Genomic DNA, 115,343 nt, shown 5'->3' with positions numbered 1-115,343 from the left:
CGCATTCTGTTTGGTAAAAATGCCATCGCCGACCTGCGCGATCAGATCCCTGACGGTGCACGTGTACTGATCACCTACGGCGGCGGCAGCGTGAAGAAAACCGGCGTACTGGACCAGGTTTACAGCGCCCTGGAAGGCGTGAACGTGCGTGAGTTCGGCGGCATCGAGCCAAATCCGTCTTACGAAACGCTGATGAACGCGGTCAAAATCGCCCGCGATGAGAAGATTACGTTCCTGCTGGCAGTCGGCGGGGGTTCCGTTCTCGACGGCACCAAATTTATCGCCGCAGCTGCGCATTACGCCGACGGCGTGGATCCGTGGGAAATCCTGCAAACCGGCGGAAGCAACATCACCAGCGCAATCCCGATGGGTTCTGTTTTGACCCTTCCAGCGACCGGTTCTGAGTCCAACAAAGGTGCGGTCATCTCGCGTAAAACCACCGGCGACAAGCAGGCTTTCATGAACGAACACGTTCAGCCCGTGTTTGCCATTCTGGACCCGGTTTACACTTACACCCTGCCACCGCGCCAGGTCGCTAACGGCGTGGTGGATGCCTTCGTTCACACCGTTGAGCAGTACGTGACCTATCCGGTTAACGGCAAAATTCAGGACCGCTTCGCAGAAGGTATTCTGCTGACGCTGGTGGAAGACGGCCCGAAAGCGCTGCAAGAGCCAGAAAACTACGACGTACGTGCCAATGTGATGTGGGCAGCGACGCAGGCGCTGAACGGTCTGATTGGCGCAGGCGTGCCGCAGGACTGGGCCACCCATATGCTGGGCCACGAACTGACGGCGCTGCACGGTCTGGATCACGCTCAAACGTTGGCCGTCGTTCTGCCTGCCCTGTGGAATGAAAAACGCGATACCAAGCGTGAAAAACTGCTGCAATACGGCGAGCGCGTCTGGAATATCACTACCGGTTCTGACGACGAGCGTATCGATGCCGCTATCGCAGCGACGCGTAACTTCTTCGAACAGCTGGGCGTGCCAACTCGCCTCTCCGGTTACGGCCTTGACGGCAGTTCAATCCCTGCTCTGCTGGCAAAACTGGAAGAGCACGGTATGACACAAATTGGTGAGCGCAACGACATTACGCTGGACGTCAGCCGTCGCATTTACGAAGCGGCCCGCTAAGCGTTTTTGTCATCCCGCCTTTCGTTTTTTGACATTTCGTCCAGACTTAATGCACATCACATCACCGGGGACACCCCCGGTGATGAGCAAATGGAGGAGGAACAATGGCAAACCAAACCCTAATCAAGCTTCAGGACGGCAACGTCATGCCCCAGCTGGGGCTCGGCGTCTGGAAAGCCGGCAATGACGAGGTCGTTTCCGCCATTCACAAAGCACTGGAAGTCGGCTATCGGTCTATCGATACCGCCGCCGCATACAAAAATGAAGACGGCGTGGGCAAAGCCTTGTCCAGCGCTGACATCCCACGCGATGAGTTATTCATCACCACCAAACTGTGGAACGACGACCAAAAACGCCCGCGCGAAGCCCTGCTGGAAAGTCTGGAAAAACTCCAGCTCGATTTCGTTGATCTCTATCTGATGCACTGGCCGGTTCCGGCCATCGATCATTACGTCGAGGCGTGGAAAGGGCTAATCGACCTGCAACAAGAGGGGTTGGTGAAGAGCATCGGGGTCTGTAATTTCCAGATCCATCATCTGCAGCGTTTGATTGATGAAACCGGCGTTGCGCCAGTGATCAACCAGATTGAGTTGCACCCACTCATGCAGCAGCGTCAACTGCACGCCTGGAACGCCACGCACAAAATTCAGACCGAATCCTGGAGCCCGCTGGCTCAGGGCGGTGAAGGCGTGTTCGATCAGAAAATCATTCGGGATCTTGCCGAGAAATATGGCAAAACCGTCGCGCAGATCGTCATTCGCTGGCATCTGGACAGCGGCCTGGTAGTAATCCCGAAATCGGTCACTCCGTCGCGCATTGCCGAGAACTTCGACGTCTGGGATTTCCGTCTGGATAAAGAGGAATTGAGCGAAATAGCGAAGCTGGACCAGGGCAAGCGTTTAGGGCCTGACCCGGATCAGTTTGGCGGGTAGTGTCGTAAAAAAAGCCGGGTGGCGGCTTGGCCTTACCCGGCCTACGGTTCGGTGCGGCATTTCTGCCGGATGGCGGCTGCGCCTTATCCGGCCTACGGTTTGTAGGCCCGGTAAGCGCAGCGCCACCGGGCAACACAGGCTTAGCGGCCTGCCACTTTTCCACGTTTTTTGTTCGACGCAGGCGTCTGACGCTGATGTGCTACCGGCGTATGCTTGGTCAGTGCCGGGCGCGTATTGCGGTTCTGACGACGCGCTTCGCGCATCTCATCCAGCGTTGGCGCAGGCACCAGACATTCGCGGCGCGAGCCAATCAAGTGCTTTTTACCCATATCTTCCAGCGCCTGACGGATCAGCGGCCAGTTCGCCGGATCGTGATAGCGCAACAGAGCCTTATGCAAACGACGCTGTTTGTCGCCTTTCGGTACCACCACATCTTCACTCTTATAACCAATCTTACTCAGCGGGTTTTTGCCGGTGTAATACATGGTCGTCGAGTTCGCGAGCGGCGACGGATAGAAGTTCTGCACCTGATCAAGACGGAAGCGGCGCTGCTTCAGCCACAGAGCCAGATTCACCATGTCCTCATCGCGCGTACCAGGGTGTGCGGAGATGAAGTACGGGATCAGATACTGCTCTTTCCCCGCCTGTTTGGAATAGGTATCAAACAGCTCTTTGAAACGGTCGTAGCTACCCATGCCCGGCTTCATCATCTTCGACAGCGGGCCTTCTTCCGTGTGCTCAGGGGCAATCTTCAGATAACCGCCGACGTGGTGGGTCGCCAGCTCTTTGATGTAGCGCGGATCTTCAACGGCGATGTCGTAACGCACGCCGGAGGCGATCAGGATTTTCTTGATACCTTTCAGGTCACGCGCGCGACGGTACAGATTGATCGTCGGCTCGTGGTTGGTGTCCATGTGCTGACAGATATCAGGATAGACGCACGACAGACGACGGCAGGTTTGCTCCGCACGCGGGGATTTGCAGCGCAGCATATACATGTTAGCCGTTGGGCCACCGAGATCGGAGATAACGCCGGTAAAGCCTGGGACTGAGTCGCGAATGGCTTCGATCTCGTTAACGATCGAATCTTCCGAGCGGCTCTGGATAATGCGCCCTTCGTGCTCGGTGATCGAACAGAACGAACACCCACCGAAGCAGCCGCGCATGATGTTGATCGAGAAGCGGATCATCTCGTACGCCGGAATGCGGCTGTTACCATACGCCGGGTGAGGAATACGCTTGTACGGCAGGGCAAAGACGCTGTCCATCTCTTCGGTGGAAAGCGGGATGGCTGGCGGGTTCACCCAGATATAACGTTCGCCGTGCTTTTGCATCAGCGCGCGGGCGCAGCCAGGGTTGGTTTCATGATGCAGAATGCGTGACGCATGCGCGTACAGCACTTTGTCAGCTTTCACTTTCTCGAAGGATGGCAGCAGAACGTAGGTTTTTTCCCACGGTTTTGGACGCGGCGGCTGCACCACTACGGCTTTGGCTTCGGCTTTTTTCGGCTCGACCGGTTTGTTATCAGCACACGGCAGATCTTCGCCGTACGGATGCGGGATCGGGTCGATTTTACCCGGCATATCGATGATGCGGGAATCCACCCCGCTCCAGCCCGGCAGCGCTTCTTTCACCATGATCGCGGTGTTACGCACGTCGCGGATGTTCCCGACCGGTTCGCCCTGCGCCAGACGGTGCGCCACTTCGACCAGCGGGCGTTCGCCGTTACCGAAGATCAGCATGTCGGCTTTGGAATCCACCAGCACCGAACGGCGCACGGTATCAGACCAGTAATCGTAATGCGCGGTACGGCGCAGGCTCGCTTCGATTCCCCCCAGGATGACCGGCACGTCTTTCCATGCTTCTTTACAACGCTGGGTGTAGACCAAAGTGGCGCGATCCGGACGCTTGCCGGCGACGTTATCGGCGGTGTAAGCATCGTCGTGACGCAGTTTGCGATCGGCGGTATAGCGGTTGATCATCGAGTCCATATTCCCGGCGGTGACGCCGAAAAACAGGTTCGGTTTGCCGAGGCTCATGAACGCCTCTTTGCTGTTCCAGTCTGGCTGAGAAATGATCCCAACTCGGAAGCCCTGCGCCTCCAGCATACGGCCACAGATGGCCATGCCGAAGCTCGGGTGATCGACGTACGCATCGCCCGTCACCAGAATAATGTCGCAGCTGTCCCAGCCCAGTTGGTCCATCTCTTCGCGGGACATCGGCAGGAATGGCGCCGGTCCAAAGCAGGCCGCCCAGTACTGGGGCCAGGAGAAGAGGTCTCGATCCGGCTGGATCAGGGATATTGCGCTCATAATGCTTCCGAAGAAAAAATAAACAAAGGGCGGGGATTATACGCTGGATTTATACGTTAAATGAAGGGGTATTATGCGGACGGGTTTTGCTGTTGTCCGGTGGCGCTGCGCTTACCGGGCCTACGTTCGTGGACGCTGGATGAACGTTCGGTGGTTTTGTAGGCCGGGTAAGGCGAAGCCGCCACCCGGCGTATTGATGCAGGTTATACCAGCGGATTCACCAGCAGCTGCCCCACCGAACCGCGATCCGCCATCTCCAGCGTCTGGCTATGGAACAGGAACGGGAAGTGCGGCCACGAAGGCTGTCCGTAATAGACCAGCAGTTCCACCTGCCCATCGACCCAGACCGTGTCTTTCCAGCCCCGGTCTTCCGGGAACGGCATCGCGCCGTTCACGTTGCGAATCAGGAAACTCACCCCTTCGATGTGGAACGCCTGCGGCATTTCCGCGCGAACGGTCCAGCGTTCCCAGGTGCCCTGCTGGGCGGTGATATCAATGCGATTCACGTCCCACAGCACGCCATTGATGCCCGGATCGTCGCCGAGGCTGATATCGCGGCTGCGTACCGGCGTCCCGCTCATGATCTCTTCCGGCAGCAAGCGCATCGGCAGGCTGTCCGTCACCAGCGGCAACAGGCCCGTTGGACGCAGCGTAAGCACCAGCGTAGAAACCAGAATGCTTGATGGCTCGAAGAAGCCACGAATACGGTCAACGATACTTGCCGCCTCGCCGCAGGTCACTGACACTTCATCCCCGTTGGTCATATCCACGAGAATTTCGCGGCGTTCGCCCGGTGCCAGCGCCAGTTGTTTAACGGATACCGGCGCAGGCAAAAAGCCCTGATCGCCAGAAATCACGTGCAACGGGCGGCCATCGCTCATTTGCAGCTGATAGCGCCTGGAGTTGGACGCATTCAACAAACGCAGACGCACCCAGCCGCGAGACACTTCGACGTACGGACTTTGTGCGCCATTGACCATCAGAGAATCGCCAACAAAGCCGCCGCTGCCCGGCTCGTTATACTCAGGCGTCCCGAAGTTATCGAGGCGTTTGTCCTGAATAATGACAGGGAAATCATCAACGCCGTAATGGTTTGGGATCGGCAGCGATTTACTCACCTCATCTTCCACCAGCCACATACCCGCGAGGCCGTTATAGACCTGCTGCGCGGTGCGGTTTGGCGTATTGGCGTGATACCACAGGGTGGCAGCGCTTTGGCGAATCGGCAGAACCGGCGCCCAGTCGGCGCTCGGCGTCATCATGCGCGCCGCCCCGCCCATCAGCGGGCCAGGAACCTGCAATCCACTGACGGTCATAGCGACATTTTCAGTCAGGCGGTTACTGTAAATCAGCTTAACGTCATCCCCGCTCCAGACGCGGATGGTTGGCCCAAGATAGCGGCCATTGACGCCCCAAACCGACGCGCGTGTGCCCTGAGTAAAGGACCAGTGTGAGCGTTGCATGGTCAGGAAAAGCGGTTGCCCGCGGCGGGATTCCAGTAACGGCGGAATGGGCAGCGGCTGCTGCTGCCCGGCGGCGTTGGCTGTCAGCGGAACCGCGCCAGCACAAAGGGCGATTCCCGAAGCCTGAATAAACTGACGCCGACTGAGTGACATATTTGCTCCATGTAAAACGACGATAAAACCTGGGAATTCATTTCCCTGTAACTCCGGCTTAAATTTTACCGGAGGCTTCTCTCTCTGCGACTTCTTTGTCGAGCATTTCGATTTGACGCGCCATCAGCTCACGGCAATGGGCAGCCAGTTCACGAACCTGGTCTTTACCGTATTTGCTGGTATCTACTGGCGGCAGCATTTCGACGATCACCAGCCCGTTTTTCAGACGGTTAAGGTTAATTTTATTCGAAGTATTGGAAACACACACAGGAATAATCGGAACACCTGCTGCAATTGCGGCGTGAAACGCGCCAGTTTTAAACGGCAGCAGGCCACGACCACGGCTGCGCGTCCCTTCCGGGAACATCCAGATAGAGATTTTGCGTTTCTTAAAATGATTTACTACTTCAGCGATGGTGCTATGGGCTTTAGCGCGATTATTACGATCGATAAGCAAGTTACCGGTGAGCCAGTACAGCAGACCGAAGAACGGAACCCACAGCAGGCTTTTTTTACCGACCGTCACCGTTGGCGGCAGCACGATGTTCGCAGCGGTGACCATATCGTAATTATTCTGATGATTGGCGATATAGATGGCGTTGCCAAAGTTTTCTGCACCTTCAGGCAAACGCCTTTCGACCTTCAGGCCATACAGCGGTGCCAGTCGGCCAAACATGCGGCCAAAAGTGGAAACATGCTTCGGATTACGCGGGCTGAACAGGCAGTAAATGCAGCCGAATACGCAGACCAGAATGCAGTAAATAACGGTAAGAATTGAACGAACAATGAATAGCATAGCGACCTCAGAAGCCCTAACAGCTGACAATTATATACTCCAATGTCAGTCAGGTAAGGACTTTATATAAAGACGGAAAATATTTTGCGAGAACCCCCTCCTGAATGGAGGGGGAGAGGCGACATTACTCTTCGCTGTCGCCCGATTTCGCACGCAGTGGAGAGTCAATTTCCACGCGATCAATACGCTGCAGACCGCGCATCAGCGAGCCGCGACGACCGCGTTCGCCAACCACCTTCTGCAACTCTTCCGGACGCAGTTTGATCTTACGTTTGCCGACGTGAATGGTCAGCGTGCTTTGCGGCGGCAGAATGAAGAGATGCGCCAGCCCGTCTTCGCCTTTAGCGGCTTCTGCTGACGGGATATTGATGATCTTGTTGCCTTTGCCTTTAGACAGCTGCGGCAGATCGCTGATCGGGAACATCAGCATCCGACCGGCGTGGGTAATCGCCAGTAGCATATCGCTTTCGTTCTCAATCACCAGCGGCGCCATCACGTGCGCGTTATCCGGCAGGCTGATCATCGCTTTACCCGCGCGGTTGCGGGCAATCAGATCGTTGAAGGTACAGATGAAACCGTACCCTGCATCCGAGGCCATCAGCAGTTTCTGCTCTTCGCCTTCCATCAGCATATGATCAACCGTCGCACCCGGTGGCAGCGTCAGCTTACCGGTGATCGGCTCGCCCTGCCCACGCGCCGATGGCAGCGTAATCGGGTCAATCGCATAGCTGCGTCCGGTGGAGTCAATGAACACCACCGGCTGATTGCTCTTGCCTTTCACCGCTGATTTGAAGCTATCACCGGCTTTGTAACTCAGGCCCGGCGCGTCAATATCGTGGCCTTTGGCACTACGCACCCAGCCGCTTTGCGACAGCACGATGGTCACCGGCTCTGATGGCAGCATGTCGTGCTCGTTCATCGCCTTGGCTTCTTCGCGCTCGTGCAGCGGCGAGCGACGGTCGTCGCCAAACGCTTCGGCATCGGCCTGTAGCTCTTTCTTCAGCAGATTGCTCATCTTGCGCTCAGACGCCAGAATCGCCTGCAGCTGATCGCGCTCTTTCGCCAGCTCGTTCTGCTCGCCGCGAATCTTCACCTCTTCCAGTTTGGCAAGGTGGCGCAATTTCAGTTCAAGGATCGCTTCAGCCTGGGTTTCGCTGATGCCAAAACGCGACATCAGGGCTGGCTTCGGCTCGTCCTCAGCGCGAATAATCTCGATCACTTCATCGATATTGAGGAACGCCACCAGCAAACCTTCGAGGATATGCAGGCGCTTAAGGACTTTTTCCAGACGATAGTTCAGACGGCGACGCACCGTATCACGACGGAACGCCAGCCACTCGGTCAGGATCTCCAGCAGGTTTTTCACCGACGGGCGACCATCCAGACCAATCATGTTCAGGTTAATGCGGTAGCTTTTTTCCAGATCGGTGGTGATGAACAGGTGGCTCATCACCTGGTCCATATCCACGCGGTTAGAACGTGGCACGATCACCAGACGCGTCGGGTTTTCGTGGTCTGATTCGTCGCGCAGGTCGTCAACCATCGGCAGCTTTTTGTTGCGCATCTGGGCGGCGATCTGCTCCAGCACTTTGGCACCGGACACCTGGTGTGGCAGCGCGGTGATCACCACGGCGCCGTCTTCTTTGGTCCACACTGCGCGCATACGCACGGAGCCGCGACCGTTCTGGTAGATTTTGCGGATTTCGGCGCGGGAGGTGATGATCTCCGCTTCGGTCGGATAGTCCGGCCCCTGCACGATATCCAGCAGTTCATCCAGCGTGGTTTTCGGCTGTTCAATCAGGGTGATAGCGGCTTTTGCGACTTCGCGCAGGTTGTGCGGAGGAATATCCGTCGCCATGCCCACGGCAATACCTGTGGTGCCGTTCAGCAAAATATTCGGCAGACGGGCAGGCAGCATTTTCGGTTCCTGCATGGTGCCGTCGAAGTTTGGCACCCAGTCCACCGTGCCCTGGCCGAGTTCGCCGAGCAGCAGTTCTGCATATTTAGATAAGCGGGATTCGGTATAACGCATCGCCGCAAAGGATTTCGGATCGTCCGGCGCACCCCAGTTTCCCTGGCCATCGACCAGCGGATAACGGTAGGAGAACGGCTGTGCCATCAATACCATTGCTTCGTAGCAGGCGCTGTCGCCGTGCGGATGATATTTACCGAGCACGTCACCGACGGTACGGGCGGATTTTTTGAATTTAGCGCTGGCGCTCAGCCCCAGCTCAGACATCGCGTAAACGATGCGACGCTGAACGGGTTTCAGGCCATCACCGATAAACGGCAGTGCCCTGTCCATGATGACGTACATGGAATAGTTCAGATAGGCGTTTTCAGTGAATTCATGTAGCGCGAGGCGCTCTGCCATATCGCTCATTAAATGTCATTCCTCAACTCAGAAACCTGTGGGTTTCAGGCAATATTGCCGCAGATACTACCCTATCTGACGAGTTGAGTCACAAAGAAAAAGGGCCGTAGAATCGGCCCTTTTCGACATTATTTGTCCAGTTTGAAGACCTGTTTCACGTCGATTTCAAACTCGTTCCACTCTTTATCGACCTTACCCTGAATCTCGACCTTATCCTGCGGGGTGATGGTCTGTCCGTTCCAGCGTTTGTGGTCAATTTCCACATTCACCGTACCGGTCGTATCGCGGAACAGGTAGCGGTCGTCAGACAGGCGCTCGATGATGTTCCCGCGCAATTTGACCCAGCTATCGTCCTTCTGATCTTTCACTTTTGCCGCCGTGGTGAGGTTGCCGTCATTATCCACAAAACCGCCCTGCTGCGTTTGGGTTTGCGCCGGGGTGGCGGACGGACCGCTGAATCCCCCCTGTGCTGCAAATACCGGGGCTGTGGTCATCATCATGATTGCCGTAATGGCTGCGAATTTTTTCATCGTTTTCTCTCCCTTTAATGTGGTGTTGAACTCCATTAAACAGGGTAAACCTTAACGACTTCTTAAGGGGAAAATATAAATTTTAATGCTGTACAGCATGATGTCACAGAGGGTTTACTGCATTTATCTCGCAGCATCAAGGAGGGAACATGCGCATTTTACTGGTAGAAGACGACAGGATGATTGGCGACGGCATCAAAGCGGGCCTCAGCAAAATGGGCTTTAGCGTTGACTGGTTTACCGACGGCGGTACCGGGAAAGCCGCGCTCTATACCGCCCCTTTCGATGCGGTAGTGCTCGACCTCACGTTGCCGGGGATGGATGGTCTGGAAATTTTGCGCGAATGGCGCGAAAACGGACGCAGCGAACCGGTGCTGATCCTCACCGCGCGCGATGCTCTCGATCAACGCGTCGAAGGTTTACGTCTCGGTGCGGATGACTATCTGTGCAAACCATTTGCTCTGGTCGAAGTGGCGGCACGGCTTGAAGCGTTGGTCCGTCGCACGCACGGCATGGCCCGCAGTGAGTTACGCCACGGCAATGTGACGCTGGACCCGGTCAGCCTGGTCGCCACATTGAATGGCGAAACGCTGCCTCTCAAGCCAAAAGAGTTCGCCCTGCTGGAGCTGCTGATGCGTAACGCGGGCCGCGTTTTGCCGCGCAAACTGATCGAAGAAAAACTCTACACCTGGGACGACGACGTCTCCAGCAACGCCGTCGAAGTCCACGTCCACCATTTACGCCGCAAGCTCGGCAGCCATTTTATCCGCACCGTGCACGGCATCGGTTATACCCTGGGTGATGCATGAAACTGACTCAACGCCTTAGCCTGAAGCTGCGCCTGACGCTGCTTTTCCTCGTGCTGTCCGTCGGCGCCTGGCTGGCGGCAAGTCTCGTCGCCTGGCAGCAAACGACCCACAAGCTCGATAAGTTGTTCGACACTCAGCAGATGCTGTTTGCCAAACGGCTGATGACGATGGATCTCAACGAGCTCAACGCACCGGTGCGAATGGCCGACGTGCCCAAAAAAGCCAAACACGGGCATCTGGATGACGATGCGCTGGCTTTTGCCATCTACTCCGCCGACGGGAAAATGCTGCTCAACGACGGCGAAAATGGCCGTGATATTCCGTATCACTATCGCCGCGATGGTTTTGATAACGGCCGCATTAAAGACGATAACGACGAGTGGCGCTTTCTGTGGCTGAGCGCGCCAAATGGCAAATACCGGATTGTGGTCGGCCAGGAGTGGGAATACCGCCAGGAGATGGCGCTGGATATTGTGACCTCTCAGCTCACTCCGTGGCTGGTCGCTCTTCCGCTGATGCTGCTGTTGCTGATCGTGTTACTCGCCCGCGAACTGCGCCCGCTGAAAAACCTCGCGCTGGCGTTACGACAGCGTTCGCCTGACGCGACTGACCGGCTTGGAACTGAAGGACTACCGACGGAAGTGCGCCCATTGCTCGACGCCCTGAACCATCTTTTCGAACGCACTCAGGAGATGATGATGCGCGAGCGACGCTTTACCTCGGATGCCGCCCATGAGCTGCGCAGTCCACTGGCGGCCCTGAAAGTGCAGACCGACGTGGCGCAGCTGTCGATGGACGATCCACAGGCTCAGGAAAAAGCGCTCAAACAATTACACGCTGGCATCGATCGCGCCTCGCGGCTGGTGGATCAGCTCCTGACGTTGTCGCGGCTCGATTCGCTGGAAAATCTCGATGATATTGAGCCCATTAACCTCGCCGATTTGCTGCAATCGGCGGTGATGGATATTTACCACCCGGCGCAGCAGGCGGGCATCGAACTGCGCCTGAACATCAACGCGCCGCAGGTTGTGCGTTCCGGTCAGCCGCTTTTACTGAGCCTGCTGGTGCGCAACCTGCTGGATAATGCCGTGCGCTACAGCCCGCACGGCAGCCAGGTGGATGTCACCCTGGATGCGCAGAGTTTTACCGTACGCGACAACGGACCGGGAATTTCTGCCGCTGATTTGGCGCGGATCGGCGAGCGTTTTTATCGTCCGCCGGGCCAGGAACAGACCGGTAGCGGACTGGGGTTGTCGATCGTCCAACGCATCGCAACGCTGCACAGAATGCGGTTAACGCTTACGAATGCGCACGAAGGCGGGTTTGAAGCGAAGGTGAGTTGGTAGTTCGATTATTGCCCTATGAGCAAAAGACTTTGCACATTTTGCTTATTTTTCCGCACCGTTATTACGGGTAACATGACGGCCAAACTCGCCAGTCTGAGGACAAATAATGAGCAACATTCTGATTATCAACGGTGCGAAAAAATTCGCCCACTCCAATGGTCAATTGAATGACACCCTGACCGAGGTCGCGGATGGTTTCCTGCGCGACGCCGGGCATGATGTTAAGGTTGTGCGTGCCGATAGCGATTACGACATTCAGGCTGAAGTGCACAACTTCCTGTGGGCCGACGTGATTGTCTGGCAGATGCCAGGCTGGTGGATGGGCGCACCGTGGACCGTCAAAAAGTACATGGATGATGTCTTCACCGAAGGCCACGGTTCACTGTACGCCAGCGATGGCCGCACCCGTTCCGACGCCTCCAAAAAGTACGGTTCCGGCGGTCTGCTGCACGGCAAAAAATACATGCTGTCACTGACCTGGAACGCCCCGCTGGATGCCTTCACCGATGAAGATCAGTTCTTCCACGGCGTGGGTGTAGACGGTGCTTATCTGCCGTTCCACAAAGCCAACCAGTTCCTGGCGCTGGAGCCATTGCCGACCTTCATCGTCAACGACGTGATTAAAATGCCGGACGTGCCGCGCTATATCGCAGAATATCGCAAGCATCTGGCTGAGATTTTTGCTTAACTGGTAATTCAAAATTAGACCCAAATAATTCGAGTTGCAGTAAGGCGGCAAGCGAGCGAGTCCCGATGAGCTTACATAAGTGAGTGATTCGGGTGAGTGAACGCAGCCAACGCAGCTGCGGCTTGAAGTATGCCGGGTATAGAAGGAGTTAACCATGCTTACTGTCATTGCTGAAATCCGTACGCGTCCAGGCCAACATCACCGTCAGGCGGTGCTGGATGAATTTGCGAAGATTATCCCGACCGTGCTGCAAGAAGAAGGCTGCCACGGCTATGCGCCGATGGTCGACACCGCCGCTGGCGTGAGCTTCCAGACCACCGCACCCGATTCGATCATCATGGTTGAACTGTGGGAAACCGTGGCACACCTGGAAGCGCATCTGCAAACTCCGCACATGAAAGCGTGGAGTGAAGCGGTGAAAGGGAACGTTCTGGAAACGCATATCCGTATTCTGGAGCAAGGGGTTTAAGTTTCGTGGACTTTGCCGGGTGGCACTGCGTTTACCCGGCCTACAAAACCCAACCCTGACCCGTAGGCCCGGTAAGCGAAGCGCCACCGGGCAACACAGACCGCACATGTGTAGGCCCGGTAAGCGAAGCGCCACCGGGCTTTTTTTATTACCAGTACAACTTCCAGCTCTGCGTAAACCGTACCAGCGCCTCAACGTAAAAATAATCCCCCCAGCTGGCACACTCATCCACCCCTTTATTGCTCGCCAGATGGTAAACCGAGTGCTTCAGCAGCCCGTTGCCCTTCTCCTCTTTGCCCATCAGATAGTGGCGGGTCAACGACGACATCATCCCTTTCGCCCACTCCAGATAACGCTCGCGATCCGGATCGGTCACCGGCAGGTGCTTCACCAGTTCCAGCAAACCGCACACTGCAATCGCCGCTGACGACGAATCGCGCAGCGCATCGGTGCCCACCAGCGCCAAATCCCAATGGCAGACATAATCCTCCGGCAGACGGTTGAGGAAGTAGTTCGCCAGCCGTTTCGACAGGGCAATCATCGTCTCGTCACCGGTGTAGATGTAGCTCAGCAGAAAACCGTAAATCCCCCACGCCTGGCCGCGCGACCAGCATGAGTCGTCCGCATAACCCTGCTGCGTATTGCCGTAGCGCGGCGCACCGGTTTTCACGTCCATGTAGTAAGTATGGAACGTCGAGGCATCCTCACGAATCAGATAGGTCGCCGCCTGCATCACATGCGCTTTAGCCGCCTCAGCAAAGCGCGGATCGCCAGTCTGCTCCGTTGCCCAGTAGAGCAGCGGCAGGTTCATGTTGCAGTCGATGATCATCCGCCCGGCCTGTTCCGGGTCAGAAAGATCGCCCCACGCCTGAATGATTTTCGCCTTCTCATGGAAGCGTTCCAGTAAGGCTTCGGCGGCCAGCAGCGAGAAACCGCGCGCTTCACGGTTGCCGGTCAGACGCCAGGCCGCCACGCACGACAGGGTATACAGAAAGCCCAAATCGTGAGTATTGGTGTCGTTGCGCCCGGCGATGCGCAGGCCAAACGAGCGCACATTTTTCTCGGCAAGCTGGCGGAATTTTTCGTCGCCGCTCACCTCCCACGCCAGCCACAGCTGTCCGGTCCAGAAGCTGGTGGTCCACTCGACGTTTTCCGTCAGCGGGTAGAACCCATCCTCACAGGTTTCCGCCGGGAATTTTTCACCGAACTCCGTTAAATGACGGCTAATCAGTTCGAGGACATGATCCCGCGCCGAGCTTAATTCATCCCTGAACGCACGCGCATCAACGGGTACAGGAATATCGGACAGGCGTTCCTCTGCGATACGATTTAACATATTTCGGTTCCTTCTTTGACATCAAAAATTAGCGTGATGGATGTTGTTCTGAGACGTTTATTGCCTGATTACCGCGCCATTTGCTCTGACAGGCAGATAAGGTAAAGGCAGAAATAATCGTAAAGGTCAGCGCCGTGACGCCCATGATGATATAGGTCTGTTCGAAGCCAATGCGGTCATACATATATCCAGCTGGTGAAGAGACCACCACGTTCCCGACATACAGCATCGCCTGATAGCCTAATAAATACATGGTGGCGTTCACGCGTTTATCGAAATGTTCGGCGATATATTTAAAGACCGACACCAGCAGGAGGCAGATTTCCAGACCGTATAGTGGTTTGAGAATCGAAATTAACAGATGCGAATCGCACATCCCGGAAATAATCAAACGTGCGCCGACCACTAATCCGACAATTAATAACCCGCGTTTGGCACCAATAAAGTTAACGAATAGCGGAATAACCATATACATCAGGAATTCCATCCCCGACTGCACGGTGCCCAGATAGCCAAATACCGCGTTGCCTTGATGTACATCGTCGAAGAAGGTCACGAAGTAGCGCGAGAATTGTTGTTCGGCGATAAACATCATCCACGCCACGCCCGCCACATACAGACAGAAGGCCCAGAATTTGCGGTTACGCAGCAGCGCGTAAACGTCTGATGGCGCAATTTTCTCTTTGGTCAGCACCTCACCCGCATGGACGGAGTTAGTGTTCACTTTCAGGTTCAGCAAGACGATCAGCATGATAACCGACGCCACGCTGCCCATAATGAAGTTGTACGCCGGAGAGAGATTAAACAGCAGGCCGGAAAATGACGACGCCACCGCCCAACCGAGCGATCCCCACATGCGGATCTGGCCGAACTCCATACCGTTCAAACGGCTAAAGCGGTCGGAATAGGATTCGCACGCCGCCACGCCCGCATACCAGGCGAAGCTTAAATAGAGCGCACCAATAATAATCCCAAGCATCGTGTTAGACATGAGTAACGGCTGATAGACATAAATAAAGAACGGAGCCATCAATGCCGACATCGCGACGACAAAATAGAGCAGATATTTGCTCATGCCGATTTTATCGAGAATATAACCATAAATCGGTTTCAGGATAACGGAGAACACGCCGTTCACCGCAAATACGGTACCAATCACCGAACCGCTGAGATTCGCTTTTTGGCCGAGCCAGATAGCCAGCAGGCCAATACTGGCCGACCAGGTAAAGAAATAGAGAAAAATAAAGGTACTGATTTTGTAATATTCGGTTTTATTCGTTGAGCTGATTTTCATAGAATCCTCGCCAACTTGTAGGGTCCAGAGTGTTTATATAAAGAACGACAACTGACGTTCGCTTCCCGGTTCGTTAATCACGACCTGGTTATTGTTGATATGCAGCTGCGGGGTGACCGTGTAGTTTTTCTGTTCCCCGGAAGCGGTGACGGCGCAGCAGAGCCAGCTTTCCCCGACCGGGATTTCAGTCATGAGCACAGGAATCGACGCGCACTCTGCAAACATCACGCTGCTGTTTGGCGGGGTGACGATGCTGTCGGGCTGGCGCGCCATCTCTGGCGAGAGGTCGACAATCACGCTGCTGCCGTTCTGGGCATTCAACACAGCCCCGCGCTCCTGCAAGCGATGCTCTGTTTTGATCACCGCAAATCCGCCCTCCACCGTTTGCAATCTGCGGGCGCTATCCACGCGATGCAGGCGCAGATGCCACTCGCCAAACGGTACCAGCCAGGTATCGATATGCACGTCGTGCCACGGCGACCAGCGCGAGAAAATGAAGTTTTCATCGACGCGCACTTCCTCACAATCGCGACGACCGCGAAAGTAATTATCCCCGTCAGAGAGCAGCAGCATCGAGTCGCAGGCCGCGTGTTTGATGCCGTAGCGCCCACGCTCAATGGTGAAACCAAAGCGGCTGGAGTAGGCAAATTTGGTGTATTTCGCCTCGGTGTTGACGTAGTTATTTAGCTCAAGCTGTCCGGCGGTAAGCAGCGTGACTTGCTGCGAATCGTCGGTGTGGATAACTATCTGCTGCGCGTTGGGGATCAGGTGTTTTTCCGCGCGTTTCGGCAACGGCTGTTCCTCTGCCTGCCAGAACGGACTTCCCTCATCCAGCGCCAGGATCAGGTAGGTTTTCAGTGCCCAGTACGGCGACCCCGGTGAGTTGTAGTCCTCGCACATCGCCAGATTCGGATAGGCAAAACCGAGCGTCAGAATACCGTCGCGATCGAGGATCGGCTGATGCTGCCACCAACGCAGATGGCGCAAAATGATGCCTTTGACGATGCCTGGCGTGAACACATCCAGCCCAGAAAATGCCACCGCGCTCCAGAAAGCGACCATCGCAAAGCGGTAGGTCAGGCTGCGGCCAAACGGAATCGAGGCTCCGTCGGCGGCGGACATATAAATGAAATCATCAGCAAACTGGCGTGCGCGGTCGCGCAGCACAGCCGCCCTCTTCTCTTCGCCGCTCAGGGTGGCGTAGATCAGGCCGTAAAAGTGAAACGCCATCGAGATGTAATAGTCTTTTGGGCGGCCCACGCCATCGGAATACCAGCCGTCGCCCAGATAGTAGGCGTCCATCAGCGCAAAGCGGTGATCGATAGCAGATTGATCGAACGGCAATCCGGCGCGTTTAAAACCGAGCTGGACCATAATGGCAAAATAGTTCCAGTTGCTGTCCGGCATCTGGGCATCGGTGATTTGATTCAGCCACGCGTGCAGATTTTGCACCTCGCGCTCGCTGAACAGATCTGTGAGCCTGTTTTGCAGCAGCGCCAGCCCGAGTCCATAGGCAGCCATCTCCACCAGACGCTGATCGTAAGGCGCGGTTTCGCCCCAGTAGCCTGCACTGTGCGGATCGGTGCCCTGCTTAATCGCGGTGATGTATTTCTCGCTATAGGGCGTGCTGTCGCCAGATGCCAGCAGCGGAAACAGGCCCCACAACGCGCGCGACAGCCCCTCCATCTGCGCAATATCCGTCGCGTAGTGCGCACACGTATCACCCAGTGAAATGCGTGAACTGCCCGGCGTAAACTGTTTATCCAGCGCGCCTAACAGGGTATTTAATTCCGCCACCACATCCTGGCGGGTAGACAACGGATTTGATGTTTCTTTATTTGCCGCCCACATACGCTCGTCCTCGTAATCATCTGCGGCAAAGAATAGTGAATCCATAACCCTCAGAAATGTTAGCCGTGTCACAGGGAAGAGAGATGAATAAACCCGAAGTTGAGAAAATTTAAAAAGGTGGTTTATAACGGAGAAGAGACGGGTAAAAGTTGAGTTTTATTGCACTATGCGCGACACGCCAAAATCTGACCATCTGGAGCTGATCACCCTCAACGATACCATTGTGTCGTTCAGCCGCCTGTTCGCCAATACCGTGCGCTATCACCACTGGCATCAGTGTCTGGAAATTCTGTATGTCGAAGAGGGTTTTGGCGTGGCGATCGTCGATAACCGTCACTACACCATGCGCCCCGGACGGATGTTTTTCTTCCCGCCGTTTACACTGCACAAAGTGATGGTTGATGAGCAGGCCGAGGCGATTTATCGGCGCACTATTATTCACCTCGATCACCACGCAGTGCTGAAAGTGCTACGTGATTTCCCGCAGGCGCAGCAGCGATTACAAAAGCTGGCGCGGCGCGGCGGGCCCGCGTGGGTGGCCGATGTGGCGCAAAGTCAGGTTCATATTAATCATCTGCTGAACTGCTATCAGCCGCCGATGAACAGCGAAAGCGTCGCCAGCCTGCTGATCAGTTTATTTGCCATGCTGCCGGACGACAGCGATGGCGCACCCGGCAGTAGCCACGGCATCGCCAGCCAGGTGATGTTCTGGCTAGATGAGAACTATCAGGTCAAATTTAGCCTCGACGCGCTGGCGCTTGAGCTGGGTAAATCTCGCAGCTACGTTTCACGTAAATTCCACTCGGAGACGGGCGAGAAAATTCACGATTATCTGAATACGCTGAGGCTGCGAAAGGCCTGCGAATGCCTGCTGCACAGCGACGAGAGCGTGCGGGATATTGGTGCGCGGGTCGGATTTTCGGATGTGACCTATTTTATCAGCGCGTTCAGGAAGGGGATCGGTGAGACGCCGTTGCAGTACCGGAAGAATCATTCGGGCGGTTGAAGTTGGGTGCGGTCTGGTGCCCTCACCCCGGCCCTCTCCCACGGGAGAGGGAGAACACCGGGTCCCCTCTCCATTGTGGGTGAAGGAGAACACCAGACGGTCCCCTCTCCCTTGAGGGAGAGGGTTAGGGTGAGGGGGAATGTGTTAAGCACTTTTCTTCCCCGGTTTTAATCCGCGATGAAATTCATTGATGCGTTTCATAGACTTAATCGTGCGCTGCGGTGCGGTGGATGCCACCGATAACACAATCATCTCCAGACACAGCATCACCGTGCCGTGCAGCGGGATTTTACCCTTCTCGTTACCGCGCGGAACGTGGATCACCACGCTCGCCTCTTTGCTGAATCGCGAATCGACAGCGTTGGTCAGCAGAATGGTCGGAATACCTAAACGGCGGGCCTCACGCAGGGTAGTTTGTCCTTCCCGGTGCGCGGATTTTTGCGCCATCATCACCAGTACATCCCCGCGCTGGAGCTCAATCAGCTGCTCAGCGAGGTTAATCCCTGTGCGATTCAGCGCCATCGCTGGCAGGCCAATGCGGCTAAACAATCGCGCGGTATATTCCGCCAGAATCCCCGATGCGCCAATACCAAAAATCGCCACCTGGCGAGCCTCTGCGAGCAGCGCCACCGCCTGCGCCAACGCGTAACGGTTCTGTGGTTCCGATAATATCTCGCAGGTGTGCTGATGCCCTTCCAGCACAAAATCGATACTTGAATTGACGTCGCTGGTCAGCGCCTTCACGGTGGTGGTGATCTTCTCGCTGGAACTGAGCGTCGGTCCAAACCAGTGTTCCAGCGTCTGTTTCAAATCGCGCAAACCGGCAAAACCCAACGCCTGAATAGCGCGCACCACCGTCGCATCGGAGGTTTTAAGCAGCGCAGCGATTTCCATCGCCGTTTGCTCCATCACCGCTTCACGATTGTCATTGATGTAACTGGCGACCAGCAGCAGGCGCGGCGTGAGCTGATGCGCGCGAGCGCGAAAACGCTCGCCGTAGACATCTACGCGAGATTTGTCTTTTCTGATCATTTCACCTCCGGCAACGGACGACCGGCGATTTGTGACTGGATCTGCGCGGCCATTAACCCCAGCGAGGCGAAGGAGTTGGAGATCGCCTCCTCGCGTGAAATCAGCACGTAATGTCCGGTGCGACAGGCGTTAACGAACTGGCACCAGCCGGGCATGACGGCCTCCATCGCCGCCAGCTCGTCCTGCGGTTTGCCGCCCGTGTCGCCGCGCCAGGTGGCAAAGACGAAATCCGCATCCAGCTCCGGCAGGCGTTCGGCGCTGACGTCAATGCGGCCACCTTCGGGAATATTGTCGATAAGAGGCGGGAAGGTGAATCCGGCGTCGCGCAGCACGCGGCCCAGGGAGTGATAGCTGTGCATCACCGTGATCTTGCCCTGATTAGCCTGGATCACCGAGACGCTCGTTTTCTTCGTCTCGATCGTCGCTTTTAGCGCGGCGATCTGATCCTGATAGCGACGCTCAAGGATCTTGAGCCGCTCCTGCGTGCCGGTCAGCTGCGCCAGCTTGCGGTAGATTTCCGGCGCACCGCCGTCAAGATGATCGATGCTTACCGTCGGCGCGATTTTCTCTAACTGCGAAACCGGCGTGCTGCGGGTTGGCTCGGTGATGATCAGATCCGGCTTGGCGGCGGCAATGGCTTCAATATCAATATCCGCCGTGCCGATAAACTGGATAGACGAATTATCGAAATCCACCCCCGTCAGCAGCCCACCGGAGCGGATAAAATGGCTGCCGTCAGGGCGCGTACGTCCGTGACTCGCCACCGGCGGGACGCCCAGTTCGATCAGCGGAATGGTAATATCGAGATCGTGCAGCGACACGATGCGTTTCGGGTGCAGAGGCACCGTCACCGTGCGCCCTAAATCATCGGTAAACGTCTGAACCGGTTCCGCTGCGCTCGCGGAAAACCCCGCCAGCAGTAGCATCAAAAACATAACGCGCATTTCATTCCCCTTTTAAAACCGGTCCCGGCGCGCCCAGAGCAGCACCAGGAAAAACGGACCGCCAATCAGCGAGATAACAATACCCGCAGGCAGTTGCAGCGGCAGAATCGCCAGCCGACCAATGTTATCCGCGAGCAAAACCAGCAGCGCACCCAGCGCCGCGCTGCCCACCAGCAGCGTAGTCTGCCCCCCGCGCAGCAGAAAACGCGCCATATGCGGCGCAATCAAACCGACAAAACCAATGCTCCCGACGCACGACACGCAGGCCGCCGTCAGTAATACCGGGGCCAGTACGCGCAGCAGCGCCAGAAGCGAGGTCCGCACGCCCAGCCCGGTCGCGGTGTGATTCCCGAGTAGCGCGACATCCGCCGCGCGGGCCGTAAACAGCAGCAGCGCAAACGCGGGGAGCGCCCAGCCCGCCGCCACGCCAACCAGCGTCCAGTTTGCTGCGTGCAGGCTCCCGGCGAGCCACAGCAGCGCGGTTTGCACGTCTCGCACGTCCGCCGTGGTCATGAAAACCCCCATTCCGGCGGCGAAGGTCCACGACACGCCAATGCCAATCAAAATAAAGCGCGGACGGGAAATGTCGCGGGCAAGCCATATCACCAGCAGCGCTGTCAGCAAACCGCCCGCCATCCCCACCACCGGACGCCAGAGAACGGAAAGCGTCGGAAACTGGAAAATCAGCAGCAACACCGCCACGCTACAGCCCTCTTTCACCCCGATAAGACCGGGATCGGCCAGCCCGTTGCGGGTGATGGACTGCATCGCCGCCCCCGCCATGCCGAGCATCGCCCCGCAGAGCAGCGCCATCAGCAAGCGCGGCAGACGGATGTCCTGCACGATGAAACGGGCGTCGGCGCTCGACGCATCGGGATAAAACAGCGCACGTGCGACATCAGACGTCGGAACGGGAAGTGTGCCGTGCGTCAGGCCCAGTACCAGCAGCGAGAAGATCAACAGGGTTAATACGGCTAACCAGCCCAGCGCTTTGGGGCGGATTAATGTGGAAAATTGTCCGCAACGCAGCGGGCGCAGTTCGGCGCGTAAAACAGCCCGGCTCATCGGAACATCCTCGCGGCCATCAGGATAAACACCGGTGCGCCGACCAGTGCGGTCATTACGCCGGTCGCCAGTTCGTGCGGCGTAAACAGCGTGCGCGCCGCGATATCTGCCAGCAAAAGCACCAGTGCACCGCAGCAGGCACAGAGCGGCACCATGACGCGTAAATCCACCGATACCAGACGGCGGATAATCTGCGGGACCACCAGACCGATAAAACCAATCGGCCCGGCAATCGACACCGCTGCGCCGCACAGTAACGCGATGGCGATCAGGGCGAGTATCCGCGTGCGCACAATCGACACGCCCAGCCCCTGGGCCATGCGATCGCCGAGCGCCAGCATGTTTAAAGAAGGTGCGATCCACAGGGAGAATGCAAATCCTGCAGCAGCCACCCAGGCGGCATGTTGCGTCGTCGCCCAGCTTAATCCCGCCAGATCCCCCGCCAGCCAGGTGCGCATCGCCAGCAGAGTTTGTTCATCGAGGATCAGCACCGCCGCGGTGATGGACGAGGCAAACGCCGACAGCGCCACGCCGCAGAGCGTCACTTTCATCGGCGTCAGGCCGGTGCGTCCGGCAGACGACAGGGTGAGCACCATCAGAAACAGGATCGCCGCACCCGCCGCTGCAATCAGCGGCCGCCCAAACGGCAGCGCCAGCCCGAGCGCGCTGGTGATGACTACCGCCAGCGCGGCGCCAGCGTTTAAGCCGAGAATATGCGGTTCGCCCAGCGGATTGCGGATCACCGCCTGCAACAGCACGCCGGCTACGCCAAGTGCTGCGCCGGTAATGAGCGCCGCCGCCAGTCGCAACAGGCGCAGGTTGATAATTACGTTGTGATCGAAGTTGCGCGGGTCAAACGCCAGAAACGCCTGCACCACGGTAGACGGGGGAATAAAGCGCGCACCGAGGCCCAAATGAATGATTGCGCCCATCAGCAGCAGCGCCAGAAAAACGACGGAAGCCAGACCTGCGCGCATCACGGTTTCCCACTACTGCGGCGAAACGGCATGAAAAACGGTTTGCCGGTCATCGGGTTGACTGACATCTGCACGTCCACGTCGAAGACGGTTTTGATCAGTTCAGCCGTGCAGACGTCGCCCTCGTGCAGTACGCCCTCCACTTTGCCTTCGCGTAAGAAGACCAGCGTATCACCGTAGTTCACCGCAAAATTGAGATCGTGGAGCACAACAATGACAGTGCGCCCGTGATGGCGCGTCAGATCGTGCAGCAGTTCGAGGATCTCCACCTGATAACGTAGATCGAGGAACGTGGTCGGTTCATCCAGCAGAATGGTCGGCGTCTGCTGGGCCAGCGCCATCGCAATCCAGCAGCGCTGACGCTGACCACCGGAAAGACTTTCAACGGGCAGATGCGCAAATTCTTGCGTGCCCGTCAGACGCAGCGCTTCTTCGACCGCCTGCTCGTCGGCATCGGTCCACTGGCGCATAAAGTTCTGCCACGGAAAACGCCCGCGCGACACCAGCTCAAACACCGTCAGCCCTTCGGGCAGCAGCGGCGATTGCGGCAAAATGCCGAGTTCACGCGAGACCGCTTTGGTCGGCTGGTGGTGAATGGCTGTGCCATTGAGCAATACCGCGCCACCCATCGGGTGCAGCAGGCGCGCCATTGTACTGAGCAGCGTCGATTTCCCGCAGCCGTTGGCCCCAACCAGCACGGTCATTTTTTCAGATGGAATAGTGAGGGAAATATCATCGACGATGATTTTTTTCTGGTAGCCAGCAGAGAGGTTTTCAAGAACCAGCTCCGGCTTTGTCGCGTTTTGAGCCACGTGTACGCCAACTTAATCAAATTACGAATAAATAAAAATAAATCTCATTCTCTTTTGTGAGTTTGCCGCTGTGCTATGTAGTAGTCAAGGGGATAAACACCCTAAAAAAACCAGGGGTTAATGGTCTGTACCACCTCAAGAGAAAATGAAAATAATTACCTACTTTCATGACGTTAACGTTTTAAACGCGCACGTGAATCTGGCGTTTTTTTACTGTAGTCGAATTTTGCTTTTTTCCATTTACTACTACATTGCCGCATGATTGAATGATTCTCAATTACATACCCGATACCGCACTGGCAAACGGGTAGCGCTTTACGGGCAATGACACACCATCTTCACCGGCGAGCATTCGCAGGTATTTCGGGAAAACAGATTTAATGGCTAAGTTCACACCTTCATTCTCTGGGATTAAAGGGCGCGTGCTCTTTTCACTGCTGTTCCTCGCTCCGATGGCGCAGGCGGCAGACAGCGCCACCGCGAAAGACGGCGAAACGCTGACCGTCACCGCTGATACTTCCGCAAAAACAGAGGCGACCAATGGCTATCAGCCACTGAACACCTCCACCGCCACGCTCACCAACATGCCGATGCTGGATATTCCGCAGGTGGTGAATACCGTGAGCGATCAGGTGTTGGAAGATCAGCACGCTACGACGCTCGACGAAGCGCTGTATAACGTCAGCAACGTAGTCCAAACCAACACGCTTGGTGGCACGCAGGATGCCTTTGTGCGCCGTGGTTTTGGGGCTAACCGCGACGGGTCGATCATGACCAACGGCCTGCGCACCGTGCTGCCTCGCAGCTTTAACGCCTCGACGGAGCGCGTCGAAGTGCTGAAAGGCCCGGCGTCGACGCTGTATGGCATTCTCGACCCGGGCGGGCTTATTAACGTGGTGACCAAGCGCCCGGAGCAACAGTTCGGCGGGTCGATCTCCGCGACCTCCACCAGCTTCGGTGGCGGGACCGGACAGTTCGACGTGACCGGCCCGATTGAAGGCACGCGTCTGGCCTATCGCCTGACGGGGGAATATCAGAAAGAAGATTACTGGCGTAATTTCGGCAAAGAGCGCAGCACGTTTATCGCGCCGTCCCTGACCTGGTTTGGCGATGACGCCACCGTCACGGTGCTCTATTCCCACCGCGATTATCAGACCCCGTTCGATCGCGGGACGATCTTCGATCTGACGACCAAGCAGCCGGTGAATGTCGATCGCAAAACGCGCTTTGACGAGCCGTTCAACATCACCGACGGTGAATCCGATCTGGCTCAGTTGAACGCCGAATATCGCCTGAACAGCCAGTGGACCGCCAAATTCGACTACAGCTTTAGCCAGGATAAATACACGGATAACCAGGCCCGCGTGATGGCCTATGACTCCGCCACCGGCAACCTGACCCGCCGTGTGGACGCCACTCAAGGTTCGACCCAGCGCATGCATTCGACCCGCGCGGATCTGCAGGGCAACGTCGATATTGCCGGGTTTTACAATGAGATCCTGACCGGGGTGTCGTACGAGAATTACGATCTGCTGCGCACGGATATGATCCGCTGTAAGAACGTTAAAGATTTCAATATCTACAATCCTTCCTACGGCAATCTGGGCAAATGTACGACGGTGTCGGCATCCGACAGCGACCAGACCATCAAGCAGGAAAGTTATTCCGCCTACGTGCAGGATGCGCTGTATCTGACGGATAAATGGATCGCGGTGACCGGCCTGCGCTATCAGTCTTACACACAGTATGCGGGGAAAGGCCGTCCGTTTAACGTCAATACCGACAGCCGCGACGACCAGTGGACGCCGAAAGCGGGCCTGGTCTACAAGCTGACGCCGCAAGTGTCGTTGTTCGCCAACTACTCGCAGACGTTTATGCCGCAGTCGTCTATCGCCAGCTACATTGGCAATCTGCCGCCGGAAACGTCCAATGCCTACGAAGTGGGTGCCAAGTTTGATCTGTTCGACGGGATTACCGCTAATATCGCGCTGTTTGATATTCACAAGCGCAACGTGCTGTACACCGAAAGCGTGGGTGATGAGACGGTCGCGAAAACCGCCGGACGCGTGCGTTCTCAGGGCGTGGAAGTGGATCTGGCGGGCCGTTTGACCGAGAACACCAACGTGATCGCCAGCTATGGCTACACGGACGCGAAAGTGCTGGAAGACCCGGACTACGCGGGCAAACCGCTGCCCAACGTCCCGCGTCATACGGGTTCTCTGTTCCTGACCTATGACATTCAAAACGTGATCGGCGGAAATACCCTGACGCTGGGTGGTGGCGGGCATGGCGTGAGCCGTCGTTCGGCTACTAACGGCGCGGATTATTATTTACCGGGCTATTTTGTCGCCGACGCCTTTGCGGCCTACAAGCTGAAGTTACAGTATCCGGTGACGCTGCAGCTGAACGTGAAAAACCTGTTTGATAAGACCTACTACACGTCGTCGATTGGCACCAATAACCTGGGCAACCAGATTGGCGATCCGCGCGAAGTGCAGTTTACGGTGAAGATGGATTTTTGATGTAAAAAAGCCCGGTGGCGCTACGCTTACCGGGCCTACGATCGATCCCCTCTCCCTGTGGGAGAGGGTTAGGGTGAGGGCATCAGGCTTCGATATCGGCCATGTCGCCTTTATCCTGCAACCAGTTGCGTCGATCTTCAGAACGTTTCTTGGCTAACAGCATATCCATCATGGCGTTGGTCTGCTGTTCGTCTTCGTCGCTTATCACCAGTTGCACCAGACGGCGGGTATTGGGGTCCAGCGTGGTTTCACGCAGCTGCAGTGGGTTCATTTCACCCAGACCTTTAAAGCGCTGCACGTTCGGTTTGCCCTTCTTGCGTTTCAGCTGCTCAAGCACGCCCGCCTTTTCTTCTTCCGTCAGTGCGTAATAGACCTCTTTGCCGAGATCGATACGGTACAACGGCGGCAGAGCCACGTGAACGTGACCGTTCTTGACCAGGGCGCGGAAGTGTTTCACGAACAGCGCACACAGCAGAGTGGCGATGTGCAGACCATCGGAGTCCGCATCCGCGAGGATACAGATCTTGCCGTAACGCAGCTGGCTTAAGTCGTCGCTGTCAGGGTCCATACCGATCGCCACAGAAATGTCATGCACTTCCTGCGAGGCCAGCACTTCATCGGAAGAGACTTCCCAGGTGTTGAGGATCTTGCCTTTCAGCGGCATGATCGCCTGGAATTCGCGGTCACGCGCCTGCTTGGCAGAGCCGCCCGCCGAGTCACCTTCAACGAGGAACAGCTCGGTGCGATTAAGATCCTGTGCGGTGCAGTCGGCCAGTTTACCCGGCAGCGCCGGACCGCTGGTCAGCTTTTTACGTACCACTTTCTTCGCCGCGCGCATACGGCGCTGGGCGCTGGAAATCGCCATTTCAGCCAGCATTTCTGCGGTCTGAATGTTCTGGTTCAGCCACAGGCTGAAGGCGTCTTTCACCACGCCGGAGACGAAGGCCGCGCACTGACGCGAAGAGAGACGCTCTTTGGTCTGCCCGGCAAACTGCGGGTCCTGCATTTTGACCGACAGCACATACGCACAGCGATCCCAGATATCTTCCGCCGACAGCTTCACGCCGCGCGGCAGAATGTTACGGTATTCGCAGAACTCACGCATCGCATCAAGCAGACCCTGACGCAGACCGTTGACGTGCGTACCGCCCTGCATGGTTGGGATCAGGTTGACGTAGCTTTCTGTCAGCAGCTCGCCGCCTTCAGGCAGCCACAGCAGCGCCCAGTCGACCGCTTCCGTATCGCCAGAGAAGTTACCGAGGAACGGTTTTTCCGGCAGGGTCGGCAGGCCGTTGATGGCTTCCGCCAGATAGTCGTTCAGACCATCCTGATAGCACCAGCGCTGCTCGCTGCCGTTCACTTCATCTTTGAAGGTGATTTCAACGCCAGGGCACAGCACCGCTTTCGCTTTCAGAATATGCGTTAAGCGCGAAACGGAAAAACGTGGGCTGTCGAAGAAGCTTTCGTCTGGCCAGAAATGGACGCTGGTCCCGGTATTACGTTTACCGCAGGTACCGATAACCTGAAGTTCTTGTACTTTGTCGCCGTTTTCAAAGGCGATGTTGTAGACCTGGCCGTCGCGGCGCACGGTCACTTCCACGCGCTTAGACAGGGCGTTGACCACCGAGATCCCCACGCCGTGCAGGCCGCCAGAGAATTGGTAGTTTTTGTTGGAGAATTTACCGCCCGCGTGCAGACGACAGAGGATCAGCTCAACGGCTGGAACGCCCTCTTCCGGGTGGATATCAACCGGCATACCGCGCCCGTCGTCGATCACTTCGAGCGACTGGTCGGCGTGCAGAATGACGTCGATGCGTTTGGCATGGCCTGCCAGCGCTTCATCGACGCTGTTATCAATTACTTCCTGGCCCAGATGGTTTGGGCGCGTGGTATCGGTGTACATCCCAGGGCGGCGGCGAACCGGCTCAAGCCCGGTGAGTACCTCAATGGCATCAGCGTTATAGGTTTGCGTCATGATTTAGCTAGCAATTCGCATTGATTGTCAGAGACTGTGCAGCCCAAGAAAATCGACAATCTGGGTGAAATGATTCTCAAAGCCCGTGAAAGCATGGTTTCCGCCCTCTTCTACAGTCTGGCGGCAAGAGGCGTAATACGCCACCGCCTGGCGGTAATCCAGCACTTCATCGCCCGTCTGTTGCAGCAGCCAGAGGAGATCCGGCGCGTCCAGAGGGTCTATCTGCATCACTTTGAGGTCGTAAATATGGCGTGACTCTAGCACATATTGCTGTCCGGTGTAGGGGTTCTCGTTTTGGCCGAGAAACTCCGTCAGCAGCTCAAATGGGCGTACAGCCGGGTTGACCACAACGGCAGGCAGCATAAAGCATTGCGACAGCCAGGTGGCGTAGTAGCCGCCCAGCGATGAGCCCACCACGCCGAAGGATTCGCCACCGTGTTGCATTACGATGGACTCCAGCATTTCTGCGGCATCCGCCGGGTATGGCGGCAATTGCGGGACAATCATCTCAATATGCGGATGATGCTCGCCGAGCCACTGGCGAAACTGGGTGGCTTTTGCAGAACGCGGGGAGCTGTTAAACCCATGCAGGTAGAGGAGCGTAGACATCAGTATCCTTCTGAAGCGGTATCTGGACGGAACTTTGCCCCTTCCAGGCGACACACTTCCGTACTCAGCGAGCCATCGGCGTGGAGTTCCAGCCAGCGCCATCCGGGCGCAATGGTATCTAACGTGAAGTTGTCGCAGTGCGGCTTAAACTGCACGCAGGTTGACGGGGTCGCCAGCAAACGGCGGCCATTCCAGTCGAGATCTTGTTCCTGGTGAATATGCCCGCAGATCAGGTTGTTCACGTTCGGGTATTTCGCAAGAACGCGGTCCAGCGCAGCCGAGTTGCGCAGACTGTGCTGATCGAGCCAGCTGCATCCCGCCGGAAGCGGATGATGGTGCAGTAACAGCAGAGTGTGTCTTTCCGGCACGTCAGAGAGTTTAGTCTCAAGCCACTCCAGCTGGAAATCACTCAGCTCACCGTGCGGCACGCCGAACACCTGCGTATCAAGCAGCAGAATTTGCCAGTGCTCGCCCACGAACACGCGCTTGGCCGGTGAGATACCCGCTTCCTGAAGCGCACTGTACATGGCAGGCTGGAAGTCGTGGTTACCGGGCAACCAGACGGTAGGCACGCTAAAGCTCGCGATCCCGGTAGCAAAATGCTGATAGGCCGCAGCGCTTTGATCTTGTGCCAAATCACCCGTCGCGACAATCAAATCGCAATCGCGATTTTCGACGCGAATGGCATCAAGTACAGCCTGATAACTCTCCCAGGTGTTGACCCCCAGCAAAGTTTCATGCTTTTCGGCGAACAGGTGAGTATCAGTAATTTGTAATATCCTGACTGGCGCCCCACCAGCAACAGTCAGGTTCAACAGGCTTTCCAAATGGTGTCCTTAGGTAGGTTTATGACGCTAACAAACCGGAATCGCCATTGCTCCATGTGCTAAACAATATCTTAGCCAGTCAGCTAAAAACTGGTTAATTTGATGCTTTTCGTCGCGTTGATGCAACTTTTTATTAGGATAATCATATCGCGCTTTGAAGCGAAAGATCTGCTGACTTGAACACACTTCAGCCACCATCGCGTCATGATAGAGCCTGACAGTCATCGACGGCAGGCTCCAGTAGCTGACGGCCGGGGCCGTTTGCTTAATTTCGACCAGCGTAGTGTAGCGAGTGGACTCTGTAATCGTTAAGCGATATTGCGCATTGCTCACCTGATAGCTCACCGTTTCACCGGCCACATCGTTACGCGGCAACAGACGACGTAATTGCGCGAAATTGGTCTCGCACAGGCGCATCATTTCTGGGAAGTCAGGTGTATAACGCTTCATTTTTTCCACTCTTTTCGTAAGTCTTGATAATGCAGCTGGAGCCATTGCAATGCGATGACAGACGCTGCGTTGTCGATTTTCCCCTCATTGACCCATTGATAAGCCTGCTCCCGACTCACCACATGAACACGAATATCTTCGTTTTCATCTGCCAGACCGTGAATACCTTGCGCGGTCGTGGCGTCCACTTCACCCACAAAAATAGAAGAGCGCTCGCTGGCTCCGCCTGGACTTGCCAGGTAGCTCAGCACCGGTTTGGTTCGGCCCACAGTCAGCCCTGCTTCTTCCTGTGCCTCGCGGCGGGCGACATCTTCCGGCGTTTCGCCCTCTTCGATCATCCCGGCGACGATCTCCAGCAGCCACGGGCTTTCGCTGGTATCCAGGGCGGCAATTCGAATCTGTTCAATCAATACCACTTCGTCACGCACTGGGTCAAAGGGTAGCAAGACTGCGGCATGCCCGCGCTCAAAAATTTCGCGTCGGACTTCGCCGCTCATTTCACCGTTAAACAGCCGATGCCTGAAACGGTAAAGTTCCAGTGAAAAAAAACCGCTATAAAGCTTTTCCCGTGCAATAATTTCTACATCGTTTTTGGTGAAAGTCACTGGCAACTTATCTGGTTTCTGCATGGCGGTATCCTGGTCACAATTGTGTTGAAATCATGAATTTCAAGGCTGTTTGGCTGCCGTTTTACAGGCTATATGATAGATTGGTGCAAATTACCGCCAGATGGCACGTAACGCCAACCTTTTGGTGTGGATGATTCTGTTAGAATCGGCAATTATTTTTAATTAGATCAGCGCTAATACTGCTTCACAACAAGGAATGCAAATGAAGAAATTGCTCCCCATCCTTATCGGCCTGAGCCTGACGGGCTTCAGCGCGATGAGCCAGGCAGAAAACCTGTTACAGGTTTATCAGCAAGCACGTCTGGGCAACCCTGAGCTGCGTAAGTCAGCCGCCGACCGTGATGCTGCGTTCGAAAAAATTAATGAAGCACGTAGCCCGCTGCTGCCGCAATTGGGTTTAGGTGCAGATTATACCTACAGCAATGGATTCCGCGATGCTAACGGCGTGAACTCCAACGCCACCAGCGCATCCCTGCAGTTAACGCAGACCTTGTTTGATATGTCCAAATGGCGCGCGCTCTCCCTGCAGGAAAAAAGCGCCGGTATTCAGGACGTGACCTATCAGACCGATCAGCAAACGCTGATCCTTAACACCGCCACCGCGTACTTCAACGTGTTGAGCGCGATTGATTCGCTCTCCTACACCGAAGCGCAGAAACAGGCGATTTACCGTCAGTTGGATCAAACCACCCAGCGCTTTAACGTGGGTCTGGTGGCGATCACTGATGTGCAGAACGCCCGTTCACAGTACGACAGCGTGCTGGCGAACGAAGTGACTGCCCGTAACAATCTGGACAACGCACTTGAATCTCTGCGTCAGGTGACCGGCAATTACTACCCTGAGCTGGCCTCCCTGAACGTCGATAACTTCAAGACGGACAAACCGCAGGCAGTTAACGCCCTGCTGAAAGAAGCCGAAAACCGTAACCTGGCGCTGCTGCAGGCTCGTCTGAGCCAGGATCTGGCGCGCGAGCAAATTCGCCAGGCACAGGATGGCCATCTGCCAACGGTAGGCCTGACCGCATCAACGGGCGTTTCTGATACCAGCTACAGCGGCTCAAAAACCAATACGTCCCAGTACGATGACAGCAACATGGGTCAGAACAAAATCGGCCTGAACTTCTCTCTGCCTCTGTATCAGGGCGGGATGGTTAACTCTCAGGTGAAACAGGCGCAGTACAACTTTGTTGGTGCCAGCGAGCAGCTTGAAAGCGCGCACCGCAACGTCGTGCAGACCGTGCGTTCTTCCTTTAACAACGTGAATGCGTCCATCAGCAGCATCAATGCTTACAAACAGGCCGTTGTGTCTGCGCAAAGCTCCCTTGACGCGATGGAAGCCGGTTATTCAGTCGGTACACGTACCATTGTTGACGTGTTAGACGCGACCACCACGCTGTATAACGCCAAACAACAGCTCTCCAGCGCACGTTACAACTACCTGATTAACCAGCTGAATATTAAATCAGCGCTGGGTACGTTGAACGAGCAAGACCTGCAGATGCTGAACAGCACGCTGGGTAAACCGGTTTCTACAACGCCTGAAAGCGTTGCGCCAGAAAACCCACAGCAGGACGCTAACGCAGACGGCAATATGGCCAACAGCGCAGCACCTGCCGCTCAGCCAGCCGCAGCTCGCACAACCTCTACAAGTGGTTCCGGCAACAACCCGTTCCGTAGCAATTAAGTTTTGCCCGATAACGCTGTGCTTATCGGGCCTACCTTCGTGTAGGCCGGGTAAGCACAGCGCCACCTGGCGCGAAATCACATCCAAACGTAAGCCAACGTAAAGATCCCCCCGTTTGCCCCTCTGCGCTTCATTTTCGACCACTCATCCTCTATCCTGAGCCTTATTTACTTCGTTCTACCACTGGGTCCTGGAAGACAAAAATGAAACGGACAAAATCGATTAATCACGCTTCGTTCCGCAAAAACTGGAACGCGCGCCATCTCACTCCTGTCGCCCTGGCGTTTACCGCCATCTTTATGCTGTCAGGCTGTGAACAATCCGATGAAACGGTATCGATGTATCAGAATGCCGATGACTGCTCGTCAGCCACCGGTAAAAGTGCGGAATGTACCACTGCCTACAACAATGCCCTGAAAGAAGCAGAGCGTACGGCGCCGAAATACGCCACCCGTGAAGACTGTATCGCCGAGTTCGGTGAAGGTCAGTGCCAGCAGGCACCGGCTCAGGCTGGCATGGCGCCAGAAAATCAGGCGCAGGCACAGTCCAGCGGCAGCTTCTGGATGCCGCTGATGGCGGGTTACATGATGGGCCGTATGATGGGCGGCGGTATGGGCCAGCAGCAGCCGCTGTTCAGCTCCAAAAATCCGTCCAGCCCGGCGTACGGTAAGTACACCGATGCGAGCGGCAAAAACTACGGCGCGGCAACCCCTGGCCGTACCGCGACAGTACCAAAATCCGCGATGGCACCAAAACCTGCGACCACCAGCACCGTCACGCGCGGTGGCTTTGGCGAATCTGTTGCCAAACAGTCCACCATGCAGCGTAGCGCGACAGGTTCCACTTCTCGCTCAATGGGCGGCTGATAATGGAACGAGTCAGTATTGTCGAGCGCCCGGACTGGCGCGAAAAAGCCACCGAATACGGGTTTAACTTCCACACCATGTACGGCGAACCGTACTGGTGTGAAGATGCCTACTACAAGCTCACCCTCGCCCAGGTAGAAAAGCTGGAAGAGGTGACCGCCGAACTGCACCAGATGTGCCTGAAGGTGGTGGAAAAGGTGGTTGCCAGCGATGAGCTGATGACCAAATTCCGCATTCCTAAACACACCTGGGGTTTTGTGCGCCACGCCTGGCAGACTAACCAGCCTTCCCTCTACTCGCGCCTCGATCTGGCGTGGGACGGCGTGGGCGATCCTAAGATGCTGGAAAACAACGCTGATACGCCGACCTCGCTGTACGAAGCGGCCTTCTTCCAGTGGATTTGGCTCGAAGATCAGGCTGCGGCGGGCAACCTGCCGGAAGGCAGCGACCAGTTCAACTCCCTGCAGGAGAAGCTGATCGAGCGTTTCGCGGAACTGCGCGAGCAGCACGGGTTTAATTATCTGCATCTGGCCTGCTGCCGTGACACCGTTGAAGATCGCGGTACGGTGCAATATCTGCAAGATTGCGCAGCCGAAGCGGAAGTGGCGACAGAATTCCTGTACATCGAAGATATCGGTTTAGGCGAGCGCGGTCAGTTCACGGATACTCAGGACCAGGTAATTAGCAACCTGTTCAAGCTCTATCCGTGGGAATACATGCTGCGCGAAGTGTTCTCCACCAAGCTGGAGGACGCGGGCGTTCGCTGGCTGGAACCGGCCTGGAAGAGCATTATCTCCAACAAAGCGCTGCTGCCGATGCTGTGGGAGATGTTCCCGAACCATCCTAACCTTCTGCCCGCCTATTTCGCCGAAGACGACTATCCGCCGATGGATAAGTACGTCATCAAACCAATCTTCTCCCGCGAAGGGGCCAACGTTTCGATTATTGAAAACGGCAAAACCCTGGAAGCGGCCGAAGGCCCGTACGGCGAAGAAGGGATGATTGTGCAGGAGTTCTATCCCCTGCCGAAATTTGGCGACAGCTATGTGCTGATTGGCAGCTGGCTGATCAACGATCAGCCTGCCGGGATTGGCATCCGCGAAGATCGCGCACTGATCACCCAGGATCTGTCACGCTTCTATCCGCATATTTTTGTGGAGTGAGTATTTGCGCCGGGTTGTGCGGCCTGATGCCCTCACCCTGGGGAGAGGGAATAAACACTAAAACGGTAACCCTTGGGTTACCGTTTTGCTTTTACCTCGCCACCGGGCTTTCTTTTAGCCCACCTGCACGGAAAGCATACTCAGACTTCCCATTTCAATACCATCCACCGGTACGGTGACAGGCTCACTGCCGTCCCACGCGCCCAGTACGTACAACAGCGGCAGATAGTGATCCGGCGTTGGGTTAGAAAGCGAACCGCCTTCATGATCCATGTAATTCACCAGCGGATGCTGTTCCGTCGGCCCCTGCCAGGTGAGATTTTCTTTCACAAAATCATTGAACGACGTCGCCCACGGGTAAGGCGTATTTTCGCCGTGCCAACGCGCCGTGCGCAGGTTGTGAACCACGTTACCACTCGCGACCAGCATGATGCCTTCGTCGCGCAGTTTTGCCAGCTTACGGCCCATCTCAAAGTGCCACGCTGCCGGTTTGGTGCTGTCGATACTCAGCTGCACCATCGGAATGTCGGCCTCCGGGTACATTTTGATCAGCACGCCCCAGGAGCCGTGGTCGAAGCCCCAGGCCTCTTTATCCAGCGTCACAGGAATCGGGGCCAGCAAATCAACCAGCTGTTGAGCAAGCGCAGGCGAGCCCGGTGCCGGGTAATGCGTGTCATACAGCGCCTGCGGGAAACCACCAAAATCGTGAATAGTTTTCGGTGCTTCCATAGCCGTCACGCCGGTTCCACGGGTAAACCAGTGCGCAGACACCACCACAATCGCTTTCGGACGTGGCAACGTCTCGCCGAGATGACGCCAGGCGCGGGTATAGACGTTATCTTCCAGGACGTTCATCGGGCTACCGTGGCCCAAAAACAGTGCTGGCATACGAGAAGAAGTCATGGTGATATCCTTACATAGGGTGTCTGTTTAATGTCACTACATTACCCGCTATCTGCATAACATGAACTCAGATAAGCGTGATGAAGATCTTCAGAAAATTTGAATGTAAGAAAACTGTAAAGCCGGGAATGCCCTCTCGCTTTGCAGCAGATTAATCATTAGCATTAATGAGAATCATTATCATAAGGAGCGTTGAATGTCAGTACCCTTGATTCTGACGATACTTGCGGGTGCCGCCACCTTCATTGGTGCGATTCTTGGCGTGCTCGGGCAGAAGCCTTCGAACCGCGTGCTGGCGTTTTCTCTCGGCTTTGCCGCCGGGATTATGCTGCTGATCTCCCTGATGGAGATGCTGCCCGCGGCGCTCGGCACCGAGGGCATGTCGCCGATGCTAGGCTACGGCATGTTCGTCGTGGGTCTGCTGGGCTATTTCGGTCTCGACCGCATGCTGCCCCACGCCCATCCGCAGGATTTGATGCAGAAAAGCGTCAAACCGTCGCACGGCAACATCAAACGCACGGCCATTTTGCTTACTCTCGGCATCAGCCTGCACAACTTCCCGGAGGGCGTCGCCACCTACGTGACAGCCAGCAATAACCTGGAACTGGGTTTCGGCATTGCCGTGGCGGTTGCATTGCACAATATTCCTGAAGGACTGGCGGTGGCAGGCCCGATTTATGCGGCAACGGGTTCAAAACGCACGGCGGTGTTCTGGGCCGGGATTTCGGGTTTGGCGGAAATTTTAGGCGGCGTGCTGGCGTGGCTGATTCTGGGCAGTATGATCTCCCCGGTGGTGATGGCAGCGATTATGGCAGCGGTGGCGGGGATTATGGTCGCGCTGTCGGTTGACGAGCTGATGCCGCTGGCGAAAGAGATCGACCCGAACAATAACCCTAGCTACGGCGTGCTGTGTGGAATGTCGGTGATGGGATTAAGTCTGGTGCTGCTACAAACAGCGGGAATTGGATAAAAAAACGCCGGGATAACCCGGCGTTTTTTATTTAGCTGGCTTTACGTTCGTGCGCCTGGCGGTAAGCCACTAGATCTTCAATGGTCACCACAGCCATATTGTGTTTCTTCGCAAACTCGATGCACTCCGGCGCGCGCGCCATCGTGCCATCGTCGTTGGTCAGTTCACACAGAACACCCGCAGATTTAAAGCCTGCCAGCGTCACCAGGTCGATGGTCGCTTCAGTGTGGCCGCCGCGAGTCAACACGCCGCCCGGCTGCGCGCGCAGTGGGAAAACGTGACCAGGACGGTTCAGGTCTGATGGCTTCGCATTGTCAGCGGTGGCTGCGCGAACGGTCGTCAGACGGTCAGCGGCAGAAACGCCGGTGGTCACACCGTGCGCGGCTTCGATAGTCACGGTAAAACCGGTACCGAATGCGCTGGTGTTATTTTCGACCATCATCGGCAGATCGAGCTGTTTACGACGTTCGTCGGTCAGACAAAGACACACGATGCCACTGCCGTGACGAATGGTCAGCGCCATCTGTTCAACGGTCATGGTTTCTGCGGCGAAAATCATATCGCCTTCGTTTTCACGGTCTTCGTCATCGAGAACCATCACACCGCGATGTTCACGGAGTGCGGTCAGTGCAAGCTCTACACGATCGGTAGAGGTGCCAAAAGCGGAAAGTAGCGTCTGATTCATGGTAAAAAAACCTCATTAAAATTATGGTTACCAGAATCAGGGCAGTCTTAGGAGCACCGCGTAAGCGGCAAAAAAATAACGTGAGCGGGCCTCGCCCGACTTGATCGTTACTCTCTCCCATCCGGACTCTAACCGTCGGCTCTGGAATTACACCAGATCTGCTGACCTTTGAGTTTTCACCCAAAGCGCTCGCGGGCTTTCAGCGCAAGGCTGATTTACCGCCGGTGGGGAATTTCGCCCCGCCCTGAGAATAAGCGAGATAACTATAACGCTATTGATTATGCTGGGCAATGCATAAGCATCAAATCATTCTGGTTTTGCACTTCATCCTTCGAGTTGCCTCTGCGTTGGCTGCGCCCTCAAACCCCCGTCACATAGTTAACTATGCTCCAGGGGATTTTCAGGCTTGCCGCCTTGATGCACCTCGAATGATTTTGTGCAAAAGATCGGAGGGAACGCGCTACAATGTTCGCTAGCACCTTCTAATCAAGGGAAACGACCATGATTGACCCGAAAAAAATTGAACAAATTGCCCGTCAGGTTCATGAATCCATGCCGAAAGGCATTCGTGAGTTTGGCGATGACGTCGAGAAGAAAATCCGTCAGGTACTGCAATCGCAGCTGACGCGTCTTGATCTGGTGAGCCGTGAAGAGTTCGACGTACAGACTCAGGTTCTGCTGCGCACCCGCGAAAAGCTGGCGCTGCTGGAACAGCGTCTGACCGAGCTGGAAAACCGCAGCCAGCCTGCCGAAGTGAAGCCAGCACCTGCGATCCCACCGGTCGATCAGGCATAAAAAAGCCGGGTGGCGGCTGCGCCTTACCCGGCCTACAAATCTGATGCAAAACTAAACGGCAACCTCGGTTGCCGTTGTTCGTATTTGCTCCCTCTCCCGTGGGAGAGGGTCGGGGTGAGGGCATAAGGCCGCTCACACTCCATTGTTACTGACTGTCTTTCTGGATTTTCTTAATGATGTTGGTGGTTGAACACCCGTCCTCAAAGTTGAGTACCATCACTTCTCCGCCATTGGCCCAGACCTCTTCACTGCCCGCAATCTGCTCCGGCTTATAATCGCCGCCTTTCACCAGCAGATCCGGCAGGATGCCCGCAATCAAACGCTGCGGCGTATCTTCTTCAAACGAGACCACCCAGTCGACCGCTTCCAGCGCGCCGAGCACAATCATACGCTGCTCTAGCGGATTCACCGGACGCGTTTCACCCTTCAAACGTTTGGTCGAGGCATCGCTATTCACCGCGACAATCAGACGATCGCCGAGCTTGCGCGCATTCGCCAGATAAGAGACGTGGCCCGCGTGCAGAATGTCAAACACGCCGTTGGTCATCACCACTTTCTCGCCGCGCTTACGCGCCGCCGCGACGGCCGTTTTCAGCTCGTCTTCACTCATCACGCCAAAACCGGTATCCGCACGACCGCGCACCGCATTTTCCAGCTCGATGGGTGAAACGGTAGAAGTACCGAGTTTACCGACGACCACGCCCGCAGCCGCGTTCGCGAAATAGCACGCTTCTTCCAGCGAATTACCCGCCGCCAGCGTCGCTGCCAGCACGCCAATCACCGTGTCACCGGCACCGGTCACATCGTAAACTTCCTGTGCCTGCGTCGGCATGTGCAGTGGCGCTTTGCCCGGTTGCAGTAGCGTCATACCCTGCTCAGAACGCGTCACCAGCAGTGCGGAGAAGTCGAAATCAGCGATGATTTTCATCCCGCGCTCAACGATCTCTTCTTCAGTTTTGCACTTGCCTGCGACGGCTTCAAATTCAGACAAGTTTGGCGTCAGCAGCGTCGCGCCGCGATAGCGCTCGAAATCGGTGCCTTTCGGGTCGATAAGCACCGGCACACCCGCTTTACGTGCCAGTGCAATCATCTGCTGCACGCTGGCGAGCGCACCTTTGGCGTAATCAGACAGCACCAGCGCTCCAATGCTGCCCAGCGCCTGCGCGATACGCTCGTGCAGCGGCTCAGGATCGACGCCTTCAAAACCTTCTTCAAAGTCGAGGCGGATCAGCTGCTGGTTGCGGGAGAGTACGCGCAGTTTGGTGATGGTTGGGTGCGTCGGCACAGAAACGAAATCACACTTCACGTTCACGTCGGCCAGCGTTTTGCTGAGCGCGCGCGCCGCATCGTCAATGCCGGTCAGCCCCACCAAACGCGAATGCGCGCCGAGAGAAGCAATGTTCATCGCCACGTTGGCCGCGCCGCCAGGACGCTCTTCGATGGTATCAACTTTGACGACCGGGACCGGGGCTTCCGGGGAGATGCGGCTGGTCGGCCCGTACCAGTAGCGGTCCAGCATCACATCACCGACAACCATAACCCCAGCACGTTCAAACTCTGGCAGTGTTACTTTCATTCCTGACTCCAGAAAGATTCACAATTTGCGCGCGATAATATCACACTTGTTTCTATACGCACGGCTCCACCAACCACTTCTGCCAGCTCGCAGACACCTGCATACGTTCGTTCGTAAAACATTCCGGCGCCACATGGCCCGGCTGTTCCTGTAATGCCAAATGATGCAGCTCGTCACGCAGCGTGGTGTAAGCGTGAGTCAACGTCTGCGCTTCCTGCTCATCCATAATGTCATTTTGCGCCAGCAGTTCCAGAATGCGCACGTTATCAGACCAGCGCGTCAGCTTCGGCTTGTCGTGCGCATGGCGGAGCACCAGATACTGCGTAATGAATTCAATGTCGGTAATCCCGCCTTCATCGGCTTTGATATCAAAGCGATCGCGGTGCTTGTTGCCCAGATGCGCCCGCATTTTCTCACGCATTTCTCGCACGTCGATCTGCAATTTTTGACCTTCGCGCGGCGTAATCAACACGTCCCGTCGAATGGTATCGAACTGCGCTTTCAGCTGCGGATCGCCGTACACCACGCGGGCACGCACCAGCGCCTGATGCTCCCATGTCCAGGCTTCGTTTTGCTGATAGTCAGCAAAGGATTCGGTGGACGTGACTAACATGCCCGCCGCGCCGGACGGGCGCAGACGTGCGTCCACTTCGTACAAAATACCGGACGAGGTGCGGGTGCTGAACAGATGCATAATGCGCTGCGCCAGGCGCAGGTAGAACTGACGTCCGTCGATTTCACGCTCGCCGTCGGTCATCACGTCCACCGGACAATCGTGCAGGAAGATCAAATCCAGATCGGAACTGTAGCCCAGCTCCCAGCCGCCCAGCTTGCCATAACCCACTACCGCAAAACCGCGCCCTTCGCGATCCGCCAGATGCTTCGGCTGACCATAGCGCACCACCATCTGACTCCAGGCCTGCTGGACCACCGCGTCGATGATCGCTTCCGCAAGCCAGGTGAGATGATCGCTGACTTTCATTACCGGCAGAGTGCCCGCGATATCGGCGGCCGCCACGCGCAGCATCTGCGCCTGTTTAAACTGGCGCAACGCTTCGAGCTGCTGCTCTTCGTCCTCTTCCGGCACGCGCAGCAGATACTGGCGCAGCTCGTCGCGATAGGCATCCATCGCTGTCGGCTGATACAGGGTATTCGGGTCGAGCAGTTCATCCAGTAACAACGGATAACGCGCCAGTTTGCTGGCGACCATCGGCGATGCAGCGCAGAGCGAAATTAGATGTTTGAGCGCACCGGGGAATTCGCTCAGCAGCTCAAGATAAGTCGTGCGGGTAATAATCCCGGTGAGTAGCGGCGTCAGGCGCGAAAGTGGAACCGGCGCATCCGCCCGCGCACAGACGTTGCTCAGCAAATGTGGCATCAGGTGATCGAGCACCTGTCGCCCGCGCGGGCCGATAGCGCGTTTGTTCATTTCCAGGCGGAAATCGGCGATCAGCGCCACCACACGATGGCGGTCGTCATCGCTCAAATGGGCCAGCACCGGGGTAGTGTCATCTTCCTGGAGCGCATCCTGCCACAGCTCGCGCCAGTGCTCAGACAGGGTATCGTCCGGCGATTCGGCTTCGTCATCGCCAATCAAATCATTAAAGATCCGCCGTACACCCGCCATGTGGGTATCCAACGTCTCCGTCAGCCCCTGCCAGTCGTCAACGCCCATGCCCCAGGCCAGACGCGCCCGATTGAGGTCATCGCCCGGCAGGGTTTGGGTCTGTTCATCGTTGATGCTTTGCAGCAAGTTTTCGAGGCGACGCAAATAGAGATAGGCATCGTGCAAGGTTTGCGCATCGCCTTCCGGCAGCAAATGCAGCTGCTCGATAGCCTTCAGCGTCGGCAGCAGCGAACGGGATTGCAGGGACGGTTCGCGCCCGCCACGAATGAGCTGGAACACCTGCACGATAAACTCAATTTCGCGAATGCCGCCCGCGCCGAGTTTTATATTGTCTTTCAGGCCCCGGCGGCGCACCTCGCGGGCGATCATCCCTTTCATATTGCGCAGCGACTGAATAACGCTGAAATCGATATAGCGGCGGAAGACGAACGGGCGCAGCATGGCGCGCAGCTCGCTGGCGTAAACATCGCCGTTATCGCCCATGATCCGCGCTTTGACCATCGCGTAGCGTTCCCAGTCGCGGCCCTGTTCCTGGTAATAATCTTCCAGCGCAGCAAAGCTCAACACCAGCGGGCCGCTGTCGCCGAACGGGCGCAGGCGCATATCCACGCGGTAAACAAAACCGTCCTGCGTGGGCTGGTCCAGCGCTTTAATCAATCGCTGACCGAGGCGGGTGAAGAACTGCGCGTTATCAAGTTCACGCCGTCCGCCACGGGTTGCGCCCTTTTCCGGCCAGGCGAAGATCAGGTCGATATCCGACGAGAAATTCAGCTCGCCGCCGCCCAGTTTCCCCATGCCCAAAATCATCAGCGGCTGTGGAGTGCCTTCTTCACTGCACGGCGTACCCCACTCTTTGCAGCAAGCGTCGTACAGCCAGTCGCGCGCAGCTACAATCAGCGTCTCCGCAAGAACGCTCAACTGCTGCAGAGTGCTCTCTTCACTCACCAGCTCCAGCGACTGCACCCAGGCGATGCGGACCATCACGCGACGGCGGAACTGGCGCAAAACGCGCATCAGCGTCGGCTCATCGCTCACGTCCGTCAGCGCGTCACTTAGCCATTGTGGATAGTGCTGCCACTCGTCGGCCAGCGGCGGTGCCGCTTCCAGTTCAGACAGCCAGTCAGGATTCGCGGTGATGCTCTCCTGCACAAAATCACTAAAAGTAAGCACTTGCTGCGCCTGCTCACTGACTGAGGAAGCGGGTAATGATTCTGGCAGACGCGCACAGACCGTCTGCCAGTGCTGCGTGAGCTGTGAAGAAAGCGGCATCATGGGGTTCCTTGCCTGAGTTAACGTTTTCCGCTGTGTAACCAGAACGGCTCTTGCGAAATGGCCTCATTGCGGAAATGTTCAATTTCAATGCGCTGGCGCGTTTCGATGGCATGGCGAAGCCCCTGCCAGTTTTCCAGCCACGCCTGCGCTTTGGGTCCATCGTAGGAGCCAGCCAGCAGCAGAACCGTGTCAATATCGCGCGTCAGACGAACCAGCTGATCGGCGTACTGATCGCCAAGCGGTCGGTCAAAAATGGTTTTCAATTCTGAGTTGCTGCGGGACATATGCGTATCGGCGAAACGCTTAAACGACTCAGCAATCTTCTTCTGGGTTTTATCATCCAGAAAACGCTGCCAGCCGCGCGTCACCAGAAACTCAGTTAACGCCAGCTTTGCCGCAGCCGTCTGCGGGCTGTAAACCGCCGTTTCGGCAGAGACGTCCGTCGCCATTAGCGCTTCGGTCTGGGTCAAGAAATCACGTAAGTGAGCACTCGCTTTACGCGGTACCACGCCGCCAAACAACGTCAGGGTGCTGCGCACCAGGCCGATGGCATCCAGTACGTGTTTTTTCGCCCCGCTCACGCCGCGCACCCACAGCTCCTCATGGTATTGCCACTGGCTGAGAGCCAGTTCCAGCGAAGCTTCCAGCCCCTGCTCGACGCTGGATTTTGGTGCCACGTGCAAGATAGTGGTGATTTTAACCTGGCGCGGCGCATTGCCCGCCGCCAGATGATATCCGCGCGCGGCCTTACTCAGACTCCCCTGACGCAGACCGGACTGGCCCACCAGCTTACGCGCCAGCTTCAGCACGTCGTCAGCGTCGCCTTCCAGCAGTTCAAGCTCCAGCTCGCAAATCGGTTCCTGGAACTCGCCTGCTTTGACGTCGCCCAGATCGAGCGCAATTTCGATACGGCTTTTCCCTTCATTCACCAGCCACTTTTCGCGCCAGAAATCGGTGCTGAACAGCGGCTTAACCTGATCCGACAGCCCATCCGGCAGTTCACCGTTCGGCCAGACGTCTGCCGGAAGTCGATTCAGTTCAAGTTCTGGCTTTTCAATGTCGATATTATATTCAGGACGCTGATGCAAACCGCCGACCACACGACCCGCAATTTTCATCGTCATTTCATAACGCCCGTTCGCGCCACGAATGCGCAGGCCCATGTCATGACGGCGCAGCCAGTTATCGGCAGTTTCGTAATAGATGTTGAGAAGTTGAACCGGCTCATGGTGTTCAGCAGTCAGCTGATTGAGATGAGTCCGCAGCGCGTCAACGCTGCCCTTTTCTACGATAAATTTCAGTTCGATTTCTTGTGCCATAGCCCTGTACTTTCGGTTGCTTCACAGCCGCGTCAATGAAGGCGAACTTTCTCGCCATTTGTTTGTCAGTACATAGTATTTTGCGCCAAATTGCCACGCAATGAGCAATTTGACGGGCGTAAAAGTTTAACGCGGTGACACAGATGATTCCGATAGCTGACGCGAATGCTTTGCGTAGCGATACTGTTGCCACTACTATCGTTCCACTTTTTATGAAAATAACGACTGATGATGCTTAAATTACGCCTGATTGGACTGACTTTACTTGCTTTCAGCGCCGCGACTGCGGTCCACGCTGAAGAGAAACGTTATGTTTCTGACGAATTAAACACCTGGGTACGTAGCGGCCCTGGAGATAATTATCGCCTCGTGGGTACGGTGAATGCCGGCGAGGAAGTGGTTTTATTACAGACAAATCAGGACAGTAACTACGGTCAGGTGCGCGACAGCACGGGCCGTACCTCATGGATCCCGTTGAAACAACTCAGCAATGTGCCAAGCCTGCGCACCCGCGTGCCGGATCTGGAAAATCAGGTGAAAACCCTGACCGATAAGCTGACCAATATCGATAACACCTGGAACCAGCGCACGGCTGAAATGCAGCAGAAAGTGGCGCAGAGCGACAGCGTGATCAACGGCCTGAAAGAAGAGAATCAGAAGCTGAAAAACGAGCTGATTGTGGCGCAGAAGAAAGTCAGCGCCGCCAATCTGCAGCTCGATGACAAACAGCGCACCATCATCATGCAGTGGTTTATGTATGGCGGCGGCGTGCTGGGCGTGGGTCTGTTCCTCGGCCTGGTGCTGCCACATCTGATCCCAAGCCGTAAGCGTAAAGATCGCTGGATGAACTAATTCGTCTTATTCACCATACTTACGTATTATCAGGTGAAAAGAGAATTCGGGAGTTGAAGGCGTGAAGATTTATCTGGTCGGTGGTGCGGTTCGTGATGCGTTGTTAGGTCTGCCGGTCAAAGATAAAGACTGGGTTGTGGTCGGTGCCACACCCGAAGAGATGCTCAACGCGGGCTACCAGCAGGTAGGCCGCGATTTTCCCGTGTTTCTTCACCCTAAAAGCCGCGAAGAGTACGCCCTGGCACGCACGGAGCGCAAAGCCGGTTTCGGTTATACCGGTTTTACCTGCTACGCCGCGCCGGACGTCACGCTTGAGCAAGATCTGCTGCGCCGCGATCTGACCATCAACGCGCTGGCACAGGACGACGACGGTACTATCGTCGATGCCTACGGCGGCCAGACCGATCTGCAAAACCGAATTTTACGTCACGTCTCCCCGGCCTTCTCTGAAGATCCGCTCCGCGTCCTGCGCGTGGCGCGTTTTGCTGCCCGTTATGCCCATCTAAGTTTCCGCATTGCCGATGAAACGATGGCCTTAATGACCGCCATGACCGACGCGGGCGAGCTGGAACATCTCACGCCGGAACGGGTGTGGAAAGAGACGGAAAACGCGCTGACGACCCGCAATCCGCAGGTCTTTTTCCAGGTGCTCCGCGACTGCGGCGCGCTGAAAGTGCTGTTCCCGGAAATCGACGCCCTGTTTGGCGTTCCGGCTCCGGCGAAGTGGCATCCGGAAATCGATACCGGCATTCATACCCTGATGACCTTAAGCATGGCGGCAATGCTCAGCCCGGAAGTGGACGTGCGTTTCGCCACGCTTTGTCACGACCTGGGCAAAGGATTAACGCCAAAGGCCCTCTGGCCGCGCCATCACGGCCACGGTCCGGCGGGCGTCAAACTGGTGGAAAATATCTGCCAGCGCCTGCGGATACCCAACGAGATCCGCGATCTGGCAAAACTGGTCGCTGAATTCCACGACCTGATCCACACCTTCCCGATCCTGAAACCGGCTACCATCGTCAAGCTGTTCGACAGCATTGATGCCTGGCGCAAGCCGCAGCGCGTCGAGCAGATCGCGCTCACCAGCGAAGCGGACGTGCGCGGACGCACCGGTTTTGAAGCCTGCGATTATCCGCAGGGCCGTTTGCTGCGTGAAGCGTGGGAAATTGCGAAAGCGGTGCCGACGAAAGCAGTGGTGGAAGCTGGATTTAAAGGCCCGGCAATCCGCGAAGAGTTAACCAAACGCCGGATTCAGGCCGTGACAGACTGGAAGGAAACGCGTTGCCCTCAGCCAAAAGACTGAGGGCAGTGGCTTAGAAGAAGACCACGTAGACTGCCGCCGCGACGATAAAGCGGTAGATAGCAAACGGAATGAAAGAGATACGTTTGATTAACTGCAGGAAGGTTTTGATTGCCACCAGCGCGACCAGGAACGCGGTCACAAAGCCCACGGCGAACATCGGAATGTCGGCCGTCGTCAGGAAGTGGTAGCTCTTATAGAGATCCAGCGCGGTAGCGCCCATCATCATCGGCACTGCCAGCAGGAACGAGAACTCGGACGCCGCATAGCGACTCACACCCATCAGCATCCCGCCGGAAATGGTCGCCCCTGAACGGGAAAAGCCCGGCCAGAGTGCCAGACACTGGAAGCAGCCAATCATAAACGCCTGACGGTAGGTCATATCATCCAGACCCGGCGCTTTCGGCTCTTTCGGCTTCAGCAGTTCAGCGGCAATCAGCAACACACCGCCGACCACCAGCGCATACATCACGTTAATCGGGTTAAACAACGATTTGATCGTGTCGTGGAATATCAACCCCAGCACCACCGCCGGCACCATCCCAAGCAGGATGTGAATCAGCGTCAGACGGCCTTTGCCCTCGCCTTCGTGCTGCGGCTGACGACCAAAGTGAATGCCGATCAGACCAAACAGGCGACGCCAGAACATCACTACGACGGCCAGAATGGAGCCTAGCTGAATCACCACTTCAAAGGTCTTTGCCGTTTCGCCTTCGAAGCCGAGCAAATGACCGACGATGATCATGTGTCCGGTACTGGAAACGGGCAAAAACTCCGTCAATCCTTCGACCACACCCAGTATTGCCGCCACCAGCAGCGAGTGTATATCGCTCATCTATTAACCCTTCTAAAAATGTAAAAAAACGGCGCACCACACTGGACGCCGTGAAAGAGACAGCTTTAAGACCGGTATAACCGAAAATGGTTTAGCATTTATGACGTTAAATCTTTTGTTTCAGATTTGTGCCACGCTCAATGATCACCCCGACGTTGGCGGCACGCGCCACGGCACCCGGTTTGCTGAGTTTGATGCGCACCCACGGCGAGTTGAAACGGCTCAACAGCAGTTCGGCCACCTCTTCTGCCACGCGCTCCACCAGCGCAAAACGCTGCCCTTCGACATGCTTCACCACCGTTTCGCTGATATCGGCATAGCTCAGGCAGTCGTTCACATCATCACTTTTAGCCGACAGGCGATTATCCCAGCCCATTTCGATATCGAACACCAGCTTCTGCTCGATGGTCTGTTCCCAGTCGTAAACACCAATTGTGGTGATTACCGAAAGTTGCTCTATAAATACAATATCCATCACGACCTGCCTGGTTTTTGGCTAAACCGGATACCACTTCCGGCGAATTATGCGTATTATCCACAGATGCAGAGAATACAGATACATTTTCAAAACGGAACAGCGTTATGAGTGCAATCGCGCCTGGAATGATTTTCCTCGCCTACCTTTGCGGCTCAATCTCCAGCGCCATTCTGGTCTGCCGCATCGCCGGATTACCTGACCCTCGCGTCAGCGGTTCCGGGAATCCAGGGGCGACCAATGTATTACGAATTGGCGGCAAGGGAGCAGCCGTAGCGGTATTGATTTTTGATGTTCTGAAAGGGATGCTCCCCGTCTGGGGCGCTTATGCGCTGGGCGTGACCCCGTTCTGGCTGGGGCTTATTGCCATCGCCGCCTGTCTGGGCCATATCTGGCCGGTATTCTTTGGTTTTAAAGGCGGCAAAGGCGTCGCCACCGCGTTTGGCGCGATCGCCCCCATCGGCTGGGATTTGACCGGCGTTATGGCGGGCACCTGGCTGCTGAGCGTGCTGTTGAGCGGCTATTCATCGCTAGGCGCAATTGTCAGTGCACTGATCGCTCCGTTCTATGTCTGGTGGTTTAAACCTCAGTTCACCTTCCCCGTTTCCATGCTCTCCTGCCTGATTCTCCTGCGTCATCACGACAACATTCAGCGTCTGTGGCGTCGTCAGGAAACCAAAATCTGGACCAAGTTGAAGAGAAAGAAAAAAGACCCGAAGTAATTCGGGTTTCTCTCGTATAAACACCTTTCATTTCAATCCGTTCGTTATGTCATATAACCAAATGTGATTTAGCTCACTTTCTGTCTGTGGGTACTCTTTTTGTACTCATTGCAAACACACAAAAAGAAAATGACTGACATCACTGAATCACACGCTATTTCAACGGCAGAAAGCGCCCCGGACGGCGACATTAAATGGGTACGTAACGCATCGGACGTTACGCAGCTGGTCAATGCTGGCTCGCAGGGGAGAGCCAACGCGCGCATCGTTATCGGTATCGCGCTGGGCGGAATTTTCCTCGACGCCTACGATCTCGGCGCACTGGCGTTTGGTATCAAAGACATCACCCGCGAATTTAACCTGACACCCGCCGGAACCGGCATGGTGGCTTCGGCGATCACTTTTGGGGCGATCGTCGGCGCACTGATTGGCGGTTATCTGACGGACAAAATCGGCCGCTATCGCGTCTTTATGGCCGATATGATCTTTTTTGTCGTCGCCGCTATCGCCTGCGCCTTTGCGCCAAACGAATATGCCCTTGCCGGGGCACGCTTTGTGATGGGCCTTGGCGTCGGGATCGATCTCCCCGTGGCGATGGCCTTCCTCAGCGAATTCGCCAGACTGAAAGGCCCTGGAAACAAAGCCGCCAGCGTAGCGATGTGGTGTCCGACCTGGTATGCCGCGATCAGTATCTCCTACCTGCTGGTGCTCTTCTTTTACGCCGTACTGCCCGAAAGCCACAGCGACTGGCTATGGCGTTTGATTCTCGGCTTTGGCGCCATTCCCGCGCTGGTGATTATCGCCATCCGCAGCCGCTATATGAGCGAATCCCCGGTCTGGGCGGCGAATCAGGGCAACCTGAAAGAGGCCGCGTCTATTTTGCGCAAAGCGTACAACATTAATGCCCACGTCCCGCAGGATGCGCTGAACCAGCCCGTAGCGGTGGTGAACAAGGCCAGATGGCAAAACTATCTGAATCTGTTTCGCGGTGTGTACCTTAAGCGCACGACGCTGGCGACGCTGCTCTCCGTGGTCTCGTCATTTGCCTATAACGCCGTAGCGTTTGGTCTGCCGGTGATCATCTCCAGCTTCTTTGTACAGTCGATGCTCACCACTATTTTGATCTCGCTGGCGCTTAACCTGCTCTTTGCCTTCGTCGGCGGGCTGCTGGCTGTGCGTCTGGTGCCGCGCTTTGGTGCATGGCGGATGTCGCTGGGCGGCTATGCCTGTCAGTTGGTCGCCCTGCTGGTGCTGGCCCTCATCGGACGCCCGGAAGGCGCGGCACAAGGCATCATCTCTGTCGCTATGCTGGCGCTGTTTTTGTTTGGCCAGGGCTTTGGCCCAGGCGCGCACACTATGGCGTTTGCCTCGCTTAGCTATCCAACCTCGCTGCGCGGCGTCGGCGTCGGCCTCAACCAAACGCTAATGCGCAGCAGCTCAACCCTGTCGCTGTTCCTGTTCCCGCTCCTGGTCGCATCACTCGATACGGCGGTGTTCTGGGTTATTGCTCTCGCACCGTTGATTGGCCTGATTTCGCTGCTTGCCATTCGCTGGGAGCCGTCCGGCTACGATATTGACGCCGAAGATTATCGCTAAAATCCCCCAAACCGGCTCAGCAATGAGCCGGTTGTTTCCGCCATCCATAAGCGTCTCATATGACAAGGTTCATTTCTGCCAGGGCATACTGAAGCAGATAATGACGAGCGGATGGATGCAGCATGTTAGCAACCCAGGTCACTGATAACGCGTATAAAGGCTGGCAGGCGTCGCTTGCATTGCAGTTTCGTCACACCCCTGAAAAAACCATTCTGCACTCGGCGCGACACGTCGGCCCGCTTACTGTTCAGCGCCCGTTTTATCCCGAAGACGAAACCTGTCATCTCTATTTGTTGCATCCGCCCGGCGGAATTGTCGGCGGCGATACGCTGGATATTTCGGTCGAACTGGCCGCGAATAGCCATGCGCTGATCACCATGCCGGGTGCCAGTAAGTTCTATCGTAGTAGCGGCGCGCAGGCGCTTCTCAATCAGCGTTTTTTTATGGCCGAGAACGCAACGCTCGAATGGCTGCCGCAGGACACCATTTTCTTCCCCGGTGCGAACGCCCGACTCCGCTCGGTTTTCCATTTGCACCCTTCCAGCTCCTTGCTGGCGTGGGAGTTGCTGTGTCTGGGCCGCCCGGTGATCGGAGAGACCTTCAGTCACGGCATGCTCGACAGCCGACTGGAAGTGTGGCTCGACGACCAACCGCTGCTCGTTGAGCGCCAGCATCTGGCCGACGGCGATTTGACTCCAGTGGCGGAACATCCCTGGATCGGCACGTTGCTCTGCTATCCGGCGAACGACGCGCTGTTGGACGGCGTGCGCGAACGCCTCACGCCGCTTGAGAACTTTGCCGGTGCGACGCTCACCGACGGCCTGCTGTCGGTGCGTTTTCTTTCTCACGATAACCTGATTTGCCAACAGGCGATGCGCGATATCTGGCAGTACCTGCGACCTATGGTGACCGCCAAAGCGCCCCACGTTCCCCGAATCTGGCAGACCTAAGAGAACCCTATGGAACTGACCCCCCGAGAAAAAGACAAGCTGTTGCTGTTTACCGCCGCGCTGGTCGCGGAGCGCCGCCTCGCGCGCGGCGTCAAACTCAATTACCCGGAATCGGTCGCGCTGATTAGTGCCTTCATTATGGAGGGTGCGCGCGACGGGCAAACCGTGGCGGAGCTGATGGAAGCGGGTCGCCATGTGCTAACGCGCGCACAGGTGATGGAGGGCGTGCCGGAGATGATCCCGGATATTCAGGTGGAGGCCACCTTCCCGGACGGCTCAAAGCTCGTCACCGTCCACAATCCGATCCTTTGAGGTGGAGCGATGATCCCAGGCGAATACCAGATTAAACCCGGCCAGATCGCCCTGAACGTCGGGCGCAAAACCCAGCGCGCGATCGTCGAAAACCACGGCGACAGACCGATCCAGGTAGGATCGCACTATCACTTTTACGAAGTAAATCCGGCGCTGAAATTCGATCGCGCCGCGACCAAAGGCTATCGCCTGAACATTCCGGCAGGCACCGCCGTGCGCTTCGAGCCGGGGCAAAAGCGCGAGGTGACGCTGGTGCTGATCGCCGGGGCGCAGCAGGTGTTTGGTTTTCGGGGCGAAGTGATGGGCGGTCTGGAGGATAACAATGGCTGAGATTTCGCGTCAGGCATATGCCGACATGTTCGGCCCAACGACGGGCGATAAAGTTCGGCTGGCCGATACTGAGCTGTGGATCGAAGTAGAAAACGATCTCACGGTGTACGGAGAAGAGGTTAAATTTGGCGGCGGGAAAGTGATCCGCGACGGCATGGGTCAGGGGCAAATGACCGCCCAGCACTGCGTAGATCTGGTCCTGACCAACGCGCTGATCGTCGATCACTGGGGAATTGTGAAAGCCGATATCGGCGTCAAAGACGGCAGGATCTTCGCTATCGGCAAAGCCGGAAACCCGGATATTCAGCCCGGCGTGACGATCCCGATCGGCGCGTCGACCGAGGTGATCGCCGCCGAAGGCAAGATCGTCACCGCCGGTGGGATCGACACCCACATCCACTGGATCTGCCCGCAGCAGGCCGAAGAGGCGCTGGTCTCGGGCGTAACCACCATGATTGGCGGCGGCACCGGACCCGCAGCAGGAACCAACGCCACCACCTGCACGCCGGGGCCGTGGTATATCGCGAGGATGTTGCAGGCTGCGGATACGCTGGCGGTCAATATTGGCCTACTCGGAAAGGGCAACACGTCAAACCCTGAAGCCCTGCGCGAACAGGTCGCGGCGGGCGCGATCGGCCTGAAAATTCACGAAGACTGGGGTTCAACGCCTGCGGCAATCAACTGCTCGCTGGAGGTCGCCGAAGAGATGGATATTCAGGTGGCGTTGCACAGCGATACGCTGAATGAAGGCGGGTTTGTCGAAGACACGCTGGCAGCCATTGGCGGGCGAACCATTCATACCTTCCATACCGAAGGGGCGGGCGGCGGCCATGCGCCGGATATTATTACCGCCTGCGCGCACCCGAATATTTTGCCCTCCTCCACCAATCCGACGCTGCCCTACACGGTCAATACCATTGATGAGCATCTCGATATGCTGATGGTGTGCCATCACCTGGACCCGGATATCGCCGAGGACGTGGCCTTTGCCGAATCGCGCATTCGCCGCGAAACCATAGCCGCCGAAGATGTATTGCACGATATCGGCGCGTTCTCGCTGACTTCCTCCGATTCCCAGGCGATGGGCCGCGTGGGTGAAGTGATCATCCGCACCTGGCAGGTGGCGCACCGCATGAAGGTGCAGCGCGGGCCGCTTGCGGAGGAGTCCGGGGATAACGACAATTTTCGCGTCAAACGCTACGTCGCCAAATACACCATCAACCCGGCGCTGACCCACGGCATCGCTCACGAAGTCGGCTCAATTGAAGCGGGTAAACTGGCGGATCTGGTGGTCTGGTCGCCGGCATTTTTTGGCGTCAAACCGGCCACGATCGTCAAAGGCGGGATGATCGCCTGTGCGCCGATGGGGGATATCAACGCCTCGATCCCCACGCCGCAGCCGGTGCACTATCGTCCGATGTTTGGATCGCTCGGGGCTGCGCGTCACGCCACGCGCCTGACGTTTGTCTCCCAGGCTGCCGCCGCGAACGGCATTCCTCAGCAGCTCAATTTGCAAAGCGCGATTGCCGTGGTGAAGGGCTGCCGGACGGTGAAAAAAGCCGACATGATCCACAACAGCCTGCAGCCAAACATTACCGTGGATGCGCAAACCTACGAGGTACGCGTCGACGGCGAACTGATTACCAGCGAACCGGCAGACATCCTGCCGATGGCGCAACGCTATTTCCTGTTCTGAGGAGAGATGATGATCTATTTAACCCAACGTCTTGATCACCCCCATCCCGTCACCGCCAGCGTGACCCTGCCGATTGATGTGCGGGTGAAAAGCCGCGCCCGCGTAGAGCTGAACGACGGGCGTGAAGCGGGCCTGATGCTGCCGCGCGGGCTGTTGCTCCGTGGCGGCGATCTGCTCACCACCGACGATGGCCAGGAGGTTGTCGAGGTGATCGCCGCGCCAGAATCCGTGTCAGTGGTGCGCTGCGCCGATCCGTATCTGCTCGCACGCGCCTGCTATCACCTCGGCAACCGCCACGTGCCGCTGCAAATCATGCCTGGCGAGCTGCGCTATCACCACGACCATGTCCTCGACGACATGCTGCGCCAGTTCAGTCTCGAGGTGACTTTTGCCCATCTGCCGTTTGAGCCGGAAGCCGGGGCCTACACAAGTGAAGCCCACGGCCATGCGCACGCCCATTCTCATTAAGGCACGTTGAGCGAATGGAACACAACCGCCAGCAGTTACGCCTGATGCAGCTCTCCAGCAGCAGCCTGCCGGTCGGGTCATTCACCTGGTCCCAGGGGCTGGAGTGGGCAGTGGAAGCTGGTTGGATCAAAACGGTGGCAGAGTTCAGCCGCTGGCAGATTCAGCAGATGGAGCAGAGTTTTTTGTGCGTCGATTTGCCGCTGTTTATCCGCCTGTATCGCGCCTGCGAGCAGAACGATTTCGCCGCCGCAAAACGCTGGACGACGTATCTCCTCGCCTGCCGGGAGACGCGCGAACTGCGCGAAGAAGAACGCAATCGCGGCGCGGCTTTTACCCGCCTGATTAAGAGCTGGGAACCGGATTGCCCACCCGACTGGCTGCCGCTGTTTTCACAAAGCCAGCTGTGCGGCATGGCATGGCTAGGCGTGCGCTGGAGGATTGACGCCCACGCGCTGGCCCTGAGTCTCGGCTACAGCTGGATAGAGAGCGCGGTAATGGCGGGCGTGAAGCTGGTGCCGTTCGGGCAGCAGGCGGCCCAGCAGTTGATTATCGATTTAAGCGACCATTTTGCTGAAAAGCTCGGTCAGGCGTGGCAGCTCAGCGATGACGAACTGGGTGCGGCGACGCCGCTCTCGGCCATCGCCTCGGCGCGTCACGAAACTCAATATTCACGGTTATTCCGATCCTGAGGATTTTTTATGGCTGATTACAAACATCCCCTGCGCGTGGGCGTGGGTGGCCCGGTCGGTTCGGGTAAAACCGCCCTGCTGGAAGCGCTGTGCAAAGCGATGCGCGACACATATCATCTGGCCGTCGTGACCAACGATATCTACACCAAAGAGGATCAGCGCATCCTGACGGAAGCCGGGGCGCTGGAGCCGGATCGCATTGTCGGCGTGGAAACCGGCGGCTGTCCGCATACCGCGATCCGCGAAGATGCCTCAATGAACCTCGCGGCGGTGGAAGCGTTAAGCGAGAAGTTCGGCAATCTGGATCTGATTTTTGTCGAAAGCGGTGGAGATAATCTCAGCGCCACTTTTAGCCCGGAGCTAGCGGATCTGACGATCTACGTGATTGACGTGGCGGAAGGCGAAAAGATCCCGCGCAAAGGCGGGCCGGGGATCACTAAATCGGATTTTCTGGTGATCAATAAAACGGATCTGGCACCGTACGTCGGGGCATCTTTAGAGGTGATGGAGCGTGACACCAATCGCATGCGCGGCGAACGTCCGTGGACGTTTACCAACCTGAAAGTGGGTGACGGGCTGGAGACGATTATTAAATTTTTGGAAGTGAAAGGGATGTTGAGGGTTTAGCAGATTTTGCCGGGCGGCGCTTCGCTTGCGCCGGCCTACAAAACCGTGGCTCGGAGAAATTTGTAGGCCCGGTAAGCGCAGCGCCACCGGGCAATACAGACCGCACTTATGCAGCGGGCAATTCCGCCAGCGGCCAGCGTGGACGCACGGAAACACTTAAATCCGCCGTCGCGCCCGCTTTCGCACGCACCATGCCCGCGTAGGCAATCATCGCGCCGTTGTCGGTGCAAAACTCCGGACGCGCGTAAAACACTTCGCCGCGACGTTTTTGCATCATCTCCGCCAGCTTCGCACGCAGTGTACGGTTGGCACTCACGCCTCCCGCCATCACCAGACGCTTAAAGCCGGTCTGATCCAGCGCGCGTTTGCACTTGATCATCAACGTATCCACCACCGCATCTTCAAACGCGCGAGCGATATCTGCACGGGTCTGATCGTCGTTGTCATTGTTGCGGATGGTATTCGCCGCGAAGGTTTTCAGGCCAGAGAAGCTAAAATCCAGCCCTGGGCGATCGGTCATCGGACGTGGGAAGACAAAGCGTTTTTCAACACCCTGCGACGCCAGTTTTGACAGCATCGGACCACCTGGATAATCAAGGCCCAGCAGTTTGGCGGTTTTATCAAACGCTTCACCGGCGGCGTCATCGATAGACTCGCCCAGCAGTTCGTACTCGCCAATGCCCGTCACGCTGATAAGCTGGGTATGACCGCCGGAAACCAGCAGCGCCACAAACGGAAACTCCGGTGGATTATCTTCCAGCATCGGTGCCAAAAGATGCCCTTCCATGTGATGAACCGCAATCGCCGGAACATCCCACGCAAACGCCAGCGAACGCCCGACGGTTGCGCCAACCAACAGCGCGCCGACCAGACCCGGACCGGCGGTATAGGCCACCGCATCGATATCTTTTGCGGTCAAACCGGACTCTTTCAGTGCAGCCTGAATCAGGGGAACGGTTTTACGCACATGGTCGCGAGACGCCAGCTCAGGCACCACTCCGCCGTAATCAGCGTGTAATTTCACCTGACTATACAGTTGGTTGGCTAGCAGACCTTTTTCGTCGTCGTAAATGGCGATGCCGGTTTCATCGCAGGATGTTTCAATACCCAGTACACGCATGGCTTAATTTACCTCTTTTCAATACCGCGCAGTGTAGGGCGAATGCGGGTCGATGTATACCCTGAGGGGTGAGTTCGTGTATACTCTACCCCCTTACAAAAGTCCCGTTCAAAAACGGCATTGGTGCTTTACAAAGCAGCGTTAGTTGCAGTAAAATTCCGCACCATTTTGAAATAAGCTGGCGCCGATGCCAGCGGCAAACCGAATTTATCAAAGGTGAGAGTTACATGCCGGTAATTAAAGTACGTGAAAACGAGCCGTTCGACGTAGCACTGCGTCGCTTCAAGCGTTCATGCGAGAAAGCAGGTGTTCTGGCGGAAGTTCGTCGTCGTGAGTTCTATGAAAAACCGACTACCGAACGTAAACGCGCTAAAGCTTCTGCTGTGAAACGTCACGCGAAGAAACTGGCTCGCGAAAACGCACGCCGTACTCGTCTGTACTAATCTGTTGAGGGCGCACGCCCTCAATGGTCAGACTGAGTTATAGTCGTAAGGCCGTGCTTCCGGAAGGAATGCGCGGCTTATTTTCGTTTATGCATTAGCAAATACACAAAATCATTCACACTGTATCAAGGCGGCAAGGGAGTGAATCCCCGGAGCTTACTTAAGTAAGTGACAGGGGTGAACGAGCGCAGCCAACGCAGAGACAGTTTGAAGGATGAAGTGTACTAACGGGGCCTATGGCTGGACGAATTCCACGCGTTTTTATCAATGACCTGCTGGCCAGAACCGACATCGTCGATCTCATCGATGCGCGGGTAAAGCTCAAAAAGCAGGGTAAGAACTACCATGCGTGCTGTCCGTTCCATAACGAAAAAACCCCCTCTTTCACCGTTAACGGTGAAAAACAGTTTTACCACTGCTTTGGCTGTGGCGCACACGGGAATGCCGTCGACTTTCTGATGAACTACGACAAGCTCGAGTTTGTCGAAACCGTCGAAGAACTGGCGGCGATGCACAACCTTGAAGTGCCCTATGAAGCAGGCAGCGGTCCGAGTCAGATTGAACGTCATCAGCGACAAACGCTTTATCAGCTGATGGACGGTTTGAATTCGTTTTACCAACAGTCTCTTAAGCAAAATGCAGCTGAACCTGCGCGTCAGTATCTGACAAAGCGCGGCTTGAGCGACGAAGTGATTGCGCGTTTCGCTATTGGTTACGCCCCGCCCGGCTGGGACAACGTGTTAAAGCGTTTTGGTGGCAATAGCGAAGATCGTAAGTCTCTGATTGATGCCGGTATGCTGGTGACAAACGATCAGGGCAGAAGCTACGACCGCTTCCGCGAACGGGTGATGTTCCCCATCCGCGATAAGCGAGGCCGGGTGATTGGTTTTGGTGGGCGCGTGCTGGGTGACGGCATGCCGAAATACCTTAACTCCCCGGAAACCGATATTTTCCACAAAGGTCGCCAGCTATATGGCCTTTATGAAGCCCAACAGGATAACGCTGAACCCCGGCGTTTGCTGGTGGTCGAAGGCTATATGGACGTGGTCGCGCTGGCTCAGTACGACATCAACTACGCGGTTGCGTCGTTGGGAACGTCGACCACCGCCGACCACATTCAACTCCTGTTCCGGGCGACGAACAACGTCATCTGTTGTTACGACGGTGACCGTGCCGGACGCGACGCCGCCTGGCGTGCACTGGAAACTGCACTACCCTATATGACCGACGGGCGCCAGTTGCGCTTTATGTTCCTGCCCGACGGTGAAGACCCAGATACGCTGGTGCGTAAAGAGGGCAAAGCGGCGTTTGAAGCGCGGATGGAGCAGGCTCAGCCGCTCTCCACGTTTTTGTTTAACAGCCTGATGCCGCAGGTAGATTTGAGTACCCCGGACGGTCGCGCTCAGCTGAGTACGCTGGCCCTGCCGCTGATTACTCAGGTCCCAGGAGAAACCTTGCGCATATATCTGCGTCAGGAACTCGGCAACAAGCTTGGCATTCTGGATGACAGCCAGCTTGAACGTTTAATGCCAAAACTGGCTGAAAACGGTGCGGTTCGCCCCGCGCCACAGCTAAAACGCACAACCATGCGTATACTGATAGGGTTACTGGTGCAAAACCCAGAGCTGGCGCCGCAAGTGCCGCCGCTCGCGGGGTTGAACCATGAAAAGTTGCCAGGACTTGGCCTGTTCTCAGAACTGGTCAATACGTGTCTGTCTCAGCCGGGTCTGACCACCGGCCAACTTTTAGAGCATTATCGCGGCACAAAAGAGGCCGCCACCCTTGAAAAACTGTCGATGTGGGACGATATAGCAGATAAGGATATCGCAGAAAAAACGTTCACCGACTCACTCAACCATATGTTTGATTCGATGCTTGAACTGCGCCAGGAAGAGCTCATTGCTCGCGAGCGCACTCACGGTTTAAGCAGCGAAGAACGCCGGGAACTCTGGATGTTAAACCAGGAACTGGCGAAGAAATAAACGAAAGAAGCAATCTTTCAAGAATTTAACGGCTTAAGTGCCGAATATCGATCGGGAAGCCCCCGGCAGCCGCACTGAGAGGCAGCGGCAAAAATATAAGTACGCCCTCGCTTCAAAGGTTGGCAGCGACACCGCCGACACCAATTAAACGAATTAAGTGTGGATACCGTCTTATGGAGCAAAACCCGCAGTCACAGCTGAAACTTCTTGTCCAACGTGGTAAGGAGCAAGGCTATCTGACCTATGCCGAGGTCAATGACCATCTGCCGGAAGATATCGTCGATTCAGATCAAATCGAAGACATCATCCAAATGATCAATGACATGGGCATTCAGGTGATGGAAGAAGCACCGGATGCTGATGATCTGTTGCTGGCTGAAAACTCCAACAACACCGACGAAGATGCAGAAGAAGCTGCTGCACAGGTGTTGTCCAGCGTTGAATCTGAAATCGGGCGTACCACTGACCCGGTGCGCATGTACATGCGTGAAATGGGCACCGTTGAACTGCTGACCCGCGAAGGCGAAATCGACATCGCGAAACGCATCGAAGACGGGATCAACCAGGTTCAGTGCTCTGTTGCCGAATACCCTGAAGCGATCACCTATCTGCTTGAGCAGTACGATCGCGTCGAAGCCGAAGAAGCGCGTCTGTCTGACCTGATCACCGGTTTTGTCGATCCTAACGCTGAAGAAGACCTGGCGCCAACGGCGACTCACGTCGGCTCTGAGCTGTCTCAGGAAGAGATGGATGACGACGAAGACGAAGAGGAAGAAGAAGACGACGACAGCAGTGATGACGATAACAGCATCGATCCTGAGTTAGCGCGCGAGAAGTTTGGCGAGCTGCGTACTCAGTACGAACTGGCTCGTGACACCATCAAAGCCAAAGGCCGCAGCCATGCTGCCGCTCAGGCTGAGATTCAGAAACTGTCAGAAGTGTTCAAACAGTTCCGCCTGGTGCCAAAACAGTTCGACTATCTGGTTAACAGCATGCGCGTCATGATGGACCGCGTTCGTACTCAAGAACGTATCATCATGAAGCTGTGCGTTGAGCAGTGCAAAATGCCGAAAAAGAACTTCATCACTCTGTTCACCGGCAACGAAACCAGCGAGACCTGGTTCAACGCGGCTATCGCGATGAACAAACCGTGGTCTGAAAAACTGCATGACGTGGCTGATGACGTTCAGCGCGGCCTGCAGAAACTGCGTCAAATCGAAGAAGAGACCGGCCTGACTATCGAGCAGGTTAAAGACATCAACCGTCGCATGTCCATCGGCGAAGCGAAAGCCCGTCGTGCGAAGAAAGAGATGGTTGAAGCGAACTTACGTCTGGTTATTTCGATCGCCAAGAAATACACCAACCGTGGTCTGCAGTTCCTGGATCTGATTCAGGAAGGTAACATCGGTCTGATGAAAGCGGTTGATAAGTTTGAATATCGCCGTGGTTACAAATTCTCCACCTATGCTACCTGGTGGATTCGTCAGGCGATCACCCGCTCTATCGCGGATCAGGCGCGCACCATCCGTATTCCGGTGCATATGATTGAGACCATCAACAAACTCAACCGTATCTCCCGCCAGATGCTGCAAGAGATGGGTCGCGAGCCGACGCCAGAAGAGCTGGCTGAACGCATGCTGATGCCAGAAGATAAGATTCGTAAGGTGCTGAAAATCGCTAAAGAGCCAATCTCCATGGAAACGCCAATCGGCGACGATGAAGATTCGCATCTGGGTGATTTCATCGAGGATACCACCCTCGAGCTGCCGCTGGATTCTGCGACCACAGAGAGCCTGCGTGCTGCCACCCACGACGTTCTGGCTGGCCTGACCGCCCGTGAAGCGAAAGTCCTGCGTATGCGTTTCGGTATCGATATGAACACCGACCACACGCTGGAAGAAGTGGGTAAACAGTTCGACGTAACCCGCGAACGTATCCGTCAGATCGAAGCGAAGGCCCTGCGCAAACTGCGCCACCCAAGCCGCTCTGAAGTGCTGCGTAGCTTCCTCGACGATTAATCGTCTTTGAAAAGTAAAAGCTCCCAAATGGGAGCTTTTTTTTCACCGATATTCCACCAGACTTCTACCTACCCCGCACCATCAGCGCCTCGTCCAGCTCCCGATACGCCTCTACCAGCTTGTCCAGCGTCGCCCGATTTAACCCGCTCGGATTCGGCAGCACCCACACCTGGGTCATGCCGATCGTGATACTTTGCTTGCCCCACAGCGCCCCTCGCTGGCTAAATGCCTGCTCGTAAGCCTGCTTGCCGAGGATTGCTAACGCCGCTGGCTGATAGTCTTCTATCTTCTTGACCAGTTCCCGCCCGCCGCTGCGCAGCTCATGCAGGTTAACTTCCGTCGCCTGCACCGTGGGTCGCTCCACCAGCATGGTGATACCACAGCGCGTATCCAACAGATGCTGTTCTTCTTCGGGCTTTAAAAGCCGATCGGTAAAACCGGCCTGATGAATCACTTTCCAGAAACGGTTTCCCGGATGGGCAAAGTGAAAACCCGTATGCGCGGAGGACTTGCCTGGGTTGATCCCACAGAACACAACCCGCAGTCCAGGTGCCAGAATATCGTTGATCATCTCATTCCCCGATGAATGCATCAGGCATTCAGTATAAAGGATTGATAATGCGTTGTTTATAAAAACAGCAGGCAGGTGCGAATGTCTGGATTGCAGCAGGGAGTTACTCTATAATTCACCGCCACGGCCCCTTAGCTCAGTGGTTAGAGCAGGCGACTCATAATCGCTTGGTCGCTGGTTCAAGTCCAGCAGGGGCCACCAAATAACAAGGGCTTACGTGAAAACGTAGGCCCTTAGTTTTTTCAGGATTGATGAATCAGCGTGTGGTTAACTCACACCAGCTCCCGGAGTTGCTCCTGCATGTAGGCAGAAAAGTATTCAGGGTTCTTGATCACTACGTGGTCAGTTGCGTTAATTTTCTCGGCCCACCCGGCCACTTTTTTCGTAAAGTCGGGATCCCATCCCTCTTGTGCCCCTCGCGCCATAACGTCATCCGCGCTTGCAGGCGTACCCAACTCCTTCAAATACTTGAAAATTCCCTTCGCAGTACTTTCATCCATCGAATGCGGCACTGACGCGGAAGTGTCCATACCACCAATGAAATCCAATGCTTTCTCAATGACTGTTGGCATACTCTTATCCTTAAAATTAACCATCTAGTAAACAAGGTTATACTATGGCCTGAAATTGATCGGAAATTCAAAGAGATTGTCACGGTACCGGAAACCACATCACACACCCTTGAGCGCTTCCGATACGTTCCTGAAGCATTGCATAATCCACACCCCCGAACCATTACCCCCCTCACAAACATCTAAAACTAAAGAAATCCCCCGTCGCGCCGATCATCATCCGTGTGTATTATTTCCTGTAGCTCTGACCACAACTAACCTTAACTCAAATACTTAAGCGCTAAAGCGAAAGGCATCATGAGCACACCGATCAAACGGCTAGAAATCATAAAAAATGCCATTGAACTGGAAGATGACGACATCATCGACAGCCAACTGGCACGGCTGAAAAGTGAAGCGTTTGACGATGAGCTTCAAGCGATCGTCGTGGCGCTTGAGAATAAAAACTATACCGCAGCGATCAGAGCCATCACCGCCTGGTTGCAGAGTCAGCGCTCACTGACTCAGTGGCGCGATCCGCAGGTTGCCGCCAGCAAGCTTGAATTGAAGGCTCTGGAAGAGCGCCTGCGCGAGCTGATTGATCGCCGTAACGCCCGCGTGCAACAACTGGACGAGTTCAACGATCTCTATTTCTCCCGTCTCGGCCCATTGATGTCGCAAATACTTCAGCTGCGTAAAACCCTCGCAGAACTGAATCTGCGCCGCCAGCAGGCGGAGTCGCGTCGCCGCGAAGAGGATTATCGTCGCTGCCAGCAATATATGGCGCAGGCCGTTGAAGTGCTGACCACACTGACGCAGCGCTGGCGTGCGCTGCCAGCCGATTCGGTGCAGGCCGCCGACGCGCGCAAGCATTTGCAGCAGCAAAGCGATCTGATTGCCAACCTGTTAGCCGAAGCGCAAGAGCTGGAAATGGGCTTAACGCGCGAAGAAGAACCGGCGCGTCAGGCGCGGGACGAGGCTAACGAAGAGTACGAGAAATATCGCGAGCAGCACCACGATGCAGAAATGCGTCTGCGCAAAGGCAAGGATCTGTCAGAAGAAGATCAGAATGAGCTGAAACGGCTTTGGCGTCAGGCCAGCAAACTCTGCCATCCGGATCTGGTAGCGGACGATCTGAAAGAAGAAGCCAACACCATGATGGTGCAGCTCAACCAGGCCAAACAGCGCGGAGATGTGAAAGCGATTCGCTCGTTGGTGGCGCGTCTGCAGCAGGGCTTTGAGCCGCTGATGGCCAGCGATCGACTGAACGATCTGGAACGTATTCGCAAAAAAATGGCTCAGGTTCGCGAACAAATCGACACTTTAGTGAACGAGCTGGCGGAGCTGGAGAAAGAAGAGTCCTGGCTGCTGGTCTCCTCGCTGAGCAATATGGAGTCTTATTTTGCCCAGCAGGAGAAAGCGCTGCACGACGTTCGTAGTGCGCTCGAACACCAGGTGAACGAAGCACAGCTCGACGAAGTTGCCTAGTTACTTCGCGTGCCAGTATGCGCTGGCACGCACCAGCTGTGGATCAATCGCGTCAGTCTCAAACTGGCAACTCAGGTTTTTGACTACCTTCCCTTCCCCGGTCAACCAGATAAAGTAATCCGCAGCAGGCACGCTCAGCATCGCCAGACGATCGGCCACCGCCTGCTCGCTATGTCCGACAATCCAGGTGATGTTGAAATCACTCAGATGCGCCAGATAGTCCTTATAAGACTCATCACCCACGGTCACCACGGCGTGAATTTCCGGTTTGACCGGCAGTGCAGCAATCGCTTCCAGACGACGACGCAGCGCAGGCATGCCGGACTCATCGCAAACGTACAACTGCCACGCATAATCTTCCGGCACCACCAGCGATCCGCGCGGGCCGCCGATCGTTAGCTTATCGCCTGCTTTAGCCTGTACCGCCCAGTTGCTCGCAAGCCCACCGTCATGAACAAAGAAATCGAGCACCAGTTCGTTGCGCGCCTCATCGTACAGCGGCGTGTAATCACGCGCTTGCGGGCGTACACCCTCACCCCAGTTGATGCCTTCGTCGGTCACAACCGGAGGTACAAAAGCTGCGCCCGGAGCCGGGAAAAAGACTTTGGTATGGTCGTCAAAACCCTTTGAACTAAAACCTTCCAGCGCTTCACCACCTAAGACGATGCGTTGAAAGCCAGCGCTTACACGCTCAACGCGGAGCACGGTCAGCTCGCGAAAGCGCAGTTCATTGCGTACACGTTGTGGGTAACGAGGTGATGTCATTTTTCTGCCTTCGTGAAGTGAATACGATATATCTAAATTAGATTCAAATGATAATGATTGCTAACAAACGAGATTGCAAGTCTTTTTTTGATATAGATGATTCATGCACATCCCCAATCTAAAAAATAACAACAAAGACAATTATTTCAATATTTTAAAGAAAAAATAAAAAACGAATTTGCTAATCAGATAACTTTAGATATAAATTAGATATATCAAATTAAGGAGAACACTCATGCGACATTCACACGACGATTTTGGCCACGAACACCACCATCATGGCCGTGGCGGGGAGCATCACGGTGGCGGTGGCGGACGCCGCCAGCGCTTCTTTGGCCACGGCGAGTTGCGCCTGGTGATTCTGGATATTCTCACCCGCAACGCCAGTCACGGCTATGAGCTGATTAAAGAGATTGAGAGCATGACGCAGGGAAACTACACCCCGAGTCCTGGTGTGATTTATCCGACTCTCGATTTCCTGCAAGATCAGGCGTTTATTACGATTTCAGAAGAGGAAGGCGGGCGCAGGAAGATTGCCATCACCGTTGCCGGGCAGCACTGGCTTGATGAAAATAAGGAACATCTGGAACACATTCAGGCACGCATTACCGCACGCTGCGTGGGGTTCCAGTTGCGTAAAAACCCGCAAATGAAGCGGGCTTTGGATAACTTCAAAGCGGTACTGGACCTGAAAGTTAATCAGGGAGAGATCAGCGACGCGCAGCTTAAGCAGATTATTGGCGTTATCGACCGCGCAGCGCTGGATATCTCCCAGCTGGATTAAGCCAGCGCTTCCTCGCGCACGCGGAATACTTTTACCAGCTCTTTCAGGTGCAGCGCCTGATCGTTAAGCGAAGCCGCCGCCGCAACAGACTCCTCCACCAGCGCTGAGTTCTGCTGGGTGGTGGAGTCGATAAGGCCAATCGCACTGTTAATTTGCGAGATGCCTTCCGTCTGTTCGTGGCTCGCCTGGCGTATCTCACGCAAAATAACGTCCATCTCTTCCACATTCCCCACCATGCCGTTAATGAGCCCGCTGGCTTTTTCCACCAGGTTCATTCCGTCCTGAGTCTGGCTAGTCGAGCTTTCGATCAGCTGGCGAATTTCGCTGGCTGAAGAGGCGCTTTTCTGCGCCAGCTGGCGCACTTCGCCCGCGACCACCGCAAATCCACGCCCATGCTCACCGGCACGCGCCGCTTCGACAGCGGCATTCAGCGCCAGAATATTGGTCTGGAAGGCAATCGCATCGATCAGGTTGATGATGTCGGACATGCGGTTAGAGGTTTCATTAATCAGGCGCATTTTCTGCGTCACCTGCTTCATCATCTCGCCGTTGTTTTTGACCACACTCGCCGCATCGGCGGAGAGATTTGTCGCTTCACCGGTGTGCGCCGCCGTATTTTTCACCGTCGCGGTGATCTGCTCCATCGACGCGGCAGTCTGCTCAACCGAGCTGGCCTGTTCTTCGGTACGTGCCGCCAGATCCTGATTCCCCGCGACAATTTGCGCCGCCGCGCTGGAGATATTTTCCGAGCCGGATTGAACCTGCTGCACAATTTCCAGCAGACGTGTTTTCATCTCCATCAGCGCATGAAGCAGCAAACCCGTTTCGTCTTTGCTGCGCGTGGTGATGTTGCGGGTTAAATCGCCTTCGGCAATGGCTTCGGCAAACGAGACCGCCTCGCCCAGTGGGCGGGTGATGGAACGCACGATAAACCAGCCAATCGTACTGCCGATAACCACGCTAAACACGGTCAGGATCACCAGCAACAGGCGGTTGGTGTTGAAATCCCCGTCGACCTGCTTCCCGGCGCTCTGCATTTCACTGTTTTGCACCGCGATCAGCTCCTGCACTTTGGTCTTGTATGCCTGTTGCAGGTTCACCGTTTTGGTCATCATCTCCTGGATCGCGCCCTCACGATCCTTGTTCTGCACCGCCTGCAATATCCGGTAACGAGAATCCAGATACTGCTGACGCACATCCCGAATGCCGGTCAGGATCTGTTGCGATTTGGGGTCTTTAAGAGAGTTATTCAGGTCCGTGAGGATGACGGTAATGTGTTCGCTGATCTCCTTCAGCCGCTGCTGCGACTGAGCGGCATACTGGCCCTGCTCATCCAGCAGCATGAGCTGTTGAGTGCTAACAAATTCCTGGAAGTTATCGATTAACTGATTGGCTTTTACCGTCGTCGGGTAATCCTGGGTAATGATGGATTGCATCCCATTATTTGCCCGATTCAGGCTCAGGAGCGACAGACTGGCGCTAACTACCATCAAAACAATTAAGAATCCAAAGGCCAGAAATAATTTTGTGCCGATCTTTACGTCATGTAAGAACATATATACTCCATCGATGTGATTATTTCTCAGACGATCAGCGTTATCGGTAACTTTCTCGCTAACTTTATGACTTTGATCGTTTTTATATTTCATAACCACGGCAATGGATAGGCTGAATCTATTAATAACGCGCCATCGATCGTTACTTAAGCTTCTGACAGGCTCTTTGTGAAATAGCGTTGGGGTAAATTGGCTTAGGTGAATATAAATAACTGAGGTGATTATTTTAGTTATTTAATATTAGATTAACATTTGAGCGTAAATATAATTACAACTTTAGGAACGAAAAAGCCCGCTTATTTCGGCAGAAATAAGCGGGCTTTTTTCCTGAACCTTACTGACTCAATGGAGAACCGTTACCGCATCTTCAAGACGCCCGGCGCGGTGCTTCACCATTGCCGAAACGCGGGCGCTCTCTTCCACCAGATCGGCGTTTTTCTGCGTGATGTCATCCAGTTCAGCTACCGCCCGAGTCAGGTCAGATAGCCCTGTCGCCTGCTCGGACGTCGAGTGGCTGATCTGGGCAATCAGGCGCGTCACATTTTGTACCTGCTCAACAATGTCATCCATAGTGCGGCCGGCGGCATGAACCTGGTCGGAACCCGACTGAACCTTGCTGGCACTGGCATCAATTAGCTTGCGGATATCATTCGCAGCGCTGGCGCTGCGGCTTGCCAGGTGGCGAACCTCTCCGGCCACCACGGCAAAGCCTTTGCCCTGCTCGCCCGCACGCGCCGCTTCTACTGCCGCATTGAGCGCCAGAATATTGGTCTGGAAGGCGATATCGTTGATGAGTTTAGTGATGGAGCCAATCCGCTGGGTGCTGTCGGCAATATCGTCCATCGTTTTCACGACGGTCTGCATTGCGCTGCCGCCTTCAGCCGCCGCACCGCTCGCCACTATCGAGAGTTTATCAGCCGCCGCTGCGGTTTCAGAATTACTCTGCACCGATGCCGCCATCTGATTCATGGTGGTCACCGTCTGCTGCACGTTAGCCACCGTCTGACGGGTGCGGTCATTAAGATCTTCATTGCCCTTCGCCAGGCGATCGCTGCCATCACGCACGCTCACCACCTGACTTGAAACATCATTGATCAGCCAGCGACACATCAGCCCCAGTTGTCCAACGGCACGTAAGGTCAGCCCAAGCTCGTCGCTGCGATTAAGATGGTCGACGCTGTTCCGCTCACCGGTTGCGACTTTGAGCGCCTGTCGGGCCACATTTTCTACCGGACGGACGATTTGCTGTTCGAACAGAACGGAGCCCAGCAGCATCACCAACGCGCTCGCACCCAATGCGGCCCAGCTCGCATGCGTTGCAATAAGCGTGGCCGCCAGTGCCACAAACAGTATTGCCATGACGCTACGCACCCGCCAGCGCAGCGGCATCGCCGGTAATTTCCCAAACACGCCTTTACTCACCACCAGCCCTTTATGAATGCGCTTGTTGCAGCGCCCTTCGTTCAGCGCTTTGTACAGTGGCTCAACCGCCGCGATCTCTTCCGCCGTCGCCCGGGTACGAATCGACATGTACCCCGTCACCGCACCGCCGCGCACCATCGGCACTGCGTTAGCACGCACCCAGTAGTGGTCGCCATTCTTGCGGCGGTTTTTCACGATCCCGCTCCACGGCTCGCCCTGTTTTAGCGTGTACCACATATCGGCAAACGCCGCTTTCGGCATATCCGGGTGGCGCACTAAATTGTGCGGCTGCCCCAACAGTTCATCCAGTTGGTAGCCGCTCACTTTCACGAAGGTGTCGTTGGTGTGGGTCATGTGGCTGTGGAGATCGGTGGTGGACATGAGGGTGGTATCGTCGTTCAGAGGATATTCATTCTGAGTGACATACGGTTGAGCGGACATGATGGGCATCCCTTGCAGGTTATTTGAATGTTAATTTTGTGGGTTTATCTTTTTTCGGCGGTAAACAGTTTATCTTTAGTTGTTAAATCCGATCGAGATCGCAAATTGCGGTTAAACCGCACTTTTTGTACGCATTTCTAATTGATTGATTTCAAATACTTTCATAAAGAAATTACCCACAAAGGCTGACCTGTTAACGTCTCCTTAAGAATCAAAGTCCGCACCACAAGGGTGCAACTGACCCATTCAGGCGCAAATAACCCCCTCGCAAAGCCCAGCGGCAAACCTCGTTTCGCCCTCCCGGCACGATTAAATTTTGCGCAACATTATTTTAACCTGGCATTTATCCCGATTTTCGTTAAGTCACCAGAAGTGGCGTAATCCCTGCAATAATTAATTCAGTATCATGTGATACGCGATCCCCCGGAGCTCATTTTGAACAGGTTACCTTCCAGCGCCTCGGCTCTTGCCTGTACCGCGCACGCACTGAATCTCATTGAAAAGCGAACGCTTGACCATGAGGAGATGAAACAACTTAACCGAGAGGTGATTGATTACTTTAAAGAGCATGTAAATCCGGGGTTTTTAGAGTACCGAAAATCTGTTACCGCTGGCGGGGATTACGGAGCCGTAGAGTGGCAAGCGGGAAGTCTGAATACGCTTGTCGACACCCAGGGACAGGAGTTTATAGATTGCCTGGGTGGTTTTGGAATTTTCAACGTGGGGCACCGTAATCCAGTTGTGGTTTCCGCCGTACAGAATCAGCTCGCGAAACAACCCCTTCACAGCCAGGAACTGCTGGACCCGCTTCGCGCCATGCTCGCGAAGACGCTGGCGGCCTTAACGCCTGGCAAACTGAAATACAGTTTCTTCTGCAATAGCGGCACGGAATCGGTCGAAGCGGCGCTGAAACTCGCCAAAGCGTACCAGTCGCCGCGCGGGAAATTCACCTTTATCGCCACCACCGGCGCGTTCCACGGGAAATCCCTTGGCGCACTGTCGGCTACGGCAAAATCGACCTTCCGCAAACCGTTTATGCCGCTGCTGCCGGGCTTCCGTCACGTGCCGTTCGGCGATATCAACGCGATGCGCACCGTGCTGACCGAGTGCCGTAAAACCGGCGACGACGTGGCAGCGATTATCCTTGAGCCGATTCAGGGCGAAGGGGGGGTGATCCTGCCGCCGCAGGGCTATCTGCCTGCGGTTCGCAAGCTGTGCGATGAGTTTGGCGCGCTGCTTATCCTCGATGAGGTGCAAACCGGGATGGGACGCACCGGCAAGATGTTTGCCTGTGAACACGAGAACGTGCAACCGGACATTCTGTGTCTGGCAAAAGCTCTCGGCGGCGGCGTGATGCCGATCGGCGCAACCATCGCCACCGAAGAGGTGTTCTCGGTGCTGTTCGATAATCCGTTCCTGCATACCACCACTTTTGGCGGTAACCCGCTGGCCTGTGCGGCCGCGCTGGCGACCATCAACGTGCTGCTGGAGCAGAACTTACCGGCTCAGGCAGAACAGAAAGGCGATATGTTGCTGGACGGTTTCCTGCAGTTAGGCCGCGAGTACCCGGATCTGGTGCAGGACGCGCGCGGAAAAGGGATGCTAATGGCCATTGAGTTTGTGGATAACGAAATCGGCTACAACTTCGCGAGCGAGATGTTCCGCCAGCGTGTGTTAGTGGCCGGGACGTTGAACAACTCGAAAACCATCCGCATTGAACCGCCGCTGACGCTGACTATTGAGCAGTGCGAGCAAGTGCTGAAAGCGGCCCGTAAGGCGCTGGCGGCAATAAGGGTGAGTGTGGAAGAGGCATAAGTGCCGATATCTCGCCGGATGGCGCTGCACTTATCCGGCCTACGTGAGTGTGGTTTCGTAGGCCGGATAAGCGCAGCGCCATCCGGTTTTTTTAAACGATACGAACGCCCACTGGCATCGCGCGCTCCGCTGTTAACAGCACGCTTTCGCTGCCGTCCTCGGTCTCAGCGCACAGCAGCATACATTCCGACACTTCCCCGCGCATTTTGGCTTTTTCCAGATTACACAGCACCACCACCTCTTTACCGAGTAATTCCTGTTCGGTGTAATACGGCACCAGGCTGGTGACGGTCTGAAGCTGGCGCTCGCCAATATCAATCTGCACGATATACAGCTTATCGGCATTGCCGTGACGCTTTACGTCGATAATTTTCCCGGTGCGCATCTCCAGGCGGGCGAAATCCCCGTAAGAAACCTTTTCCATGATAACCCCCCAAGTAAATATTTAGTAAAATTATCACAACATAAGCGGCGTTGCCGATCAATGGATTTTTACTAAATACGCGGGATTCATTACAATGGCGGCAGATTCTATTTTAACTCCCGCGCTGAGGGGCCACATGGCAACACTGAAAGATATCGCAAAGGAAGCGGGCGTGTCGCAGGCCACTGTGTCGCGCATTCTTAACGACGACCGGACGCTAAACGTCAAAGAAGAGACGCGTCACCGGATCCTGGAAATTGCTGAAAAGCTGGAATATCGCGGCAGCAGTGCGCGTAAAAGCCTGATCCAGCATGACGCCTGCCATCACGTGCTGGCACTTTACAGCTACCGTCAGGAGCTGGAAATCAATGACCCCTACTACCTCGCCATCCGTCATGGCATTGAAACCCAATGCGAAAAGCTGAATATCGGCCTGACCAATTGCTATGAAAATCAGGGGCTGCCGGAGATAAGCAAAGTCAGCGGAATTCTGATTGTCGGCAAACCGGCAGAGCAGATGCGCCTGGCGGCCGAAGCCCTGAGCGATAATATCTGCTTTATCGATTTTCACGAGGCGGGTTCCGCTTTTGACTCGGTGGATATCGACCTGGTGCGCATCAGCAAAGAGGTGATCGACTTCTTCGCCGCTCAGGGCGTGCAGCGTATCGGCTTTATCGGCGGCGAAGATGAGCCGGGTAAGGCAGATATTCGCGAAAAAGCGTTCGTCGAATACGGCCAGCTCAAAGGCGTGGTATCGGAGAAAGACATCTGGCGCGGCGGCTTCTCCAGTTCATCGGGCTATGAGCTGGCGACGAAGATGCTGGCGCAGGACGACTTCCCCGAAGCGCTGTTTGTCGCCTCCGACTCCATCGCCATCGGCGTGCTGCGGGCGATCCACGAGAAAGGGCTAACCATTCCGCAGGATATCAGCCTGATTAGCGTCAACGATATTCCCACCGCGCGCTTTACCTTCCCGCCGCTGACCACCGTGCGCATCCATTCTGAGATGATGGGCAGCCAGGGTGTAAACCTGCTGCTGGAAAAAGCACGCGATGGCCGTGCACTGCCGCTGCAAGTGTTTGTTCCCAGCCGGTTGAAGCTGCGCGGCACGACGCGTTAAACCCCTTGCCGGGTGGCGGCTACGCCTTACCCGGCCTACAAAACCCGAGGCCGTTGAAGGTTTTGTAGGCCCGGTAAGCGCAGCGCCACCGGGCAATGACCGCATCTCCCTCTCCCCCCTATTTTCGTGATCCACTTAACTCATTTCATTTTTACTGATTTTATTTAGTAAAATATTTACTAAACTCCCCAGCAATGATGTTTTAACCGACAGGGAGATGACATGAACCGCTGGGAGAATGTTCAGTTAACGCACGAGAACCGGCTGCCGCCGCGCGCGTACTTTTTTGCCTATCACGATATCGATCAAGCCCGCCGCTTTGCCCGCGAGGCCAGCAGCCATTTTCTGCTGCTGAGCGGCCAATGGGCGTTCCGCTATTTCGACCATCCGCTTGAAGTGCCCGAAGCGTTTCCCCACCAGCTGATGAGCGACTGGGGCCAGATTAGCGTACCGTCCATGTGGCAGCTGGAAGGCCACGGCAAACTGCAATACACCGATGAAGGCTTCCCCTTCCCGATTGACGTGCCATTCGTTCCGAGTGCGAATCCTACCGGCGCCTATCAGCGCGTATTCACGCTTGGTGAAAGCTGGAGCACGCGCCAGACGCTGATTAAATTCGACGGCGTAGAGACCTATTTCGAAGTGTACGTAAACGGCCATTACGTCGGGTTCAGCAAGGGCAGTCGCCTGACCGCTGAATTTGACGTTTCGCCGTTCGTTCATGCGGGTGAAAACCTGCTGTGTGTCAAAGTGATGCAGTGGGCGGATTCAACCTACATCGAAGATCAGGATATGTGGTGGACGGCGGGGATCTTCCGCGACGTCTATCTGGTGGGTCGCGAGCCGATGCACATCGACGATTTCACTGTTACCACAACCTTCAACGACGACTATTGCGACGCCACTCTCTCCTGCCACGTCGAGCTGGAAAACCTGGCCGCCCAGACGCAAAACGTCACCCTTGACGTTCAGCTTTTCGACGGCGAACAGCGACTGTATCAGGGCGAAGCGCAGGCCAGCGTCGGTCAGCGTCAGACCGTCGATTTTAGCATCGACGTTAAACAGCCAAAACAGTGGTCCGCCGAAACGCCTTATCTGTATCACCTGCTACTGATCCTGAAAAACGCGGCGGGCGAAATACTGGAAGTGGTGCCGCAGCGCGTGGGCTTCCGCGACATCCAGGTGCGCGACGGCCTGATGCTCATCAACAACCATTACGTGATGCTCCACGGCGTGAACCGCCACGATAACGATCATCGCAAGGGGCGCGCGGTGAGTATGGATCGCGTCGAGAAAGATCTGATCCTGATGAAGCAACACAACATCAACTCGGTACGCACCGCCCACTATCCGAACGATCCGCGCTTTTACGAGCTGTGCGATCTCCACGGTCTGTTCGTGATGGCGGAAACTGACGTCGAATCCCACGGATTTGCCAACGTCGGCGATCTGAGCCGCATCACCGACGATCCAACGTGGGAAAGCGTGTATGTCGAGCGCATCGTGCGCCACGTGCAGGCGCAGAAAAACCATCCGTCGATTGTCATCTGGTCGCTCGGCAACGAATCCGGCTATGGCTGCAACATTCGCGCGATGGCGAAAGCCTGCAAGGCGCTGGACCCAACCCGTCTGCTGCATTACGAAGAGGACCGCGACGCCGAAGTTGTGGACATCATCTCCACCATGTACACCCGCGTGCCGCTGATGAATGAGTTCGGCGAATATCCGCATCCAAAACCGCGCATCATCTGCGAATATGCCCACGCGATGGGTAACGGTCCCGGCGGATTAAATGAATATCAGAACGTGTTTTATCGTCACGACTGCCTGCAAGGGCATTACGTCTGGGAGTGGTGCGATCACGGCATTCAGGCGCAGGACGCGGACGGCAATACCTTCTACCAGTACGGCGGCGATTTTGGTGACTACCCAAATAACGCCAACTTCTGCCTCGACGGGCTGATCTACTCCGATCAAACGCCTGGCCCCGGCCTGCGGGAATACAAGCAGGTGATCGCCCCGGTGAAAGTCAGCGGCGTCGATCTCGCACGCGGAGAGCTGCGGGTCGAGAACAAGCTGTGGTTCAGCACGCTTGACGATTACACCCTGCGCGTGGAGATCAAAGCCGAAGGCGAATTGCTCAGCAGCCAGGCGCTGAAAGTAAGTGATTTAGCCCCGAACAGCGCCCGCACCGTTCAGATTACCGTCCCAGAGACAGACGGGCGCGAAAGCTGGGTCAACGTGTTCGTCAGCAAAGATTCCGCCACTTCTTACAGCGATGCGAATCACCCGATTGCGCAGTATCAGTTTGCGCTGGCCCCGCGCACCCTGGTCGCGCAGCCGTGGCAGACAGACAGCGCCACGCCACTGGCCGTCAGTGACGAGCGCCTGACCTGCGTCGTCAGCGGACACAACTTCCGCATGGTGTTCTCGAAACTCAGCGGCAAGCTCACGTCCTGGCGGGTGAACGGTGAAGAATTGATCGCCGAAGAGGGCAAAATTAACTTCTTCAAACCGATGATTGATAACCACAAGCAGGAGTACGAAGGGCTGTGGCAACCGAATCATCTGCAAATCATGCAGGAACATCTGCGCGCCTTTAGCATTGAGCACGATGGCGATGATGTGCTGATTCAAAGCCGCACCCTGATTGCCCCACCGGTGTTTGATTTCGGGATGCGCTGCACCTACCGCTGGCGCATCAGCCCTGCCGGTGCACTCGGCGTCGAGCTGGCGGGCACACCGTACGGCGACTATCCACACATGATCCCGTGCATCGGCTTTACGCTCGGCATCAACCAACACTTCGATCAGGTGACGTACTACGGGCGCGGGCCAGGCGAAAACTACCCGGACAGCCAGCAGGCGAATCTGATCGACGTCTGGAAAAGCGACGTCGATGCGATGTTCGAAAACTACCCGTTCCCGCAGAACAACGGCAACCGCCAGCAGGTGCGCTGGGCGTCGCTCACCAACCATAGCGGCCACGGCCTGCTCGTGGTGGCGCAAAAGCCGATCCACTTCAGCGCCTGGCCGTACAGCGGCGAAGCAATTCATGCCGCGCGACACTGCAACGAACTCGAGCGCAGCGGGCATATCACATTGAATCTTGATCACCAACTGCTGGGATTAGGTTCTAACTCCTGGGGCAGCGAAGTGCTGGACAGCTGGCGCGTGCGCTTCCAGCCGTTCCGCTACGGCTTCACCCTGCTGCCGACCTGTGGTGACGTGCAGGCCCAGGCGTTTTCTCTTACTCCCGCAGCCGCCGAAAGCGAGGCCGAATAATGGACATTATTAACAACCTGGAAGAGTTTACCCGCCGCTACCACGGTGGTCGCAAATGGCAGCGCTGCGTGGAAGCCATACAGAACATCGACAGCATTCGTCCCGGCGTGGCGCATTCAATTGGCGATTCGCTCAGCTATCGCCTGACCATCGACACCACCACCGACGCGCTTTTCCTCGGACACAGACGATATTTCGACGTGCATTACTACCTGCAGGGTGCGCAAAAAATCGAGTACGCACCGAAAGCGCAGCTTCAGGTGGTGGAGTGCTACCGCGATGAAACCGACCGAGAGTTCTTTAAAGGCTGCGGGACCACCGTGCAGGTGCACGAAGGCCAGATGGTGATTTGTGATATCGACGAAGCCTGCCGCTTTATTAGCGACGGCGCGGTGAAGAAGGTCGTCCTGCGGGTGACCGTAGAAGACGGCTATTTCCATAACAAATAAAAAGATCCGGTGGCGCCGAAGTAGCGCCACTACACTCCTCGTACCCGGAGATTCGTTATGTCAGAGTCCACTGTTTCACAGTCCAAGCGTAATACCATCGGCAAGTTCGGCCTGCTGTCGCTGACCTTTGCCGCCGTTTTTAGCTTTAACAACGTCATCAACAATAATATCGAGCTGGGACTGGCATCCGCGCCGATGTTCTTCCTGGCGACGCTGTTCTACTTTATTCCGTTCTGTCTGATCATCGCCGAATTCGTCTCGCTGAATAAAAACTCCGAGGCGGGCGTTTATGCGTGGGTGAAAAGTTCGCTCGGCGGGCGCTGGGCATTTATTACCGCCTACACCTACTGGTTCGTGAATTTATTCTTTTTCACCTCGTTATTACCGCGCGTCATTGCCTATGCCTCCTATGCTTTTCTCGGCTATGAGTACATTCTCACGCCGTTTGCGACCGTGGTGCTGAGTCTGGTGCTGTTTGCATTTTCGACGTGGGTGTCGACCAACGGCGCGAAAATGCTCGGGCCGATTACGTCCGTGACATCCACTCTGATGCTGCTGCTCACGCTTTCCTACATTTTACTGGCGGGCGCGGCGCTGATGGGTGGCGTACAGCCTGCCGATCCGATTACCGTCGATGCGATGATCCCCCACTTTAACTGGGCGTTCCTCGGGATAACCACCTGGATCTTTATGGCCGCTGGCGGCGCGGAATCCGTCGCGGTGTACGTCAACGACGTGAAGGGAGGCTCGAAGTCGTTCGTCAAAGTGATTATCCTCGCCGGGATCGTCATCGGCGTGCTCTATTCCATCACCTCGGTGCTGATCAACATCTTTATCAGCAGCAAAGAGCTGAAATTTACCGGCGGCTCGGTGCAGGTATTCCACGGTCTGGCGGTCTGGTTTGGCCTGCCTGAAGTACTGATGAACCGCTTCGTGGGCCTGGTCTCCTTCACCGCGATGTTCGGCTCCCTGCTGATGTGGACCGCCACGCCGGTGAAAATCTTCTTCTCGGAAATCCCAACCGGCATCTTTGGGGCGAAAACTGTGGCCCTCAATGAAAACGGCGTTCCGGCGCGCGCGGCGTGGATTCAATATTTGATCGTCATTCCGCTGATGATTATTCCGACAATGGGATCAAATACTGCGCAGGATCTAATGAACACGGTGATTAATATGACCGCCGCCGCGTCGATGCTGCCGCCGCTGTTTATCATGCTGGCCTATCTGAACCTGCGTCGCAAACTCGACCATCTGCCGCGTGAATTTAAAATGGGCTCTCGCACCACCGGCATAGTGGTGGTGTCGATGCTGATTGTTATTTTCACCATTGGCTTTATTGCCTCCACCTTCCCGACCGGCGGCAATATTCTGACGATTGTGTTCTATAACGTTGGCGGCATTGTGATTTTCCTCGGCTTTGCGTGGTGGAAATACAGCAAATACGTTAAGGGATTATCGCAAGACGAAAAAAAGATTGAAGCCGCGCCAGCTTCGACCACCTCCTGATCACACCAGAAAATAACAATGAAAATAACTCCTTCACTTTATGGGGCACTCGCTGCCCTCTCTTTTTGCACGCCATCGATGGCAGCGGAAGAAGTACGGCCGGCAGAACATGACGATACACGTACGCCAGAATTGAGCGCCACGTCATTCCGTTTTTACGGCGAGATGGGCGTCGGCGGGTATATGGATCTCGAAGGCCCGGAGAAACACAAATACAGCGACGGAACCTATATCGAAGGCGGGCTGGAGATCAAACACGGCCCGTGGTTCGGCCTGATCTACGGCGAAGGCTGGACCGTGCAAGCGGATCATCAGGGTAACGCCTGGGTTCCCGATCACAGCTGGGGAGGTTTTGAAGGTGGCCTGAACCGTTTTTACGGCGGCTATCGCACGGATGACAGCACCGAAATCATGCTCAGCCTGCGCCAGGATTCATCTCTCGACGACCTGCAATGGTGGGGCGATTTCACGCCCGATCTGGGCTATGTCATCCCCAACACCCGCGACATCATGACGGCGCTTAAAGTACAAAATCTGGCAGGAAAACTGCGCTACAGCGTGACCGCCACGCCCGCCGGACATCACGACGAGAGTAAAGCGTGGCTACACTTCGGCAAGTACGATCGCTACGACGATAAGTACACCTATCCAGCGATGATGAACGGTTATTTGCAGTACGAATTCATCGATGGCGTGACCTGGATGAACGGCCTGGAAGTAACCGACGGCACCGGCGAATTATTCTTAACCGGGCTGCTGTCACCTAATCTCGCCGCCCGCGCATGGCATCATACCGGGCGCGCCAAAGGGCAAAACGTGCCGGGAACGGAAACCGGGTTTATGGCGAGCGCGATGGTCGAAACGCTAAAAGGGCTCTACTTCTCCACCGCCTGGAGCTACGCCAAACATCGCCCTGATGATTCTGCCGACGAAACCACCTCATTTGCGCAGTTCGGCATCTGGTACGAATACGGCAACGGACGCTTTGCCACCGCCGCCGACAGCCGCTGGTACATGAAAACCGCCTCCGGCGACCCCAGCGACCAGGTTTTCCTGATGCAATATTTCTACTGGTAACAAGGACCGATTAACCATGAACCTGACCACCCCACTCGCCCCGCTGGCCTGTGCTTTGATGCTCAGCCTCTCGGCGCACGCGGCTACCGCTGATAGCTATAAAAACGTGATTAACCGCGTCGGCGCGCCGCACTACATGCAGGATTTTGACAGCGACGACCACCAGCGTTTTAACCCGTTCTTCGATCTCGGGGCCTGGCACGGACATTTGCTACCCGATGGCCCGGAAACAATGGGCGGCTTCCCCGGCCCGGCGCTGCTGACGGAAGAGTACATCAACTTTATGGCCACTAACTTTGACCGCCTGACGGTCACGCGCGGCGGCAAAAAAGTCGATTTCACAATGCAGGCATGGAGCCTTCCCGGCGCATTAGTCCAGACCCTGACCGCGCCGGGCGTGAAGATCGTCATGACCCTGCGCTTCGCCAGCCCGCGCACCTCGCTTCTGGAAACACAAATCACCAGCGACGCGCCTCTCGTTCTGCAATGGGATGGCGAGTTGCTGGAAAAACTGGAAGCCAAAGAGGGCAAAGCGGTTTCCGATAAAACTATCGACAGCGCGTATCCGGACTATCAGCGCCACCTGGCCGCCACGCGCGACGGCGTGAACGTGACGTTTGGCAAAGTGCGTTCGACCTGGGATCTGCTGACCTCCGGGGCATCGCAGTATCAGGTGCATAAGTCGATTCCCGTTGAGACTCACATTGACGGGCATCGCTTCACCAGCACCGCGCACATCAATGGTTCGACGACGATCTGGACCACTTATTCCCATTTGCTGACCGCCGACGACGTCAGCCATGAGAAGGCGCAGATCCGCGATATCCTCGCCCGCCCTGCGCACTTTATGCAGGCGTCGGAGAAGCGCTGGGAAGGTTACTTGCAGCGCGGACTGACGAATCCAGACGCCACGCCGGAACAGACGCGCGTCGCGGTGAAAGCCATCGAAACCCTGAACGGCAACTGGCGCTCGCCAGGCGGCGCGGTGAAATTCAATACCGTCACGCCGTCGGTTACCGGGCGCTGGTTCTCCGGCAACCAGACCTGGCCGTGGGATACCTGGAAACAGGCGTTTGCGATGGCGCACTTCAATCCGGAGATCGCCAAAGAGAACATCCGCGCGGTTTTCTCGTGGCAGGTCAAAGCCGACGATAAGGTGCGTCCGCAGGATGCCGGATTTGTTCCGGATCTGATCGCCTGGAACCTCAGTCCGGATCGCGGCGGCGACGGCGGGAACTGGAACGAACGCAATACCAAACCGAGCCTCGCAGCCTGGTCGGTGATGGAAGTGTATAAAACCACCCAGGACAAAGCCTGGCTGGAGGAGATGTACCCGAAACTGGTGGCTTATCACGACTGGTGGCTGCGCAACCGCGATCACAACCACAACGGCGTGCCGGAGTACGGCGCGACGCGCGATAAAGCCCACAACACTGAACACGGCGAGATGCTGTTCACGGTGAAAACCGGCGATAAAGAGCAAACCCTTTCCGGGCTTAAAAATTACGACGCGACCGTCAGCAAAGGCCAGTACGACAGCCTGCAAATTCCGGCGCAGGTGGCGGCGTCCTGGGAATCCGGGCGTGACGATGCGGCGGTGTTTGGCTTTATCGACAAAGATCAGCTGGATAAATACGTGCAGAATGGCGGGAAACGCAGCGACTGGACGGTGAGCTTCGCCGAAAACCGCGACGCCAAAGGCACCCTGCTCGGCTATTCCCTGATGCAGGAGTCCGTCGATCAGGCGAGCTATATGTTCAGCGATAACCGCTATCTGGCGGAAATGGCGACGATCCTCGGTAAACCCGAAGCGGCGAAGCACTACGGACAGCTGGCGGATAAGCTCGCGGGCTACATCAATACCTGCATGTTTGATGCGAAAAGTGGTTTTTATTACGACATCCGCATTGAAGAAAAACCGCTGGCCAACGGCTGCGCGGGCAAACCGATCGTCGAGCGCGGAAAAGGGCCGGAAGGCTGGTCGCCGCTGTTTAACGGCGCAGCGACGCAGGCGCACGCCGATGCGGTGGTGAAAGTGATGCTGGACCCGAAAGAGTTCAACACCTTTGTACCGCTCGGCACCGCGGCGTTAACCAACCCGGCGTTTGGCGCAGATATCTACTGGCGTGGGCGCGTATGGGTGGATCAGTTCTGGTTTGGGTTGAAAGGGATGGAGCGCTACGGGCATCGCGACGCGGCACTGAAACTGGCGGATACCTTCTTCCAGCACGCCAAAGGGCTGACCAGCGACGGGCCGATTCAGGAGAACTACAACCCGCTGACCGGTGCGCAGCAAGGTGCGCCGAACTTCTCATGGAGTTCTGCGCATTTGTATATGTTGTATAACGATTTTTTCCGTAAGGAGTAGTCTGGGCCCCTCACCCCGGCCCTCTCCCCAAGGGAGAGGGAGAAAAGCGAATGACCCCCTCACCTACAGGGAGAACACCGGACGATCCCCTCTCCCTGTGGGAGAGGGTTAGGGTGAGGGCGTCAGCCTTCCGGCATCAACCCCACAAAACTGCGCTTCTTACGCGGCTCCGACATCAACGCCTCAAGCTTATCGACGCACGCCAGATAGTGCGGGGTTTTCTTGTGGGCCAGCACCGCCTCTTCGTCTTTATAGGCCTCGTAGATAAAGAACCGGGTTTTCACTCGCGGGTCCTGTAACACGTCAAACCGCAGATTTCCCGGCTCCTGAATCGCCCCTTCGTGATTAGCGCGAAACACCTCCAGAAACTCATCCACGCGCTCCGGTTTGATATTGATTTCCACTAACGTCACGTTCATTTCACCTCTCCCTGTTTCTCTTCCTGCCAGAACTGGAACGCCTCGCGGGCGCTCATGTTCTCGTGTACTACTTTCTTCACTGCCTTCAGCATCGCCAGCGGCGCGCTGGACTGGAAGATGTTGCGCCCCATATCCACGCCCGACGCCCCCTGATCGATAGCGCGGAAGCACATCTCCAGCGCCTCGTGTTCCGGCAGCTTTTTACCCCCGGCGATCACAATTGGTACCGGGCAGCTGGCGGTCACTTTTTCGAAGCCCTCTTCCACGAAATAGGTTTTGACGAATTGCGCCCCCATTTCGGCAGCAATACGGCTGGCGAGCGAGAAGTAGCGCGCGTCACGAGCCATCTCTTTGCCCACGCCGGTCACCGCCAGCGTCGGAATGCCGTAGCGGTTCCCTGCATCCACCAGTTTGATAATGTTGTTGATCGACTGATGCTCAAATTCGCTGCCGATATACACCTGCGCCGCCACGGCGCAGACGTTCAGGCGCAGCGCATCTTCCATCGCCACCGCCACGCATTCGTTCGACAGCTCACCCAGAATCGAGTTACCGCCCGAGGCGCGCAGCACCACCGGTTTGTTGGTGGCTGGCGGCACGGTGCTTCGCAAAATGCCACGGGTACACATCAGCACGTCGGTCTCGGCAAACAGCGGAGCAATCGACAGATCGATGCGCTCAAGCCCGGTGGTTGGCCCCTGAAAATAGCCGTGGTCGAAGGCGAGCATCACCGTGCGGTTGCTTTTTGGATTAAAGATGCGCGCCAGCCGCGACTGCATCCCCCAGTCCAGCGCGCCGCAACCCTTCAGGGTAAAGGGCACGTTCTGCTGCGGCGTGCCGATGCCAAAATCTTTTCCGTCTTTGATGTCATCTAAATCAGCCATGTTCTCCCCCATCAGAAGTCGTATTTGTCGATGTTCTCTTTGGTGAACACCACGCGCTCCGGCAGCAGCACGATGCCGTTCCCTTTCGCCTCATACTGATAGCCCTGCACGCTGTTCGGCTCGACCTTCAGCACGCCGATGCCTTTCACATCCACGCTGTCGCCGACATTAAGATCGCCTTTTTTCAACAAATGATCGGCGACATTGACCGCAATTTTGCCCTGCTGTACCACATCCCACAGGCCAAAGGCTTTCACCGTGCCGCGCTCGACGTACGGGCGCATCACGTTTGGCGTACTGAAACCGACAATCGCCACCCCTTCACGTTTGAGGTTTTCCGCCGCCTGTGCCGCCGCTGGCAGCGCGTTGGCGTCCGGGGCAATGATCGCATCCAGATCCGGATAGGCTTTTAAGATCCCTTCGGCGGTTTGCAGAGATTTAGTGGCGTCGTTATAGCCAAACTGGGTGGTCACGACCTGCCATTGCGGGTGGTCTTTCTCGATTTTGGCCTTCGCCTCTTTCACCCACTGGTTCTGGTCGGTTACGGTCGGGCTTGAGTAGAAGAAGGCGACTTTGGCGTTCGGCTTGGTGACCTGTTTTCCGGCCATATCGACCAGCAATCCGCCGAGCTGTTCCGGCGTCCCCTGGTTGATATAGACGCTGCGGCATTCAGGTTTGGTGTCGGAATCCCAGGTCAGCACTTTCACGCCGCGCTGCATCGCACGTTTCAGCGCCGGGCAGAGGCCGTCCGGCGAGACGGCGGAGACGATAATCGCGTTGAAGCCCTGGTTAACGAAGTTGTTGATGAGCTGCACCTGGCCGGAGACGCTCGGCTCGGTCGGGCCGTCGTAGGTCACGTCCACACCGAGTTCTTTACCCGCCTCTTTCGCGCCGTTGCCGCCGCTGGTAAAGAAGCCGACACCAACCAGTTTCGGAATGAACGCAATTCGTTCGGCGGCCTGCGCCGAGGCAAAGCTTAACGCCATCGCCAGGACTATCAGTTTTGTTTTCATCTTACGCTCCGGGTATTTTTTGTGAGAAGAGTGCGCAGCCATTCACGGTGCAAACTCAGCGAACGTCCCATCACCACCACAACCAACAGCGCCCCTGACAGCGCGCTCGACACCTGGTTGGGGATGCCGACCATCTGTAAACCCTGTTGCAGATACCCCACCAGCAATGCCGCCAGCGCCGTACCGACAACCGAACCTGAACCGCCATAAATATTCGCCCCGCCGAGCACCGCTGCCGTCAGCGCAGGCATCAGCAAGTCGCGCCCCAAATCAGAACGCGCCGAGCCGAAATAGGAGACCATCACCAGCGCGGCAATGGCCGACGCCACGCCAACCAGCCCGTAGAGCGCATAGGGCATTCCGTTCACCGACAGCGCCGCATAGCGTGCCGCACGCGGGTTTTGCCCAATCAAAAACAGGTGTCGACCAAAGCGCCCGCGATGGGTGAGAAGCCAGAAGAAGAAGGTGATCACTGCAAAAAGCACTAACGGAATTGGCAGGCCAAACAGCGTGAGATTGGCAAACGCCGTAAAGCTGTCCGGGAAGCCGCCGATGCCTTCATAGCCTGTCGCGCCCGCCATGCCGGAGAGCAGCAGCGCGCCGCCGCCGTAGAGGTAAAGCGTGCCGAGGGTGATCACCAGCGGGCTGATGCCGGTGTAGTGAATCAGTGCGGCGTTGAACAGGCCGCACAGCAGGCCAACCAGCAGCGTGAGTGGGATCGCCAGCGCCATCGGCCAGCCTGCCTGCATCATCACGCCCAGCGCAATCGCGCACAGGCCAATGGTCGAACCGAGAGAAATATCAATCCCACCGCTGATGATCACCAGTGTCAGCGGCAGCGCCACAATGCCGATGCAGATGAAATCGCTGGTGCTGAACAGAAGCATGTTGATGTCTAGCATGCGCGGGTTGATGGCCCCGAATAGCAGGATCTCCAGCACCAGTAAAATCAGCAGCGCGCTTTCCCAGTTAAGCTTCATTTACGCCACCTCTTTTTTGCGTTTCGGAAACGGGGTGACGTGCTTTCCCCCTTTATTGCCCGGCTGGAAACGGCTGTACTTCAGCGCACGCTGATGGCGGGTCAGCGCCTGACGCAAGCGCCCGTCGAGGACCAGTACACCGAGCAGCACCAGCCCGGCGATAAAGTCGTTCCACCAGGCAGGGAGTTTGAACAGCACTAGCACGGTGTCGATTTGCGTGAGGAAAAAGGCACCGAGAAACGCGCCGACCAGCGTCCCGGTTCCGCCAAGCAGCGAAATGCCGCCCAGCACGCAGGCGGCGATGGCTTTCATCTCCAGCCCGCTGCCGGTCTGATTCGGCACAAAACCGATCTGCGAGGCAAAGACGATCCCGGCGCAGGCAGCCAGCACGCCATTAAGCGTAAAGGCGATCATCCGGGTGCGGTTCACCGCCACGCCGAGCTGGCGCGCAGCGGCGAGGTTATCGCCCACGGCGTAAAAATCGCGGCCCGACGCGGTGCGCGACAGCGTCCACGCGCCAATCAGTGCCAGAAACAGCACCACCATCCCAAGCGGCGAAATGCCCACCGCGACCGGCTCCGACAGCGCTTTCAGGCCAGACGGTAAACCTTCGATCCACTTCCCGCCGGTCCACAGCAGCATCGCGCCACGGTACAGCCCCAGCGTACCGAGCGTGGCGACAATCGCCGGAATGCGCAGCCCGACCACCAGTAGCCCGTTAAAGGCACCGGCCAGCGCGCCAATCGCCACCGCAAACAGCATTGAAACCGGCAGACTGTAGCCATTGTTGAGCGCCACGCCGACGGCGATCGCACACAGCCCGACGGTCGAACCGACCGACACATCAATGTTGCGCGTCAGCATCACCAGCGTCGCGCCCAGCGCCAGCAGGATCAGGATTTGCGAGCTGGCGAAAATCATCCCCAGGGTCTGAAAACTCAAATAGGCCGGATTGAGCGCAACCAGCACGCCGAACAGCGCCAGAATGGCGAGGAAGGCGCTCAACTCGCGGTTTTTAAGTAAGGTCTTCATGATTGGCCTCCAAAAGCCAGCGCCATCATTCTGTCGACGCTGACGGCGTGGCGCGGGAGTTCGCCGTTGAGCACGCCCTGATGCATCACCAGTACGCGGTCGGCGAGCCCCGGAAATTCATCGAGATCGCTGGAGATCATCAGCACCGCCACGTTTTGTGCCGCCACGCTTTTGATCAGTTGATAGATATCCGCGCGGGCCGAAACGTCCACCCCGCGCGTCGGTTCATCGACGATCAGCAGCAGTGGATTGGCCTCCAGACAGCGCGCCAGCAGAACCTTCTGCTGATTGCCGCCGGAGAGGGTGCGCACGGTTTGATCCGGGTGATTGAGTTTGATCCCCAGCGCCCGGTGATAACGCTCCACCACCGCCGCTTCACGTTTGCGCTGCTGCCAGATGGAGGGCTCATTCAGCGCCACGGTGTTCCAGCGGATCGGCGCATCGAGAAACAGACCGGACACCTGCCTGTCTTCCGGGAGGTAAACCAGCCCTTTGTCGAGGCGCGACAGCACCGAGTCGCCACCGATCTCCTGATTTTCCAGCCAGATCTTTCCGCCGCGAACGTGGCGCAGTCCGTACAGCGTTTCAGCAAATTCCGTGCGCCCCGATCCTACAAGACCCGCCAGCCCAACGATCTCTCCGGCATAGATCTCAAGATTTAGATCGATAAAGCCTTCGCCCGTCAGATCTTCCACCCGCAGCACCGGGAAATCCTGCGCCTGGGTGCGCCGATTGCCCGGCAGCGCCAGCCACAATTTTTGCGTGTCGCTTAAGGTGTGTTCACGGCTGACGGGCGTCATCGCCGCAATTAAGGCGCTGTCGTCGAACGCCGCGGTTTCGCCGCTCAGCACTACCGCCCCGTCGCGCATCACCGAGACGTGGCTGGCGAGCAGGCGAATCTCCGGCAGTTTGTGGGAGATAAACACGATGCCGACGCCGAGCGCCTGTAGCGCGCGAATCTGGCGAAACAGGCGCTCGGTTTCCCCTGGTGTGAGCGACGCCGTCGGTTCATCGAGGATCAGGATTTTCGCCTCGCGCATTAATCCGCGCAGGATCTCCACCATCTGCTGATCCGCCACTTCCAGCGTGCTGGCGGCAGCGTCGAGATTAAGCTGGCATTGCAGCTGCTGGAGTTTATCGGCGAGGCGTTTTTCGAGCGCAGTCCCGCGCGGCAGGCGGAACAGGATGTTTTCACGCACGGTAAGATTGGGAAATAACATCGGCTCCTGCGGCACCAGATAGATCCCTAACTGGTGCGCCTGGCCGGGCTTAAGGCGCGCAAAAGGTTTTCCTTCAACGGTCAGTTCACCGCCGTCGGGCGTTTCCACCCCGGCGATAATTTTCATCAACGTCGATTTTCCCGCGCCGTTACCCCCCATCAAGGCGTGGACCTGACCGGACAGCAGCGTGAAATCAATGCCTTTCAGCACCGGCACGCCGGAGAACTGCTTGTGGATATCACGCGCTTCGATCAGGACCGTCATCATCGCTCCGTTTTGAACAAATGATTTTTTGATTTAATAATGTTCAAAAGCGTAGACGGTGAACTATATTGACAACCGTGCAGGGATCACAATTTCATGGATTAAGATCTTAATAACCGATCGTCGTTTTTTTAAAGATCCGTTTTGCCGCGTGGCTCACACTTTCTGCCTGCGTCAAAGCGAACATATGATCTAAATTTTTATAAGAGTTCAAAATATGGGCGATAAACGCATTGCCGAAGAGAGTCGGTTTGCCGGACTGGCGCTGGCAGAGGAAGAACTGGTCGCCCGGGTGGCGTGGTGTTACTACCACGACGGCCTGACGCAGAACGATATTGGCGAGCGCTTAGGGCTGCCACGCCTGAAGATCTCGCGCTTACTGGAAAAAGGGCGTCAGTCGGGGGTGATCCGCGTGCAGATCAACTCTCGCTATGAGGGATGTCTGTCGCTGGAAACTGAGTTGCAGCAGCGCTTTGGCCTGAAATTGGTTCGCGTGGTGCCGGCTCTGAATTCCGCGCCGATGAACGTGCGCCTGGGGATTGGCGCAGCGCAGTCGCTGATGGGTTTACTGGAACCCGGACAGCTGCTGGCGGTGGGATTTGGTGAAGCCACCATGAGCTGCATTCAGCACTTAAGCGGCTTTATTAGCTCACAGCAGGTGCGGCTGGTGACACTTTCCGGCGGCGTAGGTCCGTACATGACCGGCATCGGCCAGCTGGATGCAGCCTGCAGTATCAGCATGATCCCGGCTCCGCTGCGGGTTTCTTCGGCAGAAGTGGCAGGGATTTTAAAACGCGAAGCCAGCGTGCGGGATGTGATCCTCGCCGCCACCGCCGCCGACGCAGCGGTCGTGGGGATTGGCTCCGTGAATCAGCGCCGCGACGCCACTATTCTGCGCTCCGGTTATATCAGCGAAGGCGAGCAGCTCATGTATGCGCGCAAAGGGGCGGTCGGCGACATTCTCGGCTATTTCCTCAATGCCGCAGGCGAACGGGTGCCGGATCTGGAGATTCATCAGGAATTGCTCGGCGTGACGCTCGATGAACTGGCGCAGTTGCCCACCATCGTCGGCGTGGCCGGAGGGGAAGAAAAAGCAGATGCGATTTACGCCGCACTGAAAGGTCGCCTGATTAATGGCCTGGTGACGGAAGAGACGACAGCCCGCGCGGTGCTTGCCCTGGCGAACTAAGCCACTTGCCCCGTGCCAACACGAGGCAAGCTCATGAGTTACCTTTTAGCGTTAGATGCAGGGACGGGAAGCGTTCGCGCCGTGGTGTTTGATTTGCTGGGCAACCAGATTGCCGTCGGCCAGGCAGAGTGGAAACACCTGAGCGTGGAGAACGTGCCCGGCTCGATGGAGTTCGATCTCGACACCAACTGGCGTCTGGCCTGCCAGTGCATTCATCAGGCGCTGGAGCGCGCACATTTGAGCGCGGCGGATATTCAGTCCGTCGCTTGTTGTTCGATGCGCGAGGGGATCGTGCTGTACGATCGCAACGGCGACGCCATCTGGGCCTGCGCCAACGTCGATGCCCGCGCCAGCCGTGAAGTGGCTGAGCTGAAAGAGATCCACGACTATCGTTTTGAATCCGAAGTGTATGACGTCTCCGGCCAGACTCTGGCTCTCTCCGCCATGCCACGCCTGCTGTGGCTGGCGCACCATCGCCCGGATATTTATCGCAAAGCGGCGACCATCACCATGATCAGCGACTGGCTGGCGGCGAAACTTTCCGGCGAGCTGGCGGTGGACCCGTCCAATGCGGGTACCACCGGGATGCTCGATCTGTTCAGTCGCGACTGGCGCCCTGCCCTGTTGGATATGGCCGGGCTGCGCGCTGATATTCTCTCCCCCGTCAGAGAAACAGGCACTGTGCTCGGGGCCGTGACCCACAAGGCGGCGCAAGAATGTGGTTTGCGCGAAGGCACGCCGGTGGTGATGGGCGGCGGCGACGTGCAATTAGGCTGCCTGGGCCTCGGCGTGGTCCGCGCTGGGCAAACTGCCGTACTGGGTGGGACCTTCTGGCAGCAGGTGGTGAATTTGCCGCAGGTGCGTACCGATCCTGAGATGAATATTCGCGTGAATCCGCACGTGATCCCCGGCATGGCGCAGGCTGAATCCATCAGCTTCTTTACCGGGCTGACGATGCGCTGGTTCCGCGACGCGTTTTGCGCCGAAGAGAAGCTGATCGCCGAGCGGATGGGGATGGACGCCTATTCCCTGCTCGAAGAGATGGCCGCTCGCGTTCCGGCGGGTTCACACGGCGTGATGCCGATCTTCTCCGATGCGATGCATTTTAAGCAGTGGTATCACGCGGCACCGTCGTTTATTAACCTCTCCATCGACCCGGAAAAGTGCAATAAAGCGACGCTGTTCCGCGCGCTGGAAGAGAACGCGGCGATTGTCTCCGCCTGTAATTTGGCGCAGATTTCCCACTTTTCCAGCGTGACGTTTGAGAGCCTGGTGTTCGCGGGTGGCGGCGCAAAAGGCGCACTCTGGAGCCAGATCTTATCCGACGTTACTGGCTTGCCGGTGCGCGTGCCGGAAGTGAAAGAAGCCACCGCGCTGGGCTGTGCCATTGCGGCAGGTACGGGGGCTGGGCTGTATGAAGATATGGCGTCGACGGGGGAAAAACTGGTGCGCTGGAGCCGGGAGTTTACGCCCAATCCCGAGCACCGCGAGCTGTACGACGGCATGATGCAGAAGTGGCAGGCGGTCTACGCCGATCAGCTTGGGCTGGTGGATAGCGGGCTGACGACGTCGATGTGGCAGGCGCCGGGGCTTGTAAGAGTTGTGGCACCTTGAAAAGATGCCGGATGGCGCGATGCTTATCCGGCCTATGTTTTTGCATTGCTCTCTTCGATTTTTCCTTCGGGGGTTAATTCATATTCATTGACCGACCAATCTGAAGAAATCTGAAAATGAATATTTTCATAGGGCCGCTCGTTCACGACTAGCGGATAGTTTTTCACAATGCAATTATGTTCATCCTTACCCATTGAAAAACACAACAGATCTTCTTTGGGACTCTCTTTATTGTTCGTAAATCCATCTCCCACATCCATAATATAATAAGAATGATGAATACCATCAATTAAGGGGTAATCCTTAATAAAGGCTTCCCTGTGTGATAAGAACCATTCAATTTTATCCCTGTCGGCCCATGGCAAATGGTCGACGACAACAAAAACAGACGAATTAAAGTCTGAATAGACATGCGAAATTTTAACTGGACGAAGTGTCCATAGATTACATAATGCAGCGATAATAAAAAAACCAATGCAAATAAATAGCTTTTTTTTGTTTTTCATTTATAACTTCCAACCCTTGCTAATGCAGAAAAATTCGTCAAAAAAGGTCGAAAAGCGTAATCCCTGTGCCTCTGTAGAAAAAACCAGATGCGAAAAAAACGGAACTGACTGTAAAGTTCACTTTTAATGTCAGTGCAATCGAGCCCAAAATGGTCCTGTGCCTCAAACAAGACCTCAGCCTCCCATCCCATCGCATATGTCTCTATCGAGAGAAGAGTTATCTTCTGTGCGTGGATATCATGAACCGCTATCCCAAGACCATTGATTCTATCTATCATTTGGTTAAATTTCGGTAACATTGACCGATGAAGTGCGAATTCAAGGCGATCTTCGAGTGGCATATAGGTATTCCAGTAAGAATTAGGCCCAGAGTCATCCTCGATAGTGCTCTTTATTTTTGAAATTGGACTTTTGGGATCAAGGTCATTTACACGATTTTCGAAAGCTGCGTTAAGAGACGAGCTATAAAAAGGTTTTCCATTACCATATCTAAAATGTGAGATCATCTCTTTGATTATATTTTGATACTCCCCAATACGTGAAAAATCATGTGAAAGCTCCATCATTTCATTGAATAATATATTTACACACTCTTGATGAGATATTTTTCTCCCACCAGGTGATGAACTGTACTCACCATAAATAATTGGCACTCTGGGAAAGTCGTAATAAACAAGTCGATAAGGATCCACCAGGCCTGAGATATCATTCAAACCAAGAGCTTTTAACTGTTGCTCATTCATATTTCCATATTGCATATCATCGGCAGAATAATCGCCAAATGGGTTGATAGTCCTAAACAGAGTACAGGGGCATTCTATTGATAAGTTTAATGGATGATGCACTTTAATTTACTCCATGAATAACAATTAGTTACCATCAATGCATGCATGACATTAAATCACGTTTCTCTTCAAAGGAAGTAATCGATCTCACATTCTTTAGTATGGTTTTGTATATTGACGCAACGCCTCTGTTGGATAACAGCGAATCCAATCTTTGAATCCCATCACAATCACCGCACTCCTCTTTTCCCCTTTTGCCCGCGACTGGCTAAATTAGTAACTCATCCGACCACATAACAATAATTTTACACTGGAAGAGATTATGAGCCGCTATCCGTCGCTTTTTGCCCCCCTCGATCTGGGGTTTACTACGCTCAAAAACCGCGTGTTGATGGGCTCTATGCATACCGGTCTGGAGGAGCATCCAGACGGCGCTGAGCGTCTGGCGGCGTTTTACGCCGAGCGCGCGCGTCATGGCGTGGCGCTGATTGTCACCGGCGGCGTGGCACCTGCCCTTTCGGGCGTCGGGATGGAGGGCGGTGCGGTGTTGAACGACGCCAGCCAGCTGCCGCATCATCGGATTGTGACCGACGCGGTGCACAAAGAAGGCGGGAAAATCGCCCTGCAAATCCTGCACACCGGGCGCTACAGCTATCAGCCGCATCTGGTAGCGCCTTCCGCCATTCAGGCGCCGATCAACCGTTTCAAACCCCACACCCTCACCCACGAAGAGATCCTCGCCCTGATCGACGACTTTGCCCGCTGCGCCGCACTGGCGCGTGAAGCAGGCTACGACGGCGTGGAGATCATGGGTTCCGAAGGCTATCTGATTAACGAATTTCTGGCCGCACGCACCAACCAGCGCGACGACGAATGGGGCGGCGATTACCCACGTCGGATGCGTTTTGCTATCGAGGTTGTCCGCGCCGTCCGCGAGCGGGCCGGGGCCGATTTTATTATCGTCTTTCGCCTGTCGATGCTGGATCTGGTCGAGGGTGGCGGCACGTTTGACGAAACAGTTCTGCTGGCGCAAGCCATCGAAGCGGCAGGCGCGACCATCATCAACACCGGTATTGGGTGGCACGAAGCGCGTATCCCTACTATCGCCACGCCGGTCCCGCGCGCAGCGTTTAGCTGGGTGACGCGCAAGCTGAAGGGCAAAGTGTCGATTCCGCTGGTGACGACCAACCGTATCAACGATCCTCAGGTCGCGGACGACGTACTGGCAAAAGGCGATGCCGATATGGTGTCGATGGCACGCCCGTTCCTCGCCGATGCGGAGCTACTGTCCAAAGCGCAAAGTGGTCGCGCGGATGAGATCAACACCTGCATCGGCTGTAATCAGGCGTGTCTGGATCAGATCTTCGTCGGGAAAGTCACTTCCTGCCTGGTCAACCCGCGCGCCTGTCACGAAACTAAAATGCCGATTAAGCCTGCGGTGAAAACCAAACGTCTGGCGGTGGTGGGCGCAGGCCCGGCGGGGCTGGCGTTCGCGGTGAATGCCGCATCGCGCGGGCATTCCGTGACGCTGTTTGACGCCCTGGCGGAGATCGGCGGGCAGTTCAATATCGCCAAACAGATCCCCGGCAAAGAGGAGTTTTACGAAACGCTGCGCTATTACCGTCGGATGATCGCCCTGACGGGCGTCGATCTGCGGCTCAATCAGTATGTTCGCGCGGAAGATCTGACCGCGTTTGACGAAGTGATCCTTGCCAGCGGGATCGCCCCGCGCACGCCGGCGATCGAGGGCATCGATCACCCTAAAGTGCTGAGCTATCTCGATGTCCTGCGCGATAAAACCCCGGTCGGTGAGCGCGTGGCGATTATCGGCTGCGGCGGTATTGGCTTTGATACGGCGATGTATTTGAGTCAGCCGGGCGAAGCGACCAGCCAGAATATCGCTGAATTTTGCGTGGAATGGGGGATCGACACCAGCCTGAATCAGTCCGGCGGTCTGCGCCCGGAAGGGCCACAGTTGCCGAAAAGCCCTCGCCAGATCGTGATGCTCCAGCGTAAAGCCAGTAAACCGGGCGAAGGGTTGGGCAAAACCACCGGCTGGATCCACCGCGCAACGCTGCTGTCACGCGGCGTGAAGATGATTCCGGGCGTGAGTTATCAGAAGGTAGACGATGAGGGACTGCACGTGACAATCGGTGGTGAGCCGCAGGTATTACGCGTGGATCATGTGATTTTGTGTGCCGGACAGGAGCCGAAGCGCGATCTGGCCGATCCGCTGCGCGAAGCCGGGAAAACGGTGCATTTGATTGGCGGGTGTGATGTGGCGATGGAGCTGGACGCCCGACGAGCGATTGCGCAGGGGACAAAACTGGCGTTAACCATTTAACCTGTTGCCCGGTGGCGCTGCGCTTACCGGGCCTACAAAACCTCGTAGGCCGGTGCAAGCGAAGCGCCGCCCGGCAAAAAGAGCTTAGCGACGACGGCCCAGTTTCACCGCTTTCAGCACCACGAATTTGTTATTGGTGGCGATGGTCTCGCAGTTACCGAAGATCTTCTTCAGTTTGTGGAAGTAGTCGAGGTGACGGTTCGCCACGATGTACAGCTCACCGTTAATTTTCAGACAACGACGCGCATGGTGGAACATTTCCCACGCCACGTTATCCGTCAGAGCGTGTTTCTGGTGGAATGGCGGGTTGCAAATGACCGCGTTGAAGCGGAAAGGCTCCACGCCTGACAGGGCGTTGTTGATCATGAACTCGCAACGGTCCAGATTTTCCGGCATGTTGGTTTCAACATTCAGTCGGCTGGACGCCACCGCCATTGGCGATTCATCGGTGAAGATAACGCTGGCTTCCGGGTTTTTCTCCAGCAACGTCAAACCGATGATGCCATTACCGCAGCCAAGATCGACGATTTCGCCTTCCAGATTGTCCGGCAGATGTTCCAGGAAGAAACGTGCGCCGATATCCAGGCCGGTGCGCGAGAAGACGTTTGCATGGTTGTGGATAGTCCAGTTGGTTCCGTCCAGTTTCCAGCTCAGCGTTTCTGGTGCATCCGCAAGTTCAGGTTTAGTGAAGGTTGGGTTGATCAAACGCGCCTTTTTCCACGCTAACGTAGTGGTGGTTGGACCCAGCACTTTTTCGAACAGCTCAATCGTGGAGTTGTGAATATCACGCGCTTTAGCACCCGCGATAATGCGCGTTTCTGGGGTAACGACCTGACGCAACGCGCGCAACTGCTGTTCCAGCAGAGCCAGCGTTTTAGGGATTTTAATCAGCACCACGCCCGGCGCCTGCGGATATTCTGCCGTGCTGTCGAGAAATTTGACGCTGGATTCCGCAATCTCGTTGTGACGCAGGTTTTCGCGCGTCGCGAGTTCGCTTAAATAGGAATCGCCGATGCTGTAAGGCGTGTGTTCGGCCAGCGCGCAACCCAGCGCACCAAAGGTGTCATTCAGGATCAGAACCGGGCCGACAATTTCAGTGTCATCCAACTGTTGCAGCAGATATTCATCCGCCGCTTCCCACGCCTGAAGCGGGTTAACGTCGTCCGTTTCCGGGAAACGTTTAAGATTGAGTGAACGGAAACCGTTGTCTAAGTGGCTCATCGGCCCTCCTGAGTGGTAAAATTTGGCGTTATCCCTGAAAAGGGTGCGTGAGTATACCCTTTTTACGATTTGCGTGGAGCATTGATGAGTCATCTTAGTTATCTCCAGGGCTATCCGGAGAATTTACTTTCCCAGGTTCGCACTTTAATTGCCGAGGAGCGGCTGGGCAGTGTTCTTGAAAAACGGTATCCAGGAACCCACAGCTTCGCGACCGATAAAGCGCTCTGGCAATATACGCAGGATCTGAAAAGTCAGTTTCTGCGCAACGCCCCACCAATCAATAAAGTGATGTATGACAACAAGATCCACGTGCTGAAAAACGCCCTGGGTTTGCATACCGCCGTGTCCCGCGTGCAGGGCGGTAAGCTGAAGGCTAAAGCTGAGATCCGCGTGGCGACTGTGTTTCGCAATGCACCGGAAGCCTTTTTGCGCATGATTGTGGTGCATGAGTTGGCGCATCTGAAAGAAAAAGAGCACGACAAAGCGTTCTACTCCCTGTGTTGTCACATGGAGCCGCAGTACCACCAGCTGGAGTTTGATACGCGCCTGTGGCTAACGCATTTATCGTTAAATGGTAATGCGGTGTGAAGCACTGGTTTTGTCATCAACGCGTGCTAAAGTGACAAAAGGTTCCCCGCTACGGAGTACGTGAACGTTTATGATACGTTTCGCAGTTATAGGCACGAACTGGATCACGCGCCAGTTCGTTGACGCCGCCCATGAAACCGGCAAATTCAAACTCACCGCCGTCTATTCCCGCAGCCTTGAACAGGCACAGACGTTTGCGAATGATTATCTCGTCGAACATCTGTTTACCTCGCTTGATGAGATGGCGCAGAGCGATGCGATTGACGCGGTGTATATCGCCAGCCCAAACTCCCTGCACTCCCCTCAGACCCTGCAGTTCCTTGCGCACAAAAAACATGTGATTTGCGAGAAACCGCTGGCGTCGAATATTCAGGAAGTGGAGGCGGCCATTCAACTGGCACGAGAAAATCAGGTGGTGCTGTTTGAAGCATTTAAAACCGCCAGCCTGCCTAACTTCCTGCTGTTGCAGCAGTCTTTGCCGAAGCTCGGCAAAGTACGCAAAGCCTTTATCAACTACTGCCAGTACTCCTCGCGCTACCAGCGCTATCTTGACGGCGAAAATCCCAATACCTTTAATCCAGCCTTCTCGAACGGCTCGATCATGGATATCGGTTTTTACTGTCTGGCATCGGCTGTTGCCCTGTGGGGCGAGCCGCATGGTGTGATCGCCACCGCCAGCCTGCTCGACAGCGGCGTGGATGCTCACGGATTAGTGGTTCTGGATTACGGTGATTTTAGCGTGACGCTCCAGCATTCCAAAGTCAGTGATTCGGTGCTGCCGAGCGAGATTCAGGGCGAAGAGGGTTCGCTGGTTATCGAGAAAATCTCTGAGTGCCAGAAAGTGAGCTTTATCCCGCGCGGTGGCAAGGCGCAGGAGCTGACGCAACCTCAGCATATTAACACTATGCTGTATGAGGCAGAGGTGTTCGCGCGCCTGGTCGAAACCAATGAAGTGAATCATCCAGGGCTTGCGGTGAGTCGCACCACGGCGAAACTGCAGACCGAAATCCGCCGTCAGACCGGCGTGGTATTCCCTGCGGATGACGTGAGTGCAACAGCAGTCGCGTAAAGCTGTGTAATAGAATCGTTAAGGGCATTGACGAAAACCGCGTCCTGACATATTTTGTTACCTGCAAAGGGGAGTAACTTCATTGCCGGTGGGTCGTCATTACGATGCGTGCAATACCGCATCCGGTCGCCGGGCAACGAAAAAGAGTCACGACACGTGTTCTTTTTGGTTGTAAGTGAGACCTTGCCGGAAGGCGAGGTCCCTGCATAAATAACGCAACGGCTATCGTCTTCTGACGTTGGCCGTTTTTGTTTTTTATGCGTAAGGAAATAGATATGCACTCTGTCGGCACTCCAATGTTATGGGGCGGATTCGCAGTCGTGGTGGTCATCATGCTGGCGATCGACCTCTTTTTACAGGGCCGTCGCGGCGCACATGGCATGACCATGAAACAGGCCGCCGCCTGGTCGCTGGTGTGGGTCACCCTCTCCCTGCTGTTCTGCGCCGCGTTCTGGTGGTATCTGGTACAAACGGAAGGCCGCGCGGTGGCAGACCCACAGGCGCTCGCCTTCCTGACCGGCTATCTGATTGAGAAAGCCCTCGCCGTTGATAACGTTTTTGTCTGGCTGATGCTGTTCAGCTATTTTGCGGTGCCTGCTGCATTGCAGCGTCGCGTGCTGGTTTACGGCGTGCTGGGCGCGATTATCCTGCGTACGGTGATGATCTTCGCGGGTAGCTGGCTGATTACCCAGTTCGAATGGCTGCTGTATGTCTTCGGTGCGTTCCTGCTGTTCACCGGTGTGAAAATGGCGCTGGCGAAAGAGGATGAAACCGGGATTGGCGAGAAGCCGCTGGTGAAATGGATCCGTGGGCATTTGCGCATGACCGACACCATCGACAACGAGCACTTCTTCGTGCGTAAAAACGGGATTCTGTTTGCAACGCCGCTGCTGCTGGTGCTGATTCTGGTTGAGCTGAGTGACGTGATCTTCGCGGTCGACAGCATTCCGGCTATCTTCGCGGTGACCACCGATCCGTTCATCGTGTTGACGTCCAACCTGTTTGCAATCCTCGGTCTGCGTGCTATGTATTTCCTGCTGGCGGGCGTGGCAGAGCGCTTCTCGATGCTGAAATACGGTCTGTCGATTATTCTGGTGTTTATCGGTATCAAGATGCTGATCGTCGATTTCTACCATATCCCGATCGCGATTTCGCTGGGCGTGGTATTTGGTATTCTGGCGCTGACGCTAATCATTAACGCCTGGGTTAACCATCAGCACGATAAGAAACAGCGAGCGCAGTAAAAGATTGCCCGGTGGCGCGCAGCGAGCGGGCCCAGGGCAGGTGCGGTCTGGTGCCCTCACCCCGGCCCTCTCCCACAGGGAGAGGGAGAAAACATAAAAAAACGGCAACCTTTGGTTGCCGTTTTGCGTTGACCTTGTAGGCCGGGTAAGGCGCAGCCGCCACCCGGCAACACATGCGACACCTTATAAGGTCACACCGCTTTTGAAAATCGCCAGTTCGCGGAAGTCGTTCTTTTCATTGCAGGTCTGTTTACCGTTAGCAAAATCCACAATGGTATCGATGAACTCATTCAGCAGCTGCGGCATGGCTTTGCCATGAATTAACTGCCCGGCGTCAAAATCTATCCAGTGCTTCTTCTTCGCCGCCAGCTCGCTGTTGGTGGCAATTTTCACCGTCGGCACAAAGCCGCCGTACGGGGTTCCGCGACCGGTACTGAACAGCACCATATGACAGCCCGCGCCAGCCAGCGCACTGGTGGCGACGGCGTCGTTCCCCGGCGCACTGAGCAGATTCAGACCGTGCGTTTTCAGGCGCTCGCCATAGCGCAGCACGTCCACAACCTGGCTGGCACCGGCTTTTTGCGTACAGCCGAGGGATTTTTCCTCAAGCGTGGTAATGCCGCCCGCTTTGTTGCCCGGCGATGGGTTTTCGTAAATCGGCTGGTTATGCGCGATGAAATACTGTTTGAAGTCGTTCACCATCGTGACCGTTTTTTCAAACGTCTCTTCATCGCGGCAGTGGCTCATCAGAATACGTTCCGCGCCGAACATTTCCGGCACTTCAGTCAGCACGGTCGTGCCGCCGTTGGTAATCATGTAATCCGAGAAGCGGCCCAGCATAGGGTTAGCGGTGATGCCTGACAGACCGTCGGAACCGCCGCACTCCAGACCAAACTTCAGCTCGCTCAGTTTACCCGGTACACGTTTGTCGTGGCGCATCACTTCATACAGCTGATGCAGCTGTTCGAGGCCGGCCTCCACTTCGTCGTCCTGATGCTGGCACACCATAAAGTGCACGCGTTCAGGATCGAAATCCCCCAGCGTTTCGCGGAAGGCATCGACCTGGTTGTTTTCACAGCCAAGACCAATCACCAGCACCGCGCCCGCATTCGGATGACGCACCATGTTTTGCAGCATGGTGCGGGTGTTAACGTGATCGTCGCCCAGCTGCGAACAACCATAGGTGTGGCTAAACAGGAACACGCCGTCGGTGCCTTCGGCATTATTGGTCTCTTTCAGGAATCGGTTCTGAATTTGACGCGCAATACCGTTCACGCAGCCGACGGTCGGCAAGATCCACAGCTCGTTGCGGATCCCAACTTCTCCGCTGGCGCGGCGGTAGATCTCGACATCACGATCTTCCCCCTGCCCTTCTTCAGCCTGAAAATCAGGTTGATAGCTGTACTCGTCCAGATCGCTGAGATTGGTGCGGGTATTGTGGGAATGAATATGTTCACCCGGCGCAATATCCGCCAGCGCATGACCGATCGGCAAACCGTACTTCACCACGTTTTCGCCTTTGGCAATCGGGAACACGGCAAATTTATGCCCGCGAACAATAGCCTGACGCAGGGTGACGGTCTGGTTTTCAACGGTCACTTCCGCGCCTTCGGTCAGATCCGCCAGCGCTACGGCAACGTTATCCAGCGAATGGATCTTGATGTATTGCATATCAACCTCAAACGGCCTTAGTTCAGTTCAATGGCGAAGTAATCGCGCGCATTGTTAAAGCAGATGTTTTTCACCATTTCGCCCAGCAGTTGGATATCCGCCGGCGCTTCACCCGCAGCCACCCAGCGGCCAATCATCTGGCACAGAATGCGACGGAAATATTCATGGCGGGTATAAGACAGGAAGCTACGGCTGTCGGTCAGCATCCCCACGAAGCGGCTCAACAGGCCCAGCTGCGCGAGCTGCGTCATCTGACGTTCCATGCCGTCTTTCTGATCGTTAAACCACCAGCCGGAACCGAACTGCATCTTGCCTGGCATCCCTTCGCCCTGGAAGTTACCGGTCATGGTGCCCAGCACTTCGTTATCGCGCGGGTTCAGGCAGTAGAGGATGGTTTTTGGCAGCAGATTTTGTTCGTTCTGTTTGCTCAGCAGTTTTGACAGCTCTTCGGCCATTGGACGGTCGTTGATGGAGTCGAAGCCCACATCTGCGCCCAGCAGTTTGAACTGGCGCTGGTTGTTGTTGCGCAGCGCACCGATGTGATACTGCTGCACCCAGCCGCGACGCGCGTATTCCGCGCCGAGGAACACCAGCACGGCGGTTTTGAACTGAGCCACTTCGTGCTCGGTCAGGGATTCACCGGACAGACGGCGCGCCAGGATGTTATCCAACTCAGATTCGTTAGATTCGGCGAACAGCACAACATCCAGCGCGTGGTCAGAGACTTTACAGCCGTGAGCCGCAAAGTGGTCGAGACGTTTGGTGAGCGCGGTTTGCAGATCGGTGAAACGACGGATATCGGTATCAGAGACTTCAGCCAGCTTCGCCATGTAGTCGCCGAAGGTCGCCTGTTCGATATTGAAAGCTTTATCCGGACGCCAGCTTGGCAGCACTTTGATATCAAAAGAGGTGTCTTTGGCCACGACCGCGTGGTGTTCCAGAGTATCAATCGGATCGTCGGTGGTGCCGACCATCTTCACGTTCATCTGTTTCATGATGCCGCGCGCGGAGAATTTGTCCTGCGCCAGCAGGTCATTGCACTGGTTCCAGATTTCGTCAGCGGTCGCAGGCGACAGCAGTTTGCCGGTGATACCGAACGGACGACGCAGTTCAAGATGCGTCCAGTGGTATAACGGGTTGCCGATGGTATGCGGAACAGTTGCAGCCCAGGCGTCAAACTTCTCACGGTCAGTCGCATCACCGGTACACAGGCGTTCAGCCACTCCGTTGGTACGCATGGCGCGCCATTTGTAGTGGTCACCCTTCAGCCAGATGTCATACAGGTTTTTGAAACGGTAATTTTCGGCAACCTGCTGCGGCGGTAAGTGGCAGTGGTAGTCGAAAATCGGCTGGTCTTTTGCGTAGTCGTGGTACAGACGGCGGGCAAATTCGGTATCTAACAGAAAATCTTCGGTCATAAACGGCGTCATTATCGTCTTCCTCTATCACGAGAGCGTCGGAAAGCTAAAGCTTGTGTTCAGATGCTGCAAAGTTATCACACCAATTTCCAGAGACCGATGTTTTTTTCGTGAGTTAGATCAATAAACGTCGACAAATAAATTACCCCTTAAGGAGCAAACCCCGTCGTAAGCCGCGCCGTATATGGCTTCAAGCAGGGTTAATAATGACCACACAAAGATTCACACATTTGTGATGTCACTCACCTTTTAAAGTTGTATGACAAGTTATCTTTTCGCCGTCGCAACATATAAGCCGACGGAATGCATTACCGGTGTTTGAACACCGGAATTAGCGGTACGGATACCGACTTATGCACGATTACAACTGGCAAGGTTCGGGCCGTTCCGGGAGTCACTCCCGTTACGCCCTCCCGTTACAAGACAGCTCCCGGAAACGGTCGAGATGTACCGTGCTCCGGCGCGGCAATACTATAACGATGAGGTTTTACATGCGTAAAATTAAAGGGTTACGTTGGTACATGATTGCACTGGTGACGCTTGGCACCGTGCTGGGTTACCTGACGCGTAACACCATAGCGGCGGCGGCGCCAACGCTAATGGAAGAGCTGCATATTTCCACGCAGCAATATTCCTATATTATCGCGGCCTACTCCGCGGCTTATACCATCATGCAGCCTGTAGCGGGCTATCTCCTTGATATCCTTGGCACCAAAGTCGGTTACGCCGTCTTCGCCGTGACCTGGGCTATCTTCTGTGGCGCGACGGCACTGGCGGGAAGCTGGGGCGGACTGGCACTGGCGCGCGGTGCGGTTGGTGCCGCAGAAGCAGCGATGATCCCTGCGGGTCTGAAGGCCAGCTCTGAGTGGTTCCCGGCAAAAGAACGTTCAATCGCGGTCGGCTACTTCAACGTTGGCTCCTCCATCGGCGCGATGATTGCTCCACCGTTGGTGGTGTGGGCTATCGTGATGCACAGCTGGCAGTTAGCGTTCGTCATCTCTGGCGCACTGAGCTTTGCCTGGGCGATGGCGTGGCTGATCTTCTACAAACATCCGCGCGATCAGAAGAAACTGTCTGACGAAGAACGCGAATACATTATTGGTGGTCAGGAATCCCATCACCAAACCAACAACGGCAAAAAAATGTCCGTCTGGCAGATCCTGGGCACCCGTCAGTTCTGGGGTATCGCCCTGCCGCGCTTCCTGGCAGAACCGGCCTGGGGTACGTTCAACGCCTGGATCCCGCTGTTCATGTTTAAAGTCTACGGCTTTAACCTGAAAGAAATCGCGATGTTTGCCTGGATGCCAATGCTGTTTGCTGACCTGGGTTGTATCGTCGGCGGATACCTGCCACCGCTGTTCCAGCGCTGGTTTGGCGTGAACCTGATTGTCTCGCGTAAAATGGTCGTGACTATGGGCGCGCTGCTGATGATTGGCCCTGGGATGATCGGCCTGTTCACCAGCCCTTACGTGGCTATCGGCCTGCTGTGTATCGGTGGTTTTGCTCACCAGTCCCTGTCTGGCGCACTGATTACGCTCTCTTCTGACGTCTTTGGACGCAACGAAGTGGCGACCGCCAACGGCCTGACCGGTATGGCCGCCTGGACCGCAAGTACCATGTTCGCTCTGGTGGTCGGTGCGTTGGCTGACACCATCGGCTTCAGCCCGCTGTTCGCGGTACTGGCTATCTTCGACCTGCTGGGTGCCGTGGTTATCTGGACGGTGCTGAAAAACCAGTCCGCCGAGGAACTACTCAGTTCTCAGGTCGGTGGGCCTGCACAACAAAGTTAGCGTTTTTATCTGATATCAACGAAGCCGCCTCCAGGGCGGCTTTTTCATGGGGAAATCTGGAGACTGGCTCGCAAAAGTGGTATAACAAATCATCTGCCGTACCCTGCCTGGAGCGCATATGGAAATCACCGAACCACGTCGTTTATATCAGCAACTTGCTGCCGAGCTGAAAGATCGCATCGAGCAAGGTGTCTATCTCGTCGGTGATAAACTGCCTGCCGAACGCTTTATTGCTGATGAGAAGAGCGTCAGCCGCACCGTGGTGCGTGAAGCCATCATCATGCTGGAAGTCGAAGGCTACGTTGAAGTGCGCAAAGGTTCAGGCATTCATGTGATTTCCAATCTTCCAAAACACTCTCCGGTGCCGGACGAAAGTCTGGAATTTGCCAGCTATGGTCCGTTTGAACTGCTCCAGGCGCGTCAGCTGATAGAAAGCAATATCGCTGAGTTTGCTGCAACCCAGGTGACCAAGCAGGACATCATGAAACTGATGGAAATTCAGGATCAGGCGCGCAAAGAAAAATGTTTCCGCGATTCCGAATGGGATCTGCAATTCCACGTTCAGGTGGCGCTGGCCACGCAAAATACCGCCCTGGCAGCAATCGTCGAAAAAATGTGGACTCAGCGCGTTCACAACCCGTACTGGAAGAAATTACACGATCACATTGATTCGCGTACCGTCGACAACTGGTGCGACGATCACGATCAAATTCTTAAAGCGCTGATTCGTAAAGACCCGCATGCCGCAAAACTGGCGATGTGGCAACATCTGGAAAACACCAAGCTGATGCTGTTCAACGAAACCAGTGATGACTTTGAATTTAACGCCGACCGCTATCTTTTTGCCGATAATCCGGTGGTTCATCTTGATACAGCATCCAGTCAGGCAAAATAGTTCACCATCTCGCTGGCAGGCGCACCGCTGCGCCTTCCGGCATATCGTGGGTCAGTAAACATATATAGTGTCAGCCTGTGTAAATACCCTCGCGTCACTTCCTCTCCATAGGCCAAAATCATTTCCCCGGCCGATCGCAAAATCTGTGACGTATTACGTTGGGCTTTGTTACAATTGGATGCAAATTGCATTTTTTAGTTAGTGCTTGCTTACCTAGCCACTTAACAGGGAACAGTTCTGGCCACCACAATGTGTCCGCGAGCGACCATAATGAAATCATAAATCATGTCGCTTTGCTGTTTGACCCGGATAACAGGCGAGACGTTAACCGATTTCCAGGAACACTGAATGGAACTTTTGACCCAACTACTGAATGCCTTATGGGCCCAGGATTTCGAAACCCTGGCCAATCCCTCCATGATTGGCATGCTCTATTTTGTCTTGTTTATGATTCTGTTCCTAGAGAACGGATTACTTCCTGCTGCCTTTTTACCCGGCGACAGCCTGCTGGTGCTGGTTGGCGTATTGTGTGCCAAAGGGGCGATGGCCTTTCCGCAAACCGTGTTATTGCTCACCATCGCCGCGAGCCTCGGTTGCTGGGTGAGTTATATTCAGGGGCGATGGCTGGGTAATACGCGCATCGTCCAGAACTGGCTTTCCCATCTTCCGGCACACTATCACCAACGCGCACACCATCTGTTCCATAAACATGGGCTTTCAGCGCTGCTGATTGCGCGCTTCATCGCCTTTGTTCGAACTCTATTGCCAACCATCGCAGGCCTTTCTGGCCTTAATAACGCGCGTTTCCAGTTCTTCAACTGGATGAGCGGCCTGCTGTGGGTACTGATTTTAACTTCTCTGGGATATCTACTGGGTAAAACGCCGGTGTTCCTGAAATATGAAGATCAGTTGATGTCCTGCCTGATGCTGCTGCCCGTGGTGCTGCTGGTCTTTGGTCTTCTGGGTTCGGTTTACGTCCTGCTGAAAAAGAAATACGGGACCAGAAACTAATATGGAAATCACACCGCGTTCCTTGCGCCGGTTATCCTTTGCCTTGATCGCGCTGATGATTCTCAGCGCGATAGTGCTGGTATGGACGGCCGTTCAGCATCAGGAATCGACGCTGTCCATTCGCCCGGTGAGTCAGGGCGCCAGCGTACCAGACGGTTTTTCTGTCTGGCATCATCTTGATGCGAACGGCATTCGCTTTAAAAGCATCACGCCTGAAGACGACGTTTTACTGATTAAGTTTGACTCCAGTGCGCAAAGCACCGCCGCAAAAGAAGTGCTGGACCGGTCCCTGCCTCAGGGTTATATCGTTGCACTGCAGGACGATGAGAGTCAGACTGCGCTATGGTTAACACGGCTGCGAGACACCTCGCATCGATTTGGTTAATTACCAGGATTCTGAATCTTTTCACTCACTTTGGTGATAACCCCGTTTACTTACTATGCTTAAGTACGCGGAGCACCCCTCAGAAGTTCTCCGCATGACACTGGAAAAGCGGCATACTCTTCACAAGTGCCGTAACACAATGGAAGGTTTCTATAATGAAATACCGCATCACTCTGGCTTTGGCTCTGTTTTCTTTAAGCACCGCTTCTTTCGCGAACTCTCTCTGTCAGGAGAAAGAAAAGGACATTCAACGCGAGATCAGTTATGCCGAAAAGCATAACAATCAGCATCGTATCGACGGTCTGAAAAAAGCGCTGAGCGAAGTGAAAGCTAACTGCTCAGACAGCAAGCTGCGTGCCGATCACCAGAAGAAAATCGCTGAACAGAAGGACGAGATTGTCGAACGCCGTCAAGACCTGAAAGAAGCGCAAGAGAAAGGTGATGCGGATAAAGTTGCAAAGCGCGAAGCTAAGCTGAAAGAGGCTCAGGAAGAACTGAAAGCCCTGGAAGCTCGCGATTATTGAGTTAACGGAAATCTCAACAGGAGAAAATCATGTCTAAAGATACTACTTCAGAAAATCTGCGCGCTGAGTTGAAATCCCTGGCCGATACCCTGGAAGAGGTGCTGAACTCTTCGACCGACAAATCGAAAGAAGAGTTGAGCAAACTGCGCTCTAAAGCCGAAAGTGCGCTGAAAGAGAGCCGCTATCGTCTGGGTGAAACCGGTGATGTGCTGGCGAAACAGACCCGCGAAGCCGCTGCTAAGGCAGACGAATATGTCCGCGATAATCCGTGGGCTGGCGTGGGTATTGGTGCCGCCGTCGGCGTCGTTCTGGGCGTTCTACTGACGCGTCGCTGATATGGAAGATCCTCGTCACGCACAAGGGCCGGCAAAAAACGTCCTCGGCATCGGCCAGCGTATTTTGACTACGCTGGTCGGCATTGCCGAAACGCGGGTTCGACTGGCAGTCGTGGAGCTGGAAGAGGAGAAAGCCAATCTCTTCCAGATGCTGCTCATGCTGGGTTTAACCATGCTCTTCGCCGCGTTCGGACTGATGAGCCTGATGGTGTTAATCATTTGGGCTATCGATCCGCAGTATCGTCTGAACGCGATGATCGCCACAACCGTGGTGCTGTTGGTGGCTGCGCTCATTGGTGGCGTCTGGACGCTGCATAAAGCGCGCAGCTCTACGCTGCTGCGTCACACTCGTCAGGAGCTTGCCAACGACCGCGCACTGCTGGAGGAAGACAAGCCGTGAGCAGCACAACGGAACGTCGCAAGCGCAAAGCGTATCTGCTAAGCCAGATCCAGCAGCAGCGGCTGGACCTAACCGCCTGCCGTCGCGACTGGCTCGACGTGACGCAATCTTACGACCGTCGCTGGAATACGTTCCTGAGTTTGCGCTCATGGGTGATGGTCGGCAGTAGCGTTATGGCCATCTGGTCAGTACGTCATCCGAGTATGCTGGTCCGCATGGCACGCCGTGGCTTCGGTGTATGGAGCGCCTGGCGGCTGGTGAAAGCGACGCTGCGCCAGCAGCAGTTACGATCTTAATATCTGTGGTATTGCCGGGTGGCGCTCACGCTTACCCGGCCTACAAAACCAAGCCGTGCCCGTAGGCCGGGTAAGGCGAAGCCGCCACCCGGCACATTTCCCTGATTCCACTCACTCAATATCTTTGAAGAAGATTGACAGTTTTCCTTGCTAACAATTGTCATTCGTCACGTTTATTATCCTCTCCATCGACAGCAAACACGCGGTATCTACCCGGATTTGCAGACAAATAATGATGAGCCGCACAAGTGGTTTCCTGGAGAGTAAAATGAAAAAATTAGAAGATGTTGGTTTGCTGGTAGCACGTATCCTGATGCCAATTCTGTTTATCACTGCGGGCTGGGGCAAAATTACCGGTTATGCAGGGACACAACAGTACATGGAAGCGATGGGCGTCCCAGGTTTTCTGCTGCCTCTGACCATTCTGCTTGAGTTCGGCGGCGGCCTGGCGGTTCTGTTTGGCTTCCTGACTCGCACTACCGCGCTGTTCACTGCGGGCTTCACCCTGCTCACCGCGTTTATCTTCCACAGCAACTTTGCGGAAGGCATGAACTCCCTGATGTTCATGAAAAACCTGACCATCGCAGGCGGCTTCCTGCTGCTGGCTATCACCGGTCCTGGCGCATTCAGCATCGACCGAGTTCTGAATAAGAAGTGGTAAGCACGCTATACTGAATAAAAAAGCGAGGAGATATCTCCTCGCTTTTGTCATTTCAAGACGGAAAGAAGACGGAGGAAAGCATGGGACAATTAGTTGACGGCGTCTGGCAGGATATCTGGCACCCCCACACTTTTTCTCTCTGAGATAACCCCCACATTTGATCCCTCAAAAATTTTTCGAGTAATACTGCAAAGCATCCTACACTCAAAGTGAACTAGCGATGGGAGGATACTATGTCTGTACGTTATTTAAACGTCGGAGATATTTTTATTGAGGCAACACCAGCCTTTAGCCTGTCTAAAGATGGTGAGCTCATAACATCCTGGAGCCAAGATGGCATACATCTAAAAAATATGTACCTCCTCTTTGATTCACAAGATCGCCCAATTAATGCTGCCAATGAGTATTTAATTCATTGTAAAGCAGTTGATAAGCACCAAGATCTCTCATGCATTGCCAAAGCGTTAACGCTGTTTTTTTCCTTTTTAGAAAGGGAGCAACTTTCCTGGAACGATATGCCCAGGGCAAGCCACATGCGACCTCTCTATCGGTTCCGTGATTATCTTCAGGCTCAGCATGATGAAGTTGATCCACAGAGCGGTAAACGACGACTCGCAAGCTCGACTGCAAAGAGTTATAGGGGAGCAGTTGCCGGCATGTATGTCTACTGGATGGGGTATGGTGATGTGTTTCAACGACCACCATGCCAGTTCAGTGAGATTAATATTGCTGATGAGCGGATGCTGGGACATGTAAATCGTTATATAAAGGTTCGAACAACTGACCTAAAAATTACAGCACGTGACAAAATAAAAAAATCCCGACTCCCGAATCATTTGCGCCCTTTGCTGAAAGAACAACGGCCTGAGTTACAATCTTTGCTAGGCGTTCTTAAAAAAGGGAGAAGCTATACTAAAATAAATGATAAATATATTCCAAAGACTATTGCTCCTGAAACTCGAATAGCCATATATCTTGCTTTATATACAGGAATGCGAAGGATGGAGGTGCTTACGTTTAGCAGCACTCTGATTCAGCCAATCTCTGTCGATGAAAACACAATTACCTTAATGATTGGACCAGGTAATCGTTGCCATACTAAACGTAGCGAGTCAGGTGAAATTAAAATACCGGTCTGGTTGATGAGACAGTTATACGCTTATAAGCAAAGCACACGATACAGAAAACGATTGTCAAAATACCTCCAGTTAACCCCGGATTCCTTAGCCCGTCAGCATCCACCATTATTATTGAATAACCGGGGATATCCATACAACGAAAACTCACTCAATGCCCGCTGGGGCGAAATCCGCAATGCTATTCGCATCGACTATAATATGCCCACATTTTCGCATAAATTTCATAATCTTCGTTCAACCTATGCTACGTACCTGACAATTGCTTTAATGAAACTTACTTATCCCTGTAGTCATCCACGGAATCCAGGTGAACCCGTCATGACCAGAGACCAGGTTGAGTCAGAAGTTCAAGCTCGTTTACGTCATTCATCTCCTCAGACAACCTCACTCTACGTTAAATTTTGGGAAGATAACTACCTGGCGAGACAATCTGATCGTATCTACCAGGAGGGTCTGGATCGGATATACGGAGATGACAACACCATTGGTGTATGGAGTAATTTGCATTCCCCTCATAGAGGCTAAGATGAAGAAATCAACCTCACTAACGTTACAATCTTCCCCCCACAATCATTCCGGTTCGTCAGGTGATGATGATTTAATTATTTCTGTAGCGCACCATGCATGCAAAGACAATACATGTAGGCCGATTTACGTCTTTCGTTTACTTTATGACGGTGTTCCAAGAGCTGGGGCTGTCAACAATGCAAACAAACATAACGAACGTTTACCTCTGGTGTTACGTATTTACGAATGGCTGGCAGCCAGGACCCATATACTAAGCGGAAGCACCATATTCACCGATTTTAATATGGTTGTATTTTTTTTCCGCTACTGTGACACAACCCTGCGTCTGGCAGAGTTGACCGAGTCAGCCGTCAGTTCTTACGCACAACATATAAGCAACCTGGTGCATAATAATGCTAAATCTCATGCAAACATTCGTGGAATGAGCGAGAGATTTTCAGCATTCCTGTTCTGGGCCGGGTACGATGCACTGGCTAACCTGATGCCAAAAGTTGCCCGCCACAATGTGATGGTAAAGAAGACGCAGGCTTACTCTGATGAAGAACAAATTGGTGTTTCACGTGACCTGTTCAGAGTATTTAATGTGCTCGCCAGTCGACTAAAAAAAGGTGAACCAATAACCTGTCCTTTTGACCAGCCAAAAACAAACTGGGATATTTCCACTTATAACAGCACCCTCTGGTTTAATAAACTCACAATAACTGCGTTGTTTCTTACCGCTAATTTCACCGGAGATAATAATACACCGCTAAGAAAATTACGTCGGAGAGACGTTACAGAGCGGGAGTTCCATTTCGATAAAACAATTAATCTCTATCGAATGGTTAGTAAAAAGGACCGGCAGGGAGGGCAAGAAAACACATGGGATATGGGATTCACCCGGCGAGGAAAGGATTTTTTTAGTATTTATCTGAGCTGCCTTGAGTATTTCAATCTTCCGGAAGAGGCTTACCTTTTCCCTCGCTTTGACAACGACCAGTACGATGGATTTATCTGTTCAGCAGATATAACCAGCTACATTAACTGGTTCATGGCTCGCGCTCCCCACCAGATAAGACCAGTAATCGGTCGCTTCCGGCAAAGTAAGAGCGACGGGCTGATGACGGATACAAATTCCGTAGCTATCGTTGCTGAGGGTCTTAACAACCTTAAAGAGACTGCTGCAAGGCACTATATGAATGGCAATCCGCATAATAATAGAAATCGACTGGGTAGTGCCGCCGAGGCGCTTGAGCTCACTGCCCGTGGTGTCAGCATTGATGAGGCTAGAAAAGTTGTTGAGGCAAAATATGGAAAACCTTTACGGGCAATGGAAATCATTGCCAATGGAGATGTGGAGCCAGCCTCGACCAAAATGGGAACCCGATGCAGACAACCTTTTGGAGATAAAGCACAAAGTCTGAAACGTGAACTGGTCGCCAGCGGCCTGCTGGGCAAGGAGGAATCGATTGCGTGTTTCAAATTTCTTGATTGCTTTGGGTGTGAGTTTCAGGCCCTGGTCGCGGAAGTAGACGATATCTGGTGCATGCTGAGCTTCCGTGAAAGTCTTACCGAAAGTCTTCAACGACCGGCCATTAACCACCATCTTCCCGTTGCACGGATTAATGATGTCATGGGAAAAATCCAGATTATGCTAGCAGAAGTTGAGCGAGACTATCCTGATGTATATGCAAAAGCCGTCGGTAAATTAAACCTCAAGGCTCATCCTCTCTGGGATGATGAGAACGCAGTGGCAGACCTGTACGATATCTGGTAAGGAGTCTGATAATGCAGGCGCGATTCAAACCAGGAAAAAATAATCCAGGTATAACAGCCCCAGAATGGGTGGAACTAGATCGCAATGCCTCGTTTCCTTTAAACGAAGTTATTGTGAGTTACGATGTTGATAACCAGCCTCTTAGCTACTTTTTTGACGATATCTGGGACTTCAGAGCTTATGTTCACACCCGCTCGGGTAACAGCCAGGCTAGCGCCCTCTGGAACTGGACAAGGGTTCCCGAAGCGTTTCGCAATTCTGTCAGGCACCTAATGTATATTCATCTGTTTGAAAAGCGACGAACGTCCAGCGAAGGTATTGCCGGTGTGTCAAGGAGATTCAGTGCCTGGGCAGGACTTTCACAACTTTGTATCCGGTGTGGAATACCAGAGATGTCAGCGCTTACGCTACCGCATATGCAACAAAAGTTAATGGAGGAAATCAGTACCCGAAAACTGGCAGGCGGAAGAGTCGTACACCTCCTTGCCTCGTTAGCACTGGCACACCGCTATGGTTTTATTAATTTCCCTTATACAAACATAGCATTGCTTGCGGATAAACTCGCTGACAAGGGCAAAACATCACAACAAACACTCGCCATCCCACAACCTGTGGCAGTACAAATTTATTCTCATGCAATACATCGTATAGAAAAATGGCACCGTTCACGCCAGGAACTGGCCTCACTTTTTAGTCACTATCTGACGCTACGGGAACAACACAAACCAAAGGCACTAAAGAATATATTAATCAGTCGCAGGCCTTTTCTGATGGCTCTGGCGAAAGAAGCTAATTATATCTATGCACCTACTGATACTCTCACCGTCCTCTATAACGATATTCTGGCAGCCTGCGGTACTGTAATTGGTGCTGTCAGCGGTATGCGCTACGGCGAATGGTTTGAGCTTGATGCGGGTTCTTACCAGGAACAAACACATAAAGGTATCACTCACAGTCTTCTGGCAGGAAAAACCAGCAAGCTCAATCAGGGCTCACCGCTCCGCCACGCCTGGGTTACAGCCCCGGTCGCAAAAACAGCAATCAACTTACTGGCGGCAATAACGGAACCACGCAGAGCCCAACTCAAAATGCAAGCTACTACGTTGAGTGAGGCCGGGCGATACAACGCGGCGAACAAAATGATTGAACATGGGCAATCTCTTTTCCTGGCCCTGGGAGTCAGAGGAAAAAAAATTGTTGTGACAAAATCAAGTATGAAGAATGCGCTGGACAGGCTCGTGGCAACAGCGCCGGCAAAGGATGGTTCGAAGGGGGCCTACCTCAGGAAGGAACACTTAGCCGAGTTTAAGGCATTAAACAGCCAGTGGAACACTAGCAGTATCCCTCTTGACAGTCTTTGGCCAATCGCAACGCATCAGTTCAGGCGCACATTTGCAGTTTTTCTATTACGCAATAATTTTGGTTCTTTCTTACAGGTGAAGCAGCAGTTTGCCCACACGAACATCAGCATGTCCGTATGGTACGGACATAATGCTGACGTTGCCAGAAAATTTGATATGGAACAGGACCCCGAAATTCAGGCCGAGCTAGCTGAAATGAATATGTTGCTAATGACTGATATTGCAGAAAGAATTTATCTTACAGACGAACCTGTTTCAGGTAGGGCAGGAACTCAGATCCGGGAGCAAATAGCCCAGGGCAATATCATTTTTCATAGCCGGCAGGAAATCACTGCGGCTATCCGTAAAGGTGAATTAACCATAGTGGATAACGGGCATAGCCTGTGCCTTAATCCCCGTTGTGAACGACTGGATTGTACTATAGACCCTCTTATCAATCCGGTACTATGCAGCCATGATGTCATTATGACTCAGCATGCCTTGTTGCGAGCTGATTTGCGCGAACGACTTATCAGACGCCACAAGCAGGCACTCAATCAACATCTGAATCAACCCAATTTGCTCGCTAAAACACTGGTCGGGATCCGTGCCTGTGAAAAAATTATGTCAGACCATGACATCGACTTCGAAACGTATACTCCGGCAAACAGCATTAATATTCAGTGGAGTGAAAAATGAATAAAAAATTATGTAAAACAGAAATCCAGTTGCAGCTCTTTGAAGAGGCACTTGCGCGCCTGCTCAGAAACGAAGGTAAGTATGTTACACCCGGAAAAAAACTATCCATGGCCAGGCTGGCGAAAGAGGCTGCAGTAGGAAGTGGAACACTTTATTACAAACCCTACTCAGAATTTCGGATACGTGCCGCTGAATCCATATCCCGGTACAATTCAGGGACAACTCAGGTCAGAGCCACTAACACTAGTAATCATGAAATGCTAGAATCATTGCGAAATGAGCGGGACAATGAAAGAAGACTAAAAATACAGTATCGGAAATCCTGCCGTGAATTGAAAGCGCAGCGTCAACGTCTTTGTGCTGAACGTGGAGCGACTGAGCATGCTTTATATCAGGCAATGTTACGCATTGCTGAGTTAGAACAGAAATTTGAAAAAATAACGGGTATACACCCCGATAATTACGTAACCGGAAGTTCCAGCAATATAGCATTTTTACCGCGCGACCTCCAGAAAGTGAAGTAGATATATGGCTTTATGCGTAGTCACATTCGACCTGGCGACAGCTTACAAATGTTTGACCATCAACAGCTGGCTGCATTAGCGCTGAGGTAAAGAGGCTCATCTGGAAGATTGCTCACTGCAATAAATGGATATTATAAAAACCAGTAAGTGTACAGCGAGACTCGCAACTATTCACACCTTAGGTAGCAATTCCCCACACGATTAGTATTTCGTTTATTCACCGAAAATTAAGCCAGAAAAAGATACACACAGGTTGGTTGTTTTTTGCTCCGCATCTATTCGCCCAACCGATGAAATTACTTTGTCGTATCTTTGATCATCATGACCACTGCTTTTAGCTCTGTGTTGCTGAATGCAATTTCTAACGGGGTGTAGGTGTTTTCCGACCTAACATCATCAGGGAAAAAATATTATCTAACTCAACAAGTAGTAACGACATAAAAATTCACTCAACCGGTCACTGAGCATGAAATAGAGATTTATGCTTCCGTGAGTTATGAAGGTGTTATATTTTTCATCGGTAATTGTATTATCAAGCTTCGTAAAAATTGTCCACAGGCAGATCATTCAATCATTTCCATGAATATCGAGGTGCTCCGGGAGGAATCTTCTGTCGCGTAAATGCGGCAAGCTATGGATAGGGATACTGCTTTGCCTTACCAGCCGGACTGTGTAATATGAGTGAATTGCATCTGACATTAAGCATTATTCGCGCATACCTTCATGGTATTGATCTGCCAAGTGGTATGGTTACCTGTAAATCCCACAGCGTCATGGTGATCCCGGCAGTAATAGATGATCTACGTTTCGCACGAATACATGATCGATAAGATCAGCATGCGCTGCAAAATGTACAGCGTACAGCGCGAACTGGAGTTGTTCGCCTGTGGTGAGTCTGGATGAAAGACCATGCTTCATCAGGTATGGTCTCTGCAAGTCATGGCCAAGTATTATTTACAAACAATAAGTTAAAATTAATAAAATAATTAAAGGACACTGCCTAATATTTTTAATTCTGGTCTCAACGATGGAAATTACGGGGTGTAGCAACAACTCATTCATGCAGCACTGGCAATTATGCCAACCCGCGTTAAATAATGACAGGCCGCTCATCTTATGTCTCACTAAAATTATGCAAATGCATATTACTGAACTAATAAATTTAAAAAAATTTTTCAAAACCCTCTTTCTGGAATATTTTACACATCAGGAACAACCACACCCTGCAAACATTTTAAATGTAAGTCGCGATTTTATTCTCTGGCTTTATGCTGCAGCACTAGTTCAAGACTCACTTTTTATTTAACATCCCAAAAGGAATATTCTCGACCTGCACTACTGTGTATAGATTTTATTGGTGCCATTATCATAAACATTCAAATCAATGATAGCATCTATATTATTTTAACTACCCAGGAAGTTGCACTGGTGATTCAGTGTAATTTAAATGAACTGCTGTAGAAAAAAATAACATAATGGAACTCTGGAATGCCACTCAGACTGTGACTGGTGATATGTTGCAGATTCAGACATTCGTTAGAGCCTTTAATATCTTGAAGGCGCCCTTACCGTGGTTATTGCTGGAGAGTAAGTAATTCTGGCAGCTGAGCTCAATGCCTCGCAGAAGCAGCTCCGTGATGTTGGCATCATAGTCAGCCTGGTCATGGCAGGCGATAGCGAGTGAACGTCTCTACAGCATCTTTGATCAAGTTGGTGGACGCAGTAACGCGCTAGTGTATGGAATGTCAGGAACATGCAGGCTGAGCAGTATCGCTCAGGAAGCTTACTTTCGCGATAACCTGAGCGTTCTGCCGGATTGGTCTTCCAATATAGTAACTCAGCTAATGCCATGTGACGTTGCTGCCTCAAATAGATAGCCGTCAATTACTGCGTTCACTGCACGCTTACATTAGGCGTGTGCAGAGATGTATCGTAACCAGTGCAAGAAAAGAACAATTTTTTTAGTAAAAAAATGTATAAGGAGAGCACCAATGAAATTACTTAACAATGTCCAGACTATCTAATCACTTTTGCTGCACTCAAACAAGATAACACGCTGGTAACATGGGGGGATCATGAGAATGGTGGTGACAGCAGTGCTGTGGGCGGTAACTAATATATTATTGCGAGTAGAATCTTACGGCGTGGGGTAAATTCGTAAGGATGGTGAGAGTCATCGGCTTATCCGGTAAGGGAATGGTTTAAAGACATTCTCTTAAAAAGGGCCAACCGATGGCTGCCAACAGAATGACATTCAGCCCCCTGAAATTTGAATAGTCTCCCCAAAAAGTTTGATACCCAACTGAGTAAGGTTGAGCTTCATGAAGCATTTATTAGAGCTAAAACTTGCTGTAGTCATGCAGTACGCGAAAGGGAGTTGTCGCGGGGGTGGTGGACCACCGCTGCCTGCTTCAATGTTGAAATTACATAGGTAAAGAAATGGATCAGTGCTTACCTTAAGCGTAAACCCAGGGCTGTATGAAGCTATTAAGCCAGTACAGGTAACGTCGACGTCTATCTGAGCAGGCGGACATCTTAGTATAGAAGCCAATCCTGGCGAAGAGAAACTCGTAAAAATTACCCCAATGACTTCAAGCTTCGTATGGCCGAACTTGCTCCTCGTCCTGGAGCCTGCGTTGCTCTGATGGTCTGTGAAGATGGCATCACTGATAATGCCATCTTCAAATGGCTCAGGTTCTGAGCAGGATGACGGTCCTTTATCAGGCCGCCTTCTGGCAACAGTCCAGGGACATTTCTCAGCCTTGAATGCCACCTCCTGTTGTGTTGAATTCTGATACGGCAATATGACGCTTGAGAACACGTCGCCAGAGTTGCGAGCCTTGTTGTACAGCGACCTGAACGGTAGAAGCCAATGATTATCCCTCATGTCATGCACCCGTGTCTGACTACTGGCGTCACGGATACCGGACTCGATGAGCAACGGGCCGTGCTTACGGTAAACCTGTCTGAAATTCCGTGCGCGTACCAGATGGACAGTCGTGGGCAATATGCACCTCCGCCACCGGTACGCGTCGATGTCCTCCACCCTTTTTCTCTGCTTTCGCTGTCAGAGCAATGCCCTGTAGCAGTACCGGTCAGTCGCCTTGCCGACTATCTGGACGCTGCCGCGAAGGACATTGAGAGCGGTTTGAACGCTGGCGCCCGGATTGAGCGCGGCTGCGGCTATCGCTTCAGACTGACGCCCGCTCAACTGCCAGAACACTAACACCTGGTCATTTTCGTCGTACTGGTGTTCCGGTACGAAAACATTGAGGTCACCTGTCACAATGCGAATTTCGGTAAGCGTAAACCCAGCGCCGTATGTAGCCATTAAGCCAGTGCTGGTAACTTAGACGCCCACCTGTTACAGACGGACATCTAAGTATGGAAACCCAATCCTGGCGAAAAGAACCCCGTAAGAATTATTCTAATGAATTCAAGCTACGTATGGTCGAACTTGCATCCCGTCCCGGTGCCTGTGTTGCTCAGATTGCCCGTGAAAACGGCATCAATGATAACGTCATCTTTAAATGGCTACGGCTCTGGCAGGATGAAGGCCGCATATCACGTCGCCTCCCGGCAACGGTCGAATCTTCATCATCACCGATGATGCTGCCTGTCGAAGTGATACCTGATCCAGCGCCAACAGGTGAGGCGAATACTGATCCGGGTCAGTTCTCAGCGCTGAGCGCCTCCTCCTGTTGCGTCGAATTCCGCCACGGCAAAATGACGCTTGAGAACCCGTCACCAGAGTTGCTGGTAGTGCTGCTCCGCGAGCTGACCGGGAGAAGACAATGATATCGCTCCCGTCAGGCACCCGTATCTGGCTGGTTGCTGGCGTCACGGATATGCGCAAATCGTTCAATGGGCTGGGCGAGATGGTACAGCATGCACTTGATGAAAATCCGTTCTCCGGGCACATGTTTATCTTCCGTGGCCGTAAAGGCGATACAGTGAAGATACTCTGGGCGGATGCGGATGGCCTGTGCCTGTTTACCAAACGTCTGGAAGAAGGCAAGTTTATCTGGGCTGCGGTACGCGACGGCAAAATCGCCATTACCCGCTCACAGCTCGCCATGCACCTCGATAAGCTGGACTGGCGCCAGCCAAAAACTGCACGCCTTAACTCACTGACGATGTTGTAAAAAGATCATGACCGCATTATAAATGGGGTCATGAGTCAGGGCTATCTCGCCCGTATCGCCGCGCTGGAAGATGCGCTTCGCCAGAAAGACAGCCAGCTCAGTCTCGTTACCGAGACTAAGTCGTTCCTGCGTTCAGCGCTGGCCCGTGCAGAAGAGAAAATAGAGAACGAAGAGCGCGAAATAGAGCATCTGCGGGCGCAGATAGAAAAACTGCGACGAATG

At 54.9% G+C, this 115,343-nt stretch carries 101 protein-coding genes, 1 tRNA gene, 1 pseudogene and 1 riboswitch (2 of these 104 cut by a window edge); of the genes and pseudogenes, 60 read left to right on the top strand and 43 right to left on the bottom strand.

All coding sequences use genetic code 11. The annotated features are described in order from the left end of the window. Positions 1–1,134, top strand: the 3' portion of a protein-coding gene (gene yqhD, locus JBO43_RS14780) for an alcohol dehydrogenase (protein WP_202674607.1). The gene continues 30 nt to the left of window position 1, outside the view; 1,134 of the gene's 1,164 nt are visible here — the last part of the coding sequence; the start codon falls outside the window, past its left edge; its stop codon occupies positions 1,132–1,134. A 104-nt stretch (positions 1,135–1,238) separates the two neighbouring features. Further along, positions 1,239–2,066, top strand: a complete 828-nt coding sequence (gene dkgA / locus JBO43_RS14775; protein WP_095283377.1) for a 2,5-didehydrogluconate reductase DkgA — start codon at positions 1,239–1,241, stop codon at positions 2,064–2,066. A 140-nt stretch (positions 2,067–2,206) separates the two neighbouring features. On the opposite strand, the gene JBO43_RS14770 is transcribed toward dkgA, so the two are convergent. From JBO43_RS14770 to JBO43_RS14750, 5 genes are all read right to left on the bottom strand, one after another. Then, the gene (locus JBO43_RS14770) at positions 2,207–4,378 is read right to left on the bottom strand and encodes a YgiQ family radical SAM protein (protein WP_095283378.1); all 2,172 of its coding nucleotides are present in this window, start codon (positions 4,376–4,378) and stop codon (positions 2,207–2,209) included. Between the two features lie 203 nt (positions 4,379–4,581). Continuing rightward, positions 4,582–5,994: a cell division protein FtsP gene (ftsP, locus tag JBO43_RS14765; RefSeq protein ID WP_202674606.1), complete on the bottom strand. Its 1,413-nt coding sequence runs from the start codon at positions 5,992–5,994 to the stop codon at positions 4,582–4,584. Between the two features lie 58 nt (positions 5,995–6,052). Then, positions 6,053–6,790: a 1-acylglycerol-3-phosphate O-acyltransferase gene (gene plsC / locus JBO43_RS14760; RefSeq protein WP_103948119.1), complete on the bottom strand. Its 738-nt coding sequence runs from the start codon at positions 6,788–6,790 to the stop codon at positions 6,053–6,055. 124 nt (positions 6,791–6,914) lie between these two features. Next, positions 6,915–9,173 carry a DNA topoisomerase IV subunit A gene (parC, locus tag JBO43_RS14755; RefSeq protein ID WP_202674605.1) on the bottom strand — a complete coding sequence of 753 codons (2,259 nt, stop codon included), beginning with the start codon at positions 9,171–9,173 and terminating at the stop codon, positions 6,915–6,917. Between the two features lie 119 nt (positions 9,174–9,292). Further along, complete coding sequence (locus tag JBO43_RS14750) at positions 9,293–9,694, bottom strand: YgiW/YdeI family stress tolerance OB fold protein (protein ID WP_202674604.1); 402 nt, start codon at positions 9,692–9,694, stop codon at positions 9,293–9,295. Positions 9,695–9,843: 149 nt separating this feature from the next. Here JBO43_RS14750 and qseB point away from each other — a divergent pair, with 149 nt between their 5' ends. The 4 genes from qseB (at position 9,844) to JBO43_RS14730 (ending at position 13,006) form a co-directional block, all read left to right on the top strand. Then, positions 9,844–10,503 (top strand): quorum sensing response regulator transcription factor QseB, encoded by a 660-nt coding sequence (gene qseB, locus JBO43_RS14745; protein WP_095283383.1) that lies wholly within the window; start codon positions 9,844–9,846, stop codon positions 10,501–10,503. Beyond that, entirely contained in the window at positions 10,500–11,849 is a 1,350-nt protein-coding gene (qseC, locus tag JBO43_RS14740) for a quorum sensing histidine kinase QseC (RefSeq protein ID WP_202674603.1), read from the top strand. The genes qseB and qseC overlap by 4 nt, the downstream gene beginning before the upstream one ends. A gap of 106 nt (positions 11,850–11,955) precedes the next feature. Continuing rightward, on the top strand, positions 11,956–12,537 hold the full coding sequence (locus JBO43_RS14735) for an NAD(P)H-dependent oxidoreductase (protein WP_202674602.1): 582 nt from the start codon (positions 11,956–11,958) through the stop codon (positions 12,535–12,537). A gap of 154 nt (positions 12,538–12,691) precedes the next feature. Next, positions 12,692–13,006: a putative quinol monooxygenase gene (locus JBO43_RS14730; RefSeq protein ID WP_095283386.1), complete on the top strand. Its 315-nt coding sequence runs from the start codon at positions 12,692–12,694 to the stop codon at positions 13,004–13,006. A gap of 148 nt (positions 13,007–13,154) precedes the next feature. On the opposite strand, the gene JBO43_RS14725 is transcribed toward JBO43_RS14730, so the two are convergent. From JBO43_RS14725 to JBO43_RS14715, 3 genes are read right to left on the bottom strand one after another with little or no spacing between them, the layout of a single operon-like run. Further along, positions 13,155–14,342: a glycoside hydrolase family 88 protein gene (locus JBO43_RS14725; protein WP_202674601.1), complete on the bottom strand. Its 1,188-nt coding sequence runs from the start codon at positions 14,340–14,342 to the stop codon at positions 13,155–13,157. Positions 14,343–14,370: 28 nt separating this feature from the next. After that, positions 14,371–15,636 carry an oligosaccharide MFS transporter gene (locus tag JBO43_RS14720; protein WP_202674600.1) on the bottom strand — a complete coding sequence of 422 codons (1,266 nt, stop codon included), beginning with the start codon at positions 15,634–15,636 and terminating at the stop codon, positions 14,371–14,373. Positions 15,637–15,669: 33 nt separating this feature from the next. After that, positions 15,670–17,487, bottom strand: a complete 1,818-nt coding sequence (locus JBO43_RS14715; RefSeq protein WP_202674621.1) for a DUF2264 domain-containing protein — start codon at positions 17,485–17,487, stop codon at positions 15,670–15,672. 166 nt (positions 17,488–17,653) lie between these two features. On the opposite strand from JBO43_RS14715, the gene JBO43_RS14710 reads away from it, so the two are divergent. Continuing rightward, complete coding sequence (locus tag JBO43_RS14710; protein ID WP_095283389.1) at positions 17,654–18,493, top strand: helix-turn-helix transcriptional regulator; 840 nt, start codon at positions 17,654–17,656, stop codon at positions 18,491–18,493. Between the two features lie 144 nt (positions 18,494–18,637). On the opposite strand, the gene JBO43_RS14705 is transcribed toward JBO43_RS14710, so the two are convergent. The 5 genes from JBO43_RS14705 to JBO43_RS14685 are packed head-to-tail and all read right to left on the bottom strand — an operon-like array spanning position 18,638 to position 23,323. Continuing rightward, positions 18,638–19,525 carry a MurR/RpiR family transcriptional regulator gene (locus JBO43_RS14705; RefSeq protein ID WP_202674599.1) on the bottom strand — a complete coding sequence of 296 codons (888 nt, stop codon included), beginning with the start codon at positions 19,523–19,525 and terminating at the stop codon, positions 18,638–18,640. Beyond that, positions 19,522–20,469, bottom strand: coding sequence for an iron-siderophore ABC transporter substrate-binding protein (locus tag JBO43_RS14700; protein WP_202674598.1), 948 nt, complete (start codon positions 20,467–20,469; stop codon positions 19,522–19,524). The genes JBO43_RS14705 and JBO43_RS14700 overlap by 4 nt, the downstream gene beginning before the upstream one ends. A gap of 12 nt (positions 20,470–20,481) precedes the next feature. Beyond that, positions 20,482–21,534, bottom strand: a complete 1,053-nt coding sequence (locus JBO43_RS14695; protein ID WP_202674597.1) for a FecCD family ABC transporter permease — start codon at positions 21,532–21,534, stop codon at positions 20,482–20,484. After that, positions 21,531–22,514, bottom strand: a complete 984-nt coding sequence (locus JBO43_RS14690) for a FecCD family ABC transporter permease (RefSeq protein ID WP_202674596.1) — start codon at positions 22,512–22,514, stop codon at positions 21,531–21,533. The genes JBO43_RS14695 and JBO43_RS14690 overlap by 4 nt, the downstream gene beginning before the upstream one ends. Further along, positions 22,511–23,323, bottom strand: coding sequence for an ABC transporter ATP-binding protein (locus JBO43_RS14685; protein WP_202674595.1), 813 nt, complete (start codon positions 23,321–23,323; stop codon positions 22,511–22,513). The genes JBO43_RS14690 and JBO43_RS14685 overlap by 4 nt, the downstream gene beginning before the upstream one ends. A 380-nt stretch (positions 23,324–23,703) precedes the next feature. Here JBO43_RS14685 and JBO43_RS14680 point away from each other — a divergent pair, with 380 nt between their 5' ends. Continuing rightward, complete coding sequence (locus JBO43_RS14680) at positions 23,704–25,845, top strand: TonB-dependent siderophore receptor (RefSeq protein ID WP_202674594.1); 2,142 nt, start codon at positions 23,704–23,706, stop codon at positions 25,843–25,845. 82 nt (positions 25,846–25,927) lie between these two features. On the opposite strand, the gene parE is transcribed toward JBO43_RS14680, so the two are convergent. From parE to nudF, 5 genes are read right to left on the bottom strand one after another with little or no spacing between them, the layout of a single operon-like run. Next, a complete protein-coding gene (gene parE / locus JBO43_RS14675; protein ID WP_103946985.1) occupies positions 25,928–27,820 on the bottom strand; it encodes a DNA topoisomerase IV subunit B in 1,893 nt (630 codons plus the stop codon). Between the two features lie 27 nt (positions 27,821–27,847). Further along, positions 27,848–28,429 (bottom strand): esterase YqiA, encoded by a 582-nt coding sequence (gene yqiA, locus JBO43_RS14670; protein ID WP_095283397.1) that lies wholly within the window; start codon positions 28,427–28,429, stop codon positions 27,848–27,850. Further along, a complete protein-coding gene (gene cpdA / locus JBO43_RS14665) occupies positions 28,429–29,256 on the bottom strand; it encodes a 3',5'-cyclic-AMP phosphodiesterase (RefSeq protein WP_095283398.1) in 828 nt (275 codons plus the stop codon). Before cpdA ends, yqiA begins: the two co-directional genes overlap by 1 nt. Before the next feature lie 27 nt (positions 29,257–29,283). Continuing rightward, on the bottom strand, positions 29,284–29,706 hold the full coding sequence (locus tag JBO43_RS14660; protein ID WP_095283399.1) for a DUF1249 family protein: 423 nt from the start codon (positions 29,704–29,706) through the stop codon (positions 29,284–29,286). After that, positions 29,703–30,335: an ADP-ribose diphosphatase gene (gene nudF, locus JBO43_RS14655; protein ID WP_202674593.1), complete on the bottom strand. Its 633-nt coding sequence runs from the start codon at positions 30,333–30,335 to the stop codon at positions 29,703–29,705. Before nudF ends, JBO43_RS14660 begins: the two co-directional genes overlap by 4 nt. A 202-nt stretch (positions 30,336–30,537) precedes the next feature. On the opposite strand from nudF, the gene tolC reads away from it, so the two are divergent. The 3 genes from tolC to JBO43_RS14640 all read left to right on the top strand — a co-directional run bounded on the left by tolC (position 30,538) and on the right by JBO43_RS14640 (position 34,048). Next, positions 30,538–32,019, top strand: a complete 1,482-nt coding sequence (gene tolC / locus JBO43_RS14650) for an outer membrane channel protein TolC (protein ID WP_095283401.1) — start codon at positions 30,538–30,540, stop codon at positions 32,017–32,019. A 203-nt stretch (positions 32,020–32,222) separates the two neighbouring features. Continuing rightward, positions 32,223–32,885, top strand: a complete 663-nt coding sequence (locus JBO43_RS14645) for a DUF1190 family protein (RefSeq protein ID WP_095283402.1) — start codon at positions 32,223–32,225, stop codon at positions 32,883–32,885. Between the two features lie 2 nt (positions 32,886–32,887). After that, entirely contained in the window at positions 32,888–34,048 is a 1,161-nt protein-coding gene (locus JBO43_RS14640) for a glutathionylspermidine synthase family protein (protein ID WP_095283403.1), read from the top strand. 114 nt (positions 34,049–34,162) lie between these two features. Here JBO43_RS14640 and ygiD read toward each other — a convergent pair whose 3' ends face one another. Further along, positions 34,163–34,951 (bottom strand): 4,5-DOPA-extradiol-dioxygenase, encoded by a 789-nt coding sequence (gene ygiD, locus JBO43_RS14635; protein ID WP_103946989.1) that lies wholly within the window; start codon positions 34,949–34,951, stop codon positions 34,163–34,165. Between the two features lie 196 nt (positions 34,952–35,147). Between ygiD and zupT the strand changes: the two genes are divergently transcribed. Next, positions 35,148–35,921, top strand: coding sequence for a zinc transporter ZupT (gene zupT, locus JBO43_RS14630; RefSeq protein ID WP_095283405.1), 774 nt, complete (start codon positions 35,148–35,150; stop codon positions 35,919–35,921). A gap of 31 nt (positions 35,922–35,952) precedes the next feature. On the opposite strand, the gene ribB is transcribed toward zupT, so the two are convergent. Continuing rightward, entirely contained in the window at positions 35,953–36,606 is a 654-nt protein-coding gene (gene ribB, locus JBO43_RS14625) for a 3,4-dihydroxy-2-butanone-4-phosphate synthase (protein ID WP_095283406.1), read from the bottom strand. Between the two features lie 105 nt (positions 36,607–36,711). Beyond that, a riboswitch (FMN riboswitch) is annotated at positions 36,712–36,862 on the bottom strand. Positions 36,863–37,107: 245 nt separating this feature from the next. On the opposite strand from ribB, the gene ubiK reads away from it, so the two are divergent. Continuing rightward, positions 37,108–37,401: a ubiquinone biosynthesis accessory factor UbiK gene (ubiK, locus tag JBO43_RS14620; protein ID WP_095283407.1), complete on the top strand. Its 294-nt coding sequence runs from the start codon at positions 37,108–37,110 to the stop codon at positions 37,399–37,401. Between the two features lie 145 nt (positions 37,402–37,546). Here the strand turns inward: ubiK and hldE are convergent, their stop codons facing one another. From hldE to JBO43_RS14605, 3 genes are read right to left on the bottom strand one after another with little or no spacing between them, the layout of a single operon-like run. After that, a complete protein-coding gene (hldE, locus tag JBO43_RS14615; RefSeq protein ID WP_095283408.1) occupies positions 37,547–38,977 on the bottom strand; it encodes a bifunctional D-glycero-beta-D-manno-heptose-7-phosphate kinase/D-glycero-beta-D-manno-heptose 1-phosphate adenylyltransferase HldE in 1,431 nt (476 codons plus the stop codon). Positions 38,978–39,029: 52 nt separating this feature from the next. Continuing rightward, positions 39,030–41,873, bottom strand: coding sequence for a bifunctional [glutamate--ammonia ligase]-adenylyl-L-tyrosine phosphorylase/[glutamate--ammonia-ligase] adenylyltransferase (gene glnE / locus JBO43_RS14610; protein ID WP_202674620.1), 2,844 nt, complete (start codon positions 41,871–41,873; stop codon positions 39,030–39,032). A gap of 20 nt (positions 41,874–41,893) precedes the next feature. Beyond that, positions 41,894–43,195, bottom strand: coding sequence for a CYTH domain-containing protein (locus JBO43_RS14605; RefSeq protein WP_202674592.1), 1,302 nt, complete (start codon positions 43,193–43,195; stop codon positions 41,894–41,896). Between the two features lie 231 nt (positions 43,196–43,426). Here JBO43_RS14605 and JBO43_RS14600 point away from each other — a divergent pair, with 231 nt between their 5' ends. Together JBO43_RS14600 and JBO43_RS14595 are read left to right on the top strand one after the other, a co-directional pair. After that, positions 43,427–44,047 carry a TIGR04211 family SH3 domain-containing protein gene (locus JBO43_RS14600; RefSeq protein WP_095284379.1) on the top strand — a complete coding sequence of 207 codons (621 nt, stop codon included), beginning with the start codon at positions 43,427–43,429 and terminating at the stop codon, positions 44,045–44,047. 61 nt (positions 44,048–44,108) lie between these two features. Further along, positions 44,109–45,350, top strand: a complete 1,242-nt coding sequence (locus tag JBO43_RS14595) for a multifunctional CCA addition/repair protein (protein ID WP_202674591.1) — start codon at positions 44,109–44,111, stop codon at positions 45,348–45,350. 10 nt (positions 45,351–45,360) lie between these two features. Here the strand turns inward: JBO43_RS14595 and bacA are convergent, their stop codons facing one another. Further along, positions 45,361–46,182, bottom strand: a complete 822-nt coding sequence (gene bacA / locus JBO43_RS14590) for an undecaprenyl-diphosphate phosphatase (protein WP_095283412.1) — start codon at positions 46,180–46,182, stop codon at positions 45,361–45,363. Between the two features lie 106 nt (positions 46,183–46,288). Further along, positions 46,289–46,657: a bifunctional dihydroneopterin aldolase/7,8-dihydroneopterin epimerase gene (gene folB, locus JBO43_RS14585; protein ID WP_103946995.1), complete on the bottom strand. Its 369-nt coding sequence runs from the start codon at positions 46,655–46,657 to the stop codon at positions 46,289–46,291. 107 nt (positions 46,658–46,764) lie between these two features. On the opposite strand from folB, the gene plsY reads away from it, so the two are divergent. The 9 genes from plsY (at position 46,765) to ureG (ending at position 54,047) form a co-directional block, all read left to right on the top strand. Beyond that, positions 46,765–47,379, top strand: a complete 615-nt coding sequence (gene plsY / locus JBO43_RS14580) for a glycerol-3-phosphate 1-O-acyltransferase PlsY (RefSeq protein ID WP_095283414.1) — start codon at positions 46,765–46,767, stop codon at positions 47,377–47,379. Positions 47,380–47,508: 129 nt separating this feature from the next. Further along, positions 47,509–48,975, top strand: coding sequence for an MFS transporter (locus JBO43_RS14575; protein ID WP_202674590.1), 1,467 nt, complete (start codon positions 47,509–47,511; stop codon positions 48,973–48,975). Between the two features lie 122 nt (positions 48,976–49,097). After that, a complete protein-coding gene (locus JBO43_RS14570) occupies positions 49,098–49,925 on the top strand; it encodes an urease accessory protein UreD (RefSeq protein ID WP_202674589.1) in 828 nt (275 codons plus the stop codon). A 9-nt stretch (positions 49,926–49,934) separates the two neighbouring features. After that, positions 49,935–50,237: an urease subunit gamma gene (locus tag JBO43_RS14565; protein ID WP_039031754.1), complete on the top strand. Its 303-nt coding sequence runs from the start codon at positions 49,935–49,937 to the stop codon at positions 50,235–50,237. Between the two features lie 9 nt (positions 50,238–50,246). Beyond that, a complete protein-coding gene (locus tag JBO43_RS14560; protein ID WP_202674588.1) occupies positions 50,247–50,567 on the top strand; it encodes an urease subunit beta in 321 nt (106 codons plus the stop codon). After that, positions 50,560–52,263 (top strand): urease subunit alpha, encoded by a 1,704-nt coding sequence (gene ureC, locus JBO43_RS14555; RefSeq protein WP_103946998.1) that lies wholly within the window; start codon positions 50,560–50,562, stop codon positions 52,261–52,263. The genes JBO43_RS14560 and ureC overlap by 8 nt, the downstream gene beginning before the upstream one ends. A 9-nt stretch (positions 52,264–52,272) precedes the next feature. After that, on the top strand, positions 52,273–52,731 hold the full coding sequence (gene ureE / locus JBO43_RS14550) for an urease accessory protein UreE (protein ID WP_095283419.1): 459 nt from the start codon (positions 52,273–52,275) through the stop codon (positions 52,729–52,731). Between the two features lie 14 nt (positions 52,732–52,745). Continuing rightward, positions 52,746–53,420, top strand: coding sequence for an urease accessory protein UreF (locus tag JBO43_RS14545; protein WP_095283420.1), 675 nt, complete (start codon positions 52,746–52,748; stop codon positions 53,418–53,420). Between the two features lie 9 nt (positions 53,421–53,429). Continuing rightward, the gene (gene ureG, locus JBO43_RS14540) at positions 53,430–54,047 is read left to right on the top strand and encodes an urease accessory protein UreG (protein ID WP_202674587.1); all 618 of its coding nucleotides are present in this window, start codon (positions 53,430–53,432) and stop codon (positions 54,045–54,047) included. Between the two features lie 106 nt (positions 54,048–54,153). Here ureG and tsaD read toward each other — a convergent pair whose 3' ends face one another. Beyond that, positions 54,154–55,167, bottom strand: coding sequence for a tRNA (adenosine(37)-N6)-threonylcarbamoyltransferase complex transferase subunit TsaD (tsaD, locus tag JBO43_RS14535; protein WP_174348486.1), 1,014 nt, complete (start codon positions 55,165–55,167; stop codon positions 54,154–54,156). A gap of 227 nt (positions 55,168–55,394) precedes the next feature. On the opposite strand from tsaD, the gene rpsU reads away from it, so the two are divergent. The 3 genes from rpsU (at position 55,395) to rpoD (ending at position 59,610) form a co-directional block, all read left to right on the top strand. Further along, the gene (rpsU, locus tag JBO43_RS14530; protein WP_001144069.1) at positions 55,395–55,610 is read left to right on the top strand and encodes a 30S ribosomal protein S21; all 216 of its coding nucleotides are present in this window, start codon (positions 55,395–55,397) and stop codon (positions 55,608–55,610) included. Positions 55,611–55,846: 236 nt separating this feature from the next. After that, the gene (dnaG, locus tag JBO43_RS14525) at positions 55,847–57,592 is read left to right on the top strand and encodes a DNA primase (RefSeq protein WP_095283423.1); all 1,746 of its coding nucleotides are present in this window, start codon (positions 55,847–55,849) and stop codon (positions 57,590–57,592) included. A gap of 173 nt (positions 57,593–57,765) precedes the next feature. After that, on the top strand, positions 57,766–59,610 hold the full coding sequence (gene rpoD, locus JBO43_RS14520; RefSeq protein ID WP_095283425.1) for an RNA polymerase sigma factor RpoD: 1,845 nt from the start codon (positions 57,766–57,768) through the stop codon (positions 59,608–59,610). A 64-nt stretch (positions 59,611–59,674) separates the two neighbouring features. Here rpoD and mug read toward each other — a convergent pair whose 3' ends face one another. Continuing rightward, positions 59,675–60,181 carry a G/U mismatch-specific DNA glycosylase gene (mug, locus tag JBO43_RS14515; RefSeq protein WP_202674586.1) on the bottom strand — a complete coding sequence of 169 codons (507 nt, stop codon included), beginning with the start codon at positions 60,179–60,181 and terminating at the stop codon, positions 59,675–59,677. A 125-nt stretch (positions 60,182–60,306) separates the two neighbouring features. On the opposite strand from mug, the gene JBO43_RS14510 reads away from it, so the two are divergent. After that, positions 60,307–60,382 (top strand) — tRNA-Ile (locus JBO43_RS14510). 71 nt (positions 60,383–60,453) lie between these two features. Here JBO43_RS14510 and JBO43_RS14505 read toward each other — a convergent pair. Then, positions 60,454–60,777 (bottom strand): DUF1889 family protein, encoded by a 324-nt coding sequence (locus JBO43_RS14505; protein ID WP_095283468.1) that lies wholly within the window; start codon positions 60,775–60,777, stop codon positions 60,454–60,456. A gap of 273 nt (positions 60,778–61,050) precedes the next feature. On the opposite strand from JBO43_RS14505, the gene JBO43_RS14500 reads away from it, so the two are divergent. Continuing rightward, entirely contained in the window at positions 61,051–62,220 is a 1,170-nt protein-coding gene (locus JBO43_RS14500; RefSeq protein ID WP_095283469.1) for a coiled-coil domain-containing protein, read from the top strand. Here the strand turns inward: JBO43_RS14500 and JBO43_RS14495 are convergent, their stop codons facing one another. Next, complete coding sequence (locus tag JBO43_RS14495) at positions 62,221–62,985, bottom strand: siderophore-interacting protein (protein ID WP_095283470.1); 765 nt, start codon at positions 62,983–62,985, stop codon at positions 62,221–62,223. A 235-nt stretch (positions 62,986–63,220) separates the two neighbouring features. On the opposite strand from JBO43_RS14495, the gene JBO43_RS14490 reads away from it, so the two are divergent. Further along, a complete protein-coding gene (locus JBO43_RS14490) occupies positions 63,221–63,769 on the top strand; it encodes a PadR family transcriptional regulator (RefSeq protein WP_095283471.1) in 549 nt (182 codons plus the stop codon). Here JBO43_RS14490 and JBO43_RS14485 read toward each other — a convergent pair. Together JBO43_RS14485 and JBO43_RS14480 are read right to left on the bottom strand one after the other, a co-directional pair. Continuing rightward, positions 63,766–65,325, bottom strand: a complete 1,560-nt coding sequence (locus tag JBO43_RS14485) for a methyl-accepting chemotaxis protein (protein WP_202674585.1) — start codon at positions 65,323–65,325, stop codon at positions 63,766–63,768. The two genes, JBO43_RS14490 and JBO43_RS14485, sit on opposite strands and share 4 nt — an antisense overlap. A gap of 342 nt (positions 65,326–65,667) precedes the next feature. Further along, on the bottom strand, positions 65,668–67,188 hold the full coding sequence (locus JBO43_RS14480) for a methyl-accepting chemotaxis protein (protein ID WP_202674584.1): 1,521 nt from the start codon (positions 67,186–67,188) through the stop codon (positions 65,668–65,670). Positions 67,189–67,623: 435 nt separating this feature from the next. Between JBO43_RS14480 and ygjG the strand changes: the two genes are divergently transcribed. Continuing rightward, complete coding sequence (ygjG, locus tag JBO43_RS14475; protein WP_167381242.1) at positions 67,624–69,003, top strand: putrescine aminotransferase; 1,380 nt, start codon at positions 67,624–67,626, stop codon at positions 69,001–69,003. Positions 69,004–69,094: 91 nt separating this feature from the next. On the opposite strand, the gene JBO43_RS14470 is transcribed toward ygjG, so the two are convergent. Beyond that, positions 69,095–69,427: a tRNA-binding protein gene (locus JBO43_RS14470; RefSeq protein WP_103947006.1), complete on the bottom strand. Its 333-nt coding sequence runs from the start codon at positions 69,425–69,427 to the stop codon at positions 69,095–69,097. Positions 69,428–69,563: 136 nt separating this feature from the next. On the opposite strand from JBO43_RS14470, the gene ebgR reads away from it, so the two are divergent. The 6 genes from ebgR to ygjK all read left to right on the top strand — a co-directional run bounded on the left by ebgR (position 69,564) and on the right by ygjK (position 79,232). After that, complete coding sequence (gene ebgR, locus JBO43_RS14465) at positions 69,564–70,547, top strand: transcriptional regulator EbgR (RefSeq protein ID WP_174348442.1); 984 nt, start codon at positions 69,564–69,566, stop codon at positions 70,545–70,547. A gap of 222 nt (positions 70,548–70,769) precedes the next feature. Then, complete coding sequence (gene ebgA, locus JBO43_RS14460) at positions 70,770–73,832, top strand: beta-galactosidase subunit alpha (protein WP_202674583.1); 3,063 nt, start codon at positions 70,770–70,772, stop codon at positions 73,830–73,832. Continuing rightward, complete coding sequence (locus tag JBO43_RS14455) at positions 73,832–74,281, top strand: beta-galactosidase subunit beta (RefSeq protein WP_202674582.1); 450 nt, start codon at positions 73,832–73,834, stop codon at positions 74,279–74,281. Before ebgA ends, JBO43_RS14455 begins: the two co-directional genes overlap by 1 nt. Positions 74,282–74,338: 57 nt before the next feature. Next, positions 74,339–75,787: an amino acid permease gene (locus JBO43_RS14450; protein WP_095283479.1), complete on the top strand. Its 1,449-nt coding sequence runs from the start codon at positions 74,339–74,341 to the stop codon at positions 75,785–75,787. Positions 75,788–75,805: 18 nt separating this feature from the next. Further along, positions 75,806–76,864: a protein YgjJ gene (gene ygjJ, locus JBO43_RS14445; protein WP_103948878.1), complete on the top strand. Its 1,059-nt coding sequence runs from the start codon at positions 75,806–75,808 to the stop codon at positions 76,862–76,864. Positions 76,865–76,880: 16 nt separating this feature from the next. Continuing rightward, positions 76,881–79,232 carry an alpha-glucosidase gene (gene ygjK, locus JBO43_RS14440; RefSeq protein WP_202674581.1) on the top strand — a complete coding sequence of 784 codons (2,352 nt, stop codon included), beginning with the start codon at positions 76,881–76,883 and terminating at the stop codon, positions 79,230–79,232. A gap of 122 nt (positions 79,233–79,354) precedes the next feature. Here the strand turns inward: ygjK and lsrG are convergent, their stop codons facing one another. From lsrG to lsrA, 6 genes are read right to left on the bottom strand one after another with little or no spacing between them, the layout of a single operon-like run. After that, the gene (lsrG, locus tag JBO43_RS14435) at positions 79,355–79,651 is read right to left on the bottom strand and encodes a (4S)-4-hydroxy-5-phosphonooxypentane-2,3-dione isomerase (protein WP_202674580.1); all 297 of its coding nucleotides are present in this window, start codon (positions 79,649–79,651) and stop codon (positions 79,355–79,357) included. Then, entirely contained in the window at positions 79,648–80,535 is an 888-nt protein-coding gene (gene lsrF / locus JBO43_RS14430) for a 3-hydroxy-5-phosphonooxypentane-2,4-dione thiolase (protein ID WP_095283483.1), read from the bottom strand. Before lsrF ends, lsrG begins: the two co-directional genes overlap by 4 nt. Positions 80,536–80,546: 11 nt before the next feature. Continuing rightward, entirely contained in the window at positions 80,547–81,548 is a 1,002-nt protein-coding gene (gene lsrB / locus JBO43_RS14425; protein ID WP_095283484.1) for an autoinducer 2 ABC transporter substrate-binding protein LsrB, read from the bottom strand. Continuing rightward, the gene (gene lsrD / locus JBO43_RS14420) at positions 81,545–82,528 is read right to left on the bottom strand and encodes an autoinducer 2 ABC transporter permease LsrD (protein WP_095283485.1); all 984 of its coding nucleotides are present in this window, start codon (positions 82,526–82,528) and stop codon (positions 81,545–81,547) included. The genes lsrB and lsrD overlap by 4 nt, the downstream gene beginning before the upstream one ends. Next, positions 82,529–83,560 (bottom strand): autoinducer 2 ABC transporter permease LsrC, encoded by a 1,032-nt coding sequence (gene lsrC, locus JBO43_RS14415; protein ID WP_202674579.1) that lies wholly within the window; start codon positions 83,558–83,560, stop codon positions 82,529–82,531. It abuts the gene before it with no gap. Beyond that, positions 83,557–85,044 (bottom strand): autoinducer 2 ABC transporter ATP-binding protein LsrA, encoded by a 1,488-nt coding sequence (lsrA, locus tag JBO43_RS14410; RefSeq protein WP_202674619.1) that lies wholly within the window; start codon positions 85,042–85,044, stop codon positions 83,557–83,559. The genes lsrC and lsrA overlap by 4 nt, the downstream gene beginning before the upstream one ends. A gap of 217 nt (positions 85,045–85,261) precedes the next feature. On the opposite strand from lsrA, the gene lsrR reads away from it, so the two are divergent. Together lsrR and lsrK are read left to right on the top strand one after the other, a co-directional pair. After that, positions 85,262–86,233 carry a transcriptional regulator LsrR gene (gene lsrR / locus JBO43_RS14405; RefSeq protein WP_095283488.1) on the top strand — a complete coding sequence of 324 codons (972 nt, stop codon included), beginning with the start codon at positions 85,262–85,264 and terminating at the stop codon, positions 86,231–86,233. A 33-nt stretch (positions 86,234–86,266) separates the two neighbouring features. Next, entirely contained in the window at positions 86,267–87,847 is a 1,581-nt protein-coding gene (gene lsrK / locus JBO43_RS14400; RefSeq protein ID WP_202674578.1) for an autoinducer-2 kinase, read from the top strand. A 32-nt stretch (positions 87,848–87,879) separates the two neighbouring features. Here the strand turns inward: lsrK and JBO43_RS14395 are convergent, their stop codons facing one another. Together JBO43_RS14395 and JBO43_RS14390 are read right to left on the bottom strand one after the other, a co-directional pair. Further along, the gene (locus JBO43_RS14395) at positions 87,880–88,353 is read right to left on the bottom strand and encodes a DUF943 family protein (RefSeq protein ID WP_103948873.1); all 474 of its coding nucleotides are present in this window, start codon (positions 88,351–88,353) and stop codon (positions 87,880–87,882) included. Next, complete coding sequence (locus tag JBO43_RS14390) at positions 88,350–89,198, bottom strand: YPO3983 family protein (RefSeq protein WP_202674577.1); 849 nt, start codon at positions 89,196–89,198, stop codon at positions 88,350–88,352. The genes JBO43_RS14395 and JBO43_RS14390 overlap by 4 nt, the downstream gene beginning before the upstream one ends. A gap of 262 nt (positions 89,199–89,460) precedes the next feature. Here JBO43_RS14390 and JBO43_RS14385 point away from each other — a divergent pair, with 262 nt between their 5' ends. Beyond that, positions 89,461–91,482 carry an NADPH-dependent 2,4-dienoyl-CoA reductase gene (locus JBO43_RS14385; RefSeq protein ID WP_202674576.1) on the top strand — a complete coding sequence of 674 codons (2,022 nt, stop codon included), beginning with the start codon at positions 89,461–89,463 and terminating at the stop codon, positions 91,480–91,482. 84 nt (positions 91,483–91,566) lie between these two features. Here JBO43_RS14385 and rlmG read toward each other — a convergent pair whose 3' ends face one another. Next, positions 91,567–92,703 carry a 23S rRNA (guanine(1835)-N(2))-methyltransferase RlmG gene (gene rlmG / locus JBO43_RS14380; protein ID WP_095283491.1) on the bottom strand — a complete coding sequence of 379 codons (1,137 nt, stop codon included), beginning with the start codon at positions 92,701–92,703 and terminating at the stop codon, positions 91,567–91,569. 84 nt (positions 92,704–92,787) lie between these two features. Here rlmG and JBO43_RS14375 point away from each other — a divergent pair, with 84 nt between their 5' ends. The 3 genes from JBO43_RS14375 (at position 92,788) to JBO43_RS14365 (ending at position 95,604) form a co-directional block, all read left to right on the top strand. Continuing rightward, positions 92,788–93,291, top strand: a complete 504-nt coding sequence (locus JBO43_RS14375) for a YgjP-like metallopeptidase domain-containing protein (protein ID WP_095283492.1) — start codon at positions 92,788–92,790, stop codon at positions 93,289–93,291. A 70-nt stretch (positions 93,292–93,361) separates the two neighbouring features. After that, positions 93,362–94,360, top strand: coding sequence for a Gfo/Idh/MocA family protein (locus tag JBO43_RS14370; RefSeq protein ID WP_095283493.1), 999 nt, complete (start codon positions 93,362–93,364; stop codon positions 94,358–94,360). A gap of 275 nt (positions 94,361–94,635) precedes the next feature. Then, positions 94,636–95,604, top strand: coding sequence for a TerC family protein (locus JBO43_RS14365; protein WP_095283494.1), 969 nt, complete (start codon positions 94,636–94,638; stop codon positions 95,602–95,604). Between the two features lie 183 nt (positions 95,605–95,787). On the opposite strand, the gene JBO43_RS14360 is transcribed toward JBO43_RS14365, so the two are convergent. Further along, a complete protein-coding gene (locus JBO43_RS14360; RefSeq protein ID WP_095283495.1) occupies positions 95,788–97,275 on the bottom strand; it encodes a UxaA family hydrolase in 1,488 nt (495 codons plus the stop codon). A 17-nt stretch (positions 97,276–97,292) separates the two neighbouring features. Continuing rightward, positions 97,293–98,705 (bottom strand): glucuronate isomerase, encoded by a 1,413-nt coding sequence (uxaC, locus tag JBO43_RS14355; RefSeq protein WP_202674575.1) that lies wholly within the window; start codon positions 98,703–98,705, stop codon positions 97,293–97,295. Between the two features lie 479 nt (positions 98,706–99,184). Here uxaC and JBO43_RS14350 point away from each other — a divergent pair, with 479 nt between their 5' ends. The 17 genes and pseudogenes from JBO43_RS14350 to tnpC all read left to right on the top strand — a co-directional run. Beyond that, positions 99,185–100,483 carry an MFS transporter gene (locus JBO43_RS14350; protein WP_095283497.1) on the top strand — a complete coding sequence of 433 codons (1,299 nt, stop codon included), beginning with the start codon at positions 99,185–99,187 and terminating at the stop codon, positions 100,481–100,483. 118 nt (positions 100,484–100,601) lie between these two features. Next, positions 100,602–101,378: a transcriptional regulator ExuR gene (gene exuR / locus JBO43_RS14345; protein ID WP_095283498.1), complete on the top strand. Its 777-nt coding sequence runs from the start codon at positions 100,602–100,604 to the stop codon at positions 101,376–101,378. Between the two features lie 348 nt (positions 101,379–101,726). Continuing rightward, a complete protein-coding gene (gene yqjA / locus JBO43_RS14340) occupies positions 101,727–102,389 on the top strand; it encodes a DedA family general envelope maintenance protein YqjA (protein ID WP_095283499.1) in 663 nt (220 codons plus the stop codon). A 1-nt stretch (position 102,390) separates the two neighbouring features. Then, complete coding sequence (gene mzrA / locus JBO43_RS14335; RefSeq protein WP_202674574.1) at positions 102,391–102,774, top strand: EnvZ/OmpR regulon moderator MzrA; 384 nt, start codon at positions 102,391–102,393, stop codon at positions 102,772–102,774. 155 nt (positions 102,775–102,929) lie between these two features. After that, the gene (locus JBO43_RS14330) at positions 102,930–103,298 is read left to right on the top strand and encodes a DUF1090 domain-containing protein (RefSeq protein ID WP_095283501.1); all 369 of its coding nucleotides are present in this window, start codon (positions 102,930–102,932) and stop codon (positions 103,296–103,298) included. Positions 103,299–103,327: 29 nt separating this feature from the next. After that, a complete protein-coding gene (locus tag JBO43_RS14325) occupies positions 103,328–103,633 on the top strand; it encodes an ElaB/YgaM/YqjD family protein (protein WP_095283502.1) in 306 nt (101 codons plus the stop codon). 1 nt (position 103,634) lies between these two features. After that, positions 103,635–104,033 carry a phage holin family protein gene (locus tag JBO43_RS14320; protein WP_095283503.1) on the top strand — a complete coding sequence of 133 codons (399 nt, stop codon included), beginning with the start codon at positions 103,635–103,637 and terminating at the stop codon, positions 104,031–104,033. Beyond that, positions 104,030–104,329, top strand: a complete 300-nt coding sequence (locus tag JBO43_RS14315) for a YqjK-like family protein (protein ID WP_095283504.1) — start codon at positions 104,030–104,032, stop codon at positions 104,327–104,329. The genes JBO43_RS14320 and JBO43_RS14315 overlap by 4 nt, the downstream gene beginning before the upstream one ends. A 268-nt stretch (positions 104,330–104,597) precedes the next feature. Beyond that, a complete protein-coding gene (locus JBO43_RS14310; protein WP_184957379.1) occupies positions 104,598–104,990 on the top strand; it encodes a DoxX family protein in 393 nt (130 codons plus the stop codon). Between the two features lie 233 nt (positions 104,991–105,223). Next, positions 105,224–106,654 (top strand): site-specific integrase, encoded by a 1,431-nt coding sequence (locus JBO43_RS14305; RefSeq protein ID WP_202668801.1) that lies wholly within the window; start codon positions 105,224–105,226, stop codon positions 106,652–106,654. 1 nt (position 106,655) lies between these two features. Continuing rightward, a complete protein-coding gene (locus JBO43_RS14300; RefSeq protein WP_202668800.1) occupies positions 106,656–108,413 on the top strand; it encodes a hypothetical protein in 1,758 nt (585 codons plus the stop codon). An 11-nt stretch (positions 108,414–108,424) separates the two neighbouring features. Then, a complete protein-coding gene (locus JBO43_RS14295; RefSeq protein ID WP_202668799.1) occupies positions 108,425–110,452 on the top strand; it encodes a hypothetical protein in 2,028 nt (675 codons plus the stop codon). Beyond that, entirely contained in the window at positions 110,449–110,976 is a 528-nt protein-coding gene (locus tag JBO43_RS14290) for a hypothetical protein (protein WP_202668798.1), read from the top strand. Before JBO43_RS14295 ends, JBO43_RS14290 begins: the two co-directional genes overlap by 4 nt. 2,872 nt (positions 110,977–113,848) lie before the next feature. Then, positions 113,849–114,202, top strand: coding sequence for a hypothetical protein (locus JBO43_RS14285; protein ID WP_202668797.1), 354 nt, complete (start codon positions 113,849–113,851; stop codon positions 114,200–114,202). Between the two features lie 158 nt (positions 114,203–114,360). Continuing rightward, a complete protein-coding gene (gene tnpA, locus JBO43_RS14280; RefSeq protein ID WP_202668796.1) occupies positions 114,361–114,774 on the top strand; it encodes an IS66-like element accessory protein TnpA in 414 nt (137 codons plus the stop codon). Next, positions 114,771–115,121 carry an IS66 family insertion sequence element accessory protein TnpB gene (tnpB, locus tag JBO43_RS14275; RefSeq protein WP_202668795.1) on the top strand — a complete coding sequence of 117 codons (351 nt, stop codon included), beginning with the start codon at positions 114,771–114,773 and terminating at the stop codon, positions 115,119–115,121. The genes tnpA and tnpB overlap by 4 nt, the downstream gene beginning before the upstream one ends. A 30-nt stretch (positions 115,122–115,151) precedes the next feature. Then, positions 115,152–115,343 (top strand): annotated as a pseudogene (gene tnpC, locus JBO43_RS14270) (IS66 family transposase); it runs 928 nt beyond the window's last position.

It is taken from the genome of Lelliottia jeotgali (assembly GCF_016771845.1).
Taxonomy (GTDB): domain Bacteria; phylum Pseudomonadota; class Gammaproteobacteria; order Enterobacterales; family Enterobacteriaceae; genus Enterobacter; species Enterobacter jeotgali.
The sequence above is the reverse complement of the archived record's forward strand: the minus strand, read 5'-3'. Positions and strand labels throughout refer to the sequence as shown.

Bases quoted from the DNA above. Each gene is read 5' to 3' on its own strand.
- dkgA (WP_095283377.1), top strand. From the start codon at position 1,239: ATGGCAAACCAAACCCTAATCAAGCTTCAGGACGGCAACGTCATGCCC.
- JBO43_RS14770 (WP_095283378.1), bottom strand. From the start codon at position 4,378: ATGAGCGCAATATCCCTGATCCAGCCGGATCGAGACCTCTTCTCCTGG.
- ftsP (WP_202674606.1), bottom strand. From the start codon at position 5,994: ATGTCACTCAGTCGGCGTCAGTTTATTCAGGCTTCGGGAATCGCCCTT.
- plsC (WP_103948119.1), bottom strand. From the start codon at position 6,790: ATGCTATTCATTGTTCGTTCAATTCTTACCGTTATTTACTGCATTCTG.
- parC (WP_202674605.1), bottom strand. From the start codon at position 9,173: ATGAGCGATATGGCAGAGCGCCTCGCGCTACATGAATTCACTGAAAAC.
- JBO43_RS14750 (WP_202674604.1), bottom strand. From the start codon at position 9,694: ATGAAAAAATTCGCAGCCATTACGGCAATCATGATGATGACCACAGCC.
- qseB (WP_095283383.1), top strand. From the start codon at position 9,844: ATGCGCATTTTACTGGTAGAAGACGACAGGATGATTGGCGACGGCATC.
- qseC (WP_202674603.1), top strand. From the start codon at position 10,500: ATGAAACTGACTCAACGCCTTAGCCTGAAGCTGCGCCTGACGCTGCTT.
- JBO43_RS14735 (WP_202674602.1), top strand. From the start codon at position 11,956: ATGAGCAACATTCTGATTATCAACGGTGCGAAAAAATTCGCCCACTCC.
- JBO43_RS14730 (WP_095283386.1), top strand. From the start codon at position 12,692: ATGCTTACTGTCATTGCTGAAATCCGTACGCGTCCAGGCCAACATCAC.
- JBO43_RS14725 (WP_202674601.1), bottom strand. From the start codon at position 14,342: ATGTTAAATCGTATCGCAGAGGAACGCCTGTCCGATATTCCTGTACCC.
- JBO43_RS14720 (WP_202674600.1), bottom strand. From the start codon at position 15,636: ATGAAAATCAGCTCAACGAATAAAACCGAATATTACAAAATCAGTACC.
- JBO43_RS14715 (WP_202674621.1), bottom strand. From the start codon at position 17,487: ATGTGGGCGGCAAATAAAGAAACATCAAATCCGTTGTCTACCCGCCAG.
- JBO43_RS14710 (WP_095283389.1), top strand. From the start codon at position 17,654: ATGCGCGACACGCCAAAATCTGACCATCTGGAGCTGATCACCCTCAAC.
- JBO43_RS14705 (WP_202674599.1), bottom strand. From the start codon at position 19,525: ATGATCAGAAAAGACAAATCTCGCGTAGATGTCTACGGCGAGCGTTTT.
- JBO43_RS14700 (WP_202674598.1), bottom strand. From the start codon at position 20,469: ATGCGCGTTATGTTTTTGATGCTACTGCTGGCGGGGTTTTCCGCGAGC.
- JBO43_RS14695 (WP_202674597.1), bottom strand. From the start codon at position 21,534: ATGAGCCGGGCTGTTTTACGCGCCGAACTGCGCCCGCTGCGTTGCGGA.
- JBO43_RS14680 (WP_202674594.1), top strand. From the start codon at position 23,704: ATGGCTAAGTTCACACCTTCATTCTCTGGGATTAAAGGGCGCGTGCTC.
- parE (WP_103946985.1), bottom strand. From the start codon at position 27,820: ATGACGCAAACCTATAACGCTGATGCCATTGAGGTACTCACCGGGCTT.
- yqiA (WP_095283397.1), bottom strand. From the start codon at position 28,429: ATGTCTACGCTCCTCTACCTGCATGGGTTTAACAGCTCCCCGCGTTCT.
- JBO43_RS14660 (WP_095283399.1), bottom strand. From the start codon at position 29,706: ATGAAGCGTTATACACCTGACTTCCCAGAAATGATGCGCCTGTGCGAG.
- nudF (WP_202674593.1), bottom strand. From the start codon at position 30,335: ATGCAGAAACCAGATAAGTTGCCAGTGACTTTCACCAAAAACGATGTA.
- tolC (WP_095283401.1), top strand. From the start codon at position 30,538: ATGAAGAAATTGCTCCCCATCCTTATCGGCCTGAGCCTGACGGGCTTC.
- JBO43_RS14645 (WP_095283402.1), top strand. From the start codon at position 32,223: ATGAAACGGACAAAATCGATTAATCACGCTTCGTTCCGCAAAAACTGG.
- JBO43_RS14640 (WP_095283403.1), top strand. From the start codon at position 32,888: ATGGAACGAGTCAGTATTGTCGAGCGCCCGGACTGGCGCGAAAAAGCC.
- ygiD (WP_103946989.1), bottom strand. From the start codon at position 34,951: ATGACTTCTTCTCGTATGCCAGCACTGTTTTTGGGCCACGGTAGCCCG.
- zupT (WP_095283405.1), top strand. From the start codon at position 35,148: ATGTCAGTACCCTTGATTCTGACGATACTTGCGGGTGCCGCCACCTTC.
- ribB (WP_095283406.1), bottom strand. From the start codon at position 36,606: ATGAATCAGACGCTACTTTCCGCTTTTGGCACCTCTACCGATCGTGTA.
- ubiK (WP_095283407.1), top strand. From the start codon at position 37,108: ATGATTGACCCGAAAAAAATTGAACAAATTGCCCGTCAGGTTCATGAA.
- hldE (WP_095283408.1), bottom strand. From the start codon at position 38,977: ATGAAAGTAACACTGCCAGAGTTTGAACGTGCTGGGGTTATGGTTGTC.
- glnE (WP_202674620.1), bottom strand. From the start codon at position 41,873: ATGCCGCTTTCTTCACAGCTCACGCAGCACTGGCAGACGGTCTGTGCG.
- JBO43_RS14605 (WP_202674592.1), bottom strand. From the start codon at position 43,195: ATGGCACAAGAAATCGAACTGAAATTTATCGTAGAAAAGGGCAGCGTT.
- JBO43_RS14600 (WP_095284379.1), top strand. From the start codon at position 43,427: ATGCTTAAATTACGCCTGATTGGACTGACTTTACTTGCTTTCAGCGCC.
- bacA (WP_095283412.1), bottom strand. From the start codon at position 46,182: ATGAGCGATATACACTCGCTGCTGGTGGCGGCAATACTGGGTGTGGTC.
- folB (WP_103946995.1), bottom strand. From the start codon at position 46,657: ATGGATATTGTATTTATAGAGCAACTTTCGGTAATCACCACAATTGGT.
- plsY (WP_095283414.1), top strand. From the start codon at position 46,765: ATGAGTGCAATCGCGCCTGGAATGATTTTCCTCGCCTACCTTTGCGGC.
- JBO43_RS14575 (WP_202674590.1), top strand. From the start codon at position 47,509: ATGACTGACATCACTGAATCACACGCTATTTCAACGGCAGAAAGCGCC.
- JBO43_RS14570 (WP_202674589.1), top strand. From the start codon at position 49,098: ATGTTAGCAACCCAGGTCACTGATAACGCGTATAAAGGCTGGCAGGCG.
- JBO43_RS14565 (WP_039031754.1), top strand. From the start codon at position 49,935: ATGGAACTGACCCCCCGAGAAAAAGACAAGCTGTTGCTGTTTACCGCC.
- JBO43_RS14560 (WP_202674588.1), top strand. From the start codon at position 50,247: ATGATCCCAGGCGAATACCAGATTAAACCCGGCCAGATCGCCCTGAAC.
- ureC (WP_103946998.1), top strand. From the start codon at position 50,560: ATGGCTGAGATTTCGCGTCAGGCATATGCCGACATGTTCGGCCCAACG.
- ureE (WP_095283419.1), top strand. From the start codon at position 52,273: ATGATCTATTTAACCCAACGTCTTGATCACCCCCATCCCGTCACCGCC.
- JBO43_RS14545 (WP_095283420.1), top strand. From the start codon at position 52,746: ATGGAACACAACCGCCAGCAGTTACGCCTGATGCAGCTCTCCAGCAGC.
- ureG (WP_202674587.1), top strand. From the start codon at position 53,430: ATGGCTGATTACAAACATCCCCTGCGCGTGGGCGTGGGTGGCCCGGTC.
- tsaD (WP_174348486.1), bottom strand. From the start codon at position 55,167: ATGCGTGTACTGGGTATTGAAACATCCTGCGATGAAACCGGCATCGCC.
- rpsU (WP_001144069.1), top strand. From the start codon at position 55,395: ATGCCGGTAATTAAAGTACGTGAAAACGAGCCGTTCGACGTAGCACTG.
- dnaG (WP_095283423.1), top strand. From the start codon at position 55,847: ATGGCTGGACGAATTCCACGCGTTTTTATCAATGACCTGCTGGCCAGA.
- rpoD (WP_095283425.1), top strand. From the start codon at position 57,766: ATGGAGCAAAACCCGCAGTCACAGCTGAAACTTCTTGTCCAACGTGGT.
- mug (WP_202674586.1), bottom strand. From the start codon at position 60,181: ATGATCAACGATATTCTGGCACCTGGACTGCGGGTTGTGTTCTGTGGG.
- JBO43_RS14505 (WP_095283468.1), bottom strand. From the start codon at position 60,777: ATGGTTAATTTTAAGGATAAGAGTATGCCAACAGTCATTGAGAAAGCA.
- JBO43_RS14500 (WP_095283469.1), top strand. From the start codon at position 61,051: ATGAGCACACCGATCAAACGGCTAGAAATCATAAAAAATGCCATTGAA.
- JBO43_RS14495 (WP_095283470.1), bottom strand. From the start codon at position 62,985: ATGACATCACCTCGTTACCCACAACGTGTACGCAATGAACTGCGCTTT.
- JBO43_RS14490 (WP_095283471.1), top strand. From the start codon at position 63,221: ATGCGACATTCACACGACGATTTTGGCCACGAACACCACCATCATGGC.
- JBO43_RS14485 (WP_202674585.1), bottom strand. From the start codon at position 65,325: ATGTTCTTACATGACGTAAAGATCGGCACAAAATTATTTCTGGCCTTT.
- JBO43_RS14480 (WP_202674584.1), bottom strand. From the start codon at position 67,188: ATGTCCGCTCAACCGTATGTCACTCAGAATGAATATCCTCTGAACGAC.
- JBO43_RS14470 (WP_103947006.1), bottom strand. From the start codon at position 69,427: ATGGAAAAGGTTTCTTACGGGGATTTCGCCCGCCTGGAGATGCGCACC.
- ebgR (WP_174348442.1), top strand. From the start codon at position 69,564: ATGGCAACACTGAAAGATATCGCAAAGGAAGCGGGCGTGTCGCAGGCC.
- ebgA (WP_202674583.1), top strand. From the start codon at position 70,770: ATGAACCGCTGGGAGAATGTTCAGTTAACGCACGAGAACCGGCTGCCG.
- JBO43_RS14455 (WP_202674582.1), top strand. From the start codon at position 73,832: ATGGACATTATTAACAACCTGGAAGAGTTTACCCGCCGCTACCACGGT.
- JBO43_RS14450 (WP_095283479.1), top strand. From the start codon at position 74,339: ATGTCAGAGTCCACTGTTTCACAGTCCAAGCGTAATACCATCGGCAAG.
- ygjJ (WP_103948878.1), top strand. From the start codon at position 75,806: ATGAAAATAACTCCTTCACTTTATGGGGCACTCGCTGCCCTCTCTTTT.
- ygjK (WP_202674581.1), top strand. From the start codon at position 76,881: ATGAACCTGACCACCCCACTCGCCCCGCTGGCCTGTGCTTTGATGCTC.
- lsrG (WP_202674580.1), bottom strand. From the start codon at position 79,651: ATGAACGTGACGTTAGTGGAAATCAATATCAAACCGGAGCGCGTGGAT.
- lsrF (WP_095283483.1), bottom strand. From the start codon at position 80,535: ATGGCTGATTTAGATGACATCAAAGACGGAAAAGATTTTGGCATCGGC.
- lsrB (WP_095283484.1), bottom strand. From the start codon at position 81,548: ATGAAAACAAAACTGATAGTCCTGGCGATGGCGTTAAGCTTTGCCTCG.
- lsrD (WP_095283485.1), bottom strand. From the start codon at position 82,528: ATGAAGCTTAACTGGGAAAGCGCGCTGCTGATTTTACTGGTGCTGGAG.
- lsrC (WP_202674579.1), bottom strand. From the start codon at position 83,560: ATGAAGACCTTACTTAAAAACCGCGAGTTGAGCGCCTTCCTCGCCATT.
- lsrA (WP_202674619.1), bottom strand. From the start codon at position 85,044: ATGACGGTCCTGATCGAAGCGCGTGATATCCACAAGCAGTTCTCCGGC.
- lsrR (WP_095283488.1), top strand. From the start codon at position 85,262: ATGGGCGATAAACGCATTGCCGAAGAGAGTCGGTTTGCCGGACTGGCG.
- lsrK (WP_202674578.1), top strand. From the start codon at position 86,267: ATGAGTTACCTTTTAGCGTTAGATGCAGGGACGGGAAGCGTTCGCGCC.
- JBO43_RS14395 (WP_103948873.1), bottom strand. From the start codon at position 88,353: ATGAAAAACAAAAAAAAGCTATTTATTTGCATTGGTTTTTTTATTATC.
- JBO43_RS14385 (WP_202674576.1), top strand. From the start codon at position 89,461: ATGAGCCGCTATCCGTCGCTTTTTGCCCCCCTCGATCTGGGGTTTACT.
- rlmG (WP_095283491.1), bottom strand. From the start codon at position 92,703: ATGAGCCACTTAGACAACGGTTTCCGTTCACTCAATCTTAAACGTTTC.
- JBO43_RS14375 (WP_095283492.1), top strand. From the start codon at position 92,788: ATGAGTCATCTTAGTTATCTCCAGGGCTATCCGGAGAATTTACTTTCC.
- JBO43_RS14370 (WP_095283493.1), top strand. From the start codon at position 93,362: ATGATACGTTTCGCAGTTATAGGCACGAACTGGATCACGCGCCAGTTC.
- JBO43_RS14365 (WP_095283494.1), top strand. From the start codon at position 94,636: ATGCACTCTGTCGGCACTCCAATGTTATGGGGCGGATTCGCAGTCGTG.
- JBO43_RS14360 (WP_095283495.1), bottom strand. From the start codon at position 97,275: ATGCAATACATCAAGATCCATTCGCTGGATAACGTTGCCGTAGCGCTG.
- uxaC (WP_202674575.1), bottom strand. From the start codon at position 98,705: ATGACGCCGTTTATGACCGAAGATTTTCTGTTAGATACCGAATTTGCC.
- JBO43_RS14350 (WP_095283497.1), top strand. From the start codon at position 99,185: ATGCGTAAAATTAAAGGGTTACGTTGGTACATGATTGCACTGGTGACG.
- exuR (WP_095283498.1), top strand. From the start codon at position 100,602: ATGGAAATCACCGAACCACGTCGTTTATATCAGCAACTTGCTGCCGAG.
- yqjA (WP_095283499.1), top strand. From the start codon at position 101,727: ATGGAACTTTTGACCCAACTACTGAATGCCTTATGGGCCCAGGATTTC.
- mzrA (WP_202674574.1), top strand. From the start codon at position 102,391: ATGGAAATCACACCGCGTTCCTTGCGCCGGTTATCCTTTGCCTTGATC.
- JBO43_RS14330 (WP_095283501.1), top strand. From the start codon at position 102,930: ATGAAATACCGCATCACTCTGGCTTTGGCTCTGTTTTCTTTAAGCACC.
- JBO43_RS14325 (WP_095283502.1), top strand. From the start codon at position 103,328: ATGTCTAAAGATACTACTTCAGAAAATCTGCGCGCTGAGTTGAAATCC.
- JBO43_RS14320 (WP_095283503.1), top strand. From the start codon at position 103,635: ATGGAAGATCCTCGTCACGCACAAGGGCCGGCAAAAAACGTCCTCGGC.
- JBO43_RS14310 (WP_184957379.1), top strand. From the start codon at position 104,598: ATGAAAAAATTAGAAGATGTTGGTTTGCTGGTAGCACGTATCCTGATG.
- JBO43_RS14305 (WP_202668801.1), top strand. From the start codon at position 105,224: ATGTCTGTACGTTATTTAAACGTCGGAGATATTTTTATTGAGGCAACA.
- JBO43_RS14300 (WP_202668800.1), top strand. From the start codon at position 106,656: ATGAAGAAATCAACCTCACTAACGTTACAATCTTCCCCCCACAATCAT.
- JBO43_RS14295 (WP_202668799.1), top strand. From the start codon at position 108,425: ATGCAGGCGCGATTCAAACCAGGAAAAAATAATCCAGGTATAACAGCC.
- JBO43_RS14290 (WP_202668798.1), top strand. From the start codon at position 110,449: ATGAATAAAAAATTATGTAAAACAGAAATCCAGTTGCAGCTCTTTGAA.
- JBO43_RS14285 (WP_202668797.1), top strand. From the start codon at position 113,849: ATGATTATCCCTCATGTCATGCACCCGTGTCTGACTACTGGCGTCACG.
- tnpA (WP_202668796.1), top strand. From the start codon at position 114,361: ATGGAAACCCAATCCTGGCGAAAAGAACCCCGTAAGAATTATTCTAAT.
- tnpB (WP_202668795.1), top strand. From the start codon at position 114,771: ATGATATCGCTCCCGTCAGGCACCCGTATCTGGCTGGTTGCTGGCGTC.